Source organism: Rahnella woolbedingensis, from assembly GCF_003602095.1.
GTDB lineage: Bacteria > Pseudomonadota > Gammaproteobacteria > Enterobacterales > Enterobacteriaceae > Rahnella > Rahnella woolbedingensis.
In genome coordinates this window covers 1-101773 of record NZ_RAHH01000023.1, presented here as the reverse complement: position 1 = coordinate 101773, position 101773 = coordinate 1, and the positions used below count along the sequence as shown (strand labels likewise).

At 53.8% G+C, this 101773-nt stretch carries 87 protein-coding genes and 2 pseudogenes; 61 read left to right on the top strand and 28 right to left on the bottom strand.

The genetic code is table 11. The annotated features are described in order from the left end of the window. Positions 1-66: 66 nt before the first annotated feature. The 7 genes from fliB (at position 67) to tcyN (ending at position 6342) form a co-directional block, all read left to right on the top strand. Positions 67-1086, top strand: a complete 1020-nt coding sequence (gene fliB / locus D6C13_RS18480; protein ID WP_120134155.1) for a flagellin lysine-N-methylase — start codon at positions 67-69, stop codon at positions 1084-1086. 273 nt (positions 1087-1359) lie between these two features. Continuing rightward, the gene (locus D6C13_RS18475; protein WP_120134154.1) at positions 1360-2082 is read left to right on the top strand and encodes an RNA polymerase sigma factor FliA; all 723 of its coding nucleotides are present in this window, start codon (positions 1360-1362) and stop codon (positions 2080-2082) included. Positions 2083-2136: 54 nt separating this feature from the next. Continuing rightward, entirely contained in the window at positions 2137-2643 is a 507-nt protein-coding gene (gene fliZ, locus D6C13_RS18470; protein ID WP_095922218.1) for a flagella biosynthesis regulatory protein FliZ, read from the top strand. A gap of 169 nt (positions 2644-2812) precedes the next feature. After that, complete coding sequence (locus D6C13_RS18465) at positions 2813-3823, top strand: D-cysteine desulfhydrase (protein ID WP_120134153.1); 1011 nt, start codon at positions 2813-2815, stop codon at positions 3821-3823. A 135-nt stretch (positions 3824-3958) separates the two neighbouring features. Next, on the top strand, positions 3959-4759 hold the full coding sequence (tcyJ, locus tag D6C13_RS18460) for a cystine ABC transporter substrate-binding protein (RefSeq protein WP_120134152.1): 801 nt from the start codon (positions 3959-3961) through the stop codon (positions 4757-4759). Between the two features lie 165 nt (positions 4760-4924). Then, complete coding sequence (gene tcyL, locus D6C13_RS18455; protein ID WP_120134151.1) at positions 4925-5593, top strand: cystine ABC transporter permease; 669 nt, start codon at positions 4925-4927, stop codon at positions 5591-5593. Beyond that, a complete protein-coding gene (gene tcyN, locus D6C13_RS18450) occupies positions 5590-6342 on the top strand; it encodes an L-cystine ABC transporter ATP-binding protein TcyN (protein WP_120134150.1) in 753 nt (250 codons plus the stop codon). The genes tcyL and tcyN overlap by 4 nt, the downstream gene beginning before the upstream one ends. A 33-nt stretch (positions 6343-6375) precedes the next feature. Here the strand turns inward: tcyN and D6C13_RS18445 are convergent, their stop codons facing one another. After that, positions 6376-7233, bottom strand: a complete 858-nt coding sequence (locus D6C13_RS18445) for an autotransporter outer membrane beta-barrel domain-containing protein (protein WP_120134149.1) — start codon at positions 7231-7233, stop codon at positions 6376-6378. 195 nt (positions 7234-7428) lie between these two features. Between D6C13_RS18445 and D6C13_RS18440 the strand changes: the two genes are divergently transcribed. Further along, a complete protein-coding gene (locus D6C13_RS18440; protein WP_120134148.1) occupies positions 7429-9132 on the top strand; it encodes a chloride channel protein in 1704 nt (567 codons plus the stop codon). A 5-nt stretch (positions 9133-9137) separates the two neighbouring features. Here the strand turns inward: D6C13_RS18440 and D6C13_RS18435 are convergent, their stop codons facing one another. Further along, a complete protein-coding gene (locus D6C13_RS18435; protein ID WP_120134147.1) occupies positions 9138-10157 on the bottom strand; it encodes a transporter in 1020 nt (339 codons plus the stop codon). 384 nt (positions 10158-10541) lie between these two features. Here D6C13_RS18435 and D6C13_RS18430 point away from each other — a divergent pair, with 384 nt between their 5' ends. From D6C13_RS18430 to D6C13_RS18410, 5 genes are all read left to right on the top strand, one after another. After that, a complete protein-coding gene (locus D6C13_RS18430; RefSeq protein WP_120134146.1) occupies positions 10542-14318 on the top strand; it encodes a nitrate reductase subunit alpha in 3777 nt (1258 codons plus the stop codon). Beyond that, the gene (gene narH, locus D6C13_RS18425) at positions 14315-15850 is read left to right on the top strand and encodes a nitrate reductase subunit beta (RefSeq protein ID WP_120134145.1); all 1536 of its coding nucleotides are present in this window, start codon (positions 14315-14317) and stop codon (positions 15848-15850) included. Before D6C13_RS18430 ends, narH begins: the two co-directional genes overlap by 4 nt. Further along, entirely contained in the window at positions 15850-16572 is a 723-nt protein-coding gene (narJ, locus tag D6C13_RS18420; protein WP_120134144.1) for a nitrate reductase molybdenum cofactor assembly chaperone, read from the top strand. The genes narH and narJ overlap by 1 nt, the downstream gene beginning before the upstream one ends. Next, complete coding sequence (gene narI / locus D6C13_RS18415) at positions 16569-17249, top strand: respiratory nitrate reductase subunit gamma (protein ID WP_095922190.1); 681 nt, start codon at positions 16569-16571, stop codon at positions 17247-17249. Before narJ ends, narI begins: the two co-directional genes overlap by 4 nt. Before the next feature lie 96 nt (positions 17250-17345). Beyond that, on the top strand, positions 17346-17585 hold the full coding sequence (locus tag D6C13_RS18410) for a hypothetical protein (protein ID WP_112291735.1): 240 nt from the start codon (positions 17346-17348) through the stop codon (positions 17583-17585). 629 nt (positions 17586-18214) lie between these two features. Here the strand turns inward: D6C13_RS18410 and chaA are convergent. Beyond that, a complete protein-coding gene (gene chaA / locus D6C13_RS18405; protein ID WP_120134143.1) occupies positions 18215-19315 on the bottom strand; it encodes a sodium-potassium/proton antiporter ChaA in 1101 nt (366 codons plus the stop codon). Between the two features lie 478 nt (positions 19316-19793). On the opposite strand from chaA, the gene chaB reads away from it, so the two are divergent. From chaB to D6C13_RS18390, 3 genes and pseudogenes are all read left to right on the top strand, one after another. Beyond that, on the top strand, positions 19794-20027 hold the full coding sequence (gene chaB / locus D6C13_RS18400; protein ID WP_120134142.1) for a putative cation transport regulator ChaB: 234 nt from the start codon (positions 19794-19796) through the stop codon (positions 20025-20027). A gap of 362 nt (positions 20028-20389) precedes the next feature. Beyond that, complete coding sequence (locus tag D6C13_RS18395; RefSeq protein WP_120134141.1) at positions 20390-21079, top strand: gamma-glutamylcyclotransferase; 690 nt, start codon at positions 20390-20392, stop codon at positions 21077-21079. Positions 21080-21194: 115 nt separating this feature from the next. After that, a pseudogene (locus D6C13_RS18390) lies at positions 21195-21389 on the top strand (helix-turn-helix domain-containing protein); the annotation flags it as partial. Positions 21390-21455: 66 nt separating this feature from the next. On the opposite strand, the gene D6C13_RS18385 reads toward D6C13_RS18390, so the two are convergent. The 3 genes from D6C13_RS18385 to flgA form a co-directional block, all read right to left on the bottom strand. Further along, positions 21456-21893 (bottom strand): flagella synthesis protein FlgN, encoded by a 438-nt coding sequence (locus tag D6C13_RS18385; protein ID WP_120134140.1) that lies wholly within the window; start codon positions 21891-21893, stop codon positions 21456-21458. 50 nt (positions 21894-21943) lie between these two features. After that, positions 21944-22246, bottom strand: coding sequence for a flagellar biosynthesis anti-sigma factor FlgM (flgM, locus tag D6C13_RS18380; protein WP_112289796.1), 303 nt, complete (start codon positions 22244-22246; stop codon positions 21944-21946). 158 nt (positions 22247-22404) lie between these two features. After that, positions 22405-23145, bottom strand: a complete 741-nt coding sequence (gene flgA, locus D6C13_RS18375) for a flagellar basal body P-ring formation chaperone FlgA (RefSeq protein WP_167458048.1) — start codon at positions 23143-23145, stop codon at positions 22405-22407. Between the two features lie 164 nt (positions 23146-23309). Between flgA and flgB the strand changes: the two genes are divergently transcribed. From flgB to flgL, 11 genes are all read left to right on the top strand, one after another. After that, positions 23310-23720 carry a flagellar basal body rod protein FlgB gene (gene flgB / locus D6C13_RS18370; protein ID WP_112289799.1) on the top strand — a complete coding sequence of 137 codons (411 nt, stop codon included), beginning with the start codon at positions 23310-23312 and terminating at the stop codon, positions 23718-23720. 6 nt (positions 23721-23726) lie between these two features. After that, complete coding sequence (flgC, locus tag D6C13_RS18365) at positions 23727-24131, top strand: flagellar basal body rod protein FlgC (protein WP_112289801.1); 405 nt, start codon at positions 23727-23729, stop codon at positions 24129-24131. A gap of 11 nt (positions 24132-24142) precedes the next feature. Further along, positions 24143-24847, top strand: coding sequence for a flagellar hook assembly protein FlgD (gene flgD, locus D6C13_RS18360; RefSeq protein WP_120134138.1), 705 nt, complete (start codon positions 24143-24145; stop codon positions 24845-24847). A 77-nt stretch (positions 24848-24924) separates the two neighbouring features. Further along, a complete protein-coding gene (flgE, locus tag D6C13_RS18355) occupies positions 24925-26169 on the top strand; it encodes a flagellar hook protein FlgE (RefSeq protein WP_120134137.1) in 1245 nt (414 codons plus the stop codon). Between the two features lie 35 nt (positions 26170-26204). Further along, positions 26205-26960, top strand: a complete 756-nt coding sequence (locus D6C13_RS18350; RefSeq protein WP_120134136.1) for a flagellar basal body rod protein FlgF — start codon at positions 26205-26207, stop codon at positions 26958-26960. Positions 26961-26981: 21 nt separating this feature from the next. Continuing rightward, positions 26982-27764, top strand: coding sequence for a flagellar basal-body rod protein FlgG (flgG, locus tag D6C13_RS18345; RefSeq protein WP_120134135.1), 783 nt, complete (start codon positions 26982-26984; stop codon positions 27762-27764). A 183-nt stretch (positions 27765-27947) separates the two neighbouring features. Beyond that, entirely contained in the window at positions 27948-28652 is a 705-nt protein-coding gene (locus tag D6C13_RS18340) for a flagellar basal body L-ring protein FlgH (protein WP_120134134.1), read from the top strand. 10 nt (positions 28653-28662) lie between these two features. Continuing rightward, positions 28663-29769: a flagellar basal body P-ring protein FlgI gene (locus tag D6C13_RS18335; protein WP_120134133.1), complete on the top strand. Its 1107-nt coding sequence runs from the start codon at positions 28663-28665 to the stop codon at positions 29767-29769. Further along, on the top strand, positions 29769-30737 hold the full coding sequence (gene flgJ / locus D6C13_RS18330) for a flagellar assembly peptidoglycan hydrolase FlgJ (protein ID WP_120134132.1): 969 nt from the start codon (positions 29769-29771) through the stop codon (positions 30735-30737). Before D6C13_RS18335 ends, flgJ begins: the two co-directional genes overlap by 1 nt. Before the next feature lie 142 nt (positions 30738-30879). Then, complete coding sequence (gene flgK / locus D6C13_RS18325; RefSeq protein ID WP_120134131.1) at positions 30880-32532, top strand: flagellar hook-associated protein FlgK; 1653 nt, start codon at positions 30880-30882, stop codon at positions 32530-32532. A 27-nt stretch (positions 32533-32559) separates the two neighbouring features. Continuing rightward, positions 32560-33522: a flagellar hook-associated protein FlgL gene (flgL, locus tag D6C13_RS18320; RefSeq protein WP_120134130.1), complete on the top strand. Its 963-nt coding sequence runs from the start codon at positions 32560-32562 to the stop codon at positions 33520-33522. A gap of 304 nt (positions 33523-33826) precedes the next feature. Here flgL and D6C13_RS18315 read toward each other — a convergent pair whose 3' ends face one another. Continuing rightward, a complete protein-coding gene (locus tag D6C13_RS18315) occupies positions 33827-34522 on the bottom strand; it encodes a CidB/LrgB family autolysis modulator (RefSeq protein ID WP_120134129.1) in 696 nt (231 codons plus the stop codon). Continuing rightward, positions 34515-34919, bottom strand: a complete 405-nt coding sequence (locus D6C13_RS18310) for a CidA/LrgA family protein (RefSeq protein ID WP_120134128.1) — start codon at positions 34917-34919, stop codon at positions 34515-34517. Before D6C13_RS18310 ends, D6C13_RS18315 begins: the two co-directional genes overlap by 8 nt. 372 nt (positions 34920-35291) lie before the next feature. On the opposite strand from D6C13_RS18310, the gene D6C13_RS18305 reads away from it, so the two are divergent. The 15 genes from D6C13_RS18305 to D6C13_RS18230 all read left to right on the top strand — a co-directional run bounded on the left by D6C13_RS18305 (position 35292) and on the right by D6C13_RS18230 (position 52733). Beyond that, complete coding sequence (locus tag D6C13_RS18305) at positions 35292-36860, top strand: ABC transporter substrate-binding protein (RefSeq protein ID WP_120134127.1); 1569 nt, start codon at positions 35292-35294, stop codon at positions 36858-36860. Then, on the top strand, positions 36860-37912 hold the full coding sequence (locus D6C13_RS18300; protein WP_120134126.1) for an ABC transporter permease: 1053 nt from the start codon (positions 36860-36862) through the stop codon (positions 37910-37912). The genes D6C13_RS18305 and D6C13_RS18300 overlap by 1 nt, the downstream gene beginning before the upstream one ends. Positions 37913-37933: 21 nt before the next feature. After that, complete coding sequence (locus D6C13_RS18295; protein ID WP_120134160.1) at positions 37934-38797, top strand: ABC transporter permease; 864 nt, start codon at positions 37934-37936, stop codon at positions 38795-38797. Beyond that, on the top strand, positions 38787-39656 hold the full coding sequence (locus D6C13_RS18290; RefSeq protein WP_120134125.1) for an ABC transporter ATP-binding protein: 870 nt from the start codon (positions 38787-38789) through the stop codon (positions 39654-39656). The genes D6C13_RS18295 and D6C13_RS18290 overlap by 11 nt, the downstream gene beginning before the upstream one ends. After that, complete coding sequence (locus D6C13_RS18285) at positions 39649-40326, top strand: ABC transporter ATP-binding protein (RefSeq protein ID WP_120134124.1); 678 nt, start codon at positions 39649-39651, stop codon at positions 40324-40326. Before D6C13_RS18290 ends, D6C13_RS18285 begins: the two co-directional genes overlap by 8 nt. Before the next feature lie 856 nt (positions 40327-41182). Beyond that, positions 41183-42253 (top strand): porin, encoded by a 1071-nt coding sequence (locus D6C13_RS18275; protein ID WP_279630071.1) that lies wholly within the window; start codon positions 41183-41185, stop codon positions 42251-42253. Between the two features lie 272 nt (positions 42254-42525). Beyond that, positions 42526-43536 (top strand): N-acetyltransferase DgcN, encoded by a 1011-nt coding sequence (gene dgcN / locus D6C13_RS18270; protein WP_120134122.1) that lies wholly within the window; start codon positions 42526-42528, stop codon positions 43534-43536. Next, a complete protein-coding gene (gene dgcA, locus D6C13_RS18265; RefSeq protein ID WP_120134121.1) occupies positions 43536-44501 on the top strand; it encodes an N-acetyl-D-Glu racemase DgcA in 966 nt (321 codons plus the stop codon). Before dgcN ends, dgcA begins: the two co-directional genes overlap by 1 nt. A 30-nt stretch (positions 44502-44531) precedes the next feature. After that, positions 44532-46400 (top strand): ABC transporter ATP-binding protein, encoded by a 1869-nt coding sequence (locus tag D6C13_RS18260; protein ID WP_120134120.1) that lies wholly within the window; start codon positions 44532-44534, stop codon positions 46398-46400. A gap of 36 nt (positions 46401-46436) precedes the next feature. Further along, positions 46437-47981, top strand: coding sequence for a glutathione ABC transporter substrate-binding protein (locus tag D6C13_RS18255; protein ID WP_120134119.1), 1545 nt, complete (start codon positions 46437-46439; stop codon positions 47979-47981). A gap of 80 nt (positions 47982-48061) precedes the next feature. Next, on the top strand, positions 48062-48982 hold the full coding sequence (locus tag D6C13_RS18250) for an ABC transporter permease subunit (protein WP_120134118.1): 921 nt from the start codon (positions 48062-48064) through the stop codon (positions 48980-48982). 9 nt (positions 48983-48991) lie between these two features. Further along, a complete protein-coding gene (locus D6C13_RS18245; protein WP_120134117.1) occupies positions 48992-49903 on the top strand; it encodes an ABC transporter permease subunit in 912 nt (303 codons plus the stop codon). 34 nt (positions 49904-49937) lie between these two features. Beyond that, complete coding sequence (locus tag D6C13_RS18240; RefSeq protein WP_120134116.1) at positions 49938-51017, top strand: P1 family peptidase; 1080 nt, start codon at positions 49938-49940, stop codon at positions 51015-51017. Beyond that, entirely contained in the window at positions 51017-51838 is an 822-nt protein-coding gene (locus D6C13_RS18235; RefSeq protein ID WP_120134115.1) for a M55 family metallopeptidase, read from the top strand. Before D6C13_RS18240 ends, D6C13_RS18235 begins: the two co-directional genes overlap by 1 nt. Before the next feature lie 7 nt (positions 51839-51845). Continuing rightward, positions 51846-52733, top strand: a complete 888-nt coding sequence (locus tag D6C13_RS18230; RefSeq protein ID WP_120134114.1) for a LysR family transcriptional regulator — start codon at positions 51846-51848, stop codon at positions 52731-52733. A gap of 581 nt (positions 52734-53314) precedes the next feature. On the opposite strand, the gene D6C13_RS18225 is transcribed toward D6C13_RS18230, so the two are convergent. The 14 genes from D6C13_RS18225 to D6C13_RS18160 form a co-directional block, all read right to left on the bottom strand. Continuing rightward, the gene (locus D6C13_RS18225) at positions 53315-54403 is read right to left on the bottom strand and encodes an iron-containing alcohol dehydrogenase family protein (protein WP_120134113.1); all 1089 of its coding nucleotides are present in this window, start codon (positions 54401-54403) and stop codon (positions 53315-53317) included. Positions 54404-54467: 64 nt separating this feature from the next. Continuing rightward, positions 54468-55322, bottom strand: a complete 855-nt coding sequence (locus tag D6C13_RS18220) for a MurR/RpiR family transcriptional regulator (RefSeq protein ID WP_120134112.1) — start codon at positions 55320-55322, stop codon at positions 54468-54470. Between the two features lie 3 nt (positions 55323-55325). Beyond that, the gene (locus tag D6C13_RS18215; RefSeq protein ID WP_120134111.1) at positions 55326-56645 is read right to left on the bottom strand and encodes an MFS transporter; all 1320 of its coding nucleotides are present in this window, start codon (positions 56643-56645) and stop codon (positions 55326-55328) included. Positions 56646-56837: 192 nt separating this feature from the next. Then, positions 56838-57176, bottom strand: coding sequence for a hypothetical protein (locus tag D6C13_RS18210; RefSeq protein WP_120134158.1), 339 nt, complete (start codon positions 57174-57176; stop codon positions 56838-56840). A 184-nt stretch (positions 57177-57360) separates the two neighbouring features. After that, positions 57361-58125, bottom strand: coding sequence for a siderophore-iron reductase FhuF (gene fhuF / locus D6C13_RS18205; protein WP_120134110.1), 765 nt, complete (start codon positions 58123-58125; stop codon positions 57361-57363). A 141-nt stretch (positions 58126-58266) separates the two neighbouring features. Next, positions 58267-59181 (bottom strand): dihydrodipicolinate synthase family protein, encoded by a 915-nt coding sequence (locus tag D6C13_RS18200; RefSeq protein WP_120134109.1) that lies wholly within the window; start codon positions 59179-59181, stop codon positions 58267-58269. 199 nt (positions 59182-59380) lie between these two features. Next, positions 59381-60988, bottom strand: coding sequence for a gamma-glutamyltransferase family protein (locus D6C13_RS18195; RefSeq protein WP_120134108.1), 1608 nt, complete (start codon positions 60986-60988; stop codon positions 59381-59383). Positions 60989-61017: 29 nt separating this feature from the next. After that, the gene (locus tag D6C13_RS18190; protein WP_120134107.1) at positions 61018-61893 is read right to left on the bottom strand and encodes an ABC transporter permease; all 876 of its coding nucleotides are present in this window, start codon (positions 61891-61893) and stop codon (positions 61018-61020) included. Position 61894: 1 nt separating this feature from the next. After that, entirely contained in the window at positions 61895-62839 is a 945-nt protein-coding gene (locus tag D6C13_RS18185) for an ABC transporter permease (RefSeq protein WP_120134106.1), read from the bottom strand. A gap of 17 nt (positions 62840-62856) precedes the next feature. Next, the gene (locus D6C13_RS18180) at positions 62857-64374 is read right to left on the bottom strand and encodes an ABC transporter substrate-binding protein (protein WP_120134105.1); all 1518 of its coding nucleotides are present in this window, start codon (positions 64372-64374) and stop codon (positions 62857-62859) included. Then, the gene (locus D6C13_RS18175) at positions 64371-65486 is read right to left on the bottom strand and encodes an ABC transporter ATP-binding protein (RefSeq protein ID WP_120134104.1); all 1116 of its coding nucleotides are present in this window, start codon (positions 65484-65486) and stop codon (positions 64371-64373) included. The genes D6C13_RS18180 and D6C13_RS18175 overlap by 4 nt, the downstream gene beginning before the upstream one ends. Then, positions 65483-66505 (bottom strand): ABC transporter ATP-binding protein, encoded by a 1023-nt coding sequence (locus D6C13_RS18170; RefSeq protein WP_120134103.1) that lies wholly within the window; start codon positions 66503-66505, stop codon positions 65483-65485. Before D6C13_RS18170 ends, D6C13_RS18175 begins: the two co-directional genes overlap by 4 nt. Further along, on the bottom strand, positions 66498-67232 hold the full coding sequence (locus D6C13_RS18165) for a FadR/GntR family transcriptional regulator (RefSeq protein ID WP_120134102.1): 735 nt from the start codon (positions 67230-67232) through the stop codon (positions 66498-66500). Before D6C13_RS18165 ends, D6C13_RS18170 begins: the two co-directional genes overlap by 8 nt. A gap of 641 nt (positions 67233-67873) precedes the next feature. Beyond that, positions 67874-68509, bottom strand: a complete 636-nt coding sequence (locus tag D6C13_RS18160) for a helix-turn-helix domain-containing protein (protein ID WP_120134101.1) — start codon at positions 68507-68509, stop codon at positions 67874-67876. 634 nt (positions 68510-69143) lie between these two features. On the opposite strand from D6C13_RS18160, the gene D6C13_RS18155 reads away from it, so the two are divergent. From D6C13_RS18155 to D6C13_RS18120, 8 genes are all read left to right on the top strand, one after another. Then, on the top strand, positions 69144-69782 hold the full coding sequence (locus D6C13_RS18155) for a helix-turn-helix domain-containing protein (protein ID WP_120134100.1): 639 nt from the start codon (positions 69144-69146) through the stop codon (positions 69780-69782). A gap of 365 nt (positions 69783-70147) precedes the next feature. Then, positions 70148-70663, top strand: a complete 516-nt coding sequence (locus D6C13_RS18150) for a fimbrial protein (RefSeq protein ID WP_120134099.1) — start codon at positions 70148-70150, stop codon at positions 70661-70663. Positions 70664-70756: 93 nt separating this feature from the next. Continuing rightward, positions 70757-71443 carry a fimbrial biogenesis chaperone gene (locus D6C13_RS18145; protein WP_120134098.1) on the top strand — a complete coding sequence of 229 codons (687 nt, stop codon included), beginning with the start codon at positions 70757-70759 and terminating at the stop codon, positions 71441-71443. A gap of 75 nt (positions 71444-71518) precedes the next feature. After that, entirely contained in the window at positions 71519-74113 is a 2595-nt protein-coding gene (locus D6C13_RS18140) for a fimbria/pilus outer membrane usher protein (protein WP_120134097.1), read from the top strand. Between the two features lie 29 nt (positions 74114-74142). Further along, the gene (locus D6C13_RS18135) at positions 74143-75132 is read left to right on the top strand and encodes a fimbrial protein (RefSeq protein ID WP_120134096.1); all 990 of its coding nucleotides are present in this window, start codon (positions 74143-74145) and stop codon (positions 75130-75132) included. 62 nt (positions 75133-75194) lie between these two features. Beyond that, complete coding sequence (locus tag D6C13_RS18130) at positions 75195-75719, top strand: fimbrial protein (protein ID WP_120134095.1); 525 nt, start codon at positions 75195-75197, stop codon at positions 75717-75719. A 29-nt stretch (positions 75720-75748) separates the two neighbouring features. After that, positions 75749-76285 (top strand): fimbrial protein, encoded by a 537-nt coding sequence (locus D6C13_RS18125; protein ID WP_120134094.1) that lies wholly within the window; start codon positions 75749-75751, stop codon positions 76283-76285. 217 nt (positions 76286-76502) lie between these two features. Further along, on the top strand, positions 76503-77129 hold the full coding sequence (locus tag D6C13_RS18120; RefSeq protein ID WP_167458046.1) for a helix-turn-helix transcriptional regulator: 627 nt from the start codon (positions 76503-76505) through the stop codon (positions 77127-77129). 377 nt (positions 77130-77506) lie between these two features. Here the strand turns inward: D6C13_RS18120 and D6C13_RS18115 are convergent, their stop codons facing one another. Further along, a complete protein-coding gene (locus D6C13_RS18115; protein WP_120134092.1) occupies positions 77507-79591 on the bottom strand; it encodes a putative bifunctional diguanylate cyclase/phosphodiesterase in 2085 nt (694 codons plus the stop codon). Between the two features lie 367 nt (positions 79592-79958). Beyond that, positions 79959-80972, bottom strand: coding sequence for a LacI family DNA-binding transcriptional regulator (locus tag D6C13_RS18110; protein ID WP_120134091.1), 1014 nt, complete (start codon positions 80970-80972; stop codon positions 79959-79961). A 280-nt stretch (positions 80973-81252) separates the two neighbouring features. Between D6C13_RS18110 and ascF the strand changes: the two genes are divergently transcribed. Together ascF and D6C13_RS18100 are read left to right on the top strand one after the other, a co-directional pair. Continuing rightward, positions 81253-82722, top strand: a complete 1470-nt coding sequence (gene ascF / locus D6C13_RS18105) for a PTS cellobiose/arbutin/salicin transporter subunit IIBC (protein WP_167458045.1) — start codon at positions 81253-81255, stop codon at positions 82720-82722. A gap of 19 nt (positions 82723-82741) precedes the next feature. Further along, on the top strand, positions 82742-84172 hold the full coding sequence (locus D6C13_RS18100; protein ID WP_120134090.1) for a 6-phospho-beta-glucosidase: 1431 nt from the start codon (positions 82742-82744) through the stop codon (positions 84170-84172). A gap of 47 nt (positions 84173-84219) precedes the next feature. Here the strand turns inward: D6C13_RS18100 and D6C13_RS18095 are convergent, their stop codons facing one another. After that, the gene (locus tag D6C13_RS18095) at positions 84220-85227 is read right to left on the bottom strand and encodes a LacI family DNA-binding transcriptional regulator (RefSeq protein ID WP_120134156.1); all 1008 of its coding nucleotides are present in this window, start codon (positions 85225-85227) and stop codon (positions 84220-84222) included. A 207-nt stretch (positions 85228-85434) separates the two neighbouring features. Here D6C13_RS18095 and D6C13_RS18090 point away from each other — a divergent pair, with 207 nt between their 5' ends. Beyond that, complete coding sequence (locus D6C13_RS18090; protein WP_120134089.1) at positions 85435-86514, top strand: cellulase family glycosylhydrolase; 1080 nt, start codon at positions 85435-85437, stop codon at positions 86512-86514. Positions 86515-86555: 41 nt separating this feature from the next. Beyond that, positions 86556-87588, top strand: a pseudogene (locus D6C13_RS18085) (MFS transporter). A 30-nt stretch (positions 87589-87618) separates the two neighbouring features. Here D6C13_RS18085 and nifJ read toward each other — a convergent pair. Beyond that, positions 87619-91149, bottom strand: coding sequence for a pyruvate:ferredoxin (flavodoxin) oxidoreductase (nifJ, locus tag D6C13_RS18080; protein WP_120134088.1), 3531 nt, complete (start codon positions 91147-91149; stop codon positions 87619-87621). 565 nt (positions 91150-91714) lie between these two features. On the opposite strand from nifJ, the gene D6C13_RS18070 reads away from it, so the two are divergent. Beyond that, positions 91715-91996 carry a putative hemolysin gene (locus D6C13_RS18070; RefSeq protein WP_120134087.1) on the top strand — a complete coding sequence of 94 codons (282 nt, stop codon included), beginning with the start codon at positions 91715-91717 and terminating at the stop codon, positions 91994-91996. 70 nt (positions 91997-92066) lie between these two features. Here D6C13_RS18070 and hslJ read toward each other — a convergent pair whose 3' ends face one another. Next, positions 92067-92489, bottom strand: coding sequence for a heat shock protein HslJ (gene hslJ, locus D6C13_RS18065; RefSeq protein ID WP_120134086.1), 423 nt, complete (start codon positions 92487-92489; stop codon positions 92067-92069). A 201-nt stretch (positions 92490-92690) separates the two neighbouring features. Here hslJ and D6C13_RS18060 point away from each other — a divergent pair, with 201 nt between their 5' ends. The 5 genes from D6C13_RS18060 to D6C13_RS18040 are packed head-to-tail and all read left to right on the top strand — an operon-like array spanning position 92691 to position 97812. After that, entirely contained in the window at positions 92691-93794 is a 1104-nt protein-coding gene (locus D6C13_RS18060) for an ABC transporter ATP-binding protein (protein ID WP_120134085.1), read from the top strand. Between the two features lie 55 nt (positions 93795-93849). Beyond that, a complete protein-coding gene (locus D6C13_RS18055; protein WP_120134084.1) occupies positions 93850-95130 on the top strand; it encodes an ABC transporter substrate-binding protein in 1281 nt (426 codons plus the stop codon). 8 nt (positions 95131-95138) lie between these two features. Next, positions 95139-96050, top strand: a complete 912-nt coding sequence (locus D6C13_RS18050; protein WP_120134083.1) for a carbohydrate ABC transporter permease — start codon at positions 95139-95141, stop codon at positions 96048-96050. Then, on the top strand, positions 96047-96862 hold the full coding sequence (locus D6C13_RS18045; protein ID WP_120134082.1) for a carbohydrate ABC transporter permease: 816 nt from the start codon (positions 96047-96049) through the stop codon (positions 96860-96862). Before D6C13_RS18050 ends, D6C13_RS18045 begins: the two co-directional genes overlap by 4 nt. A gap of 20 nt (positions 96863-96882) precedes the next feature. Continuing rightward, the gene (locus D6C13_RS18040) at positions 96883-97812 is read left to right on the top strand and encodes a metallophosphoesterase (RefSeq protein WP_120134081.1); all 930 of its coding nucleotides are present in this window, start codon (positions 96883-96885) and stop codon (positions 97810-97812) included. A 66-nt stretch (positions 97813-97878) separates the two neighbouring features. Here the strand turns inward: D6C13_RS18040 and D6C13_RS18035 are convergent, their stop codons facing one another. Next, a complete protein-coding gene (locus tag D6C13_RS18035) occupies positions 97879-98865 on the bottom strand; it encodes a 2-hydroxyacid dehydrogenase (RefSeq protein ID WP_120134080.1) in 987 nt (328 codons plus the stop codon). A 242-nt stretch (positions 98866-99107) separates the two neighbouring features. On the opposite strand from D6C13_RS18035, the gene D6C13_RS18030 reads away from it, so the two are divergent. Continuing rightward, the coding region (locus tag D6C13_RS18030) for a YdbH family protein (RefSeq protein WP_120134079.1) at positions 99108-101773 on the top strand (2666 nt) is incomplete at its 3' end.

The following is a 101773-nucleotide window of genomic DNA, read 5'->3' as shown; positions in this document are numbered from 1 at the left end:
GGGAAATCGGTTATGTTTTGTCATCCTGGTTACCTCTCTCAAAGAGTGTAGTCTCCAGGATTCCCGGTGCGGTTCAACCAGTGGGCACTGATCAAATTCAATGAAGAAGGGAACTGTTCGTTCTTCACAGAAGATAGCCTCTGCTATATACATAAAGTCGCTGGGCCGAAAGCACTCAGTCATACTTGTTCCTCCTATCCGCGAACGCAGACAGTCTATAAGAATGAAGAATTAAAAAGTCTGAATCTGTCTTGCCCGGAATCAGTCAGGCATATTTTGTTCAACGAACAAGCCATGAATCTTGAAACCACGTCAGTGCTGAAAAGTAACTTCAACCCGTCTTCTCCTGTCGATATGGAGGGGCGTCTGGTCAATCTTTTTTGTGCAAACTTGATGATGCAGCCGCAAAATCGTGTTGAGGAGAACCTTTATGCGATCATCTACTTCATTATTTTTTATCAGAAAATTACAGGCAATCTCGATGAAAAAATTGACCAAATGGAAAATGCATACGAAAGCATTGTCACTCAGATGGCATCCGGAGCTCTCAGAGAGGCGATGGGTAATGTAAAAGAGCTGCAAACGCTAGAGCTGCAATTGTTACTCGGATTGCAGAAGCATATGTTAGAAACGGAAGGATTACGTGGGCAAGATACGTTACTTGACTACATGATCCGTCTGAATAATTTTTTCGGGCCTGATAAGACGGAAGAGCTACTTAGTTCAGGCTTATCACAATTGAAAAAAGGCTGGGATGGCATTGCACTCCCTTGGTTAAGCCAACGCCCCTACATTATGCGTAATTTTTTCCAGTATCATTTGTATCATGACCAGTTTGGTATGAAGCGGCAGCAACCTCTGCTGAAAGAAATTTATCTGATCGTGGTTGACTACTTTTTCATTAAATCACTTCTTTCTGCTGCCGCGCTGGAAAATGGAACTCTGACCGACGATGACCTGATCAATGTTATGTATAGCTATTCCACCGTTCGCCAGCATGACCAAAAAGTTGATGACAAATTCTCACAGGAGATTGACCGTTTTAAACGAAACGATGACCTCAGCGTTCTCAATCTTCTCGTATAGTTCTCATACAAACCCCGCTCCGGCGGGGTTTTTTTTAACCAAAATTTACGATTCTCCGGGTTAAATGAAAACCATTCGCTGGTATAATTTAGGATAATCTTTATGTTGTGTTTGATTTTTATACAATGATTTACGCATCGTTGTCCGCCGGTCAGAAACAGAATGAGCGAGACATAATCAAAATAGCCGCGCTTTTCTGGCCTTATTCAGCCGATTGAACAGCGATTAGCACTGGCACAATGATACTGACCCTCAATTTGCCAGGTTACGACAGTGAGCGATCTGTATACCGCCGACGGCGTGATAGACAAAAATTCTTTGTGGCAGCGCTATGTTCCGCTCGTGCGCCATGAAGCCCTGCGTTTGCAGGTGCGGCTTCCCGCCAGCGTAGAGCTAGATGATCTACTGCAAGCGGGAGGGATCGGCCTGTTAAATGCGGTTGAGCGTTTTGATGCGATGCAGGGAACGGCGTTTACCACTTATGCCGTCCAGCGTATCCGCGGTGCGATGCTTGATGAGTTGCGCAGCCGCGACTGGGTACCGCGCAGCGTCAGACGTAATGCGCGCGAAGTGTCCCATGCGATGCATAGCGCAGAACAAAAATTAGGGCGACCACCGAGTGAAGGAGAGGTGGCGCAGGTGCTGGATATTCCTATTGAGGAATACCGGCAGATATTGATGGATACGAACAGCAGCCAGTTGTTTTCTTATGACGAATGGCGTGAAGAGCACGGCGATACTGCCGAGGCATTGATGGAAGGGCACGAAGAGGCCAACCCGTTACATCATCTGTTGGAGGGCAGTTTACGCCACCGGGTGATGGAAGCTATCGATGCGTTACCCGAACGGGAAAAGATGGTACTTACGCTTTACTACCAGGAAGAGTTGAATTTAAAAGAGATCGGGGCGGTGCTGGATGTCGGGGAATCCCGGGTAAGCCAGCTCCACAGTCAGGCGATTAAGCGTTTACGCACACGTCTGGCAAACGACCACTGATCCGCTTTTTCCTGGCCGGTTATACATTTTATATCCCTTATCAGGAATAAATTTATGCCAGCGGGAATCAAAACAAGGCCTTTAAGCCGTTATCTTAAAGATTTTAAACACAGTCAGACTCACTGCTCACAGTGCGCAAAAGAACTCGACAGGATGGCCTTGGTGTTTCGCGGGCAAATCATCAATAAAGAGGCCATCGCCAAGATGGACCAGCCTATTGATGATGACGTGTGGCACAACCTGTCGCAGGAACTGACCGCACTGTGTCGTTTTTGCAGTGAGATAAGCTGTAACAGCCATTCGTCTTATTTCGACATTATGGCGTTTAAGCAATATCTGTTCGAACAGACTGAGATGAATCACAGCACGGTGCGCGAGTACGTTGTCCGCCTCCGCCGTCTGGATGAAATCCTCTCTGCCAATAACTATCCTCTGGATAAACTTTCCGGGGACAGCATCCATCAGCGGATCATCAGTGATTTGCCGGTGGCGGGCCACGATAACTACCGTATTGCGCTGCGCAAATACGACCAGTATCTGGCCTGGCAGAAATCAGCCTAACGCAACACACAAACAGGCTCCTGCGGGGGCCTGTTTTTTTGTCTTGCATCCCCCTCCGCGCAAAGTATAAATTCTTTATATACTGACTTTATTGCCATTCTCCAGATTCTACCCAACTTCGACTATAACGACTTCGCACGGCGACACGTCCGTGCGTCAGGGGAACATTGTGCCTGCTAAAATTTCATTGCTTAAAACCCGGCTGGAAGCCTTTGACCGTCTCGAACTCTTAGGCAGCCCGACACCGCTTGAGAAACTGCATCGCCTCTCGGAATTCACGGGACGCGACATTTACATCAAACGCGACGACATCACGCCGCTGGCATTGGGCGGCAATAAGCTGCGTAAGCTGGAATATCTGGTTGCCGCCGCGCTGGCAGAAGGCGCTGATACGCTGGTCACTGCCGGGGCAATTCAGTCTAACCACGTGCGTCAGACGGCAGCCGTCGCCGCCAAGCTGGGCCTTAAATGTGTGGCGCTGCTGGAAAACCCAATCGGCACCACCGAAGCCAATTATCTGACTAACGGCAACCGTCTGCTGCTCGATTTATTTAATGTGGAAGTGGTGATGTGTGACGCGCTGGATGACCCAATGGCGCAGCTGGCAGAACAGGCCGAACGTCTGGAAGCGCAGGGTTTTCGCCCTTACGTTGTGCCGATAGGTGGCTCTAACGCGCTGGGTGCACTGGGTTATGTACAATGTGCGCTGGAAATTGCCGAACAGTCTTCGGCTAATTTTGTTGATTTCAGCGCGGTGGTGGTGGCTTCCGGCAGCGCCGGTACGCACGCCGGGCTGGCAGTTGCATTGCGTCATCTGATGCCGGATACACAATTGATCGGTGTGACAGTGTCACGCTCTGCCGATGCGCAGCGCCCTAAAGTGGAAGCCATTGCCCGCGAAGTGGCAACAGAGCTTCAGTTTGATGAAAAGATTCCGCCGGTCATCCTGTGGGATGAGTATTTTGCCCCCCGTTACGGTGAGCCTAACGAAGCCGGTATGGCGGCAGTGAAATTGCTGGCGGAGCAGGAAGCCATGCTGCTGGATCCGGTGTATACCGGCAAGGCAATGGCCGGATTACTCGACGGCATTGAGCGCGGTTTGTTCCCGGATGAAGGCCCGATCCTGTTCATTCACACCGGTGGCGCACCGGCACTGTTTGCTTATCATCCGCAGGTTTAATCGCCTAAAATACGCTTATGCTTTTTTGAGCTAAGATTATAGAATTATATTCCTGATAACTGATGCCACCGGTGCTACTGTGCGCAAATCAGTAAGGCATATAACTTTTTATAATGAACAATAATTGAGGTGAATATGGGTTTTTCAGCGTTACGTCGTCGTTTAGTCCTCGGGGCAGTGGCCGTGACATTATCTAGCGGGCTTATCAGCAACAGCTTTGCAGATGAAGGCTTACTGAAGAAAGTCAAAGATCGCGGCACATTGATTGTCGGTCTGGAAGGCACTTATCCTCCGTTCAGTTTCCAGGGGGAAGACGGCAAACTGACCGGCTTTGAAGTGGAATTCGCTCAAGCGCTGGCACAGCACATGGGCGTGAAAGCCAAACTGCAACCGACCAAATGGGACGGTATGCTGGCTTCGCTGGAATCCAAGCGTATCGACGTGGTGATAAACCAGGTGACCATTTCCCCTGAGCGCGAGAAAAAATACGATTTCTCTACGCCGTACACTGTGTCCGGTATTCAGGCGCTGGTGAAGAAGGGCGCTGAAGGGTCAATTACCAAACCTGAAGATCTGAAAGGCAAAAAAGTCGGCGTGGGTCTGGGTACCAACTACGAACAGTGGCTGCGTGCGAACGTGCCGGGTGTTGATGTCCGTACTTATGATGATGACCCGACTAAATATCAGGATCTGCGCGTAGGCCGTATTAATGCGATTCTGGTTGACCGTCTGGCAGCGCTGGATCTGGTGAAGAAAACCGGCGATACCTTAGCTGTGGCAGGCGCACCGTTCTCCCGTCAGGAATCTGGTGTGGCAGTCCGTAAGGATAACCCGGAGCTGCTGGGGGCGATCAACACCGCCATTGCTGAAATGCAGAAAGACGGCTCGCTGGCAAAAATCTCTGAAAAGTGGTTCGGCGCTGACGTCACTAAATAATGCTCGTCATAACTGAACTTGCCTCGGCGTTAGCTGCGCTTGCTCGTCCGAATCACTTACCTGTGTAAGCTCATCGGGGCTCGCGCACTTGCTGCCTTGATGCAAGTTCATTTATTTAGAGCATATGTGAATATCTCAAAGATCCAGAAAATCTAAAGGTCTTAGATGCAAGAAAGTATTCAACTGGTGCTGGATTCAGCACCATTTTTATTAAAAGGGACACTGTTTACGCTTCAGCTCAGTCTGGGCGGGATGGTGTTCGGCCTGATCCTTGGCTTTATGCTGGCGCTGATGCGCCTTTCGCATTTCTGGCCCCTGTCATGGCTTTCACGTTTTTACGTCTCCGTATTTCGTGGAACTCCGCTGATTGCCCAGCTGTTTATGATCTATTACGGCCTGCCACAGTTTGGCATTGAGCTGGATCCTATTCCGGCGGCGATGATTGGCCTGTCATTAAACACCGCGGCTTATACCTCTGAAACCCTGCGTGCGGCGATTTCGTCCATTGAAAAAGGGCAGTGGGAAGCGGCGGCGAGTATTGGGATGAACCCGTGGCAGACGCTGCGCCGCGTGATTTTACCGCAGGCCGCGCGCACGGCACTTCCGCCGCTCGGCAACAGCTTTATCGGTCTGGTGAAAGATACCTCGCTGGCGGCCACCATTCAGGTGCCGGAACTGTTCCGTCAGGCGCAGCTGGTCACCTCGCGCACGCTGGAAGTATTCACCATGTATCTCGCTGCCTCGATCATCTACTGGGTGCTGGCGACCGTTTTATCCTTCCTGCAAAACCGTCTGGAAGACCGCGTTAACCGTCAGGATCAGGAGCCTTCATGAGCACTATCGACGTAAAGCAACTGACTAAAAAATTCAACAAGCAGACGGTGTTACACGGTATCGATTTGCAGGTGAATGCCGGTGAAGTGGTGGCGATTATCGGGCCGAGCGGTTCCGGTAAAACTACCTTACTGCGCAGTATTAATCTGCTGGAAGAACCGGACGGCGGCACCATCAAGGTCGGTAATATCGAAATTGATGCCAGTAAGCCTATCAGCAAGCAAAAAGATAAAGTGCGCGAACTGCGCAAACAGGTGGGTTTTGTTTTCCAGAACTTCAACCTGTTCCCGCACCGTTCCGTGCTGGAAAACATCATTGAAGGGCCGGTGATTGTGAAGGGCGAGCCGAAAGAAAAGGCCATCGCCAACGCACGTCAGTTACTGGACAAGGTCGGATTAAACGGCAAAGAAAATGCCTATCCGCGACGTCTCTCCGGCGGTCAGCAGCAACGAGTGGCTATCGCCCGCGCACTGGCGATGGATCCGGAAGTAATTTTGTTCGATGAACCGACTTCGGCACTGGATCCGGAGCTGGTCGGTGAAGTACTGAACACCATCCGTGCGCTGGCGCTCGAGCACCGAACGATGGTGATTGTGACCCATGAAATGAGCTTTGCACGCGATGTGGCGGACCGGGCGATCTTTATGGATCAGGGGCGGATCGTAGAGCAGGGGCCAGCGAAAGAACTGTTCTCAAATCCGCAACACGCCCGTACCAAACAGTTCCTCGAGAAGTTTTTAGCGCACTGATTTTGCTCCCTCCCCGGTGATGGGGAGGGTTGATCAGAACTGATAATTCACCCCAATCACCGCCGATAAATCGCTGTATCCTTCGCCGCCTATCTGCTGCCCGACATTACTCCACACGTCCAGATTAGAATTCAGCTTGCCTTCCATACCCAGTTTCACTTCCCCGACATTCGTGGTGCCGACTTCTCTGACTTTTTCGTTATCAAAACTGATGCTGGCAGGATCGGTGTTATACAGCCAGTTTGCCTCGACGTAAGTGGTGAATAATTTCCCGCTGGTGCTGTCATCGCTGGCGACGCCGTCCCGCGAAACTTTTATCCCCAGCCGGCTGAGAAGATTGTTATCACTACCGGAACTGATGTGTGCACCGTTGTTCTCAACGTCCGCGCTGAGCCCGTTCAGGACGAGCTGGGCCTGCGGTGTAATAAACACATCGCCCTCTTCACCGTGCCAGACAGGCTGCCGGTAACCCGATTCCAGTGAGCCGCGAAAGCCGCGAATGTCATAATTATCAGATGACAGCGGTTCGCCCTCGACGCTGGCGTTCATCCGGCTGTATTGCAGCCAGCTTCCGGCGTATATGCCATTCTGCGTTTTGGCATTCTGGTACCAGGTAGCGTAAACGCCATTGCTGTGCGCGTTGCCATCACTGGCCATGACGCCGATCCCCAGACTGTCGTCTGTGGCAAACTGGCCGGAAAGTATTTCGGTGCCGCCGGATGTGGCGGTCATCTGGTTTTTTGCGGGCACAAAAAAGGCAGACTCAGCAGGCGTCAGTGTGTGCAGAACAACAGTTTTCGAGGCAGAGGGAATAGATGTTTGCGAATGCGCAGAAAAACACGCCAGACAAAGCAGCAAACCACAGGACCCGCAAATTTTTTTCTGGCGCATGGTGCGCTCTTCTTTTAACGGAATACATACAATAAATGTAGATGACGCTGACAAATATAAAATATGCCCCGGATAATAAATGTCACAGGCAGGAGCGCCTGCTATTTTGGGTTCGTCAGGTATTACCGAAATTTTCACAGTTTTGTTGTAAATTGATACTCTTACCCGCGCCCCTTGTTTCCATGATGAGATCTTATGACGCTGAAAGCCCTTAATCCTGAATCCCTGCAAAAGAGCGATCTGATTAACCTGCTGATTGCCATTCCCGCCGGGATAGTCGCCGCGCTGGTGACGATTGCTTTTCGCGGGGCAATTTCGGGCGTCAACGGCCTGATGTTTACCGACGGCAGCGACATCACCAAAGCTTTCAACGAATATCCGAAAATTATCTGGCCGCTGATCACCACAGCAGGTGGTGTGATTGCCGGTTTTATCCTGATCCTGGCAGTGCGTTATGAAAATAAGCACGGCAAGATGCCGGATTATCTGGATGTTATCGATCAGCGGTTGCCGGGCATTCCGGTTGTCAGCACCGTGCTGCGCGGATTGTCGTCACTGGCCAGTATTGCCAGCGGCGGTTCTATCGGACGGGAAGGGGCGATGGTGCAGCTTTCTGCGCTGAGCGGCAGTCTGCTCGGACGTTTTTCGCGTTTTAAAGGCGTCCACCAGTCGGATATTATCGCGATGGCCGCGGCGGGCGGGCTGGCAGCGGTCTATCACGCGCCGTTTGCCGGTGCGCTGTTTGTGGCGGAAATCGCGTTTGGCGTGACCGCCGTTCAGCGGTTGATCCCACTGTTTATCTCGGCGTCGGTTGCGGTACTGACCGTGCGTTCACTGACTGACTACGCGCCGCTGTATCTTTATTCCTCGGTGTCTTTCAGCCCGTCTCTCGGTGCTATTTTCACTGTACTGATTATCGGCGTGGCGACGGGGATCCTCGGGCCGCTATTCATTTCATCTATTGATAAAGTCCGGCACTGGATGACTCCGATTTCGCATCCGGCGCTGCGCCTGGGGCTGGGCGGGCTGGGCGTCGGGCTGATTGCGATGATGTCGCCGCTGGTGCTCGGCAACGGTTTTGAGGTCATCGACTTAATCCTCAATAACGGCAATTTACAGACGTCGCTGCTGGCGCTGTTAGTGCTGAAAATTGTCGCCACGGCGATTACTATCGGTTCCGGCGCGGTGGGCGGATTGTTTACGCCATCATTGCTGATTGGCGCAGCGGGCGGGGCGCTGGTGTGTACATTTCTGCAATGGCTGGGGTTTGATCCCGGTCCGGTCGGGCTTTACGCCGCCATTGGCATGAGTGCGCTGCTGGCGGCGACCAGCCACGCGCCGCTGATGTCGATCATGATGGCGTTTGAAATGACCCTCAACAGTTCGCTGCTGTTCCCGCTGATGCTGGCGACGGCGATTTCTTATGTTGTGGCATCGCGCCTCAAAGTCGGTGGTACCTATCCGGTGCTGACGCGGCATAACGCGCGGTTTGCGGCGAAAAATGAGTTTGAGTACAGCACGGTGGCCTCGCTGATTTCACCGTGCTCGAAGATGTACGTGGATGCTTCGTTATCTGAAGTGGTCAGTGAGGGGCTGAAACAGCGCACGCGCTATGTGTATGTGGTGGATCGGGAAGAGCGTTTTCTCGGTGTGGTCCCGACTAACGTGGTGGCCGCCGGGCTGATTGATGGCAGCGTGAAATCCGACAGTCCGATGGATTCATATATCGAGCAGGAGTTCACGACCATTTTCCAGCAGGCCAGCTATGAGCAGGCGTGGGCGATGTTCAGCAACTCACCGCTTGAGCGCCTGCCGGTGCTGGAAAACGCCGAATCGCGCCGCCTGCTGGGCGTGATCACCAAAGCCTCCCTTTTGAATAAGGCCAAAGATTTTCTGTAACGCGTTTAACCGTCATCCCGACGCTTAAACGCATACCAGCCGGCCAGCAGGGTAAACATCCCGACAATCACCACCAGCAGAATAAAACCGTGGTGATTGCCGGCGAGCGGAATTCCCCCGACGTTCATCCCAAAAAATCCCGCCACAATATTGATCGGCAGCGCCAGAACGGTGATTACGGTCAGCACATACAGCGTGCGGTTGCTTTGCTCCATCTGGCGTGAGGTGATTTCTTCCTGCAACAACCGGATGCGCTCGGTGAGTGCAATCAAATCATTGAGCACCACTGAAAATTCTTCAGCAAACTGCCGTAAATCCTGCACCACGGAAGGGGCAATCCAGGCGGGCGGACGGTTGAGCAGGCGGAAAAGCGCCGTGGGTTCTGGCGCGAGCAAACGCTGAAACCGCAGCAACATGCGGCGCAAACGCCCGAGATTGGCGCGGTTCTTTTTCACATGATGGCTGAGCAGCCGCTCTTCGATGGTATCAACGTACTGATTAGCGCGCCGGACAATCTGCTCGAGCAAATCTTCCTGTTCCTCCAGCAGATGCACCAGCAGCGCAGTTGGCGATGTAATATTCAGATGATCCAGCCGCCTGAATAACTGCTCAATCAGCCGCACCGGTTTATGGCGTGCGGTGACCACCAGTTGCTGATGGCAACTCAGCCACAGCGTCGAGGCTTCATCGCTGGTTTCATCCGGGCGAAAAATTACGTCGTTGAGCACCGCCAGTAATGTATCGTCGAGCCGCTCAATACGCGTACTGCGGGAACCCTCCCGAATTTCTTCAAAGAATACTTCTCCGACGCCAAAATGCTTCTTTAACCATTTCTCAGACATGGCGTGATTAAGGTTAACGTGGATCCAGACAAACCCTTTGTCGTGGCAAATCTGCTGATAAGCTTCCTGCACCTGTTGCGAAGAAACGCGTTCGGCAGGGTGGTCAGGGCGAAAAACGAAGCCGTAAATCATTCCGGTGACTTCATCATTGAAATTGAGAACGGCGGGTTTTTCTGTCTGCATTAAGGATTTCTGGTGGCGAAAACAGGTGGCACCATTACGCCAGACATCGGCATAAATACAATATCCTGACTGCTAATTTCACAATTTTGTAATATTCAGCAGGCATTACCCCCAATTTTCCTTTTGTTGGCTTCACGCCTTCCCTTTATGTCTCTTCATGAAAATATTATCTATAAATCATAAAGTTAAACTCATTTGTATTTATACCTCTTTGGGGGTATTTAGCGTTATGTAAATAAATACATGACGCGCAGGCGTTGATCGCAATCAAAAGGCAGGCTCCCGCGCGTGCATACCCTGAGGCCATATTGAGCAATGAAGTTGTATTCCCCGCCATTCACATAATGACAAAGCGCCACAGGCCTTTGCACAGGAGAGTCCCGGATGAGCAAGTTTCTTGACCGGTTTCGCTATTTCAAACAGCTAGCTGAACCTTTCGCTGACGGCCATGGCCAGACGCTGGATACCAATCGTGACTGGGAAGACGGCTACCGCAGCCGCTGGCAGCACGACAAAGTGGTGCGATCTACTCACGGTGTGAACTGCACCGGTTCATGCAGCTGGAAGATTTACGTTAAAAATGGTCTGGTCACCTGGGAAACCCAGCAAACCGACTATCCGCGCACCCGTCCGGACTTGCCGAACCACGAACCGCGTGGCTGCCCGCGTGGCGCCAGCTATTCCTGGTATCTCTACAGTGCAAACCGCCTGAAATATCCGCTGATGCGCAAAAAGCTGATCCAGTTATGGCGTGAAGCCAAACTGAAACACAGCGATCCGGTCGATGCCTGGGGTTCGATCATCAACCAGCCGGAAAAAGCCAAAGAATATAAAGCCGCACGTGGCCGCGGTGGTTTTGTGCGTTCAAGCTGGCAGGAAGTAAATGAGCTGATTGCGGCGTCCAACGTCTATACCGCCAAGACTTTCGGCCCGGACCGTATTATCGGCTTCTCGCCAATTCCGGCGATGTCGATGGTGTCTTATGCTTCAGGCGCTCGTTATCTGTCGCTGATTGGCGGCGTGTGTCTGAGCTTCTACGACTGGTATTGCGATTTGCCACCGGCTTCCCCACAAACCTGGGGCGAGCAGACCGACGTGCCGGAATCGGCTGACTGGTATAACTCTTCTTATATTATCGCCTGGGGTTCTAACGTTCCGCAGACCCGTACGCCGGACGCCCACTTCTTTACTGAAGTGCGCTACAAAGGCACCAAAACCGTTGCCATTACGCCGGATTACGCCGAAATCGCCAAGATTTGCGACCAGTGGCTGGCACCGAAACAAGGCACCGACAGCGCACTGGCGCTGGCAATGGGCCATGTGATCCTCAAATCCTTCCATATCGATAATCCAAGCCAGTACTTCACCGATTACGTGCGTCGTTACACCGACATGCCAATGCTGGTGATGCTCGAACCGCGCGAAGACGGTTCGTATGCCGCAGGCCGTATGCTGCGTGCCTCTGACCTGGTAGATAATCTGGGTCAGGAAAATAACCCGCAGTGGAAAACCATCGCCTTTGACGAAAACACCGGCGAACTGGTGTCTCCGTTAGGTTCTATCGGTTACCGCTGGGGCGAAAAAGGCCGGTGGAATCTGGAATCCCGCGAAGGGAAAGGTAACAACGACGTCAGCCTGAAGCTGAGCCTGCTCGACGACCACGATGAAGTGGTCAGCGTCGGTTATCCGTACTTCGGCGGCGCAGTCAGCGAGCATTTCAACAGCGTAGCGCTGGATGAAATCCTGATGCACAAACTGCCGGTCAAACGCCTGCAACTGGCGGATGGCAGCACCGGTCTGGTCGCCAGCGTGTATGACCTGACGCTGGCAAACTACGGTATTGAACGCGGTCTGAACGATGAAAACTGCGCGCAAAGCTATGACGAAATCAAAGCCTATACGCCAGCCTGGGCCGAGAAAATCACCGGGGTTTCGCAGCAGAACATCGAGCGTATCGCACATGAATTTGCTGATAACGCCAACAAAACCCACGGTCGTTCGATGATCATTGTCGGTGCCGGGATGAACCACTGGTATCACCTCGACATGAACTACCGTGGCCTTATCAACATGCTGGTCTTCTGCGGTTGCGTCGGTCAGAGCGGTGGCGGCTGGGCACACTACGTCGGGCAGGAAAAACTGCGTCCGCAAACCGGCTGGCAGCCGCTGGCCTTTGGCCTCGACTGGCAGCGTCCGCCGCGCCAGATGAACAGCACCTCGTTCTTCTATAACCATTCCAGCCAGTGGCGTTACGAAACCGTCGCGCCGCAGGAACTGCTGTCCCCGCTGGCGGATAAATCCAAATTCACCGGCAGCATGATCGACTACAACGTGCGCGCCGAGCGTATGGGCTGGTTGCCGTCTGCACCGCAGCTCAGCGTTAATCCGCTGCACATTGCCCAACAGGCGAAAGCCGCCGGTTTATCCCCGGCTGATTTCACCGTTGCCGCGCTGAAAGAAGGCAGCGTGCGTTTTGCCGCCGAACAGCCGGACAATCCGCAGAACTTCCCGCGTAACCTGTTCGTCTGGCGCTCCAACCTGTTGGGTTCTTCCGGTAAAGGCCACGAGTACATGCTGAAATATCTGCTGGGTACCGAACACGGTATTCAGGGAGATGATTTAGGTATTCAGGGCGGTGTGATGCCGGAAGAAGTCGAATGGCAGGCGCAGGGCGGTGAAGGCAAACTGGATCTGGTGGTGACGCTTGATTTCCGTATGTCCAGCACCTGTCTGTATTCCGACATCGTTCTGCCGACCGCCACCTGGTATGAAAAAGACGATATGAATACGTCGGATATGCATCCGTTTATTCATCCGCTGTCTGCGGCTGTCGATCCTGCGTGGGACTCGAAAAGCGACTGGGAAATCTACAAAGGCATCGCCAAAGAATTCTCCCGCGTCTGTGTCGGTCATCTGGGTGTGGAAACTGACTTCGTCACTCTGCCTATCCAGCACGATTCTGCCGCTGAACTGGCGCAGCCGTTTGGTGTGGAAGACTGGAAAAAAGGCGAATGTGACCTGATCCCGGGAAGAACCGCACCGCATCTGATGACCGTTGAACGTGATTATCCGAATACTTACGAGCGCTTCACCTCGGTCGGACCGTTGCTGGAAAAACTCGGTAACGGCGGTAAAGGCATCAGCTGGAATACCGACAGCGAAGTCGATTTACTGAAAAAACTGAATTACACCAAACCGGACGGCACCGCCAAAGGCCAGCCGATGATTAACACCGCGATTGATGCGGCAGAAGTCATCCTGACGCTGGCACCGGAAACCAACGGTCAGGTGGCGGTTAAAGCCTGGGCGGCACTGAGTGCCAATACCGGCCGCGACCATACGCATCTGGCGCTGAATAAAGAAGACGAGAAAATCCGCTTCCGCGATATTCAGGCGCAGCCGCGCAAAATCATCTCCAGTCCGACGTGGTCAGGGCTTGAAGATGAACACGTTTCATACAACGCCTGCTACACCAACGTGCATGAGCTGATCCCATGGCGCACGCTGTCCGGCCGTCAGCAGCTTTATCAGGATCACGCGTGGATGCGTGCCTTCGGTGAAAGCCTGCTGGTGTACCGTCCGCCAATCGACACCCGCGCGGCGCAGCCTTTGCTGAATGCCAAGCCAAATGGCAACCCGGAAATGGCGCTGAACTTCCTGACGCCACACCAGAAATGGGGCATTCACTCCACCTACAGCGACAACCTGCTGATGCTGACTTTAGGTCGCGGCGGTCCGATTGTCTGGCTGAGTGAAGACGATGCGACAAAACTGGGTATCGAAGATAACGACTGGATCGAAGCCTTCAATGCCAACGGCTCGCTGAGTGCCCGTGCGGTGGTCAGCCAGCGCGTACCGGCGGGGATGACCATGATGTATCACGCGCAGGAACGCATCGTGAATATTCCGGGCTCGGAAATCAGCCAGCAGCGCGGCGGTATTCACAACTCCGTGACCCGCGTTTGCCCGAAACCGACCCATATGATCGGTGGTTATGCGCAGCTGGCTTACGGTTTCAACTACTACGGCACGGTCGGTTCTAACCGCGATGAGTTCGTGATTGTGCGCAAAATGAACCGCATCGACTGGTTAGACGATGAAGGCAATGACTACGTGCAGGACGCCGTCCTCCCTAAAAAAGTACAGGAGCAAGCCAAATGAGAATTCGTTCACAAGTCGGCATGGTGCTGAATCTCGACAAATGCATTGGCTGCCACACCTGTTCCGTGACCTGTAAAAACGTCTGGACCAGCCGCGAAGGGATGGAATACGCGTGGTTCAATAACGTGGAAACCAAACCGGGTCTGGGTTATCCGCACGACTGGGAAAACCAGGAAAAATGGAAGGGCGGCTGGATCCGCAAAATCAACGGCAAACTGCAGCCGCGTATGGGCAACAAAGCTAACCTGCTGCATAAAATTTTCGCCAACCCGCACATGCCGGAAATCGATGATTATTACGAGCCGTTTGATTTTGATTATCAGCATCTGCACACCGCGAAAGACGGTAAACATCAGCCAGTGGCCCGTCCGCGCTCGCTGCTGACCGGCAAACGTATGAAGAAAATTGTCGGCGGCCCGAACTGGGAAGACGATCTGGGCACTGAGTTCAGCAAACGTTCTGCCGATCAGAACTTCGCCAACATGCAGAAAGAAATGTACGGCGAGTTCGAAAACACCTTTATGGCGTACCTGCCGCGTCTGTGCGAACACTGCCTGAATCCGGCGTGTGTGGCGACCTGTCCGAGCGGCGCGATTTATAAGCGCGGCGAAGACGGCATCGTACTGATCGACCAGGACAAATGCCGCGGCTGGCGTATGTGCCTGACCGGTTGTCCGTACAAAAAAATCTACTTCAACTGGAAAAGCGGCAAGTCAGAGAAATGTATTTTCTGCTATCCGCGCATCGAAGCGGGCCAGCCAACGGTCTGTTCCGAAACCTGTGTCGGCCGTATCCGTTATCTCGGCGTGGTGTTGTATGACGCCGACCGTATCGCTGAAGCGGCATCGGTCGAAAACGACAAAGACTTGTACGAAAGCCAGATGAGCATCTTCCTCGATCCGAACGATCCTGAAGTGATTGCCCAGGCTGAAAAAGACGGCATTCCGTTGTCGGTCATGGACGCCGCGCGTCAGTCGCCGGTGTACAAAATGGCGATTGAATGGAAGCTGGCACTGCCGCTGCATCCGGAATACCGCACGCTGCCGATGGTCTGGTACGTGCCGCCGTTGTCTCCGATTCAGTCTGCTGCCGACGCGGGTGCCTTACCGCACAGCGGCGTGCTGCCGGACGTCGAGAGCCTGCGCATTCCTGTGCAATATCTGGCGAACCTGCTGACGGCGGGCGACACCGCACCGGTATTGCGTGCGCTCAAACGTATGCTGGCGATGCGTCACTTCAAACGTGCTGAAACGGTGGATGGCGTAACGGACACCAGCGCGCTGGAACAGGTCGGATTGTCTGCGGCGCAGGCGGAAGAAATGTATCGCTATCTGGCGATTGCCAACTACGAAGACCGTTTCGTGGTGCCTTCCAGTCATCGTGAACAGGCGCGGGAAGCTTTCCCGGAAGCCAAAGGCTGCGGTTTCAGCTTCGGTGACGGTTGTCACGGCAGCGACACCAAATTCAACCTGTTCAACAGTAAACGCATTGATGCCATCGACATCGGCGCGAAAACAGAAAGGAAGGGCTAATGAACAGCTTACGCATCATCGGCCTGCTGCTGGATTATCCGTCTGACGATCTGTGGGAACACAAGATGGAGCTTCTCGAGGCAGTCACGCAGTCAGCTGAACTGAACTCAGAACAGCGTCTGGATCTGGCGCTGTATATCACGGATTTCTGTAAAAAGGATCTGCTGGATGCGCAGTCGGCCTACACCGGTTTGTTCGACCGTGGCCGTGCTACGTCGTTACTGTTGTTTGAACACGTGCATGGTGAATCTCGTGACCGTGGTCAGGCAATGGTCGATCTGATGGAGCAATACCGCGAAGCCGGCCTTGAAATCGACAGCCGCGAGCTGCCGGATTACCTGCCACTGTATCTGGAATATCTCACCACGCGTGACGAACAACAGGCTTGTGACGGTCTGCGGGATATCGCGCCTATTCTGGCCTTGCTGAGTGCCCGTTTGCAGGAACGCGACAGCCATTACGCTGAACTGTTTGATTTGCTGCTGGCGCTGTCCGGCAGTGATATCGCCACCGCAACGGTACGCGAAAGCATCAAACAGGAAGCTCGTGATGACACGCCTGCCGCGCTGGACGCGGTATGGGAAGAGGAGCAAATCAAATTCCTCGGTGAGCAAAGTTGTGCGACAGGTGAAGAAGCCGCGCACCAGAAACGCTTTGCCGGTGCGGTCGCACCACAGTATCTGAACCTTGATGACACGCCTGCGGGGGAACCACGCAAATGACCGACTTCCTCAACAATTTCTTTTTTAATATCTATCCGTATCTGTGCGGCACAGTATTTCTGGTCGGTAGCTGGCTGCGATACGACTACGGTCAGTACAGCTGGCGCGCAGGCTCCAGTCAGTTGCTGGAGAAAAAAACGCTGCGCATTGCCTCGCCGCTGTTCCACGTCGGTATTCTCGGCATCATTGCCGGTCACGCCTTCGGGATGCTGACACCGCACTGGATGTATGAATCCTTCCTGCCGGTGCCGGTGAAACAGCAAATGGCGATGTGGGCGGGTGGTGCGTGTGGCGTGATGACCCTGATCGGCGGCGGTATGCTGGTGTGGCGTCGTCTGAGCAACGAGCGTGTGCGTGCGACCTCCAGTTTTGGTGACATCATGATCATCATTCTGCTGGTGGTGCAGTGTGCGCTGGGGCTGAGCACTATCCCGTTCTCCGCGCAGCATATGGACGGCAGTGAAATGATGAAACTGGTTGGCTGGGCGCAGTCGGTCGTGACCTTCCGTGGCGGTGCGGCAGCGCATCTGGACGGCGTGGCGTTTATCTTCCGCGTGCATCTGGTGCTGGGAATGACCTTATTCCTGCTGTTCCCGTTCTGCCGTCTGGTGCATATCTGGAGCGCGCCGGTGGAATATCTAACCCGCCGTTATCAACTGGTACGCAATCGTCGCTGATTGACCTTCACGGATTGTGAACTGACGGTTTTGACATAAAAACGAAGGGCGCTATGATGCGCCCTTATCTTTTTTTATTGCTCAAGGACGCATCTGATGGCCACCCCAAGACAACCTATGACCGTAGCCCGTCGTTTACTTCGTAACAGCCTGATTTTACTGGTTATCGGTATTGTTGCCACGATTCACGGTTTAGTGGTCGGCAGCCCCGAAACCCCGCCGGGCGAAATGGCACCGCAACTGATGCTGGGCATCTGGTTTATCTTTATCGGCTGCGTGATGGCGCTGATCAGCTGGCTGGTGATCCGGAACAAAAAGAAGAAAGGGGAGATCTGAGGTCGAGGTTGAATAACCTTAAATTCAACTTCAACTTCAACTTCAACTTCAACTTCAACTTCAAATTCAAGACCGTGGGCGTCGGCCCACACCGACAAGACCTTGGGTTGCCACCCAAACTGGCCTCAAGAGGCGCCTATCGCCGCGCCTCTTAAGAATCTCCGGCTCTTTTACTTCGCGCTCCGCTCGCTGGCTATGTTTCAGGGACCACTGTGACAGGCTGGAAATCTTGCCGCTGCGCGGTTCCTTCTCTCGGTCTTCGAGCCACAGGTCTCGAAGCCGCTCCGTTCAGCAAGATTTCTGAACCGCCCGCACAATCTTAAATTCGTTTTTCATCTTTTAGAAAAGTTGATTGGCGTGCTCAAAAATGGCACCGAATGAATGGTTCGAGACCTGAGGCTCGACACCTGAAATTCGGGGATCGCGCAGCGATGACATTTTGCGCCACTCACTGATGCAACAGGACATGTCCCTTTTGCCCGCGATAGCGCGCAGTGAAAAAGCGCGGAGTCCAGAGGCCCGCGCGTTACCGGGTCTCTGGTCGGTGTGGGCCGACGCCCACGACCTTGGCCTCAAGGCCAGTTTGGGTGGCAACCCAAGGTTTTGACCTCTGGCCACCGCCGGAACACTTAGAGCATGATCAACATCATATATGCGCAGAACAACGCCAGGTGCGCCGTACCATTAAGCACATTGGTACGTCCGGTGGAGAACGATATCTGGCACAGGATCATTACCGCCAGCATCACCACAATGTTAGCCGGATCCAGGCTGAAAATCAGTTCCTGACCGGTCAGCGTGGCAATCACGGTAACCGCAGGCACGGTCAGTGAAATTGTCGCCAGCACGGAGCCGAAAAACAAATTCATGGCGCGCTGTACCTGATTCTTCAGAACGGCTTTTAATGCACCCAGACCTTCCGGTGAAAGGATAAGCAATGCCACCAGGAAACCGGTGAACTGCGCAGGGGCGTTCAGTTCGGTCAGCAGGCTTTCCAGCGGGTTAGCATTGAATTTGGTGACGGCAATCACCAGCACCAGATGAACAATCAGCCAGAGCGTGTGCGTCAGATTACTCTTCGACGACGGCTTTCCGTGGCCATCTTCCTCGCCTTCATCTTCATGCTCGTAAATAAACAGACTCTGGTGGGTTTTGGTCTGGATAAGCAGAAACACGCCGTACATCGCCGCCGAAATCACCGCAACGAACAACGCCTGTGGCGTAGAGAAGTTACCTGCCGGCAGCGCCGCAGGCAGCACGAGGACGATCACTGCCAGCGGAAAAATCGCCATCAGATACTGTTTGATGCCGCCGAGATTCACATACTGCGTGGCAAATTTACGGCCACCGAGCAGCAGGGCGACGCCTACCAGACCGGCAGTCACAATCATGATGATTGAGAATAAGGTGTCACGCATCAGCGCCGGTGCGGCATCGCCTGTCGCCATCAGGGCCGAAATCAAACTGACTTCGAGGATGACCACTGAAAGGCTGAGGATGAGTGAGCCGTAAGGTTCGCCCAGGCGATGTGCCAGTACGTCGGCATGACGTACCACGCTGAAGGCGCTGGCGAGAATACCGACCAGCGCGATTAAATTGATGCCCACAACGGAGGCGAAGTTACTGCTGTTGCCCCAGAGGACCAGAACGACGAGGGCAGCAATAGGGAAAATCAGGGAGTATTCCTGATGGCGGGTTTTTACTTTTGGATGTTCCTGTGAAGACACCATGATGATTATTCTCCTTATAAACACTTACGAATTCACAACCGCCTGTCTGTCGGTTGTAAGCAAAATGCATAGCAGCATAAAGTTGTAACCTGTTAAGTATAGTAGATAAATTAATCTGTTAACAGATTATTGTCATGACTGATAAGTAAAATCCTGCATGACAGTTATTTATTGCTTTATGAATCCACTAAATGTCAGTTTTATCTTAACTTAATTTTCATTGTTGGTTATTTAAATAACATAAAAACAAGGGGTTAATATTTATTAATGTTTTTATAAGGCTAATGCGTCAATTTTTGTAAATCATCTCTATACCCACACGAAAAGATGGAGAGATCAGGTCTTTTTACGCCTGCAGTCTGAAATCGGGAATAATCTGGCTGAGTGATTTGAGGGTAGCCGCTAGACTTAGGCCTGTGTGCCTGCACCGCACACATAAAATGTAACGATCATGAAGGTCATGAAAAAGGAGCAAGTTATGCCTTATCAGAACCGCTCAGCGTTGCCTGACTCCGTTCGCAATGTGCTTCCTGCACATGCGCAGGACATCTATAAAGAAGCCTTTAACAGCGCGTGGGATGAGTATGCCAAGCCCAAAGATCGTCAGGGCGATGATTCCCGCGAAGAGACCGCGCACAAAGTGGCGTGGGCCGCGGTTAAACACGGTTACAAAAAAGGTGATGACGACAAATGGCATCCGAAAAAATCCTGATGTCCGGCGGCGGGTTGGAAAACGCCTGACCCGCCAGTTTCACGTCCCGCCGCATTATCCCGCCTGTTTTGATGTTATTTCCCCTCGAAATGTCAACATTCTTACAATGTTCACAAAATAATCATTTTATTTTCGTTTTGTGACCGCCCTCAATCTTGATTGCAACGAAAGAAACGAATAAGGTTCCAGTATGCAGGGCTATACCAAAGTTCTTAATTCACTTTGGCGATGCCTCAAGTTAAAGCGAAAACGGTCCGATAACCCGATCAGTCAACAACGACAAGTTCACAACCACGATAGCGGAGAACACAGCGTCAACAGCATGGCATGTTCAAAAGTAAGTCGTACCGAAGGGGGAATGAATGTTAACTCGAGATTTCCTGCGTAACGCAGATTGTAAAACAGCATTCGGCAGCATTGATGAATCGATGCTACTGACCCCTGAACAACGTGCTGCCTCACTGAGTTGCACGCTGGCGCGTCGCCCCGATAACAGTCCCGTCTGGATTTTTGGCTACGGTTCACTGATGTGGAATCCGGTTTTTGATTCCGAAGAAGCGCGGCCTGCCACTTTGCATGGTTTTCACCGTGCTTTCTGTTTACGTCTGACTTCAGGACGTGGAACCCACGCGCAACCGGGCCGTATGCTGGCGCTGCGTGATGGCGGTCAGACTACCGGTCTGGCGTTTCGTTTGCCGGAAGACAAACTTCACGAAGAACTCGAACTGCTGTGGAAGCGTGAAATGCTGACCGGCTGCTATCGCCCGACCTGGTGCGAGTTAGAACTCGACGATGGCCGCAAGGTGACGGCGCTGGTGTTTATCATGGACTCCTCACACCCGCAGTACGAAGCTGACACAGATTATCAGGTTATCGCCCCTCTGATTGCTCAGGCCAGCGGTCCTCTCGGCACCAATGCGCAGTATTTGTTTGCTCTTGAAAAAGAGCTGAACAATTACGGCATGAGTGATGACTGCATGAGCGAACTGGTAAAACAGGTGCGGTTGCTGCTGTCGGTGACGCCCGGCTTTGATGTACCCGGCCTGAGTTAAAGGCATTCCTCTTTCAAACTGCGCGGGCCCTCTGCACAGTGCATTGACCTTCCTGCTATTTCTGACGCCTTTCGGCTTTCTTCTCCGTGAAGAGGCGCGTGAAGTGAGGCTGACCGCTGAGGAATTAAAAGAGATCCGCGAGAACCTGAATATCTCGCAGGCGGTTTTCGCCTATTACCTGCAAACCGCGCTGACAACTTATCAGAACTGGGAGCAGGGCAGAGCGAAACCAAACAGGCAGGCTATTTTGCTGATAAAGCTGGTCCAAAAAGACCCTGCGACCTTAGAGCAGCTGGCGAGTCTGGTTTAAAAAATCGCGTATCGGAATTTGCAGAGCGGAAGGAATGCAGAGGGGAAAGTTTCCCCCCGTCTGGCTCTACACAGAGATTTTGCGTACGGTTTGCCCCGAGACGGTTTCCTGCCCGTTCGGTCCGTAGAATTTCTGCGTCTGGCTGGCATTGAGGATAGCCAACGCCTCGGTGTTATAGGCAATCTGTTTGCCCAGTAACATGCCGTTATGGCGGTTGATCTGACTCAGCTTAGTGGTCAGCTGCACCACGTTTTTCCACATTGCCGCGATTTCCGGCTGACGGGAATAGGGGGCAGTTTGCTTCAGGCGCTCGTCATGCTGACGACGCTGCTTATCAAGATAGTCTACCGTAGCTAACAGTGAGCTTTTCTGCTCGGTAATATGTTGCAGGGCAGCACCATTAACGCGGCCCGAGCAAAGTATCGTTTGTTCGTGATTAATCACTTGATCCAGAGCTTGCAACGTTTCAACCAAGGTAGTCATGGTCTTGATAAAGTTCTTCATCGGGCCTTATTACCTTCCAACTTTTCGTCTCTAATCCTGAAACCTTCAGTTTAAAGACCTTTGAGATAATCCTGCGTGTCCTGCAACAAAGCGTCGGCAATTTTGCCGGTATCCATGGTCAGTTTGCCATCACGGATAGCCTGTTTCAGTTCGTCGACACGTGCCGTGTTGATGTCCTGAGCACTGGACTGAGTCAGAGACGCTTGCGCTGAACTCAGTGTCACCGCCGTACCGCTGGTGGTGGTGCCAGAAACGGTGCCTTCTTTGCGCGCAGTCTGAACAGAAGCTTCAGAAGGGTCGCGCTGCTGGATCGAAGTTAAAGGTGAAACACCTTGCGTGCGATCGATAGCCATAATCTTTTCTCCGGTTAGGGTATTCAGGGCGGTTAATTAACACAAAAACCCTAAAAATGCCGTCGTGAGACGACTCTGATACGTTTGTTATCGACATGTGGCGCAATAACTTTAGTCTTTATTGCAACTTTTTGCCTAAAAGTGGTTGCAATACAGGGCTAAATCTCCACTGTCACAGAGCCGTCCGGGCCGACTGTCCCGTTCACAATTACGCCTGACGGCATTCTGATCCGCACCGAGTCATTCGCTGCTGCATTATTCATCGCCTTACCGGCACTCGACACATTAAATCCACTGCCTGTTGCCTGAACCTGCACTTCCTGTCCTGCATGTACCATCCACGGACGTCGCAGCATCGAAAGCGTCAACGGCTGACCAATGCTGATATTACGCAGCGTAATGCCATTTATCGCCTGCTTGCTGTCGAGAATAGCTTTCGGTGGCAATAAATCCAAACGTCCGGTTTTTTGCTGCAAATCCGTTTCTGCCAGATGCGCACCTGACGGCACATTTTTCGCCGCGACCCAGTAGTTGCCGCTCACCTGCACCTTGGTCTGCACATAACTTTTATGCCCGTTACAGTTCACCGCCACTGAAACATTGCCCCAGGTACGGCTGTTGGGAGAAAGCATAAATTGGGGTGACAGACACTGCGGTTGTCGCGCCGCTGGCGTGCTGACCAGCACCGTGACCTGCATCCCACTTTGCGCATATTGCTGGCGGAAGAACTGCTGAATTTGCGAGGACAACAGTGTATCGCTGTTCGCCGAAGCAGGCACGTTTCTGACCTGCTCGTTTTTCACGGGCAAAGGCTGTGCATAGCTCGCCGCACCGGATGTTGCACCCAGAATGATGCTGCCCAGTGTGATACCGAAACGACGAATTCTCTGCCTGTTCATACGCAATTTACCTTTGTGCCAACTTACTACTGGCGACAAGTCTACGCGCACTTTTCAATTCCTAAAGGAACAAATAGCGGACGATTTTACGCTTATTCAGACGATAGGTAGTTGACACTCGCATTTATGCTGTCGACTCCAAAATCTCACTTTGCGGAGGGCGCATGCTCGACAAATTGAACGCCGCACTACAGTTCCAACAGGAAGCGCTCAACCTGCGTGCCCAGCGGCAAGAAATACTTTCAGCCAATATTGCCAACGCCGACACCCCCGGGTATCAGGCGCGCGATATCGATTTCGCCAGTCAGTTGCAGAAGGTGATGGAGCAGGGGCGCGCGAGTGGCAGCGGGATGTCTTTAGCGTTGACATCCGATCGTCATATTCCGGCTTCGAACGTCCAGCCTGCAGATATGGATCTGATGTACCGGATCCCTGACCAGCCTTCAGCCGACGGTAACACGGTCGATATGGATCGTGAACGTACAAACTTTGCGGATAACAGCGTGCGCTATCAGACCGATTTGACCGTCCTTGGCGGCCAGATCAAAGGGATGATGTCGGTGCTGCAAGGATAATAACCCATGTCAATGCTCGGTATTTTTGATATCGCCGGTTCTGCGCTTGCCGCGCAGTCTCAGCGCCTGAACGTCAGCGCCAGTAACATGGCCAACGCCGACAGTGTGACCGGCCCTGATGGCCAGCCGTACAAAGCGAAGCAAGTTGTTTTTCAGGTTGATGCGGCTCCTGGTCAGGAAACGGGCGGCGTGAAAGTGGCGCAGGTCGTTGATGACCCGTCTCCCGATCGTCTGGTCTTCCAGCCGGGCAATCCGATGGCGGATGCCAAGGGCTATGTGAAGATGCCAAACGTAGATGTGGTCAGCGAAATGGTGAACACCATCTCCGCTTCCCGCAGTTATCAGGCCAACGTCGAAGTGCTTAACACCACCAAGTCGTTGATGATGAAAACTCTCACTCTGGGGCAATAGCGGAGCGAACCATGGCCATTACTACGTCGATTAATGACACCACAGACAACACCACGATCGCCAGCACCAGTTCCGGCGGTTCGTCCACTACAGGCGCCAGTTCTGCCGATGATTTATCCAGCAGTTTCCTGACGCTGTTAGTCGCACAGCTGAAAAACCAGGATCCGACTAATCCGATGGATAACAGTCAGCTGACCAGCCAACTGGCGCAAATCAGCACCGTGAGCGGCATTGAAAAACTCAACACCACGCTCGGCAGTATTTCGGGACAAATCACCAGCGGTTCTTCCGTACAGGCCAGCTCCCTGATCGGTCACGGCGTGATGGTTTCCGGCAGCGCCATTCTGGTCGGCAGCGATACCGACGGCACCGTCAGTACAACGCCATTCGGTTTTGAGCTGGAAACAGCGTCGGATACCACGACCGCCACCATCAGTGATTCCACCGGTAAAGTTGTTAAGACCATCAGTCTGGGTTCCCAGACCGCCGGTGTACACAGCTATACCTGGGACGGCACGCAGGAAGATGGCACCAAAGCACCGGATGGCAGCTATACCTTCAGTATCAATGCCCTGAACAACGGTCAGCAAATGGTGGCGACACCGCTTAACTACGCGCTGGTCAATGGTGTCATCACCAGTTCATCAGGCACGACAGCGCTGGATCTCGGGGTGCGGGGAACCGCTTCCGTCGATTCAGTTCGCCAGATCTTGTAAGCGAAACACTCAGACTGCTCTCTCCCCCTTAGCCGGGAGAGGAGCTGAAAACACTACACACAGTAAATGGAGCTAACATGAGCTTTTCACAAGCAGTCAGCGGTCTCAGCGCGGCATCCACCGACCTGGACGTGATCGGTAACAACATCGCCAACTCCGCCACCGTGGGTTTCAAAACAGCGACCGCTTCTTTCGCCGATATGTTTGCCGGTTCTCAGGCAGGCATGGGCGTTAAAGTCGCGGCTGTTACGCAGAACTTTAACGATGGCACCACAACTAACACCTCCCGTGGTCTGGATGTGGCTCTGAGCGGCAACGGTTTCTTCCGTCTGGCCGACAGCAGCGGCACCGTTTATTACTCACGTAACGGCCAGTTCTCTCTTGATGCTAACCGCAATCTGGTGAACGCGCAGGGTCTGAGCGTGACAGGTTATCCGGCAACGGGTACGCCACCGACCATTGCCGCCGGTGCGCAGCCTGGCGCGCTGGCCATTCCGACCACCATGATGAGTGCGAAAGCCACTACCGCAGCCACCATGGTCGCTAACCTGAACTCAACCGACACGGCAATCCCGGCGGCGAAGACGTTTAACGCCAACGACGACACCACCTACAACTACGTCAACAGCATCACCACCTATGACTCGCAGGGTAACGCGCACGACAACAACGTGTACTTTGTGAAAACCGCGTCTAACAGCTGGGACTTGTACTCGCTCGACAGCAGCGTGGCCGGTTCTGCCGCCACCAAAATGGGTACGCTGCAGTTTGATACCAGCGGTGCATTGCAAAGCGCAACTCAGGCTGACGGCACCATCAACGCCGACGGCTCCCTGCCCATCGTGATGAACACGGCAACTAACGGCACTGTGACTCCGCAGTCTGTTGGCCTGAACTTCACCGGCAGTATCCAGCAGAGCACCGGCAGCGACAGCATCGGTTCCCTGACGCAGGACGGTTACGCCGCAGGCCAGATGACCGGCTACACCATCAACGATGACGGCACCATCACCGGGACTTACTCCAACCAGAAAACGCAGCTGCTGGGACAAATTGTCCTGAGCTCCTTCTCTAACCCGGAAGGTCTGCAATCTGAAGGTAATAACGTGTGGACGGCAACGTCGTCTTCCGGTCAGGCCGTGAACGGCGTGGCGGGCGCGGGGGGGTTCGCCAGCATGACCAGCGGTGCGCTGGAATCTTCCAACGTCGATCTGAGTGCCGAACTGGTGAACATGATCGTGGCTCAGCGTAACTATCAGTCGAATGCGCAAACCATCAAAACTCAGGACTCCATCCTGAACACGCTGGTTAACCTGCGTTAAGACGCTCTTTTTTACTTTGAGAACAGGGCAGCACTATGGATCACGCTATCTACACCGCAAGCGGCGCAGCGAGCCAGACACTGCTTCAGCAGTCGGTCACGTCAAGCAACCTTGCTAACGCCAATACACCCGGCTTTCGCTCGCAACTTTTAGCTATGCGCGCGGTGCCGGTGGAAGGTGAAAGCCTGCCTACGCGTACGCTGGTTACGGCGTCTACGCCGGGCGCCGACATGACGCAAGGCAAACTTAACTACACCGGCCGTCCGCTGGATGTGGCTTTACAGCAGGACGGTTTCCTTGCGGTGCAGATGCCTGATGGCACTGAAGCTTATACCCGTAACGGCGACATGCAGGTGTCTCCGACTAACCAGCTGACCGTTCAGGGTCATCCGGTGATGGGGGATAACGGCCCGATCGAGGTTCCGCCGAACTCACAGCTCACGATTTCTGCGGACGGCACCATCGCCGTGCTCGAAGCCGGCGCTGACCCGAACACTATGGGGCAGCTCGGTAAGCTCAAGCTGGTGAAAGCCGCGAACAGCGAAGTGACCCGAGGTGACGACGGCATGTTCCGTCCGACCCCGGCCACGGCGCTGGCGCGTGGTGCCGCTTTACAGGCCGACCCGACAATCCACGTGATGCCAGGAACACTCGAAGGCAGTAACGCGGATCCGGTGTCGACCATGGTTGACATGATTGCCAACGCCCGTCGCTTTGAGATGCAAATGAAAGTCATCCACAGCGTCGATGAAAATGAACAGAGTGCCAACAATCTGCTGTCAATGAGCTGATGATGGCAGAGGAGTAATGACATGATCCCATCGCTGTATATTGCGAAAACCGGTCTGGATGCCCAGCAGACCAACATGGACGTTATCGCCAACAACCTGGCGAACGTCAGCACCAACGGCTTTAAACGCCAGCGTGCGGTATTCGAAGACCTGCTTTATCAGACTGTCCGCCAGCCAGGTGCGCAGTCTTCTGAGCAGACCAACCTGCCATCGGGTTTACAGATTGGTACGGGTGTGCGTCCGGTCTCGACTGAACGTCTGTTCTCGCAGGGCAACCTGTCGCAGACCAGCAACAGTAAAGACATCGCCGTCAAAGGCGAAGGCTTCTTCCAGGTGCAGCTGCCGGACGGTACCACCGCGTATACCCGCGACGGCTCTTTCCAGGTGGATCAGAACGGTCAGCTGGTCACGTCGAGCGGCTATCAGGTTATTCCGGCGATCACTATTCCGGCCAATGCGCTGAGCATGACGGTCGGTCGTGACGGTATCGTCAGCGTAACCCAGCAGGGACAGACGGCGGCACAACAAGTCGGGCAGCTGACGCTGAGCACCTTCATCAACAACAGCGGCCTGGAATCGATGGGTGAAAACCTTTATCAGGAAACCCAGAGCTCCGGCGCGCCGACTGAAAGCACTCCGGGCCTGAACGGCGCGGGTCTGCTGTATCAGGGTTATGTCGAAACCTCCAACGTCAACGTGGCGGAAGAACTGGTCAACATGATCCAGACGCAGCGCGCTTACGAAATCAACAGTAAAGCAGTGTCTACTTCGGACGAAATGCTGCAGAAACTGTCGCAGCTGTAAGGTTTTTGTACGTCATAACTTTTAGTCAGTCATAACAAAATGAAGTGGCTGTCACAATTTCGGGCAGCCACAAAAAACAAGAGGACGGGTGCCGGATGGCGTCAGTCCTGAACCGGTTCAGATCCCTACCAGGTCGATTTTTTAAAGGCGATAACTGTGGTGAGCAAAAAAATAACGTCGGTAATGACTTCTTATACAGACCGACCAGGCAAGCTGGTGCTGCCGCTGTTAATCACGTTACTGGCGAACGGCTGCGCGTATATGCCGCATACCCCGCTGGTACCCGGAACCACCACAGCGACCCCTGCGCCCGCCGCACCGCCGGTGCCAAACGGCTCGATTTTCCAGTCCGTTCAGCCGATGAACTATGGTTATCAGCCTCTGTTTGAAGACCGTCGTCCACGTAACGTCGGGGATACTCTGACCATCGTCTTGCAGGAAAACGTCAGTGCGAGCAAAAGTTCCTCGGCGAACGCCAGCCGCAACGGGTCAACCACCTTTGGTGCCGCCACCGCGCCGCGCTATCTGGAAGGGTTGTTCGGCAATGCCCGCGCCGATGTGGATATGTCCGGTGCTAATACCTTCGCCGGTAAAGGCGGCGCAGCGGCGAATAACACCTTCAGCGGCACTCTGACCGTAACGGTCGCGGAAGTGCTGGCTAACGGCAACCTGAAAGTTGTCGGTGAAAAACAAATCGAAATTAATCAGGGCACCGAATTCATCCGGTTCTCCGGTGTGGTCAACCCGCGCACCATCAGCGGTGCAAACGCCGTTATCTCCACACAGGTGGCAGATGCGCGCATCGAATACGTGGGTAACGGCTACATCAATGAAGCGCAGAACATGGGCTGGTTGCAGCGGTTCTTCCTAAACTTATCGCCGTTATAACGAGGCAATCATGCGAAAACTACTTTCCGGTGTTATCTGTCTGGCGATGTCCGCCCTGGTGGTACTGCCCGCATCCGCCGACCGTATTCGTGATCTGACGACGGTACAAGGCGTGCGTGATAACGCCCTGATTGGCTACGGCCTGGTGGTCGGCCTCGACGGAACCGGTGACCAGACCACGCAGACACCGTTCACTACCCAGACGCTGACCAACATGTTGTCCCAGCTGGGTATTACCGTACCGGCCGGGACCAACATGCAGCTGAAAAACGTGGCCGCCGTAATGGTGACCGCCAAAATGCCGCCGTTCTCCCGTGCCGGACAGGCGATTGACGTGGTGGTGTCCTCGATGGGTAACGCCAAAAGTATTCGTGGCGGCACTTTGCTGATGACGCCGATGAAAGGCGTAGATAATCAGGTTTACGCGCTGGCGCAGGGTAACGTGCTGGTCGGCGGTGCGGGCGCGTCAGCCGGTGGCAGCAGCGTGACGGTCAACCAGGTTTCCGGCGGTCGTATTACCGGCGGCGCCACTATCGAACGCGAACTGCCAAGCACCTTCGGCACCGAAGGCGTGATCAACCTGCAACTCAATGATGAAGATTTCAATCTGGCGCAGCAGGTCAGTGATGCCATTAACCGTCAGGGAGTGGGCACCGCGTCACCACTGGATTCCCGCAATATTCAGGTCATCGTGCCGCGCGGTAATACCTCGCAGGTGCGCATTCTGGCGCAAATTCAGAATATCGAAGTCAATGTCGGGCCGATGGATGCGAAAGTTATCATCAACTCCCGTACCGGCTCGGTGGTCATGAACCGTGACGTGACGCTCGACAGTTGCGCCGTTGCGCAGGGCAATCTTTCGGTGGTGGTAGATCGCCAGAACGATGTCAGCCAGCCAAACACGCCGTTCGGCGGCGGTCAGACCGTGGTAACGCCAAACACCAATATTTCCGTGCGTCAGTCTGGCGGTTCTATCCAGCAGGTGCGCTCCAGCGCCAGCCTGAACAATGTGGTCCGTACCCTGAACGCGTTAGGCGCGACGCCTATCGATCTGATGTCCATTTTGCAGGCCATGAAAACAGCCGGTTGCCTGCGTGCTGATTTGGAAATTATCTGATGAGCGATCTGATGTCGATGTCCGGTGCTTTCGACCCGCAAGGGGCGGCGTATGATGCGAATTCCCTGAACAAACTGAAGCGGGAGGTGGGACAAAATCCGCAGGCGCATCTCAAAGAAGTGGCGAAACAGTTTGAAGGCGTATTTGTCCAGATGATGCTGAAAAGTATGCGTCAGGCGTTGCCGCAGGGGGGGATCCTCGACAACCAGTCCACCAAACTTTATACATCGATGTACGATCAGCAAATTGCACAGGACATGTCCGACAAAGGGTTGGGCATGGCCGATATGATGGTGGAACAGCTGTCCGGCGGCTCTAAACAGCCTTCAGAACTGGCGGGTACGGTGCCGATGGCGCTGGACGGTGAAGTGCTGAAAAGTATGCCGGTGCAGGCGATGGAACAGTATCTGCGAAAAGTCATTCCGACCGCACCGGATCGCACTACAGGTGGCGCACCGCTGCCTGCCGACAGCGGTCAGTTCGTTTCAAGCCTGAGTATTCCGGCGCAGGTGGCCAGTAAAGACAGCGGGATTTCACATCAGCTGATCATGGCGCAGGCCGCTCTGGAGTCCGGCTGGGGACAGCGCGAAATTCCGACCTCTGATGGCAAGCGCAGTTTCAACCTGTTTGGTATTAAGGCGGGCAGCAGCTGGGACGGCCCGACCACCAATATCACCACTACCGAATACACCAACGGTGTGGCGAAAAAAGTCCAGGCCAGTTTTCGCGTCTACGGCTCTTACGTCGAGGCCATCAGCGATTACATCAAATTGCTGACCAGCAACCCGCGTTACGCCCAGGTGGCGTCCGCCAATACCCCTGAACAAGCCGCGCATGAACTGCAACGCGCAGGCTATGCCACCGACCCGAATTATGCCGACAAACTGGTCAGTGTTATCCAGAAGATTAAAGGCGCAGGCGAGCAGGCGGTCAAGGCGTATAGCCATGATTTAAAAGATATCTTTTAGATGCTCAAATCCTGGTTTTTTTTCTCAAGTTTTAGCCGTGCAGGCCGATAACAAAATCAGAATGGGAAAAGGGGAGCGCCCCGATTCAGTTCCCTTAATTACACGGTGGTAAAAAAGGTCACCGGCAGACAAAAGGTCACTCATGTCCAGTAGCTTAATTAATACCGCAATGAGCGGACTGAACGCAGCGCAGGCAGCGCTCAGCACCACCGGGAACAACATCGCTAACGTCAGTGTGGCGGGCTATAACCGTCAGACGGCGATCATTACCCAAAGCAATGGCAACTCCACGTCAGCTGGGTATATCGGCAACGGTGTGAGCGTTACTGGCATCAACCGTGAATACAATTCCTTTGTGGTGACGCAGCTTCTGGGCGCCAGCGCGACCGGCAGCGCGCTTTCAACACAACTTGATCAGGCAAGTTCCATTGATGATCTGCTGGGCGACAGTTCGACCGGCATCGACGCCACCATGTCGACATTCTTCAAAGGCCTGCAAACCCTGACCAGCAACGCCAGTGACAGTTCGGCACGCCAGGCAGTATTGGGCGAAGCGCAGGGGTTAACCGCGCAGTTCAACAGTTCCGCCAAATACCTGAACGATATGAATACTGCGGTGAATCAGCAGATCACGCAAAACGTTGACCAGATCAACACCTATGCGTCGCAGATTGCCAAACTGAATACCCAGATTACGGCAACCCGTGGCAGCACCGGTCAGGAACCTAACGCACTGCTCGACCAGCGTGACCAGCTGGTCAGCCAGCTCAACGACATCACCGGTGTGACCGTGACTCAGCAGGACGGCGATACGTACAACGTCTCCTTCGCTAACGGCACGCCACTGGTAAGCGGCGGCAACTCTAAAACGGTTGTGGCAGTGGCTTCCAGTGCGGATCCTTCCAAACTGACCGTCGGCATGACTCAGCCGGATGGCACAGTTTCTGAAATTCAGGAAAGCCGTCTGACCACCGGTTCGCTCGGCGGTACGCTGGCGTTTCGTAAAGACAACCTTGAGCCGGCCATCAATCAGCTCGGGCAGCTGGCGCTGACCTTTTCTGACGCGTTCAACAGCACCAACAAAGCCGGTTTCGACCTTAACGGTGACGCAGGTACGGATTTCTTCTCCTACACCGGCGCGACCACTGTGGGCAACACCAAAAACACCGGCACCGCCGATGTCAGCGTGGCTTACAAAGATACGACTGCGGTGAAAGCCAGCGATTACACCATGGCTTACAACGGCACCAGCTGGGATGTGACCCGTGTTTCTGATGGCGCAAAAATCACGCCAACGGCAGGCACAGACAGCAGTGGCAACCCGACGATGGAATTTGACGGCTTATCCGTTTCCGTCTCCGGTACGCCATCGACCAACGACAGCTTCACCATCAAAACCGTGAGTAACGTGGCGGGCAGCATGGGTGTGGCTATTACCGATTCCTCGCTGATTGCTGCGGCCAGTTCTGCCGACAGCGGCGTGAGCGATAATACCAATGCGCAGAAATTGCTGAACCTGCAAACTGCAAAAGTGGTTGAGGGCAAATCGACGCTCTCGGGTGCTTACGCCAACATGGTGAGTAACGTGGGTAATCAGGTGGCAACACTGACCACTACCAGCACCGCGCAGAGCAATATCGTGACGCAGCTGACGACGCAGCAGCAGTCCATTTCCGGGGTTAACCTCGATGAGGAATACGGTGATTTGCAACGTTACCAGCAATATTACCTGGCTAACGCGCAGGTGGTGCAGACGGCATCTACTATTTTCGACGCCATCATCAATCTTCGCTGATCTTTGAACTGATAAGGAACTGATGCCATGCGCCTTAGTACCAATATAATTTACCAACAAAATATGGATGCGGTGCTCGACGGTCAGAACCGTTTCCAGGCGACCGGTCTGCAATTGTCCACCGGTTCCAAAGTGAGCAAACCTTCGGACGATCCGCTGGCTGCCTCTCAGGCCGTGCTGGTGCGTCAGGCGCAGTCGGAGAATGGCCAGTTTTCGGTTGCGCGTAATTTTGCCAACCAGAGCATGAGTCAGGAAGAGTCGATTTTATCGAGCGTGACCTCCACGATTCAGGACGCGCAGACGCTGATCGTTCAGGCGGGGGATGGTTCCCTGAGTGATGACGACCGTTCTTCCCTGGCGACCAAACTGGAAAGCCTGAAGTCGCAGCTGCTCAATATGGCGAACAGTACCGACGGTAACGGTCGTTACATTTTTGCCGGTTATAAGAGTGATACCGCACCTTATACGCAGGATCCGACTACCGGCGCGGTGACGTATTCCGGTGGTGACACGGCGATCACCCAACAGGTTGATGCCAGTCGTACCATGACCATCAACCACACCGGCAATCAGATTTTTGATTCCTTAACCGGTGATGCGAAGAAAGAGCCGGATGGCTCGATCGGCGAATCTGACATTTTCAAAACCATCGACGGGGCGCTGACCGCGCTGAAAACGCCTTCAGCGGATTACACCTCGGATACCGAATACACCGACGCGATCGATAAAGCCAACCGTGGCCTGAGCAACTCCCTCAACAACGTGCTTTCAGTGCGTTCAGAGCTGGGGACTCAGCTGAGTGAACTCGACAGCCTCGATACGCTGGGCAGTAACCGTGATGTTGCCAACTCCACCAAGCTGAGCAATCTGGTCGACACCGAATGGACCTCAGCGATTTCGACTTACACGCTGCAACAGGTTGCACTGCAGGCGTCATACAAGACCTACAGCTCCATGCAAGGTATGTCGCTGTTCCAGATGAACTCGTAATCCCTCCGGCGCGCCAGCATCGCGCGCCCGTTTTATCCTCTTCGTTATCTGCTGCCAGTCTGCGTAAGTGCGGGCCGGCAGGCATTTTTCTGACCGTACTTAAACCGGGTACTCTCAGTTTTGTATGTCGTCTTTCTAAGGTTTGGCGACATACATCTTTTTCCTTCCCCGCCATATTTCGCACTGGCTCTGCGTTGGCTGCCTTCGCTTACCCCAGTCACTGACTTGTTGTAAGCTCCCGGGGATTCGCTCAGTTGCCGCCTTGATCCCGCACGAACTATTTAGGGGAGGTGGAGTACGTTCTTTAATGACCAAACAGGGCGAGCAGGACGGGGAACAGGAACGGGGCGAGGAGGGAGGTGATGATCCCGCAGATGACCAGCGCCAGTGAGCTGAAGGCGCCTTCCTGATAATCCATTTCTGCGCAGCGGGCGGTGCCGAGGGCGTGAGAGGCGGCGCCCATTGCCAGTCCGCGTGAGGCTTTGGTAGTGATCTTCAGGATATTCAGAATAGTGTGACCGAAAACAGCGCCAAGGATCCCGACGAAAATGACGCAGACGGCGCTGATGGCCGGAATGCCGTTAATCGATTGAGCGGTCGCCATGGCAATCGGGGTTGTGACGGATTTCGGTAAGACCGAGGCGGCAATCTGCGGCGTAGCGCCCATCCATAACGCAATGGCGGTGCCGGTGGTCATCGCCACGACGCTGCCAATAAAGCAGATGCTGATGATGGATTTCCAGCGGGCGCGGATCTGATGCAGCTGTTCGTAGAGCGGAAATGCCAGCGCGACAACCGCAGGTTGCAGTAAATCATTGAGGATTTTACTGCCGGCGAAGTAGCGGGCGTAAGGGATGTTAGTCACCAGCAGCAGCGGGATTATCACCACCATCGACATCAGTAACGGATTGAGCAACGGCATTTTAAGTTTCACTGCCAGTTTGCGGGTGGCGAAAAATACCAGCAGAGTCAGCGGCAGCGACCACAAAATATCAATCATTTTCTTTCTCCGCTTTGTCCACCACCGCGCCGCGTTCGCCGTGGATATAGTGAGAACAATACGCGACCACCAACAATACGATAATCGTACTGGCCAGACACGACACCACCAGGGGGCCAAACTGCGTGCGCAGCTGCTCGTAATAATTCATCACGCCGACGCCGATAGGCACAAACAGCAGCGCCATATAGCGGATCAGCACGTTGCAGCCGGGTTTTACCCATTTAAAGGGCAGAATTTGCGTGGAAAGCAGACCGAATAAGATCAGCATACCGATAATGCTGCCGGGAATAGTCAGCGGCAAAAGAGATGAAATCGCATTTCCGGCAAATAAACACAGATAAATCAGAATAAATGCCCGGATATATTGGAATGCCAGAGAAGTTGCATGGCTCATGGTGTTTCACCCAGTTGAATGATGCATTCATCATACAATTAAGATGTGATCTGCGCCACATAACTCAGTATGAAATTTAGGAATGAAGTGTATGCCAAAAACACAGGGTTTGGCTGCTGAAATTGCAGGGTACGCCCGTATTATCAGGCGCGGATGACACCCGCATCAGGCCGCGCGGCTTTGCCCGATTACGTGCCTGTTTGTACAGTAACAATTCCCTGCCAGAGCCCGTCCTGCGGCTTTAATAACCAATCAGATAACGTTATTCAAAATTCGCATAACGATAGTATTTATCAGACTTTCTGCTCTTAATAAGAAACTTTACACTCAACAAAACTTTAGCAATTTCGCTACTTTGGAGAGTCTCACCTGATGAAAGCTTTATTACCGTCCGTCCTGTTTACGGCTATTGCGGCTACTTTCGCTGTCCAGGCCGCCACGCCGCCGGACACGCTGGTCATCGCCCAGTCCATTGATGACACCTCCAGCTTTGACCCGGCGCAGGGTTTTGAGCTGACCACGGTGCAGGCTTTCAACAACATTTATCAGCGTCTGGTGCAGTCAGATCCGAATAACCCGATCGATTTAAAACCGACGCTGGCGACCTCCTGGGAAGCAGGCAAAGATAACCGCAGCCTGACGTTCACGCTGTCACCGAAAGCGGTGTTTGCCAGCGGCAACCCGCTGACAGCCGACGACGTGATTTTCTCACTGTCACGCGTGGTGAAACTGAATCTGGAACCTTCGTTCATTCTGACCCAGCTGGGCTGGACAGATAAAAACGTCGATACCTTCCTGACTAAAATCGACGACCAGCATGTGAAAGTGAGCTGGACTGCTGATGTCAGCCCGTCCTTCGTGCTGAGCCTGCTGTCTGCGCCAGTTTCTTCGATTGTCGACAGCAAACTGGTGAAAGCTAACGCGAGCGCCGACGACCTCGGACATCAGTGGCTGAGCAATCATTCAGCCGGTTCCGGTCCGTATCAGATCCGCAAATACATTCCGCATGAAGTGGTTATCTTGTCTGCGAACCCGACGTCTCCGGAAGGCGCGCCGAAGCTCAAAACCATTCTGATTAAAAACGTGCCGGATCCGGCTGCGCGCCGACTGCTGATTGAGCAGGGCGATGCGGATATGGCGCGTAACCTCGGTTCGGATCAGATGGCGGCGCTTGAAGGCAAGAAAGGCGTTAAACCGCTGGCCGTGCCGTATGCCTCATTGTATTTCATGCAGTTCAACGCCAAAGCGTCTCCGGCGCTGGGAAATCCGGCCTTCTGGGAAGCGGCGCGTTACCTGTTCGACTACAACCACATTGCCCATGACCTGATGAAAAATCAGTTCCAGGTGCATCAGGCCTTCCTGCCGGAAGGCTATCTGGGCGCGCTGAACGACACGCCATACACTTATGACCCGGCGAAAGCCAAAGCGATTCTGGCAAAAGCCGGGCTGACCAACGTCAGCTTCACGCTGTCTACCGCCAACCAGCCGCCGTATCTGGACATCGCGCAGGCGTTGCAGGCCAGCTTCGCCCAGGGCGGCGTGACCGTAAAACTGGATCCGGGTTTAAGCTCGCAGATTTCCACCAAAATTAAGGCGCATGAATACGACGCGTACATGTCTTCATGGGGCCCGGATTACTTTGACCCGAATACCAATGCCTCCGCGTTTGCTTTCAATCCGGAAGATGGCAGCAAAACGCTGGCATGGCGCGCCAACTGGTCAATTCCGGCGCTTAACAAACTGACGCTGGCGGCGATTGCCGAGCCGGATCAGGCCAAACGCGTGGCGGACTACCGTCAGCTGCAACTTGAAGTACAGAAAAACTCACCATTTGTCATTGGTTTACAGGCCAAAAGCCTGATCGCCGTACGTGACAACATTAAGGGCTACGTGCAGGGCATCAACCCGGACATGGTCTTCTACAGCAAGGTCACCAAGTAATGACAGACAGTTCAACGCCCGCCGGATTCGTCCGGCAGGGCTGGCGCTGGTCAGGCCGATTGCTGACCGGCGTAATTTCGCTGGCGCTGACGTTGCTCGGCCTGCTGGCGTTCACCTTTACGCTTTCCCACCTTGCGCCGATTGACCCGACACTTCAGGTGGCGGGCGATCACGCCAGTGAAGCCACGTATGCGCAGGTGCGTCGTGATTTAGGTCTCGACCAGTCGGTGCCGGTGCAATTTGCCCGCTATCTGGAGAGTCTGGCGCACGGTGATATGGGGATTTCCCGCATCACAGCGCAGCCGGTTGCCAGCGATTTAATGCGCACCTTCCCGGCGACCGTCGAACTGGCCACCTGTGCCATTCTGCTTGGCGGGACGCTCGGAATTCTGCTGGCACTTCTCGCCGTGTGGAAACCGGGAAGCTGGCTGGATAACGTCGCGAGAATGGTATCGCTGCTCGGCTATTCCGTGCCGATATTCTGGCTGAGCCTGCTCGGCCTGTTGCTGTTTTACGCCGTGCTGCATTGGGCGGGCGGGCCGGGGCGGCTCGACGACTTATATATGTACACCATGACGCCGCGCACCGGGTTTGTGCTGATCGATACCTGGCTGTCCGGTGACCGTGAAATGTTCTACAACGCCATCAGCCATTTATGGTTGCCGGTCACCGTGCTGGCGATGCTGTCTATGGCGGGGATCACCCGTTTGCTGCGCGCCTCGATGCTCGGTGAAATGAACAAAGAATACGTGATTCTGGCGCGTTCCAAAGGCGCGGGCAGGGTGCGGGTTTTACTGTGCCACGTATTCCCGAATGTACTGGGCACGTTGATCACCGTACTTTCGCTCTCCTACGCCAGCCTGCTCGAAGGCGCGGTACTGACCGAAACGGTGTTTGCCTGGCCGGGCGTCGGACGTTATCTGACCACTGCGCTGTTTGCGGCGGATACTCCGGCAATCCTTGGCGCCACGCTGCTGATCGGTACCTGTTTCGTACTGCTCAATGCGCTGGCTGATGCCCTTACTTATTTGCTCGATCCGCGGACCCGGTAGTTTTCGCTTATGACACAACAAATGATCCCTGAACAACCCGTGCAGGTCGAAATCGGGACCAACGTCTGGAAACCTGCGCGCCGTATTACCACGCTGAGCGTCGGGCTGGTGCTGGTCGCCATTCTGGTGCTGACCGCGCTGCTTGCGCCGTTGCTGGCACCTTTTGACCCGAACATTCAGCACATCGAACTGCGTTTATTGCCGCCTTCGCTCACGCACTGGCTGGGCACCGACGGTTTTGGTCGTGACCTGTTATCCCGTGTGATTTACGGCGCGCGCCCGACGCTGCTGCTGGTGTCGCTGATTTTGGTGCTGACCATTCCTGTGGGCCTGCTGATCGGCATCAGCGCTGGTTATATCGGTGGCTGGTTCGAGCGAATTCTGATGCGTCTGACCGATATCGTGATGTCATTACCCAGTCTGGTGATGGCGCTGGCGCTGGTCGCTATCCTCGGTCCTGGCCTGATGAACGGTGCGCTGGCGCTGGCCTTCACCAGCTGGCCGCCGTTTGCCCGTCAGGCGAGGGCAGAAACGCTGGCGCTGCGCCGCAGTGATTATCTGGCCGCGGCACGTATGCAGGGCATCGGAGGATTGCGCCTGATGTTCGGCCACATTCTGCCGCTGTGTTTGCCAAGCGCCGTAGTGCGCGCGGCGCTCAGCCTCGGCGGTATTATTCTGGCCTCCGCCGGTCTGGGCTTTCTCGGCATGGGTATTCAGCCGCCAACCGCCGAATGGGGCTCAATGGTTGCCGAAGGCAGTAAAGTCATTTTCGACCAGTGGTGGGTCGCCGCCGCACCGGGCGGGGCAATTCTCTTCGCCAGCCTGGCGTTCAACCTGCTGGGCGATGGCTTGCGTGACAAAATGGATCCACGACATGGCAACTGACATTTTGCATAACGACAAACTTGTCGCGAAAGATCTCACCATTTATCTGCCGGGCGAACGTCCGCTGGAACTGGTGAAATCCCTGTCACTGAGCGTCGGACAGGAACGAGTGGCGCTGGTCGGTGAATCCGGTTCCGGCAAATCCCTGACCGCCCGCGCGCTGATGGGGCTGTTGCCGCATCCGTGTCAGCTGCGCGCATCGCAGCTGACACTGGGCGATAACGACCTGACCACCTTAAAAGAACGGGAATGGAACCGCCTGCGCGGCAACCGCGTTTCGATGGTGATGCAGGATCCGAAACATGCGCTGAATCCGACGCAAAAAATCGGTAAACAGGTCGAAGAACCGCTGCGCCTGCATACGCGTCTCGGGCGTAAAGAACGTCAGGAAAAGGTCGCCGACATGCTTAACGCCGTCGGTTTGCCAAATCCGGCATTCCTGCAACAGCAATATCCGCATCAGCTTTCCGGCGGCATGGGCCAGCGCGTGATGCTGGCGATTGCGCTGATCAATGATCCGCAGTGGCTGATTGCTGATGAACCCACGTCGGCGCTGGATTTTGACATGCGCGAACAGGTGCTGGGCTTAATTGAGCGTTTGGTCGAACAGCGAAATATGGGGCTGATCCTGATAAGCCACGACCTGCAACAGGTGGCGCACTACTGCGAGCGCGTGCTGGTGATGTACAAAGGCGAACTGCTCGATGAGTTGCCTGCGGACAAGCTGGCACACGCCACTCACCCGTATACCCATACGTTATGGTCGTGCAGACCGAGCAAATTTACCCACGGCGAACGCCTGCCGGTGCTGGATCGCGCGCTGCTGGCCTCTTTAAAGCAGGAGCCGCACCATGAGTGAGATTGTCGCTGAACTGAATCAGCTGAGCGTGTCGCACCGTCAGGGCGTTGAAGTCCGCACCGTGGTGCATAACGTCAGCCTGACCATCAATAAAGGCGAATGCTTCGGACTGGTAGGGCCGTCCGGCTGCGGTAAATCCTCTCTGTTATGGGTACTGGCCGGGCTGAACGGTCACTGGGACGGTGGTCTGACACTGCTCGACCACCAGGTAAAACCCGGCAAACCTTTCACCGGCAGCCTGCGGCGCGACGTACAAATGGTGTTTCAGGATCCGTATGCGTCGCTGCATCCGAAACACAAATTGCTGCGCACGCTGGCGGAGCCGCTGAAAATCCTCAAAGAGCAGGACATCGAACAGAAGATTGCCGAAGGATTCCGTCAGGTCGGGCTGGATCCGGCGCTGATGCACCGTTATCCACATCAGCTTTCCGGCGGCCAGCGTCAGCGGGTGGCAATTGTCCGGGCGCTGCTGCTCAAACCTAAGCTGTTATTGCTTGATGAACCGACGTCTGCGCTCGATATGTCGGTGCAGGCGGAAATCCTTAACCTGCTCAACGACCTTAAAGCCAGCAGCGACCTGACCATGATTCTGGTCAGCCATGATGCGGACGTGATCGACCATATGTGCGACAGGGCGGTACACATGGCAAAAGGGATTGTTCTCAATTAATTCTCAGCGGCAATCCACGCTGCGCTGTTTACTGCAAATCCTCGGTTATGACGGCCTGTTCTTCAGGCCGTTTTTTAAGCGTCTCCACCGGTACCCTCCCCGAATTTTCACGTCAATTTGCCTGCGCACAGCGTGTTTTTTACGCGTTTTTATCTGAGTGATTGAATTTCGCCATTATCCGTATTTCATTGCATCAACAGGCGAAATAAATCCCACTGCCTGTTTTGAATAAAAACCACTCAATACGGGCGGGTGATAAATAGACTATTTCGTTCAATTTAATCACACAGGTAATTATTGCATCCTTAAATTTGGATTTATTTTTTTCAATGTCGTTATTAAAAATCCTAAATAGAAGAAAGTTGCGTAGTACAAAAATCTTATGGCTGCTTTTTCTATTAATTAGATAATGGATTTCCATTCAAAATAATTACCCTGCTATGCACTATTTAAATGCAGAGCCTTTTCAGATAGCACGAATTCCTTAACGATTGTTAACAGAAAAAAACCTTTTGATAAAGGTGATCCAGCTTGCAACTACTTTACAAAATCATGAGTATCTTGCACTGAAATGGTGCGCCGCACTGTAATGGTGCAAATTGTTATGCGAAAACCGCATATAATCAGGGGGTTAGCAGCTTATGATTGAAACATTAAGTTACAACTCTTTACTTAAAAAAGACTTATTGAACCGAACTTTTCCATTTTAACTTTTCGTGCTCAGTGTTAAGGTTCAAATCGTTTTACAGACAGACGTATTTTAAAACATGTACAAATACTCACAGCCCGATATTCCAGACCTATAAAAGAACGGGCATGAGAAATCCTTTATAAAAAGATCAAGGAAACTTAAATAATGATGAAGCGCAGTGTGTTGGCCTTAGCGGTCTCTTTAATTGCAGTGGGTTCTACCGCAAATGCAGCTGAGATTTATAATAAAGACGGTAACAAACTGGACCTCTACGGTCGCGTAACCGCTAAGCATTATTTCTCTGATGACACAGGTTCTGACGGCGACATGACTTATGCGCGTCTGGGCTTTAAAGGCGAAACTCAAATTAACGACACATTGACCGGTTATGGTCAGTGGGAATACAACATTCAGGCTAACCACGCAGAATCTCAGGGTGACCTGGGCAACAAAACCCGTCTGGGCTTTGCGGGTCTGAAAGTGAAAGATTTCGGTTCTATCGACTACGGCCGTAACTACGGTGTAGTTTACGACGCACTGGGCTTCACCGATATGCTGCCAGAGTTTGGTGGTGATACCGCTAACTCCGACAACTACATGGTGGGTCGTTCTAACGGTCTGGCAACTTACCGTAACCAGGACTTCTTCGGTCTGGTCACCGGCCTGAACGTCGCCCTGCAATACCAGGGTAAAAACGAGAACGACGGTCGCACCTCGACTAAAGCCAACGGCGACGGTTACGGCGCATCTATCGATTATGAAGATATCGCAGGTTCCGGCATCGGTGCTGTTATCGCGGGTTCTTCATCTGACCGTACTAACGCACAAACCAACTCCGCTATCGGCGGCGGTGATAAAGCGTCTGCATGGGCAACCGCTCTGAAATACGATGCTAACCAGATTTATCTGTCTGCAATGTATAACGAAACCCGTAACCTGGCACCAATCCCAGGCGGCTTCGCTAACAAAACTCAGGGTTATGAGTTAGTTGCACAGTACCAGTTCGAAAACGGTCTGCGTCCTTCTATCGGCTACGTACAGTCTAAAGCGAAAGATGTTGAAGGCGGTATCGGCGATGCTGACCTGGTCAAATACTTCGAAGTGGGTGCGACTTACTACTTCAACAAAAACATGTACACCTATGTTGACTACATGATCAACCAGATCGATGACAACAACAAACTGGGCGTAAGCTCTGATGACGTTGTTGCTGTAGCACTGACTTACCGCTTCTAAGTTAGTGAACCCAATTATTACCCCATTCTGTGTCTGAAAAAGGTAATCGCAAAGGCAGAGTTCATTGGCTCTGCCTTTTTTTGTGCCTGTCATTTATCTCCTGCTATCTCCGCTCCGCCTTACCCATTAACCACAATGAATTCATGTAACTAAACCTATAGCCTCACGTTATACCCCAAAGCCAAACAAGTATTCGTCAGCCGCTTTCTCCCGTGGAATATTTACCGGGTCTTATTAGAACCCATTAAAAAAAGAAACCCGGAGAAACTGACATGCAGCAAATTCCAAAGCCGTATCTTTTATTCCTTGGTGACGTGATGGATCCGCTGGCCGCGAAAACCGCGCGCGGCATCCACGTCTGGCGTCCTGAATCCTGCGTCGGGCAAATCCGTCTGGCGACCGATTCGGTTTCCCTGGGATTACCTGAGCTCGACATCGAAACGGCCAAGGCGCAGGGCGCGAAAACCATGGTGCTGGGCACCGCGAACTCCGGCGGCAAATTACCGAAACACTGGCTGGATTCGATCAAAGCGGCGATCCGCGCGGGGCTTAACGTCGCCAACGGCCTGCATCAGGGGCTGAATGACATTCCTGAACTGGTTGAACTGGCCAAAGAACATCACGTGGAGCTGTTTGACGTGCGCCATATGCAGCCAGAACTCGACACCGGCACCGGCAAAAAGCGCAGCGGCAAACGTATTCTGACCGTCGGCACCGACTGCTCGGTCGGCAAAATGTACACCTCGCTGGCGCTGGAAGCCGCCATGCGGGAGCTGGATTTAAACGCTGATTTCCGTGCGACCGGTCAGACCGGCGTGCTGGTGGCGGGTGCGGGTATTGCGATTGATGCGGTGATTGCTGATTTCATTTCCGGTGCTGTCGAAGCGCTGTCTCCGGCCAATGACGACGATCACTGGGACATTATCGAAGGTCAGGGCTCGCTGTATCACCCGTCTTTTGCCGGTGTCAGCATGGGGCTTATCCACGGCGCGCAGGCGCATTTATTAGTGATGTGCCATGAACTTGGCCGTCCGCACATGCGTCATCTGCCACATCAGTTTATGCCGACGTTACGTCAGTGCCTTGATACCAATCTGGCGGCGGCCAGCCTGACCAGCCCGGAAGTGAAACTGGCCGGTTTCTCTCTGAATACTTCGGCGGTCAGTGAAGAAGAAGCGAAAATCGCGCTGGCTGAAATCAGCGAAGAATTTGGCGTACCTGCTACCGATCCGGTGCGTTTCGGCATCAAAAATATCGCGCAATGGATTAAGGACAACGGCTGATGATTCAGATGACTTTCCAGTCTACAGAGTTGCCGCTGGCAAAGCCGTTTGCGATTTCTCGCGGAACCCGCACAGCCGTCACGGTGGTGCGCGTTTCCCTGACCGACGGTGAATATACCGCCGTCGGGGAATGCACACCGACCGCCCGCTATCAGGAATCGCCGCAAAGCGTTTGCGAGCAACTTGAGCTTATCCGCCCGCAGGTGGAACAGGGACTGAGCCGCGAAGCATTACAGCAGGCGTTACCAATGGGCTCGGCACGTAATGCCCTCGATTGTGCAATGTGGCGTCTCGATGCGGCAAAACAGGGCAAAGACCTGTGGCAACTGCTTGATATGCCAAAGCCTGTGTCGGTGATTACTGCCGAAACCCTCAGTCTCGATTCAGTAGAAAACATGGCGAAAGCGGCAGAAGTGGCCGTCGCCGGTGGCGCGCAATTGCTGAAAATCAAACTCGACCGCGAAGAGATTATCGAGAAAGTGGCGGCTATCCGCGCCGCTGCACCGCACGCCACGCTGGTGGTGGACGCGAATGAAGCCTGGCTCGGTTTAGATCTCGGGAGTTTGTTCGAGGCATTGCATGAATTCAACGTGGCCATGATCGAACAGCCACTTCCTGCCGGGAATGACAAAGATCTGGTGCGTTGTTTGCATCCTATTCCTGTTTGCGCCGATGAAAGCTGTCATGAGCGTGGGGATATCGAAGGTCTGCGGGATCGTTACGAGATGATCAACATCAAGCTCGACAAATGCGGTGGTCTGACCGAAGCGCTGGCGATGACTGATATCGCCCGGCAGTTCGGTCTGCGGATTATGGTTGGCTGCATGCTCGGTTCTTCCATTGCGATGGAAGCGGCGTTGCCGGTGGCGGTGCAGGCCGAGCGTGTTGATCTCGACGGGCCAATCTGGCTGGCGCAGGACGCCGAACCGGCATTGCGCTATGAAAACGGTGAAGTCTGGCTTTAACAGTTCAGCCTATAAAGGAGGCGTTTATTGATGACAGTGCCCATTTTGCAGATTAACGATTTGTCGGTCACATTCTCCGGCCGGCAAGGCAAAACGCAGGCGCTGAAAGGCGTTTCCTTCTCTGTTAATAAAGGTGAAGTGGTGGCGGTGGTCGGCGAAAGCGGATCAGGTAAATCCGTCACCTCACTGAGCGTGATGGGGCTGCTGCCCGACTCGGCGCACATCGATGCAGGCAGTATCGAATTTTTTGGCCGCAACGGCACGCGCCATGCACTGACTTCATTGTCGGCAGAATCACGGCGTAAACTGCGCGGTCAGGAAATGTCGATGATCTTCCAGGAGCCGATGACCTCGCTCAATCCGGTGCTGCGCGTCGGCGATCAGCTTACCGAAGGGCTGCTGGATCACGGTATGGCGAACAAAGCCACGGCGCTGAACAAAGCCCGCGAACTGCTGAAACAGGTGCGTATTCCTGACGTCGAACGTATCCTGAAATGTTACCCGCATGAACTTTCCGGCGGCATGCGTCAGCGCGTAATGATTGCGCAGGCGCTGGCCTGTGATCCGGCGTTGCTGATTGCTGACGAACCGACAACCGCGCTGGATGTCACGGTGCAGGCGCGTATTCTGCAAATTCTGCGCGATCTGCAAAAAGGCAGCGATATGTCGGTTCTGTTCATCACCCACGATATGGGCGTGGTAGCGGAAATCGCTGACCGCGTGGTGGTGATGTATCAGGGCAAGGTCGTGGAGCAGGGCAGCGTGACCGGGATTTTCGCCAATGCGCAGCATCCTTATACCCGCGCATTGCTGGCCGCGGTGCCAAAACTGGGCGATATGCAGGGGCTGAAATGGCCGCGCCGGTTCCCGCTGTTAGCCGCCAAAACCGGTCAAAACATTTCACCAGAAAAGCAATCGATTGCAGGTGATCTGCCTCACATTCCGCCAGCGGAAGACGATCAGAAAACCGCTGATTACGCTTCGCCACCGCTGCTGGATGTGCGCGGGCTGAGCGTTTGTTATCCGATCCGCTCAGGCGTTTTATCCCGCGTCACCAGAGAAGTCCACGCCGTAGAACAAATCGATTTCTCAATATGGCCGGGCGAAACGCTGGCGCTGGTCGGTGAGAGCGGTTGCGGCAAATCCACCACCGGCCGCGCCATCCTGCGGCTGGTCGGCAGTGAATCCGAAAGCATTCATCTTGAAGGCAAAGAAATCACCCTGATGCGCGACACGCCGTTTCAGGCAGTGCGCCGTCAGATCCAGATGGTATTTCAGGATCCCTACTCCTCGCTCAATCCGCGTCTGACCGTCGGGTTTTCCATTGCCGAACCGCTATTACTGCACGGCCTGAAAAAGTCATTGGCTGACGCCACGCCGGTGGTGAATCAGTTGCTGAAAAGTGTCGGACTCGAACCCTCTCACGCGCGGCGTTATCCGCACGAATTCTCCGGCGGCCAGCGTCAGCGCATTGCAATTGCGCGGGCGATGGCGTTACAGCCTCAGGTGATTATTGCCGACGAAGCCGTGTCAGCGCTGGATGTCTCCATCCAGGCGCAGGTGGTCAATCTGATGATGGATTTACAGCGTGAAACCGGCGTTGCGTGGCTGTTTATTTCGCACGACATGGCGGTGGTGGAGCGTATCGCCAATCGCGTGGCGGTGATGTACAGCGGGCAGATTGTGGAAATGGGTCCGCGCGATGCCGTGTTCGGTAATCCTCAACACTCTTACACCCGACGCCTGCTCAGTTCGGTGCCGGTGGCAGATCCGACGCAGCGTGCGTTACGTCATTTTGATGATGTGGAAGTGAAATCGCCGGTGCATCCGGCGGGTGTACAGATAGAAAAACTCAAATATTCCCGCGTCAGTGAACATCACTGGGTCGCACAGGGATAACTCACCTTTCTTTTTTGGGACACACTGGAGAACACCATGCATTCGACTTTTTTGCGTAAGAGCCTGCTTGCCGCCGGACTGGCGCTTTGTTTTGCGGCGTCGGCTCAGGCCAAAGATCTGCGTATTTCCATGTATGCCGACGTGACCGGTTTTGACCCGCACGACACCACGGATACGCTGAGCTACTCCATTCAGAGCGGCATTTTTGAACGCCTGTTCCAGTTCGACAGCAAAATGGCCGTCGTGCCGGTGCTGGCGACGGATTACACCAGCAACAGCGACGCCACCGAATTCACCATCAACCTGCGCCATGACGTGACCTTCCAGGACGGTACGCCGTTCAATGCCGACGCGGTAAAAGCTAACCTCGACCGTCTGGCCAATCCGGCGAATCACCTGAAACGTAACTCGCTGTTCAGCATGATTAAATCCGTGGACACCGTCAGCCCGTATCAGGTAAAAATCACCCTCAATAAACCGTTCGGCGCGATGATCAACACTCTCGCACACCCGTCGGCGGTGATGCACAGCCCGGCGTCCCTGAAACAGTATCCGAATGAACAGGATCTGAGCGTGCATCCGGTCGGTACCGGTCCGTTCAGGTTTGTCGAATGGCAGCAGGGCAAAGACGTCAAACTGGTGAAATACGACAACTACTGGCAGAAAGGCTGGCCGAAAGTCGACTCCGTGACGCTTTATCCGACGCCTGAAGACTCCACGCAGGTGGCGAAACTGAAATCCGGCGGCGTGGACGCGGTCTACCCGTTGCCGTCCGATCTGGTAGACACCGTGAAAAGCGATCCGAAGCTGGATATCGCGCAGGATCCGGGTATCTATCTGTATTACATCGCCTTCAATACGCAGAAAAAAGAGTTCTCGGATGTGCGCGTCCGTCAGGCGATTAACTACGCCATCGACCGCAATCTGTGGCTGAAAGTCGGTTTCGCCGGTCTGGGCTCGCCGTCTACGTCGCCGCTGCCGAAAAACGTCCAGTTCTATCAGAAACAAACCACGCCGGATTACAGCTATAACATCGCCAAAGCCAAAGAGCTGATGAAAGAGGCCGGTTATGAGAAGGGCTTCGACGTGGAAATGTGGAGCTCGAACAAAACCGACCGTATCCGCAGTGCGCAGTTCCTCAAGCAGCAACTTTCCCTGATTGGGGTGCGCGTGAAACTGGTGCCGATGGATGCCGGAACCCTGACCCAGCGTCTGTGGAGCACGCCGAAACCGGCGGATGCGCAAGTCGAAATGTATTACGGCGCGTGGTCGGCCTCGACCGGTGATGCGGACTGGGCGCTGCGTCCGCTGTTCGCCACCGAATCTTGGATCCCGTCGGCGTACAACGTTTCTTATTACAGCAACAAGCAGGTCGATGCGGCGATCACCGCCGGTCTGCAAACGGCTGATGTCGAAAAACGCAAAGCAGCCTACGCGGATGCGCAGAAACTGCTGTGGGCGGATGCACCGATGGCCTATCTCGGCGTGCCGGATAATCTGGTCGGCAAAAGCAAAGACCTTTCCGGCGTCTACATGCTGGCCGACGGCTCGCTGATTTTTAACCAGGCACAGTTTAAGTAAGAGTGGATTGAGTTAACTCCCTCCCCTGCGCAGGGGGAGGAGCACACCACCATCAATATTCAGGTTCAGGAAACCCTTTTATGCTGACCTATTTTATCCGCCGGATACTGGAAATGATCCCCGTTTTACTGGTGGTGTCATTACTGGTTTTCGGCTTTATCAAGCTGCTGCCGGGTGATCCTGCGCGTATTTACGCCGGACAGGATGCGCCGATTGAGGCGGTTGAGTCAGCACGGCAACTGCTTGGCCTGAACGATCCGCTGCCTGCGCAATACTGGCACTGGCTGAACGGTATGATTCATGGCGATCTGGGGACCACGTACCGCACGCGACAGCCGGTGTTAAGCGTGATTGAAAGCGGTTTTATGCCGACGCTGCTGCTGGCGCTGGCGGGTTTTGCGTGGTCGGTGGTGCTCGGGCTGGTGATTGGCGTCGTTTCAGCGCTCAAACGCGGAAAATGGCAGGACTGGACGCTGATGAGCATGGCGGTCGGGGGGATTTCCATGCCGCCGTTCTGGCTCGGATTGCTGCTGATCCAGTTTGTCGCCATGCCGTTCGGGATATTCGCCGTCAGCGGTTTTAATTCGCCTGCGGACATTATCCTGCCGGCGATCACCCTGGGTTCTTCGGTGGCCGCGGTGATGGCGCGCTTCACCCGCTCCGCGTTTCTCGACGTGGCGCAGGAAGATTATGTCCGTACCGCCAATGCCAAAGGATTACGTGCGCGGCGGGTGACGTGGAAACACATCATGCGCAATGCGCTGATCCCGATTATTACCATGCTCGGTTTGCAGTTTGGCTTCCTGCTCGGCGGCTCGATTATCGTCGAAAGCGTATTCAGCTGGCCGGGGCTCGGCTGGTTGCTGATTGAATCCATCAAAACGCAGGATCAGCCTGTCATTCAGGCGCTGGTCATGCTGTTTGTGTTTGAATTTATCCTGATAAATCTGCTGGTTGACCTGCTTTATGCGGTGGTCAATCCGGCTATCCGTCTGCGTTAGGAGCTGCTCATGACCGAACCTGTTTCTGTGCTGGAAGAAACCACACCGGCTGCGCTAGCCTCGCAACACGATGATATCCGTTCGCCGTGGTACGACTTTTTCCACACCTTTATCCGTCACCCGATGGCGCTGGTTTCCGGCGGATTTATTCTGCTGCTGGTACTTGTCGCGATATTCGCGCCGTGGCTGGCACCTTTTGATCCGATGACGCCGGACTGGATGGCGCTCGGCGTCGGCCCTACGCCACAGCACTGGTTCGGCACCGACGATTTAGGGCGTGACGTTCTCAGCCGTATCATTTATGGCGCACGCCTATCCCTTTACGTCGGCATTTTTTCGGTGACGCTCGGCATGATCGCCGGTGTATTGCTCGGCCTGCTGGCCGGATATTATGGCCGCTGGCTGGACATGCTGATCATGCGCGGTTCCGACGTCTTATTCGCGTTTCCGGGCATGTTGCTGGCGATTGCGGTGGTGGCGATTCTCGGGCCGGGGTTGAACAACGTCATCATCGCGGTCGCGGTTTTCAGCGTGCCGGTGTTTGCCCGCATCGTGCGCGCCGCCACGCTATCCATTAAACAAAGTGCCTATGTCGAAGCGGTTCGCTGCGTCGGCGCACCGGACAGGGTGGTGATTTTGCGCCATATCCTGCCGGGTACGCTGTCGAACGTCATCGTCTATTTCACTATGCGTATCGGCACCAGCATTCTGACCGCCGCCAGCCTGAGTTTTATCGGTCTGGGGCCGGAACCGGACGTGCCGGAGTGGGGCAATATTCTGGCGATGAGCCGTAATATGATGATGGCGGGCAAATGGAACGTCAGCGTGTTCCCCGGGCTGGCGATATTCCTCACAGTCCTGGCATTTAATCTGCTCGGAGACGCGCTGCGCGACACGCTGGATCCTAAACTGAAAAAGTAATTTAACTGCGTTAACCGACAGAAATGGAATACCGATGCACCCGCAAGAACATGAAGATGAATTTCAGCAGCAGGCGCTGTCTGCTTTGTTGCAACGCTGGCGTACCACACGCCAGATTTTTCGCCCGCGCTTCCCTTGCGGGGCCAGCAATTCACTGACGGATGTGGCGGGAATTACCGTCGGCCATAGCACGCTGACCGCCGGGGATATTCAGACCGGCGTTACCGCCATCGTCCCGCCCGGCGACAATCTCTATGAAAACCCGTTGCCATGTGGCGTGGCGGTGCTGAACGGTTTCGGCAAACCGATGGGGCTTATCCAGGTGATGGAACTGGGCGAACTGCAAACGCCGGTGCTGTTCAGCAACACCTTCGCCACCGGCACGTTATTCAACGCGCTGGTGAAACGCAGCTGCCAGATGTTCCCGCAAATTGGCCGTCCGGATCCAACGATCAATCCGGTTATTCTCGAGTGCAACGATTTCTATTTAAACGATATTCAGGCGATGGCGGTCAGTGAGGACGATGCACTGACCGCACTCGACGGCGCGACAAAAACCTTCGCCCGTGGCAGCGTAGGTGCCGGACGTGGCATGAGCTGTTTCGGTTTAAAAGGCGGTATCGGCACGGCCTCACGCTGGTGTGAAACACTTAACGCGACACTGGGCGTACTGGTGCTGGCGAACTTTGGCAAACTCTCCGAACTGACGCTCGACGGTGTGCGTGCCGGAGAAGCTATCGCCCAAATCCAGACGCAACGGGCGCCACAGGTGGATGCGGGGTCGATCATTATTGTGATGGCCTGTGACCGTTATCTCGACAGCCGTCAGCTCGGACGCATCGCCAAACGCGCCGGTGCCGGGTTAGGGCGTCTGGGCAGTTACTGGGGGCATGGTTCGGGGGATATCGCACTGGCGTTTTCCACGCAACGTGACGGTGTCATTTTGCCGGATGCCGGACTCGAGCCTTTGCTGGCGCTGGCGGCAGATGCCACAGAACACGCTATTATAGATGCCTTACTGAGTGCAGAAACCGTCTGCGGATTCGACGGACATTACCGGCTGGGATTGAGTGAAGTATTAGATAATTTGGCGAACCAAAAAGGGAACGACTGATGAAAGTATTTATCTCTGCGGACATTGAAGGCATCGCGGGTGTCATGCGTCCGGAACAATGCAGTCCGGGCAATGCCGATTACGACGCCGCCCGCGCGCTGATGGAAGGCGAAGTCAACGCCGCCATCGACGGTGCCTTTGCCGGTGGCGCGATGGAAGTGACCGTCGCCGACAGCCACGCGATGATGCAAAACCTGCGCGCCGATAAAATCGACCCGCGCGCCCGTCTGGTGCAGGGCAAACCGCGCGGATTATCGATGGTCGAAGGCCTGCAGCAACAGCAATACGACGGCCTGATGTTTGTCGGCTATCACACCGCAGCGGGCGAAAACGGCGTACTGGCGCACACCATCAATGGCCGCGCCTTTTACCGCGTTAAACTCAACGGCAACGTGGTGGGCGAAAGCGATTTATACGCTGCCGCTGGTGCGGAACTTAACGTCCCGTTATGGCTGGTGACCGGCGACGATCATCTCGAAACCTGGATCCACCGCTATTATCCGGAATCACAATACGTTTGCGTCAAACGCGCGATTTCTGCCAATGCCGCCGAATCGGACAGCCCGTCGATTGCCTGCGCTAAAATCCGCAAACAGGCGACGATCGCCGTCAGCAAACCTGCACCGCTGACTTCGGGAAGATTCAGCGCACCATATCATCTCGAACTGATGACCGCGAAACCGGTTCTGGCGGATTTATTCTGCCTGATCCCGGGCGTTGAGCGCCTTGATGCGGTCACCGTCGGCTATCACAGCCCGACCGTTGCCAACATTATCAGTCTGTTAAGTGCCTTCTCGTACTTAGCGACTACGCAGAAATAGGGCCGGCATGCGTTTACGCCACATCGAAGTGTTTCAGGCGGTCTTACAGGCGGGGAGCGTCAGCGGCGCGGCGCGTTTACTGAATGTGTCGCAGCCCAATGTCAGCCGGGTGCTGAATCATGCCGAGCAGCAACTGGGTTTCACGTTGTTCGACCGCACGCCGCAGGGGTTAATCGTAACGCCGGAAGGGCGGCGGTTAATGCCGGAAGTTGAGGCGCTGTTCAGCCATATTCAGGCCATCGGCCAGCTGGCGGAACAACTGCGGCAGGGCGAAGGCCAGCATGTGCGCATCGGTTCCGCACACGCACTGGGGCATAGCGTAATGGCGCCGGTGCTGGTGGATTTTCGCCGCCAGACACCCGGCGGCAGCGTCGAACTGGTGACCGGGCATTTCAACACGCTGAGTCAGGATCTGCTGCAATACAAAATGGATTTCGCGCTGGCATTTGGCGAGCAGGCCACGCAGGAACTGGTCGCCGAGTCGATTTATCAGGGCAACATGGTGGCGCTGCTGCCAAAAGATTCGACCGTGGAAGGGCCGGTAACGCTGGCGTGGTTGTGCGAAAACGACCTGCTGATGTTGCAGCAACAGGATCCGCTGGGTCAGGTGCTTAACCGTGTCCTGCGTGAAAACGGCCTGATGCCGCACTCGGCGTTGTACATCAAAACCTACTCGGTGATCGCCGACATGGTACTGGCGGGCGGCGGCGTCGGCGTGGTCGATACCTTTACCGCCCGGCGGTATATCGACCAGCTGAAAATTGTGCCGGTGGTGGAATCACTGCCGTTCGAGGTGATTCTGCTGAGCAGGAGAGACCAGCCGGCATCGCAGGCCTCGCTGAGGCTGAGGCAACTGATAAAACAAAAAGTAGGAGAGTTAAAGGGGGGCCTTTGAATCCCGTTTAGTTTTTCAATTTCAACTTCAAAACCTTGGGCTCGCCGCCCAAACTGGCCCAGAGGACGCGTAAGCGCGCGCCCTCTGGACTCCCGCGCTTTTTCACTGCGCGCTATCGCTGGAACGACGGACATGTTCCGACGCAATGGTGAGTGGCGCAAATCCAGGTGCTTCGCACTGCCTTCTCTCGGTCTTCGAGCCATAGGTCTCGAAGCCGCTCCGTTCAGCTGAATTTTGAGCACGCCAATCCACTTTTTTAAAAGAGGAAAATAGTCTGCCTTTGAATTTAAGATGTTGCGGGCGGTTCAGAAAGCTTGCTGAATGAGAGGTTGCAGACCCAAGGCTGCAATCCCGAAATGAAGGTACCGCGCAGCGGCAAGCTTTTCAGCCTGTCACTGCGGTACCTGAAACATAGCCAGCGAGCGATAGCGCTTGTTGAAAAAGCGAGGAGGAATCCAAAGGAGGAAAAGCACTTTCCTCCTTTGGGCGGTTTCGGCGCCATTCGATAAGTGATCACGGCAATTGAGAAACCGAAACTTTCACCATTTATCTTTCAAAACGTTCTGATGTGCGTTCTCACATCAATTAATCTTTGCCCCCAGCATCTCGACTCTCTCAATCCCCCTCCTGACATCTTCAAATGTCATATCGCCCGGCATGTTCGCCATATCTGGCGTGGTGAGGCTCCGGTCGATAATCACCGCCAGATCCTGCTCCGTCAGCCCCTTCGCGATATGCGCTAACTGAGTCGGTACGGCACTGGCGCGGGCGAGTGCGATGGCGGCCAGCAATTCCTCGTCGCTGCGGTTTTCCAGCGCCAGCAGGCACAGATTGCCGTAACCGACCAGCAATCCGTGGGCGACGTGGCGGGTTTTCGGACAGGCGGTGAAGCCTTCATATAACGCGTGGGAAGCGCCGGTGTGTGCGCCGTTGCTCATGATGGAAGTCAGTCCTGCGTAGAGGAAAATGGCGTCGAGCACCTGTTCGAGGGCGTTGTTAGCTTTGCCGTCCTGCACCGCGAAACAGGCGTCGGCGGCGAAGTGTTCGATGAGCGTATAGCAAAGTTCGCTGTTGGTGCGGGCGACACCGGCCAGCCCGGTAAGCTGGTTGAGGTCACTGATAGCGCGGTATTCGTACCACTTTGCCAGCGTATCGCCGATGCCTGCCGACAACCATTGCAGCGGGGCGCAGGCCAGTAAATCGGCGTCGATTACCGCCGCAGCCGGGCCGCAGGGTAATGGCATCATGTCGCGGAACTCACCGTCCTGATGATAACGAAACGCCAGCGATGTCACCGCCGAACAGGTGCCCGCAATGCTCGGCAATGTGACCACCGGAATGTTACAGGCGACGCCTGCCGCTTTGGCCGCGTCCAGCGCTTTACCCCCGCCGGTGGCGATAATCACTTCCACACCTTGCGTGCGGAATACGTCAGCCAGCCGGTTGATTTCCTCCTGACAACACACGCCGCCGAAGATTTCACTGCCCAGATAACTGACCATCTGCTGTTCGAGCTGATCGGCGACTTTCGCCTCGACGCTGGAAATGGCGCGTTTACCGCCCACTAACATTGCCCGCTGGCCTAAACGTCCGCACATCGCGCCCAGATGCTTTATGGCGCCGCGTCCGCGCAGGACGCTGGCAGGAAATACCAAACGGTGGGTGAACATGCATGCCCTCATAAACCGAAGTGTTTTAAGAAGTATAGAAGGCATGCACAGGAACGGAAGAATATCAGCGACGGTGGTGTTGTACCGCGTCGTGGGTTTTACGCAGGGCCTCACGCGCGCCCGGCAGACGCTGCGCCACGCCGATATACAGGCAGTCGATAATCAGTAACTGGCTGGTACGGCTGGCCATTGCGGCGGCACGAAAACCCATTTCGCGATTGCTGGTTCGCAACACGACATCGGCTTTGCGCACGAGGGCAGCGCGCCCGTTGGCGGTGATCGCCAGCGTCGTCGCGCCCGCGGCTTTGGCCTGCGACAGGGCTTCCACCACACCGGCGGTCTTGCCTGAGTGGGAAATCGCCAGCGCGACATCGCCTGCGGCAAGCTGACAGGCGCTCACCAGACTTTCGTCGGTGCTGCCGTAAGTCTGGGCAACTACGCCGATACGCCGCAGTTTCTGACACAGATCCTGTGCGACAAGTCCCGAAGCTCCTGCACCGTAAATATCAATCCGTCTGGCCTGTGAAAGAATGGCTACTGCCTGTTCAAGCGTCGCGGCGCTCAGAAGCTGCGAGGTTTCCTTTGCTCCTTTAACTTCAAACTCCAGCAGCTTTTGCAGAATTTGCTTGGGTGTATCGTTCTCACCGATATCCGCTGCCAGCGGCATGTCGGCGGGCATCGGGCTGGAGGATTCTGCCGCTAACGCCAGCCGCAGCGCCGGATAGCCGCTAAAACCCAGACGCTTGCTGGTACGCACCACCGTAGCGGTGCTGGTTTCAGCGTACTCTGCCAGCGCCGTCACCCCCATATTGGCGACACCCGGCGGATCAAGCCGGATCATCGTGATGATCCGTTTTTCCGCCGGGGAAAAGCTGCCCTGTAATGCGTTCAGACGTGACTGCAAATCAGTGTCGCTCATGGGTTATTCATCCAGTTCACGCAAATGGTCGTCTTTGCGCAATGACATCAGCGCAAACAGGCTGACCACGCAGGTCGCAACCACGTAGTACGCCGGAATATCGAGATTGCCTGTTTCTTTAATCAGGCCGGTAATGATCAGCCCCGCACAGCCGGAGAACACGGCGTTGGATAATGAATAGGATAATCCGAGGCCGGTATAGCGCACGCGGGTCGGGAACATTTCCGCCAGCATCGCCGGACCGGGACCGGCGATCATGCCGATCGTCGCACCGGCAATCAGCACTGCAATGCCTTTCGCCAGCAGGCTGCTTTCAGGATTTTGCAGCAGATGCAGCAGCGGGAAACTCAGCACAATGACCGCGAATACCGCAATCATCATGACTTTTTTACGTCCGATTTTATCGCTCAGCCAGCCGGAAGGTAAAATCGCCAGCGCGAAACCTATATTCGCCAGCACCGTCGCTACCAGTGCCTGTAAAAACGTGGCGTGCAGGGAGGTTTGCAGATAAGACGGCATCACCACCAGGAAAGTATAACCCCCCGCCGACCAGCCCATCATGCGGCCAATTCCCAGCGCGATGGCTTTGGCAGTGGCAACAGCAGACGCTTTTTCTGCCGCCGTTTTCTGCGCTTTCGGTTCGGCTTTTTTACTGGCGACAAAGTTTGGCGTTTCATCCAGTTTCAGTCGCAGATACAACGCCACCAGCCCCATCGGTAATGCCAGCAGGAACGGAATGCGCCATCCCCAGTCTTTCATCTGCGCTTCAGGCAGCGTTTGCACCAGGATCGCCACCAGCGCCACGCCGGTCAGCAGGCCCAGTGAAACGGTAAATGACTGCCATGCGCCGTAAATTCCGCGTTTACCTTTCGGTGCAAACTCCGTCATCAGCGACACCGCGCCGCCAAATTCACCACCGGCAAATAGCCCCTGGAACATGCGCATCAGCGTCAGTAACAGCGGGGCGGCAACGCCAATCTGCGCGTACGTCGGCAGCAGACCAATAATGGCGGTCGCCAGCGTCATTAACAGCACGACGGCGATCAGTGTCGGCTTGCGGCCAATGCGGTCACCGATACGGCCAAAGATAATCGCGCCCACGGGACGGCAGAAAAATGCCAGCGCGAACGAGGCATAGGTGAGGAGCAAACCGGTCATACCGGTCTGGCCTTCGAGTGTAAAAAAGTTACCGGCGATGATTGTCGCCAGATAGCCGTACACACCGAATTCATACCATTCAATAAAGTTGCCGACTGAACCGGCGACTAACGCGCGTCGTGACTGGCTGGCGCTGGCAACTGCGGGAGAAACCTGGCGGGTCATCATAAACCTCTTAAAAAAAAGGAAAGGGCGGGTAAACTGGAATGTAAATAATTTTCTAAATTTCGGTGATTATTATGTCAATAATTTTCATGTATTGAACAAAATAAAAGCGGGAAGTGTGGGGTGGGAGAGGTTTTTTGGCATAAAAAAAGGCTGCGCCTCGAAAGGAGCAGCCTGTTTAACGCGGGGCAATTACAGCGTGTGGATGTCGATGCCGTCGCCGATATTGCTTTTCTGGTAGTAAGCCCGCGGGACTTCCACCTGATACTGTTTGTCAGCGTAAGCGACTTCCAGAATAAAACGTTCGTTTTCATAAGATTCGACAGGAATAAACCCGAAGAATCCTTCCGTGACGCTGATCGTCCGGGAAGACGGTATCGCGTAACGATGAACAATCCTTGCTCTGAGCGGTACTTGCTTGCCAGTTAACGTATTCCATACGCGGTTAACCGGTTGCGCCAGAGAATCAATCACCTCTGAGGCCAGCGAGTTAAGAGCGGAGGGCCAGCTCTTAGGTGTTTTCATAGTCATGATAAATACCTCGTTGGTCTGTATAACCTTCATCCTTCTGGTTGCAGATAGGTTCGCTTACCGCCTTCCTGCATCCCGAAGGATTTTGCTTATACCCAATTCTTATAATTATCCGCTGCTAAGATCCAATCATTTTTTACGCTAAGTTTATTCAGGTTTTGTAAGTGGCTGGCAGATCTGCAAATTACTCCGCGGGGGTTTTGCGTCTTTTGCCTGATTTTCGTTCTGCTAGCAATAACGGGCAGGATGGACACATGGCGTGATCGGCCAGATCATAGCGCAGACAGCATTGCTTACGGTACTGCGGGCTGTCGGGGTCGGAAGGATCTTCCGCGCGCATCGGCTGAAATAACGGGTTTTTACCGCCATAACGCAGCTCGCGCGATCCCATCAGTTGCATACCGTCAGAGATGTCCGCATTGACCAGTTCTGCCTGTTTGACGCCCCAGCCGACACGTATCGCGGCATTGTTCCAGTATATGCCCGGTTTCAGACCGGAGAATTCCGCCAGCGCTTCGCAAACCGGACGTAAATGCTGTTCGATCATCACATCGAAACGCGCCATCGGTTCCGCAGAAGTCAGCGCTTCGCCCTCGCCATCGAGATAAATCTGCGCCGGTAAGCCTTCTTCCTGCATGCACAGGTAGACATTTTCAGCGGCGATAGGCAGCTGCCAGCCGTGGCGCAGGGAGACAATCACCCAGCTTGGCAACAGGGTGGCGAAATACCATTGTGACCACATCGAGATCCGCGCCCGGCGGGTATCACATTTTGCGGCATCGGACGCATTGGCATCCAGATAGCGTTTGAGCACGCTGGCGCAGCCTTCCGGCGTCGTGAGGTGTGACATCGGCACGGCGTTTGTGACCAGCGGCGACATGGGTTTAAAAGTATCGGCAACCCAGCTGACCGGCGTTTCACGGAAACTGTCGAGGAGTGTTTGCATCATTACGCTTCAAAATCATCAGGCTCTGTCAATCATGGAAACAGAGTAGCGAATATTAAAGCGGAATAGTAATGATTTCGATTTAGATTGAGGCGATTGTGTCGGGTTTGTTCCTCCCCGGCGAAGGGGAGGAGGGGAAAGGATTTAGCCGACGACACTGACACCGGCCTGTTGCAAAATCTCACGCACAATCTTCTGTTTGTCATTACAAAGCGGCAGCGCCGGTTTAAGTGAATACACCGGCATTTCGCGGATCACCTGCGAAATCGCGTATTTGATGACGTTGTAAATCGGCGTATCCAGCGTGTAGAGCGGCGGCAGGAAAGATAACCGCTGTTGCAGTTCCACTGCGGTGGCGAAATCTTTCTCTTTAAACGCGCGGTAAATTCCGCAGGTCAGTTGCGGCGCAAAGTTGGCGCTGGCGGGAATTGCACCGTCGCCACCGAGGATAAGCGTTCCAAAAAGGTATTCGTCATAGCCGGAGAACACCGCGAAATCCGGACGTTCAGGTTTCACGGCCTGTATCGTTTCGCGAATATGATTGAGGCTGTCGACGGTATCTTTCAGCCCGACAATGTTCGGGCATTCCAGCGCCAGGCGCTTGATCAGATCCACTGGCAGCGACTGGCCGGTCAGCCCCGGATAGTTGTACATAATCACCGGCAAACCTGCGTTTTCAGCAAGGGTACGGTAATGCAGATACAGCGCTTCTTCGGTCACCGGATTGTAATAAGGATTCACCACCACCACGCCGTCCGCCCCGACGCTTTTAGCGTGCTGTGCGAACGCCAGCGTTTGCGCCGTGCCCGGATGCGCCGCGCCAATCAGAACGGGCACGCGTCCGGCGACGTACTCTGTACAAAATTGTGCCACTTCATGACGCAGCGCCTGCGACATATGGGCAAATTCCCCCGCGCTGCCGAGGAAAAACAGGCCGTTGACGCCGCCTTCAATCGCAAAATCTATCAGACGCGCCATAGCCTGACGGTCAAGCTGCTCGTTCTCATTCAGGATTGTTGCAACCGGTGGGATCACGCCATGAAACAGTGGACGGGTCATACATTCGTTCTCCATATGAAAGTGCAAAGTACTCAACACTTCATTTATAGAACGCTGTTTCAAATTTTTATAGCGATGGGGCAGAATTACATCGTTTTAGCGAAGATTTGGAAGGGAAGTCACAAAGAGGGGGTAACTCCCCCTTCGCAGGGGGAGCAGCAGGGCAAAAACACATTCACGGTGCAGAGTAAAACCCAAACTACATCACCAGCGCCTGACCGTCTTTACGGGATTCGGTACCCGCCAGATAACCGCCTGCCGGATTGGTGACAATCACCTGCGCACCACCAAACGAATGGCCGCCGAGCGGGTCTTCCACAATTAATTCATGCCCCATCGCCCGCAGTGCGGCCAGCGTGTTGTGGTTGAAGGTCGATTCAATCGCCACCTGACGACCGCCGTTGATCCGCCAGCGCGGCGCGTCAATAGCGGCCTGCGGATTTTGCTTATACAGCATCACCCGCAGCGCCAGTTGCAGGTGCCCCTGCGCCTGCATCGGGCCGCCCATCAGGCCGAATGACATCAGCGGTTTACCGTCAGCATCCTGCGCGAAGGCCGGAATAATGGTGTGCAGCGTGCGTTTGTTCGGTGCAACACAGTTGGCGTGCTTCGGATCGAGGGTAAATCCGCAGCCCCGGTTTTGCATGCTCAGACCGGTGCCCGGCACCACGACGCCGGAACCAAAGCCCATGTAATTCGACTGAATGAAAGAGACCATCATGCCGCTGGAATCCGCTGCCGTCAGATAGACGGTGCCACCCGGACGTGGTACGCCGTAAGTGACGTCGCTGGCTTGGGTGCGGTCGATAAGTTTTGCGCGCTCCGCCAGATAATCGTCGTTCAGGAACCATTGCGGATCGAAGGACATATGCTCGCTGTCAGTGACGTGCTGATCCAAATCTGCCAGCGCCAGTTTCATCGCCTCAATGCACAGGTGTGTCGTTTCGACCGAATCCACCGGTTGTGAACCGATATCCAGCTTATCGAGAATACCGAGTGCGATCAGCGTGGCGATGCCCTGACCATTCGGCGGCAGTTCGTGAACTGAGCCACCGGCAAACGACTGCTGCATGGTTTCCACCCAGTCGGCTTTGTGATTCGCCAGGTCGTCCAGTGTCAGCGCGCCACCGTTGGCCTGACAGTGCGCCACCATTTTTTCTGCCAGCTCCCCGCGATAAAACGCTTCGCCTTCGGTTTTGGCGATAAGTTCCAAAGAATCTGCCAGCGCAGGATTACGGAAGATCTCCCCGATTTTCGGCGCACGGCCTGCGGGCGCGAAACATTCCATAAAGCCCGGCTGGTTATGCAGTTTTTTGACCGCGATTTCCCACAGGCGACCAATCAGCGGCGAAACCGGAAAACCGTTGCGGGCATAATCGATTGCCGGTTGCGCCAGCGTGGTCAGCGGCAGCGTGCCGAAACGTTTTGCCAGCGCCACCCAGCCGGAAACAGCGCCGGGAACGGTCACCGCGTCCCAGCCGTAGGTCGGCACCGCGTCCAGACCTTTGTCAGCGAAATATTCCGGCGTCCATGCGGCCGGTGATCGGCCTGAAGCGTTCAGACCGTGGGCTTTTTTTCCGTCCCAGATAATGGCGAACGCATCGCTGCCCGCGCCGTTACCGCTGGGTTCAAGCACGTTGAGCGCGATAGCGGTGGCGATGGCGACATCGGCAGCGTTCCCGCCCAGCATCAGCATTTTCATGCCTGCCTGCGCGGCCAGCGGCTGCGAAGCACACACCGCATTGGCGCCCATCATTGACGGGCGCAGGGTCGGATAAGCCACGTTAAAATCGTAATTCTCAGACATGTATTCTTCCTTAAAAAGCAGCAAACGGTTTATTCGGAACGCGGGTCGAGCGCATCACGCAGCCCGTCACCCAGCAAATTGAAACCCTGTACGGTCAGGAAAATCGCCAGACCGGGAAAAATCGACATCCACGGTGACTGCTCGAGGAAGCTGCGTGCGGTGTTAAGCATCGCGCCCCAGGAGGCATCCGGTGGCTGCTGGCCAAGGCCGAGAAACGACAGGCTGGCTTCGGTGATAATGGCCGACGCAATCGCCAGCGTCGCCTGCACCAGGATCGGCGACAGCACATTGGGCAGCACATAACGCCAGAGGATCCAGCGGTCGGGCAGGCCAATCGCCCGCGCGCCTTCGATATATTCCTCGTTGCGGATACTCATCACCTGCGCACGCGTCAGGCGGGCGAAAATCGGCATCGCGGAAAGCCCGATGGCAATCATCGCATTGCCGAGGCTCGGGCCGAGGAACGCGCCCAGCGCAATTGCCAGCACCAGGAACGGACACGAGAGCAGCGCTTCGACCACGCGGGAAATGATGTTGTCCAGCCAGCCCTGCCAGAACCCGGCGATAAGACCCAGCGGTACGCCAATCACAATCGCGATAATTACCGACACACAACCGGCCATCAGCGATGTACGCGCCCCCCAGAACAGGCGCGATAAAATGTCGCGGCCCAGCTCATCGGTACCCAGCCAGTGCAGGGCGGAAGGCGCTTTACGTACCGCCATGAAATCGGCTTTGATCGGATCAAAGGGCGAAATCCACGGCGCGAGCAGCGCCAGCAACGCGAAGGTCACCACCAGCACCGCGCCGATCACCGCACTTTTATTGCGCAGAAATTTGCGCAGTACACGGTTGGGTTCGCGGGCAGAGAGTGACGTTGTCACTGAAATCACAGAAACGCTCATCTCAGGCTCTCCGCATACGTGGGTTGACCAGCACATACAGCACGTCGGCCAGCAGATTCATCAGCAGAAAACCGACCGCGACGACCATCACCACGCCCTGAACTACGGCGTAATCACGGTTAAACACGGAATCGACAATCATTTTGCCAAAGCCCGGAATGGTGAACACCTGCTCGCTGAGTACCGCACCGCCCAGCAGTTCGCCGAACAGCAAAGTCGTCAGCGTGATGATCGGCACCAGCGCATTACGCAGCGCGTGTTTCATGATCACCTTTTTCGGCAGTAACCCTTTGGCACGGGCGGTGCGGATGTAATCGGCTTTCAGCACCGCAATCATCGCCGCACGCGTATGGCGCATCAGTGTGGCGGAAAGGCCGGTACCGAGCACCGCGGCGGGCAGCAACATGGTTTTAAGGTTTTGCAGCGGATCTTCTGAGAACGGCACGTAACCGGACGCCGGAAGCCAGTGCAGTTTCACCGAGAACAGCATAATCAGCAGCACGCCGAGCCAGAAATGGGGGATCGAAATCCCCGACAGCGCCAGAAAATTGGTGCCGTTATCAATCCATGTGCCTTTGTTGACCGCCGCCAGCACGCCCATGGTGATGCCGATAATCAGCGCCACAATCATCGCCAGCATCGACAGTTCGAGCGTCACCGGCAGTTTGCTGGCGATAAGCTGCAATACTGGTTCCTGCGTGCGCAGCGAGGTGCCGAAATCGCCGCGCAGCGCGTTGCCGACCCAGTGGAAATACTGGCTGGGGATCGGATCATTGAGATGATATTCCTCGCGTAACTGCGCAATTACTGCCGGATCCCGCTCCTCGCCGGCCATCGCGGTGATCGGATCTCCCGGCAGCAATTTCTGCAACGAGAACACCATCAGCGTGACCAGAAACAGCGTCGGTATGGCTGAAATCAGCCGTTTCATCACCAGTTCTAACATCGTCTTTCCTCAGGCAATTACTTGTTCAGCGCCAGGCCCTGCAAACGGATCAGCCCGTCGGCGTAAGGCACGAAACCGGTCACTTTCTTGCTGATACCAAAAATGCGCGGTTCGAAATACAGATACACCAGCGGGTCGTCGAGGTTTTCCTGTACTACCACCTGCTTGTAGAGGGCTTTACGCTTTTCGACATCGCTGGTCAGACGCGCTTCCTGCAACCACTGATCGACCTGCGGATTGCTGTATTTGCCGTCGTTCAGGCCGCCTTTGGTATTGAGGAACGAGAAGATATTGCCATCGGGATCCGGGCGTCCTGACCAGCCGGACATGCTCATTTTGAATTCACCGCTTTGCTGGCGATCCAGCAGCGTGGCGTATTCCGTCATTTGCAGATTCAGGTTGATACCCGCCTCACTGACCATCGCCTGAAGCACCTGCGCAACCTGCTGGGAAGTCGGGTTGTTGGCGACCAGGAAATCAATGGTCAGCGGCGTTTTCACCCCGGCTTCGGCCAGCAGCGCTTTGGCTTTTTCGATGTCACGTTTTGGCACCGGCACGTCAGCGTGATAAGGGCTGGCAGGCGAGAAGGCCTGATTCGCCGGGGTGTACTGCCCCTGGAATACCACCTGATTCAGCGCGTCGCGGTCAATCGCCAGCGACAGCGCCTGACGCACGCGGGCATCTTTGGCCAGCGGCGTATTGGTGTTTGCCGTGCCGTTGGCGATATTAATCGTCAGCCCCATGTACCCCAGACCGGTGGTGCTGGCCAGTTGCAAATTGCTGTCGGCTTTAACCGTCGCGGTGTCGCTGGCGGCAATGCCTTCGGTGATATCCAGATCGCCGGCGCGCAGGTTGGCGAGGCGTACGGATGCATCCGGAATAGGCAGGAACACCACTTTATCGAAGTGATACGCGCCTTTGTTCCAGTAATTTTCAAACCGTTTCAGCACGATGCGATCCTGCTGAACGCGGCTGACAAACTCATACGGGCCGGAACACACCGGATGCGCTGCCACGTTACCTTTGGCCGTCGCCGCTGGCGCCATCATGGTGCCCGCACGGTCGGTCAGTTGCATCAGCAGCGCGGCGTCAGCAGTTTTCAGGTGGAAAACGGCGGTGTACGGCGCGGTGACTTCCACGGATTCAACCGAGGACAGCTCGCTTTTACGCAAAGAACCCGGCAGCGTCAGATAACGTTCGATATTGTATTTCACCGACTGCGCATCGAATTTTTCGCCATCCTGGAAAGTCACGCCTTCACGCAAATTCAGGGTCAGCGTTTTGCCATCTTCGCTGTACGCCCAGTCTTTCGCCAGACCTGGCACGATTTGCAGATGCTGATCGACATCCACCAGACGCTCGCACATGGCGCTGAACACGAAACGCCCGTAATAAGTCCGCGCCGTGGCGGGATCCAGCATGTCAGGATCGCTGCCAAGGCCGATACGCAGGGTGCTTTCTGCATGGGCGAGGCCCGCAGACGTCAGCAACATTAAGGCCGGAATGCAGGCGGTTAAGCGGGATGCAAATCTCATGGTCGGGTTCCTTGGGTTGATGTCGGGGGGGAAAGTGAAAGCCGGGTCTGGCTCGCTTGTTCAAACAGCGCACGCCGTAAGGTGAAAGCGGCGGACGGCGGCGGAACCAGCACAGAAGTGCGATCCCGTTGCAGTTCGCTCCAGCGGTGGCAGGCCACCATGCGGTTGTCACTGACAGTTTCAAGTTGCGGTTCCACCAGACGGCATTGGTCGGTGGCGTACGCGCAGCGGGTATGGAAACGGCAGCCGGTCGGCATATTGGCCGGATTGGGCATATCGCCCTGAAGCAGCGGCACCGGTCGTTTAACGCCGGGCGCGAGTTGCGGCGCACTGGCAATCAGCGCCTGGGTATACGGATGCAGCGGCTGGTCGAAAATATCATCGGTGCTGGCCAGTTCGACGATTTGCCCGAGATACATCACCGCCACACGGTCACTCATATGGCGGATCACCGCCAGACCGTGCGCGACGACAATCATCGTCAGGCCAAACTGTTGTTTAAGGTTTTCCAGCAGATTGACCACCTGCGCCTGAACGGACACATCGAGAGCAGATACCGGTTCGTCGCCCAGCAGCAGTTTTGGCGATGACGCCAGTGCGCGGGCGATGCCGATACGCTGGCGCTGACCGCCGGAAAACTCATGCGGATAACGGTTGCTGTACGCCGCGGGCAGGCCAACGGTAGTCAGCAGTTCGCGCACTTTTGCCTGCCGGTCCGCTTTGCCGCTGACGATGTTGTGCAACCACAGCGGCTCGCCAACGATTTCTTCTACCGTCATACGCGGATTGAGCGAGGCAAACGGATCCTGAAAAATGATTTGCAGGTCACGGCGCAGCTTTTTCATCTGGTCAGCTGAAAACTGCTTCAGGTTTTCACCTTCATAAAACACGTCGCCGTCGGTGGCATTGAGCAACTGCAATAACAGGCGGCCAAGAGTCGATTTACCCGAGCCGGATTCGCCGACAATCGCCAGCGTTTCGCCATGCCAGACGCGCAGTGAAACGCGATCTACCGCCTGCACGATTTTGGGTTTGGTGAACAGCGTCGAAGGGCCTTTGAAGACTTTGGTCAGCCCGGCGGCTTCCAGAATGGGGCGGGGGGCGTAGCTCATGCGCAGGCTCCTTCAGCGGACAGAGCGAAAAAATTCTCCAGCGGCGCATAGAAACAGGCGACGTGGTGCGAGGACTGGTGCAGCGGACGCAGCGCCGGTCGTTCCTGATGACAACGCGCATCGGCAAACGGACACCGCGTCGAAAACCGGCAGCCTTTCGGCATATCTTTTGGCAACGGTACGGCACCGGGAATGGTGGACAGCGCACCCTGGCGCGAGGCCAGCGACGGCATCGAGCCCATCAGCCCGATGGTGTAAGGGTGCTGCGGATTATTGAAAATATCGGCGACCAGCCCCTGTTCGACGATCTGTCCGGCATACATCACCGCCACGCTGTCGGCGACTTCCGCCACTACGCCAAGATCATGGGTGATCAGCAGCAATGCGCTGCCGGTTTCCTGCTGAATGCGGTTGAGCAGAGCGAGGATCTGAGCCTGAATGGTGACGTCCAGTGCGGTGGTCGGCTCATCGGCAATCAGTAATTGCGGGCGGTTGATCAGTGCCATGGCAATCATCACGCGCTGGCGCATACCGCCGGAAAGCTGGTGCGGATAAGCGTCCATCCGTAATTCCGGTGCAGGGATTTGCACCTTTTTCAGGATTTCCAGCACCTGCATCCGTGCCTGTTTTTTATCCGTCCCCTGATGGCGTATGACCGCCTCCGCCAGCTGATCGCCAAGCGTCAGCGCCGGATTGAGCGAGGTCATCGGCTCCTGAAAAATCATCGCCAGTTCCTGACCACGCAGATCCGCATACTGACGCTCAGACAGCCCGAGCAATGAGGTGTCGTTGAGGCGGATTTCGCCCTGTAATACTTTGGCGCTGGCGGGCAACAACCCCATCAGCGCCAGCGAGGTCACGCTTTTTCCGCAACCGGATTCCCCGACCAGCGCCAGCGTTTTCCCGGCTTCAAGCTGTAAGGAAATACCGTCGAGCACGGTCGCGGGGGAACCGGAAAACTGCACCCGCAGGTCGTTGATGTGTAACAGCGGCGTGACGGATTCGGCCGGGTCAGTCATCAGTAAAATCCTCGTCGTCATCATTCAGGGTGGAAAGAATCGCCTGTTGCAGCGCCAGAAGGTGCTCGCGCATCACTCTGGCGGCCTCTTTCGGCTGGCGTGCGGCAATGTGTTCTACGATGCGCTCGTGATGATCGTCGTAACGGTTCAGGCGTTCCTGATTTCGTGCCGCATTTCGCACCGCCAGCCAGCTCGGGTCACGGCGGATGGCATCAACAGCGTCGAACAATCCGAGCAGAAGCCGGTTACCAGCGGCATCAGCAATCGCGCGGTGAAAGGCACTGTCCCAAAGCTCAATCTGATCCGGATCGCCGCGCGACATGGTTTTCACTTTGTCGAGTAAACGGCGCATCAGCTGAATTTGTTCCGGTGTGGCGCGCAGGGCGGCGTATTTCGCCAGCCCCGGTTCGATTTGCAAACGTGCTTCCATCACTTCCTGCAAGTTCGATTGTTTCGGCAACGCCTGCAAACTCAGCGGCTGCGCAGGACCATTCGGGCCGATAAACGTGCCTTTGCCTTGTTTGCGCCACACGCGGCCTTCTTCTTCCAGCACGTCCAGCGCACGGCGAATTTCACGGCGTCCGACATCAAACATCTGCATCAGATCCCGCTCCGCCGGCAGCGGCTGAGTTTGATCCGGATGCTGCTGTATCAGCTGGCGCAACTGCTCCAGAGCTGAACTCGACGTTCCGTTAGAAGGGGGCATCGCCCCGGCGTTTATTGGCATATGTCAGTGTTCCGCTGGGAATAAAATCGTTAATCAGTCCTTTGCATTTTCCGAACCAATTTTGTAATGGTTCATAAAAAAGTTTTGCAAAAAGGAGAATTTGTTAATAATTTCAAATGTATAAAAATCACGCAATCTGGAAGGGTTGGCTGATGACTATCCCGTAACGCATTGAATATTTGGCGTTATGCACAAGTGTAGTGCGTTAAATTAATGTTAACGAATCGTAATGGTGCGTGATTTTGTGGTATGAGAAGTAGATCAAAGAAGCGTAATAAGTGGGGGAATGGTTCGCTATCTTCCTCAATACCAAGCGAAGAAAATGTATGGAGGGAGCATTCAGGGATATTTCGGAAGCAGGAGAGTGGATAGGCAGTGATTTCGTCTGTTTTTTCGTTTGTCATGGCGGGACTTTGCGCAAACACATCTGGACGCTGAAGGGCGCCCTCCAGCGAAGTCTGCAAAAAGACCGGAGTCTCTGATTTATGCTGGTGTTAACATTGGGAAGGGATCAGAAGGGGATCAAAAAATCGGATATCTCAAAAGTGTGCAGAACTAAAACAGGTTTACTTACAAGTTCACCAGTATAGATCCCTATACTCGTTTTTATAGATTGGGGCCTGTAAATTAAAAAGAACTTTTCAATATTTACTGGGTAATTTATTAATTTTAATTAATAATCCTCGTTTGATAACTATATATCCACCTGAGTTAAGCTCTGACAGAATTTTCAAAATCCCGCTGCGGGACAACTGTGTTCTCTCCATGATGTAATGAACCGCTGGCAACGTTGACCGTCTTTCAAAATCTTCATCTATCAATGCGCGCAGGCTGTTGCAGATAAGCTCATAGCTCGAAAGGGCTGTATTCAACTGCGTATAGTCATTGGCGCGAGCACTCATATACATCAATGTATGACTAAGCGGTTTCCACAAGCTGTTGGTGTCAACATGTAACAGGAAATCGTCCAGAGGCAGATGCATATACTCGACGGGGGTGATGGCTTGAATGAGAATGTTGTCATGGTCAATCACCAAGTCACTGATACCAATTATAATCGGAGCTTTCAATATACCGAAAAGTAGTGAGTCCGTACTGCGTTTAAACTCACACTCACCCTGTACTAGTGAGAAGCACATTTTTTTATCGTTTACCCTCAGCGGGAAGCGTTGTCCAGGTTTGCTCTTGCGCATGTTGAAAACGTTTAACATGGAGTTCTGTAATGTTTGAATATGCGTAATGGGTTTTGTCTGGGTAAATATTTTGCTGTTGCTCATGAGCGACCATTTAAAAAACACGGGTTACTGTAATTATAAGTGAAATCGGTAACAACGATAAGCGAGTTGTAGTGGCACAGTAAATCTGGGCACGACAAAAGCCCCGACATACGGGCGGGCAGTGGCGTTGCTCAGGCACGAAGGAAAATGTTTGTGGGATGTGGGTCACCGACAGATCGACAGATCGACAGTGTGGCAGGACTTGCGCTAAGGGACGCCCATCACTTCACGACACTTCAACTGAGCGTTGACTCACAGGCTCCTAAGAAGATTTGGTGATTTTTAGCGGTTCACCGTTCAGTGGATGACTAACAGATTTGATCCATTTTTGGACTTACAGGACATAAATGAATCGTAAAGCCTTTGAGAGTATGTGGTGACTATATAATAATGCTTAGGAAGCAGAGGCATTGAGCGCAGCATCAGGAGTCATGTTTTCCTTTGTGAGCGAAGGGGAGGGGTTGCCTATCTTGTTACCATAAGAACCTTTAACAGGTTTTTTAATTAATTGATGACTTTATAGGTTTACATCCATGTATCATCAAACGTACCTGCTCGGAATTATTTGTATTATCACCCTGATCTGATTTTTATTATCAATAACGGAATCTTATAGTTCATTCGAGCAAATGGTATGTATGAATTAAGTAAAGTGACAGAACGAACAACGGCATTAGCTGCAGTTGAAGAGATTTTAACGTCGATAAAACCTTTAGTTCAAATAAAACAAGGGCGCATTGGGCAACGTTTTTATCTCGAACAGAATGATCAAAGAGTCTGCATTCTGCTTTATAGCGGAACATTTATTGCTAAAAGAATTCCGGACTCACTGGTGTTATCAACGATAAAAACACCTAGTATTGTCGGATTGCATGATGTATTTCTTGCGAAATCGTATATGCACCTGTTGGCGAGAGGAAATGTTGAGTACAGTATATTACCGGTGGATGATTTTTTTTGCCACGTAGAGTCCAAAAACCTGTGGAAAAACGTTTGCCATATGTTAATGCTTTCCGCAACAAGGTTTTGTGAATATCAGCGAAAAATGGTCGGCATTAGTAATTATGAGTTGATTTGTAATTTTTTGACTTCATTGAGCATGGAGAGTTTTGACGTCAGGGCTACTACGACCGCGCTGGAATATATTCAGGAGAGGAGTCTGCTTTCACGTAGTGGAATAATGAAAACCCTTTCATCATTGAAGATGGGCGGCTATATAGAGATTAAAAATGGGTTACTTATAAAAATTAACGCGTTACCAAAAAAGTTTTAACATGTTGCTAATTGCAATATATTTAATGGAGCCATTTTTATGCGCTCATCAATTGAAGTGATAGACCTGATTTTAGAATTATCGGCAGTGAGACTCACGCCCGCCTGGTTTTATAACAGTCTGAAGAACATCCCCGCAGCATTTATAAGGTTGAATTTTAGGTGATATTTCCTGAGGGTGAAGTGTGGATTGTATTACGTAAAAACTACAAGCCGATAAGTAAGGAGGTTTTTGACTTGATTCACGAGCGTATTTTCAGACCGGGTTTAACACTCATGAAGAAAATGACTCACCTCATTCAGTAAGCGAAAGGATCGTTTCACTGGGTAATAAGTTGTATTTCATTTAAACAAAGGATTATTTCCATGAAAAAATTAGTTATTGCTGCATCTATTATTGCTTCTCTGTCTACTGCTGCATTTGCTGATGACGGTAAAATCAACTTTATTGGTGCTATCACCGATGACGCATGTACTGTCGTCAACAACATGTCCAGCCCGCTGACAGTGACTCTGGGTACCGTGTCCAGCAAGGCATTCACTGCAGCAGGCTCTACTGCATCACCGACCCAGTTCACCATCGCACTGAAAGACTGCCCGGCTGCAATGACTTCCGCAAAGGTGAAGTTTGACGGTACAGCAGACAGTAATGTTAACACCATTCTGGCTTTGACTCAGGAGTCAGGTGTGGCGACTAACGTGGGTATTCAGTTGACGGATAACAATAATATTGTCGTGCCATTGCACACAGCTTCTTCATCTTATCCGCTGACCGCAGGTGACAATAATCTGAACTTCGTAGCTCGTTACTATGCAACAGCAGCAACAGTGACTGCAGGCCCTGCTAACTCTTCCAGTAATTTCACCATCGTTTACAACTAATCAGGATTGCCTTCTCACCTTTTTTCTGTGTTGGGAAGGCATTTTCACGAGTCGACTTTGGTTGGCCCATCTTCTTTGGAGTATTGCATTGTTATGAATATCTGGTTTAAAGCCCTCTGCCTTCCCTTATTAATGAGCGGTACGCTGGCGCAGGCGGCTGATGTTGGTGGTGTGACCATCGGCGGCACTCGTCTGATTTACAACGGCGGGAAGAAAGAGGCTTCACTAAACGTCACTAATACTGACACCAACCCCTATCTCATCCAGTCCTGGGCGGAAACTCAAAATGGTGGCGCTGAGAAAGCCCCCTTTATCGTGACCCCGCCATTATTCCGTCTGGAAGGGAATCAGCAAAACCTGTTACGCATTGTTCGTACCGGCGGTAATTTGCCAGAAGATCGCGAGTCTCTTTACTGGTTAAACATCAAATCCATCCCTGCGGGCAGCAAAAAGGAAGGAGCCAATACTCTACAGATTGCGGTCAAGACCCGCATCAAACTGCTATATCGCCCTCAGGCCTTAAAAGGCATGCCAGAGGAGGTGACCAACAAACTGACATGGTCACAGAGTGGTACTCGCCTGACCGTTAACAACCCAACTCCATTCGTGATGAATTTCCAGCAGGTAAAAGTGGGAGGGCGGGAAATCAAAGACATTACTTACGTACTGCCAATGACCCAGGCCATTTTTACTACACCCGTTAACGTGAGTGGGCCGGTGAGCTGGAAGCTGATCAGTGACTACGGTGGTACCGGCGCTGAGCATACTACAGGGCACTAGCAGAGCATTAATACTGAGCATGAATATTCATGAGTGTAAGGAATCAAAGGCTTACGTGGGAATGGGGTGTTAAGGATGAACAATTATAAAGGACACATATGTCCACGTTTAAGCCGGGTAGCCTGTTTTGTGGCTGCTCAGATAGCGCTGATTACCGGGACAATGATGACGGCGCAGGCGCGAGATTACTTTGACCCCGCACTGTTGGAACTGGGGGCGCCTGGGCACAAAGCCATTGACCTTTCATCCTTTGAAGATAAAGGAGGCCAGCTGCCTGGCACTTATCGGGTTGATGTGTTTCTCAACAACGAAAAGATGGAAACGCGTAACGTTGAATTTCGTATGGCCAGGAACGCTAAGGGTAGCGATGTGCTGCAACCCTGTATCCCGGTCGATGATTTAGCAAATTGGGGGGTGTTAGTTAAAAAATACCCGGAGCTTGGCGCGTCGGGAAGTGCCTGCGCCAATCTGGCCGCGATCCCTCAGGCGAATAGTGAATTTCGCTTCGAACGCCTGCAATTGTTGTTGAGCTTGCCACAAACGGCTGTCAGCAACTCGGCCCGTGGTTGGGTTGACACAAAGCTCTGGGATGAGGGTGTCCCGGCAGCATTGCTGAACTACAGCCTGACCGGTGCTAATAATTACGCCAGGAGTGGCCAGGGCGACGACAGCAACAACCAATACGTCAACCTGCGCCCCGGTATCAACATCGGCCCTTGGCGTCTGCGCAATTACACCACCTGGAGTCGGTCAGACAACGGCGGTGTCAATGGCACAGCCGAGAGTCATTGGGATACGGTCTATACCTACGCTCAGCGCGACATTATCTCCCTGAAAAGCCAGTTCACAGCCGGGGACAGTTCCACTGCGGCGGATGTGTTCGACAGTGTCTCTTTTCGTGGTGCTCAACTGGCATCTGACGACGACATGTTGCCGGAGAGCCTGCGCGGCTATGCGCCGGTGGTGCGTGGGATTGCCCGCACCAATGCGCAGGTCACCATTCGCCAGAACGGCTATACGATTTACCAGACCTATGTGGCACCGGGCAGCTTTGAGATTACCGATATGTACCCCACCGGTGGTGCGGGTGATTTGTATGTGACGATCAAGGAATCTGACGGCAGTGAGCAGCAACTGGTTATCCCTTATGCTTCCCTGCCAGTCTTGCAGCGTGAAGGGCGCCTGAAATATGCCATCACTAGCGGCGTATACCGCTCCTATGACAATAGCGTGGATCAGACGGCGCTTAGCGAAGGAACCGTGATTTATGGCTTGCCTTGGGGATACACCGTCTATGGCGGTGGGCAATTTGCCAGTAAATACCAGTCATTGGCTCTGGGTCTGGGCAAAAACCTCGGGGATTTAGGGGCGTTGTCTGGAGATATTACCCAGTCCTGGGCAAAGCAAAAAAATCAGGATAAAGAGAGCGGTCAGTCCTGGCGCGTACGTTACAGCAAAAACTTCGTTCAGACCGGTACCAACTTCGCCATTGCCGGCTACCGCTATGCGACGGACGGCTATTGGGGCATGCAGGAAGTGCTGGATACCTACACTGATGGCAACACGTACACGTTGCAGGAACGCCGCAGAAACCGTGCCGAACTCACTGTGTCACAGGATTTATGGGAAGGTGGTGGCAACCTTGGCCTGAGCGCGGCACGAGAAGATTACTGGAATACTGACCGGCGTATGGAGTCGTACACCGCCAGTTATAACAATTCCAGGGACGGTATCAGTTATGGGCTGAGCTATACCTACAACCTTAACTCGACGGTGAACTACGGGGCCGGTTCTCACAGAAGTGGACGTATCTACGATAAAGATCAGCTGTTTGCCTTTAATGTGAGTGTCCCGTTGAGCAAGCTTTTTGGCGATAAGACCTCAACCACCTATGCCAACTACATGCTCAATACCAGTAAGAACGGTAATACCACCAATAGTGTGAGTGTCGGCGGTACTACGCTGGAAGACAACAACCTGAGCTGGAGTGTGCAACAGGGCTATGGTTCACAGGGGCAAAGTAACAGCGGTGCTGTGAATACCGATTGGCGTGCGGCCTACGGTGAAATCAATGGCGGTTACACCTATGACCATAACAGTCAACGCATGAACTACGGTGCGCAGGGCGGAATTATCGCGCATGAAAACGGCGTGACCTTCGGCCAACCACTGGGTGAAACCGTGGCTCTGGTGGTTGCACCGCAAGCAAAAGGTGTCAGCGTACAAGGCCAGACTGGAGTTAAGACTGATTTTCGTGGCTATGCCGTGGTGCCGTATACCAGCCCATATCGTAAGAATGATGTCACGCTCAATACCCAAACCTTTGCTGACGATACGGAAGTGGCCATTACCACCCAAACCGTTATACCAACGCGGGGTGCTGTTGTGAAAGCAACGTATCAGACCAGTGTCGGTAACCGGGTATTGATGACGTTGCTCCGCACAAACGGCCAGTCAGTACCTTTCGGCGCCATTGTGACAAGCAAGGATACCCAGGGTGCAGAGGGCTTTATTGTGGGGGATGCAGGGCAGGCGTATCTCACTGGGCTGGCGCAAAACGGTCAGTTGAACGTGAAATGGGGTTCTGGAACCGATGAACATTGTACCGTCATGTACAGTCTGCTCAAAGTCACCAGCAGTATAGCGAATATAAATGGTCAGTGCCGATGATCGGTTGACACTGACTATAAGGAATAAACATGAAGAAATTTATTTGTATAACAGCTTTTCTTAAAAAGAAAAAAGCATTGGGGCTGGTAATGACGGTTGTGATGGCGGGTATGTTTAACATCTCACTGATTACGTCGGCACAGGCCTGTACGCCTTTTCGTCAGAGTCTGGCCGCTCCAGCAAGCATTAATTTGAATCCCACCTTGCCAGTTGGGACTGTGGTTGCAACTGTCACATTAACCTGGCCAACATTTTTGAGTTCCAGTGATTGTGGTGTTGTTTTTAATGGTCGTACGGATATATTTAACATTACTGGTTATGGCTCACCCTCTGGGAATCTTTACGCTACTGACATACCGGGGCTAGCCTATCGGGGGAAAATAACGGCCGGGTGGCCTTCGAATTTTATTGGGAAATACTGGCCGCAATCACTAAGTAGTGGGGTGGGCACTAATTCAGGGGTAAGCGGCGGCTCGGTAATGGTGGAATTTGTAAAAACGGGTCCAATACAGCCAGGAACCTTTGGCCCCCAGGTGATTATGTCTGCAGCAATAGCAAGCACTCCGTGGTTTGAGTTATATCTGTCGAGCCCTATCATTGTTAAACCCACGGTACCGGCATGCACAGTAACTCAATCGGCAATTACGCTAAATCTTGACGATACCAATACATCCCAATTGGCTGCTTTGGGGAATACGAGTAAAGATAAAGATTTTAATATTCCATTGAGTTGCTCATCTGCCAGTAATATTTCCCTGGCTTTTAGTGGTGATATTGTCGATGCCGCCAATGCGGTATTCCGTAACCTTAACAGCAGTAGTGCCAATGCGGCCAGTGTCGGGATACAGATATTGAAAGATAATATGCCAGTGCCGACAACTGTAGGTGATTATCTCAATCTGGGACCGATCAATGGGAGTATTACAATACCGATGACGGCCCGATATTATGCATTATCCAATAATATTGATGTGGGGACTGTCAGCTCGATTGCTTATGCAACCATTATTTATAACTGATTTTTCTATTAGAAATGACCATTGCCTTTCAGGCAGTAAATGATACATAAAGGAGTTTTAAAATGAATAAGTTTGCCAAAGGATTGATTGCTGCTCTGATAGTAGGTTCCTGTTCTCTGGCCGCGCATGCGGCAGATACCACCATTACCATTAACGGTAGAGTTATCGCGGCGGCTTGTACTATCAACAACAGTGGTGCCTACACGGTCACGATGGCTGATGTCACTGCTGCAACCTTGAACACAGCCAACTCTTATGGTGACTGGAAAACTTTTGATGTGACCCTGAGTAATTGTCCGGTGGGTACCTCTTCTGTCACCGCTACATTTGACGGTACGGCCGATGTTGCTGATGCGGCCAAATATGCCAACACGACCGGTACGGGTTATGCCACCAATGTGTCCGTGCAGGTACAAAACCGCTCTGGCACCGTGGCTGACAAAGGCAAAAACAGCACGATGACAGTGGATGTGGACGGTAGCAAAAATGCCACTTTCGACCTGCAGGCGCGTCCTTATAGTAGTACTGGGAATGCGGGCGTAGGGAATATCAATACTGTCGTACTGATGAACTTGGCCTACAACTGATTTGCCATTACCTGGCAGGAGAGCTGATCATGTTAAAACGTGTGTTTTTTCTCAACATGCTACTTCCCGCCTTTGCGGTCCTGTCGGGCACAGAAGCAAAAGCTGTTGATGTGACAATCACCGGTAGGGTTATTGCGGCATCCTGCACTGTTAGCCCGATGCTGACTGGGGGGCAGGAAGTTAATCTTGGCACGCTGGGAAGAACTCAATTCCAGAATGCTGGCGATGCCGGAGACTGGAAAAGCTTCAGTCTCAATCTGACTCATTGTCCGGTGGGAACCAGCCAAAGTACCGTTACGTTTTCCGGTACACCGACGGGGCCCGGTGGTTCGTTGTTCGCGAATACTGAGCCGGTCACGAGCGCCGCAGCTAATATGGCGGTTCAAATGGCAAAAGATGCCGACCACAGCGCGGTATTGTCAAATGGCAAAAGCATGACGGTCGATGTTGATGACGTGACCAGGACCGCAACCTTTCCGTTGGTGGCCCGCCTGTATACCGGCGCTGGCAACGTTGGCGCGGGACGGGTTTCTAGCAGTGTGTTGGTAAACTTTACCTATCAATAATAATTGAACTCAACCCACACGGCTGTAAAGATTCCACTGCGTGGGTTGAGCGATATATCGGGGGTTGGGAAATAAAATATATGTGTATAAATAAATCTTAACGTTTCTATTTCTTACGCAATGACATTTAAAATATTATAGCTTCCCCTTGCAATGGTGACTGTCCTTACAGACACATCTTCACAAGTATAGTATGATAATATCATCAGGACTGATCATGTTAAAAATTGCCATTGAGGACTCCAACGCGTTTTATAAGCATGGTTTTGAATTGTTTCTTGAAAAGATATTCTTCCATGCAGAAAAATATTCGATTGAAGTTGAAAGCTTAACAAAACAAAATGTTCTGCAAGCGGACGTAATCGTAAAGGAGTTTAATGCGGGCGCACAATTCCTCTGTCATCCCGCATTAAAATTTCGCAGAAGACCAGGTCTGATAGTGGGTATTTACGATGGCAAAAAAAACCTTCACCACAATGGATTGCCACTGTGTATTAAGGATGTTGTTTTTATTTCACGGTCTGAGTCATTGCACAGCATCAGTGAAAAAATCTTCATTGCATGGAAGGATGTCAAAGCAAACCCTATACTCTCTCATTCCGGTAAATGCTTACAATGCAAATTTCATAATCTGACACCTCAACAGATTTTAATTGCGAAATCGCTGCTGCGAGGTAATGATATTTTCAGAATATCACAGCAGTTAGGTCTAAACATAAAAGCTGTCAGTTCGCATAAAAGAATGATTATGAGAAAATTTGGTCTCAAAAGTGATTGTGAGTTATTAATTTTTTTGAAGATTTTTAAGAAAAGCGATCATCCAATATCTTTATTTGATAGTTGATAATGTAAATACAAAATCATTTTTAACAGAAAGAATCCGCGTGTCACATTTTAATAACCGCTTGCGCGCTAGTTTTGACTCTCGGGTTTTCGACTTCCTTTTTCTCCGGTCAGAGCATAAACAATGATAAGTTGAGTCTACAGACTCTTTGCCGTGACTTTACTTTATACGCCCGCATTACGCTAAACGGTTGCCCATAAAATTATATAGCGTCATTCAATTGAAGACAGTGATGATGGCACTTCTTCGCAGGAGACGCCTTAAAGTCATGGTTTACTTTTAAGGCGCCTCTGGCTCGGTTATCGCCAGAAATAACAGCAATATACGCCGTTTATCCCCCGATTATTTCGGACAAAAACCGTGTCTAATACCTATCATCAGAGGGGTGAAAACCCAATCAGTCTTGACTCTGAGGGCTGAGGTCGTCCGAAGAAATAGCCCTGGAACAGCGTACAACCTTCTTCTTTCAGACGCCGGAACTGCTCGTCGGTTTCGACACCTTCTGCGGTGGTCTGAATGTCCAGACTGCGACTCATACCGGTGATGGCACGGATAATCGCCAGCGCTTCGCGGCTGTCCTGCATGTCATTGATGAATGACCGGTCGATTTTGATTTTATCGAACGGGAATGACCGCAGATAACTCAGCGATGAATAACCGGTGCCGAAATCGTCAAGTGCAATGCGCACGCCAAGTGATTTTAGTTTGCGTAGAGTGCTGATATTACCCAGCGTGTTATCGAGCAAGACCGATTCGGTGATTTCCACTTCGAGGCGTGACGGATCCAGCCCCGATGCTTCCAGCGCAGATTCCACCACAGACACCAGTCCGCTGTTTTTAAACTGGATCGGCGAAAGGTTTACCGCAACGGTCTGATTGCCTTTCCAGGTAGTCGCTTCGCGGCAGGCTTCGTGCAAAGCAAATGATCCCAGACTGTGAATAAGCCCCGTTTCTTCAGCAATCGGAATGAAATCGACCGGCATAATCAGCCCGTTTTCCGGATGGTGCCAGCGCATCAGCGCCTCATAACCCATCACTTCATCATGACGCGCATCGGTGATCGGCTGATAGTAAAGTCGCAGCTGATTACAGGTAATCGCATCACGCAAATCCATTTCTACCACGCGGCGTTTACGGGCGGCGGCATCCATTTCGATACGGAAATCTTCGTAGCGGTTACGGCCGTTACGCTTGGCTTCGTACAGTGCCATATCGGCACAACGCAGCAACTGATCGGGCGTGTTTTCTGCAGAATCTGCCAGCGCGATACCGATACTCAGGCCGACCGAAAGGGAATGGCCGTCGATGATCACCGGCGGGCGCACCGATTCAATCAGTCGTTTGGAAATCTGATGCGCCGCTGAAATGTCTTTCAGCCCCGGCAGCACCACGGCAAATTCGTCGCCGCCAATGCGTGCCAGCGTATCGTCATCACGCAGCGTCATGCGCAGGCGTTTGGAAATCGCGCGCAGCAGCTCATCACCAATCTGATGGCCCAGTGCATCGTTGACGTTTTTGAAGTTATCGAGATCCAGACACAGCGTGGCGGTGTGGCTGTGGGTATAACTGTCACGCTGTAAGGCTTCACTCAGACGCTGGCTGAACAGAATGCGGTTCGGCAGACTGGTCAGATTGTCGTGATGCGCCATGTGGTGGATCCGGGCGTGCGCGGCCTGCTGGTCGGTCACGTCGTCGGCGATCATCATCACGTAGCTGGTCTGCGGATCATGCCCGCGGATCACCGAACTGGTGGTCTGCAACGTGCGGTCACCGATGGCGGTCTTCAACTGCTGTTCGCTGCGGTGGACGCCTTCCGCTCGCAGGCATTCGTCCGACTGCTTATTGATAAAGGTGCTCAGCCCGATGCCCATACAATCCTGGGGACGCTTGCCGAGCATTTTTTCACGTGAAATGCCCAGTAAACGTTCAGCCTGACGGTTCACCAGCAAGATCTCGCGGGAAACAGCATTCTCAACAATCACTGATGACGGAATATTGGCAATGACCGTATTCAGAAATTGTGAGAGAGAGGCGAGCTGTTCACTGTTGGACTCCGCCAGTTCTTTGGCCTGCAACAGCGCCTGCTCCGTTTCACGACGTTCAGTCACATCGCGGGTGATCTTGGCGAAACCTATGATTTCACCGGCCTCACGTAGCGCTTCAATAATGATATGCGCCCAGAAAAGAGAGCCATCTTTGCGCTGTCGCCAGCCTTCGGATTCGTAACGGCCCGTTTCGCGCGCCGTTTCCAGGCCATGCTGTGGCCAGCCGCTTTTGCGATCTTCCTCGGTGTAAAAGCACGAGAAATGTTTTCCGACGACTTCTTCAGGCGTATAACCTTTTGCCCGCTGCGCACCGGCATTCCAGTTCGCAATAATGCCATCGGGTTTAAGCATGTAAATCGCGTAATCTTCTACGCGCTGAACCAGCAACCGATACAATACATCAGAATCTTCGCTCATTTTATTTTGCCTGCTAGCCTGCCGCCTTTACGGGGATCCTTCCGTACTAAAGTCCGGCTAAATAGTGCGCCTGTTCCCGACGCATTTTTGCTGTGATGTGCGGATGAAACGTTAGCATAAGATAATTCTTAGTTCGCCAAATTTTGCTTCTAACGTACTTAAATTTAAGCGTATTTAGCAAAAAGATCGGCCTTAAGTGAAATTCGGTATTTGGCTTTTAAATAGCAGAGGAGTTATCGGCAGGGCGGCAGTTAACTTTAATGAAAAGGCATACAAAGCTCACGCGTTACAGCGTTTCAATAAACACGTAAAAAAGCCGCAACAGGGTGCGGCGGGGGGCGAAATGGCGGACGGGGAATTTCGGGAGTCAGTGATGGCGGACTGTCGCTACCGATTCCCGCAAAATAAGCTCTGAGACAAATTTATTCTGCTCGGATAAATAACCACCATCGAGCATGGAAATAATCTGGCTGATCACTTCGCTGACCATATCGCTGACCGGATCTTTCACACTCGATAACGCCGGAATTAGAAACGGTGCGGTCGGAATATTATCAAACCCGATCACCGATACATCGGCGGGAACAGCAATACCGGCATCGTTTAATGTTTTCATTGCGCCGATGGCCATTTCATCGTTACTGGCCAGAACAGCGCTGAAAGGTACGCCGCCTGCAAGCAGGGTTGTCACCGCCGCCGCGCCGCTGGTTGCCGACCATTTTCCCTGCACGATCAGCGATTCCTGTACCGCTAAACCGGCAGAGGTTAACGCTTCTTTGTAACCGGAAAGGCGTTCAATGGCGGTCGGGGAATCCATCGAGCCGGTGATAAACACAATATTACGATGACCGCGTTCAATCAGTGCCTGCGTAGCCTGAAAGCCTGAACCTTTGTGGTCGCAATAAATACAATGACTCTGATGTTTGCGTAATTTGCGGTTCACCACCATGACCGGCTTATTGTATTTATCGATGATTTCATCCATTTCATCGACCGATAAAAAGCGCGGGTAAATAATAATGCCGTCACAGCGCAAATCATGCAGAAACTGAATGGCTTCCCGTTCTTCTTCGGCGCTGTGTTTACCATCGACCAGGATCAGTTGACGCCCGTTGGCATCGAGTTTTTTTGCTGCCTGCGAGATTAACTCGCTGAAATAATTGCCGTTATACAGGGTATTGGTGACCACGAGTCCGATGCACATCGATTTACTGGTCGCCAGATTGCGCGCCAGCAAATTTGGCCGGTAGCCCGCTTCTTCGATGGCTTTAAACACCTGATCTTTGGTTTCCTGGCTCACATATCCCTTCCCGGAAAGCACACGGGAAACGGTGGCTTTGGAAACCCCTGCTTTATTAGCCACTTCCTGCATTGTTGACATCAGCCACACCCAAAAAATGAAAAATTATCCGTCATTCTACACATTCCCGGTGTTTAGCGATGATTTCACCCTCGCTGAACACCATCTGGAGATCGCCATCACAAAAATAAAACAGCGTTGCAGGTTTTTATTGAAGTCATGAAAGGAACTGCACATTCTCGTATGAAACCGGTTACCTATCGTTTCACAAAAACAGAACATTTCATAAAAAGCGGTTTCACAGAAGCCAGGGTTTCTGAAAAACATTCATAACATTATGAATCACAGAGAGTTGTCACTCATGTCTAAAAATTTTGAAGCAATTTCACAGTCGATTGTCGCAGCAATCGGCGGTGCGGAGAATGTGGCGGCAGTAACGCACTGCATGACGCGCCTGCGCTTTGTGCTCAATGACGAATCTGCCGTTGATACCGCCACACTGAAAGCCATTACCGGCGTCATGGGCGTGGTGCGCAATGAAAAACAGTGCCAGGTGATCATCGGTAACAACGTTTCCCAGGCCTATGCCGAAGTGCTGAAACTGTTGCCTGAAGGCTTTGCTGCGGCCAGTGATAATGCACCAGCGAAAAATAAAATCACCTTTAAACGTATTGGCTCCGGCATTCTCGATGCGCTGATCGGCACCATGTCGCCGCTGATCCCGGCGATTATCGGCGGTTCGATGGTCAAACTGCTGGCGATGATCCTGGATATGGCCGGCGTATTCGACAAGGGCGCATCGACGCTGGTTATCCTCAACACCATCGGCGACGGCGCGTTCTTCTTCCTGCCGGTCATGGTGGCGGCGTCGGCGGCGGTGAAATTCAAAACCAATATGTCGCTGGCGATTGCGATTGCCGGGATCCTCGTCCATCCGGCGTTTATCGATTTGATGGCGAAAGCGGCGCAGGGGCAGAAAGTTGAATTTATCGGGATATCGGTGACGGCGGTGAAATATACCTATACCGTGATCCCGGCGCTGTGCATGACCTGGCTGCTGTCTTACATCGAAAAATGGGTAGATCGCATTACGCCGGTGGTGACGAAAAACTTCCTCAAACCGATGCTGATCATGCTGATTTCGGCACCGATCGCCATCATGCTGATTGGCCCGATGGGCATCTGGATCGGTACCGGAATTTCAGCGGTGGTGTATACCGTTCACAGCTATCTGGGCTGGCTTTCCGTTGCGATTATGGGCGCCGCCTGGCCGCTGCTGGTGATGACCGGCATGCACCGCGTATTCACTCCAACGATTATTCAGACCATCGCTGAAACAGGTAAAGAGGCGATGGTAATGCCCTCAGAAATTGGCGCCAATCTGTCACTGGGCGGTTCCTCGCTGGCGGTGGCATGGCGTACCAAAAACCCGGAACTGCGCCAGACCGCGCTGGCCGCTGCGGCTTCGGCGATTGTTGCCGGGATTTCAGAACCAGCGCTTTACGGTGTTGCGCTGCGCCTGAAACGTCCGCTGATCGCCTGTTTAATCAGTGGCTTCATTTGCGGTGGCGTAGCCGGAATAGGGGGACTCGCCAGCCATTCGATGGCCTCTCCGGGGCTGTTTACCAGCGTGCAGTTCTTTGACCCGTCGAATCCGATGAGCATTGTCTGGGTGGTGGGCGTGATGATCCTCGCCGTGGTGATATCCTTCTTCACCACGCTGTTACTCGGATTTGAAGATATTCCGGTGGAAACCGTGGCGCCAAAAAATACCGCGCCTGAATCAACGGTTCCCGCTGCCTTTGCGGTTTCGCAAAGCACCGTTAAATAAATTAAGGAGAGGATTTCTCATGGCAGTATCAGCATTTCCCGACGGTTTTTTATGGGGCGGCGCGATTGCCGCAAACCAGGCTGAGGGCGGCAGTTTTGAAGGTGGAAAGGGGCTGACCACGGTCGATATGATCCCGCACGGCGCGCACCGTCTGGCGGTAAAAACCGGTCAGGAAAAGCGTTTCTCATTTAAAAGCGACGAGTTTTATCCGGCGCATCAGGCGATTGATTTCTACCATCGTTATAAAGAAGACATCGCACTGATGGCGGAAATGGGCTTTACGGTGTTCCGCACGTCGATTGCCTGGAGCCGCATTTATCCTAACGGCGATGAACTGACGCCAAACGCGGAAGGCATCGCGTTCTACCGTGATGTGTTTGCGGAATGCAAAAAGCACGGCATCGAACCGCTGGTCACGCTGTGTCATTTCGATGTGCCGATGCATCTGGTTATCGAATACGGTTCATGGCGTAACCGCAAAATGGTCGAGTTTTTCGCCCGCTATGCGCGCACCTGCTTTGAAGCGTTCGACGGGCTGGTGAAATACTGGCTGACGTTTAATGAGATCAATATTCTGCTGCACAGCCCGTTCTCGGGGGCCGGTCTGGTCTTTGAAGAAGGCGAAAATCAGGAGCAGGTCAAATATCAGGCCGCGCACCATGAGCTGGTGGCGAGCGCTTTAGCAACGAAAATCGCCCATGAAGTGAACCCGCAAAATCAGGTCGGTTGTATGCTGGCAGGCGGGAATTTCTATCCGCAAACCTGCAAGCCTGCGGATGTGTGGGCAGCGTTGCAAAAAGATCGTGAAAACCTGTTTTTCATCGACGTACAGGCACGCGGCGAATACCCGACCTACACCCGCCGCGTTTTTGCTGAGAAGGGCGTTAATGTGGTGACGGAACCGGGCGATGCGGAAATCCTGAAAAATACCGTTGATTTCGTCTCGTTCAGTTACTACGCGTCACGCTGTGCGTCGGCTGACATGAACGACAACAATAGCAGCGCCGCCAACATCGTCAAATCGCTGAAAAACCCGTATATCGAAGCCAGCGAATGGGGCTGGGGAATCGATCCGCTCGGTCTGCGCATCACGATGAATATGATGTACGACCGTTATCAGAAACCGCTGTTCCTGGTGGAAAACGGCCTCGGTGCGAAAGATGAAATCAACGCGCAGGGCGAAATTAACGACGATTATCGTATCAGCTATCTGCGGGAGCATATTCACGCGATGGGCGAGGCAATAACAGACGGCGTGCCGTTGATGGGCTACACCTCGTGGGGATGTATCGATCTGGTTTCCGCATCGACCGGTGAAATGAGCAAGCGCTACGGCTTTGTTTACGTCGACCGCGATGATGCCGGGAACGGCACGCTGGAAAGAAAGAGGAAGAAATCGTTTTACTGGTACAAGAAAGTCATCGCCAGTAACGGGACTGATTTAGCCTGATATCACAACGGGGAACAGCCGCCAGCCGGTTATTCCCCTGATAACGTTTAACCTGCCGTACTTGATCTCACTTTCAGTTTCCCCGCCATAATCACCCGCGTGGCAGCGTCTTCGCCCGAACACAGATATTCCACCGCCATACGGCCCAGTTCGTAATAAGGTAACTGAACGCTGGTCAGCTTCGGCGTCATCTGATCGGCGATACGCTGATCGTCGTAACCGGCGACCAGAACATCCTGCGGAATGCGCAGGTGCAGTTCGGTCAGCGCCTGATAACAACCAATGGTCATCCAGTCGCTGGAGCAAAAAATCGCGTCCGGTGGTTCGGGCAGTTTCATCAGGTCCAGCGTGGCGCGATACGTTTCATTCAGCGACCAGTTAGTCGCCTGAACCAGTTGATCGTCCTGCGGCATACCGGCTTGCATCAGGGCTTCGCGATACCCTTCGAGGCGCATTTCACAAGCTTCCATCCAGTTATCCCCCATGATATGGGCAATGCGCGTCGCACCATGATCAATCAGATGACGGGTGATTTGTAGCGCATTGGCGCGGTCGTCGGGCAGGAATGTCGGCAGTAACGGAAAGGCACGATCGTACACATTCAGCAGGACAACCGGCAACTGCGTCTGGTTAGCAAAGGGTGAAAAATCAATGGACTGGGTGATGGGCGAGGCAATGATGATGCCGGCGCAGCGTCGCTGGTTCAGTTGCGCGATAATCCGCACGGCCAGTTCGGCGTCATCGCCATAATCATAAACCGTCAGCAGCGTGTCGTTCCGCCAGGCCGCTTCACGGGCTTCGCTCAGGGCATCGACAAACGGGTCATAACTGGGCATGGCATTGACCAGCAGGGCAATCTCTTCCTGGCCGCTGTCATTGTGGGGCGCAGGCATTTTCTTGTAGCCGAGCGACAGCGCGGTGCTGAACACCCGCTGACGGGTTTCCTCACTGAGTTTAACGGAGCGCGAGTTGTTTAAAATCAGCGAAACCGTGGCCTGTGACACACCGGCTTCCCGCGCAATATCACTCATCGTGACTTTGTTTTTCTTCTCCATTTCCCTTTTCCCGTCGCCCATATTTTTCCTTTCGCACTATATCACAGCGGCCGATTTTGCCCGACTACCCCGCAGTTTACGTAAAAGAGTGTGATCTGAATTGCAGAACCGGAGCGTGCAATTTGCAGCCAGCTTAATCAGGTAATAAACATTAGCTAATAATATTAGTTACTGCATTTCTTTTACATTACTGACGAGGAGAAACGGATGAAACAGCAGTGGAGCACGGGGCAGGCCGCGGAATGGGGCAAAAAGCAGGGATGGATCTGCGCCTTCAACTACCTGCCACGTACAGCGGTGAACTGGACAGAACTCTGGCAGCGCGAAACCTTTGATGCGCCGACTATCGGTCAGGAGCTCGGCTGGGCGCATGAAGCGGGCTACAACCAGCTGCGTATTAATCTGCCGTTTATTGTCTGGCAGGATGATCGTGACGGTTTGCTGGCGCGCATTGATGAGTTTCTGGCGATTGCCGCCCGTCATCAGATAAAAGTGATGCTCACGCTGATGGATGACTGCGGGTTCTCCGGCGATGAACCTTTCCTCGGGCCGCAAAAAGCGCCGGAACCGGGCAAACATAACAGCCAGGCGGCTGCCAGTCCGGGCCGTGATGTGGTGTGTAACCGCGATATGTGGCCGGAAGTGGAGCGTTATGTGCGCGACATCATCCGTCATTTCCGCACCGATGGTCGTATCGCTATCTGGGATTTATACAACGAACCGGGTAACCGTGGCACCTTTGCCACCGGGCTTGAGGAAGTGTTGTACGACGAAAAGCTCGAAGTCTTTGCGCTGGAACTGATGCAAAAGGCGTTTGTCTGGGCGCGTGAGGAAGATCCGCAACAGCCGCTGACCGTCGGTGCCTGGCATTTCTCTCAGGATCTGGATCAGCCGGAAAGCGAGTTCTTTACCCATCCGATCGATGTCGAAGCGGCAAAGCTTTCCGATGTCATCAGTTTCCACGCGTACGTCGCCACGCCGAAACTTTTGCAGGCGCTGCGTTTCTGGCAAAAATTCAACCGTCCGATGCTGTGTACCGAATGGCTGGCGCGTCACGTAGGCAGCGTGTTTGAGGAACAACTGCCGCTGTTCAGCGCGTTCAACTGTGGCTGTTATCAGTGGGGGCTGGTGCGCGGTAAAACCCAGACCACGCTGCCGTGGCCGGTGGTGCGCAAAGGGAATCACGATTATGCGCATCTGTGGTTCCACGATGTGCTGGACGAATATGGCATTCCGTTCTGTCGCAAAGAAATGGAACTGGTCCGCCGTTTAACACGAATGAAATAACCCTTCCTACAGGCAGCACAGGGACTTGCGAGGCGATAAAAATGACGATTTCAATGAAAATCCCTTCAAGGGAATTGTGGTCTTATTTTGGTTACGGGCTGGGGCAATGCTTCAGTTTCGGATTAGTGGGTTCGTTTATTAACTATTTTTACACTGATGTTTTGGGGATTTCCGCACTGGCCGCCAGTACCATATTCTTGGTCGCCCGTGCGTGGGACGCAATACACGATCCGTTGTTTGCCAGCGTGATGGATACCATCCAGACCGGCTTCGGGAAATTCCGTCATTTCATGTTACTGGCGCCGTTTCTTATTACGCTGGTCACGCTGGCATCGTTTTATAATATTGATGCCCCGATGGGGATGAAAATACTCTATGCCGGTGCGACTTATATTTTATGGGGCACGTTGTACGCTATTTCCGATATTCCGTTCTGGTCGATGAGTTCGGTAATGAGTTCTGAGCCCAAAGAACGTACCAAGGCCGTGACCGCGGCGGTGCTGGGTGTGAATGCCGGAATTGCCTGCGCCGTTATTAACCCGCCGCTATAAAAAGAGAACGCTGTTTATTGCGCTGTGTATTCTGGATATCGTGGTGCGTATCGTCCTGTGGTTCAGCGGTTATCACAATCTCGTGTGGCTGTTTATTCTGCTTGGCCTGAGTACGGTATTCGTGATGATGAGCAACCTGTTTACGTCGGCGATGATCGTCGACACCATCGAATACGCTGAATTTAAAACCAATAAACGTTGCGCCGCTATTACGTTCTCCGGCCAGACGTTCACCGGTAAAATGTCAGTCGCCGTCGGCGGCGGGCTGGTAGGGATTTTCCTCACGGCGATCCATTATGTTCCGCAGGCCGCGCATCAGACCGAAAGTGTGCTCAATGGTTTGTTCTTTGGCATCAGCCTGTTACCGGCCGTCGGTTCGCTTATCCGCATCGGTTTTATGTGGTTCTTCGATTTCACCGAAGACAAACACGCTGAAGTGCTGGCGATTCTCGAGCAACGCCGCAAATCCGGTGAAACCTTTGAAGAACCCCCGCAGGGCGAGGGCAGGCCGTTAGAGGTGTAACTCCCCCTGCGAAGGGGGAGCAGTCCGGCTTTAAGATTCAGGTTCCGCTTTTTTCCCGGCCAGCATGGCTAAGAAATCATATTTCTGCTGCAGCTCTTTCTCTGCTGCGGCATACAACATTTCTGCCACTTCCGGTTGCTGGGAATTGAGGCGACGGAAGCGCTGCTCATTGTTAAGCGTATCCGTCAGACCGCTGGAAGGCGGCCTTGAATCCAGCGCCAGCGCCGGTTTGCCTTCTTCCACACGACGTGGATCGAAGCGGTACAGCGGCCAGAAACCGGTGGTGGTCAGCTGTTTCATCTGGTCGTGACTGAGCGCCAGGTCGTAACCGTGTTCTTCGCACGGGCTGTACGCGATAATCAGCGACGGCCCAGGATACGCTTCGGCTTCCTGAATGGCTTTGACCGTCTGGTTCAGCTGCGCACCCAACGAAATCTGCGCCACATACACATGACCGTACATCATCATGCTGACACCCAGATCCTTGCGCGATTTCCGTTTACCCTGTTCGGCAAATTTCGTCACCGCGCCCAGCGGCGTTGCTTTCGACTGCTGGCCGCCGGTGTTGGAATAACACTGCGTATCGAGCACCAGCACGTTGACGTTTTCCGTCAGGCTCAGCACGTGATCCAGCCCGCCGAAACCGATGTCATACGCCCAGCCGTCACCGCCAATCAACCAGATGGATTTATCCACCAGATAATCAGCGTCTGTGGCCAGCTGGCATGCGTCCGGCGTGTCGATGTCAGCCAGAATTTTACGCAGCGCCGTGACATGTTCACGTTTCACTTCCGGCGTGGAGGTTTCATCGCGCAGACCTCCTAACAGGTCGGCGGGAATATGTTCTTCCAGCGACGCGATTAAACGCAGCACGCGGCGGCGATGCTGATCGACAGTCAGACGGAAACCCAGCCCGAACTCGGCGTTATCTTCAAACAGCGAGTTTGCCCAGGCCGGACCGCGGCCATCGGCGTTGGTGGTGTACGGCGTTGAAGGCAGATTACCCCCATAAATCGACGAACAACCGGTGGCGTTGGCAATCAGCAAACGGTCGCCGTACAGCTGGGTCAGCAGCTTGATGTAAGGCGTTTCGCCACAGCCGGAACAGGCACCGGAATATTCAAACAGCGGGGTGATCAGCTGAGACGTGCGGATATCGATGCGTTCCAGCGTGGTTTTATCGATTTCAGGCAGTTTGAGGAAGAAGTCGTAATTCTCGCGTTCTTCTTCCAGATGCTCAATGCGGTCGGCCATGTTAATGGCTTTGATGGACGGATCCTGACGGTCTTTCGCCGGACAGACTTCCACGCACAAATTACAGCCGGTGCAGTCTTCCGGCGCGACCTGCAACACGTATTTCTGGCCGCGCATGTCGCGGGATTTCACATCCAGCGATTGCAGGGCAGACGGCGCGTCTTCCATAAACTCCGGCTGAACCACTTTGGCGCGGATCGCCGAATGCGGACAGGCCGCAACGCAGTGGTTGCACTGGGTACACAAATCCGGCTTCCAGATCGGCACCTCTTCGGCAATGTTGCGTTTTTCCCATTGCGTGGTGCCGGTTGGCCAGGTGCCGTCCGGCGGGAAGGCGGAAACCGGCAGCGCATCGCCAAGACCGGCCAGCATGGTGGCGGTAACGGTTTTGACGAAATCCGGCGCGGCGTCGGAAACAATTGGCGGGCGTTTACGCGGATTTTCCGGAATCGCCTGTAACGGCACAGAAATCAGCTCTTCCAGCGTGGCGGCCAGCGCCATCCAGTTGCGGGTGACGATCTCTTCGCCTTTGCTGCTGTAACTGCGCGCAATCGCGCCCTGCAATTCGGCCAGCGCCTGTTCACCCGGCAGGATCTGCGTCAGGTGGAAGAACGCCATCTGCATGACGGTATTAATGCGCGCGCCCAGTTTGCATTCGCGGGCGATTTTGGCGGCGTTGATGACATAGAAACGGGCTTCGCGCTGGATAAGCGTCGCCTGAACTTCCAGCGGTAAACGCGCCCAGACTTCACCGGCGCTGAACGGCGTATTGAGCAGGAAAATACCGCCCGGACGCAGGCGTTCTGCCATCTGATACAAATCGATAAACTGCCACTGATGGCAGGCGACAAAATGCGCCTGACTCACCAGATAAGCGGATTTGATTGGCTTTTCGCTGACACGCAGATGCGACACCGTCAGACCACCGGCCTTTTTGGAGTCGTAAACGAAATAACCCTGCGCATACATCGGCGTGCTGTTACCGATAATCTTGATGTTGTTCTTGGTGGCAGAAACAGAACCGTCGCTGCCCAGCCCATAGAACAGGGCTTCGAGCGAGGCGTGCTGCGGTAAATCTTCTTCCACCACCGGCAGCGAAAGGCCGGTTACGTCGTCATAAATGCCGACGGTGAAACGCGGACGTGGCTGGCTGAGCGACAGTTCGCGGAATATCGACATCACGCAGTCAGGACCGAATTCTTTCGAGGATAACCCGTAACGCCCGCCGGTCACTTTCGGCAGCGAATCGCGTTCGCCACGGGAATAGGCTTCCGCCAGCGCGGTCATGACGTCGAGGTATAACGGCTCGGCCAGCGCGCCCGGTTCTTTGGTGCGATCGAGTACCGCAATGCTTTTCACCGTTTGTGGCAGCACGGACAACATATGTTCCGCGCTGAACGGACGGTACAAACGCACTTTCAGCACGCCGACTTTCTCGCCGCGCGCATTCAGAGTTTCAATCACTTCTTCTGCGGTGCCGATCCCCGAACCCATCAGCACGATCACGCGTTCTGCCTGCGGGTCGCCGACATATTCGAACGGCTTATATTCGCGGCCGGTGAGGGCAGCAAACGCATTCATGGCGTCGATAACGTGCTGGCAGGTGGCGTTGTAATAAGGATTGGTGGCTTCGCGCGACTGGAAATAGGTATCCGGATTTGCAGAAGTCCCGCGGATCACCGGATGGTCCGGCGAAAGTGCGCGGGCGCGGTGCGCGTCAATCTGCGCCTGCGGCAGCATCTGCTGGAGCGTGTCATCGCTGAGCGGGGCAATTTTATTGATTTCGTGCGAGGTGCGGAAACCGTCAAAGAAATGGATAAACGGCACGCGACTGTTGAGGCTGGCGACCTGAGAAATCAGCGCGAAATCCTGCGCTTCCTGCACGCTGGCGGCAGAGAGCAGGGCGCAGCCGGTCTGGCGTACGGCCATCACATCGGAATGATCGCCAAAAATCGACAGCGCGTGGGTGGCCACGGTGCGTGCCGCGACGTGCAAGACGAACGGCGTCAGTTCACCGGCCAGTTTGTACAGCGTCGGGATCATCAGTAACAGACCCTGCGACGAGGTAAACGAGGTCGATAACGCACCGGTCTGCAATGCGCCGTGGACGGTCGAAATCGCGCCAGCTTCGGATTGCATTTCCATTACCGTCGGAACGTCGCCCCAGAGATTTTGCTTCCCTTCGCCTGACCAGGCACCGGCAATTTCGGCCATGGTGGAACTGGGCGTGATCGGGTAGATGGCAATGACTTCGTTGGTGCGATAAGCCACGGAAGCGACTGCGTTATTACCGTCAGTGGTGATCATGGAATACCCTTTTGCGTTGCTCACAATAGCGGCCAGCAGAAAATTCGTTTTGCTGGCAAGAATGTTAAAAGCTTAGCAGAGGGCGGATTAATCGATTTATCCTGATTGTGTGCAGGGATTTTTCGCCTGATTTTTGAAGTGGTTACTCAATAACCAATGGCTTCAGGATTATTATTAGCCGCTGGCTGAAAACACCACTTCAGCAACGGCGAAATAGAGGTGTGAGTAAATGAAACAGCAGGTCATTAATATCGCTGACGCTCAATCCCGATTAAGCCACCCAACGCACCGGCGAGGGCAATTCTCAGGAGAAAATCTGTCAGCATAAAAAGGCTCCTTGTTGATTATATTTTCCAGTGTATGTAGACGGAAAAGAGGTTAATAACCGTTAATTTTATTAGCCAAAGAAATAACCGGGCGAAATAAAATGTGTCTGAGTGTTTAAATACACAATTATTTTAGGAAAAAGTTGATGTTATTTCTCAACAGGGCTCGACGGCGATGAAAAACGTCGGATATGATGGCGATTCGAAAAAATTCCCCGTCATATTCAGGAGCAGGACAGATGATCACTGCGTTTCGCGTGTTACTGGCCGCGGGTGTGCTGGTGTTAGCCGCATGCAGCAGCCACGATGATTCGGCTGATGTTGTGCAAAAAGGCAACAGCGTTAATGTCGGACAACGCACCGCTAATATGGACAGCCCGGCTTATGCAGCCTGTTCCATGGCGGGAGGCCAGTTACGCATGGCACCGCAACTTGATGGCAGCCGTGTCGGCATGTGTTCGATGGCTAATGGCCGCCAGTGCTCTGAAGGCGCACTGATGCAGGGACTGTGTAAAGCCTGATAAAACGCCAAACTGATGTTTGGCGTTTTTGCATTCACGCTGCTACAGACTTGCTGCAACAGACATGCAACTACATGCGGTCTTTCTGACGATATACCAGCTGATGTTTTCCCTGCGTCAGGGTCAGCTTGCGTTCCTGTAAGGTCACGGCTGCGCCGTTATTGAGAACGTCGCTCAGCACGTGATCCCATTTATTCAGATTTTCATCAGTACACAGCATCATGGTGGACGCCAGACCTTTCACGGTCAGTACGTTGTTTTGCAACTGGCCCTGACCCATGAAGTTGTTACACATTTTGCCGGAAACATGCATGTTGGAACCGAATTCGATTTCCGGAATACGCCCCTGTGCGGCAGGAACCGTCTGACCATCAACACTCAGCAATTCAAAGCGATGATGTTGCAGGTCGTTTTGTTTCACGGTGGTGTTCTGATTCATGCTGCAGGCACCCAGAGTCATCGCGGCGGCCAGAATAAACAGTGACTTCTTCATCTTCTCTCCTGAGAAATATTCCTTTCACACTCGCCATGCCGATACATTCGACTGACTTATGCAGTTTTTGTTGGCGTATTATAGCGTGAATAGGTCAGGGTTTTAAACCTTCCTGTATTCCCCCCGTCATCTTCCCATCATAAAAGCGTCATTTTAGCCCGATAGGTTATGCCCATCACGAGTCAGAGAGACATCGCCGGCATGAGCTATTTATCACTTCATCACATCCGAAAATCCTGGGGCAATAAAATAGCGCTTAACGACATCAGCTTTGATGTGCAAGAGGGCGATTTCATTGCGTTGCTGGGGCCTTCCGGCTGCGGGAAATCCACCATGCTGCGCACGATTGCCGGACTCGAATCCGCTGACAGTGGCGCGATTTATTTTCAGCAGTCAGACGTCACCGCGCTCACGCCGTCACAGCGCAAGCTTTCTATGGTGTTCCAGTCTTACGCACTGTTTCCGCATATGAACGTTCGTGAAAACCTGTTATTCGGGCTGCGGGCGCGCGGTGAGGATAAACGGCATTTTGCCGCGCGGTTACATGAGGTGAGCAAGCTGATGGAGCTGGAACCGTTGCTCGACCGGCTTCCGGCACAACTTTCCGGCGGACAGCAGCAGCGCGTGGCGCTGGGACGGGCGGTGATTGCTAACAACAAGCTGTGCCTGATGGATGAACCGCTTTCCAATCTTGACGCCAAACTGCGCCAGAGCATGCGTCGTGAAATCCGCGCGATTCAGAAGAAGCTCGGCCTGACGATGGTGTACGTCACCCACGATCAGACCGAAGCGATGAGCATGGCTGACAAAATCATTCTGCTCAACGACGGGTGTATCGAACAGCACGACACGCCGGACAATCTCTACAACAACCCGACCAGCATTTTTACCGCGCAATTTATTGGTGCGCCTCCCATGAATATTCTGCCGCTCGAGCGCCGGGGTCATCACCATTATCTGGCCACTATGTCCCTGCCGGTGGTGGAAAATTTCCACGAAGACGCCATCAGTCTGGGGCTGCGCGCAGAAGATATTCAGCTGATTGCCGTCGAAACTGCCAGCCTGACCGCACGGGTGATAAGCCATGAATACATGGGCGCAGACACGCTGATCGCCTGCGCCTTAGCCGGGTACGCGCAACCGCTGACGGTCAAAGTAGCCGGAATGAAACGCTACGCCGAAGGCCAGTCCGTCGGACTGCAATGGGCCACGGGCGCGCAATATTTTTTCTTCACCGCGGACGGAAAACGCTGCTACCAGGCGGAACAAGCCTGTCTGCCTTCAGATAACCGCGTCGCTGTGTAGCACTTATTTTTGAGTCACTTTTATTCTTACAAAGCCTATTGCCGAAGGGAACATCATGTCTATTGCGCACCGTTTCTCACGTCTGACCGCAGCGATGCTTTTAATTACCGGAACCTCAGCCTTTGCGGCGGATCCGGTGAAATTGCAAATGTATTACCCGATCGCCGTCGGTGGGAAAATCAGCCATACCGTGGATACGCTGGTGGAAGATTTCCAGAAAACACATCCGGATATTAGCATTCAGCCGGTATATACCGGGGATTACGCGACGACCGTGACCAAAGCGCTGACCGCCTTCCGTGGCGGTAATGCGCCGCAAATTGCGGTGATCGGCGACATTGAAGCCTATTCACTGATCGACGCGGGCGCGATTTTGCCGGTCAGCGATCTGGCGAATGATGCTGACGGCAAACAGTGGATCGACGGTTTTTATCCGGCCTTTATCCGCCATATTCAGGACAAGGTCTGGGGCATTCCATTCCAGCGTTCAACCGTGGTGATGTACTGGAATAAACAGGCGTTTGAGAAAGCCGGGCTGAAAGGGGATACACCGCCGGCTAACTGGCAGCAAGTGGTGGATTTCGGCAAGAAACTGGTGGTGCGTGACGGTAACGAAGTCAAGCAATGGGGTATCGAAATTCCTTCCACGCCAAACGGTTACTGGAATTTTCAGGGGATTGCCGCGACCAACGGCAGCCATCTGGATAACGGCAAAGGCACGGCGGTCACGTTCGATACGCCAGCCAACGTCGAAACGCTGCAATGGCTGACGGATTTGTCACAGAAAGAGGGAGTGTCACCAAAAGGCACCATTGCCTGGGGTACCACGCCGCAGGACTTTATCGACGGTAAAACGGCGATGATGGTGACCACCACCGGCAACCTGACAACCGTGCGGGAGAACGCCAAATTCCCGTTCGGCGTGGCGATGCTGCCGGAGAAAACCCAGCGCGGCAGCCCGACCGGCGGCGGCAACCTGTACGTTTTCAAAAATACCACGCCTGAACAGCAGAAAGCCGCTATGGAATTTATCCGCTGGGTTTCCGCACCTGAGCAGGCCGCACGCTGGAGTATCGCGACGGGTTATGTCGCCACATCGCCAGCCGCGTGGGAAACCCCGGTCATGCAGGATTATGTGAAACAGGTGCCGCAGGCGCTGGTGGCGCGTGAGCAACTGAAATATTCACAGCCGGAGTTGTCGACGTATAACAGCGTGCAGATCCAAGAGCTGCTGAATCACGCCATCGAAGCCGCTGTGACGCAGGCCAAAACGCCGGCAGACGCGCTGAGTTCTGCGCAGAAACAGGCCGACCGCCTGCTGAAACCTTACCAGTAAGGACCGGCATGAGCACATTGCACACCGTTGCACCGGCCGCCCGCACACGCGGGCTGTCTTTACAGCTTTATGGCTATCTTCTGCTGTTGCCCGCGCTCTGTTTTTTACTGCTGTTCACCCACTATCCGGCGCTGGCGACAGTATGGGAAAGCCTGTTCAGCGCCGCGCGCAGCGGGCATGCCCCGCAGTTTGTCGGACTGGATAATTACCGCGCGCTGCTCGACGACGACATCTTCATGCTGTCACTGCGCAATAACCTGATTTATGCCGTGATCACCATTCCGCTGTCGGTGGTACTGGCGCTGCTGATGGCGCTGGCGGTGAATCGTCGTCTGCGCGGTAATGCCATCACCCGTGCGGCGTTTTTCATTCCCTCGCTGCTGCCGATGGTGGCGATTGCCAATCTGTGGCTGTTTTTTTACACGCCGCAACTCGGGTTGCTCAACAAACTGCTGGCGCTGTTTTCGCTGCCTGCGGTCAACTGGCTCGGTGAACCCGGCACGGCGCTTTACAGCCTGATGGCCGTTTCCGTCTGGCGTGAGGCCGGTTTTTTCATGATCTTTTATCTGGCGGCATTGCAGCAAATCGATCCGCGACTGGCCGAAGCGGCTGAAATAGAAGGGGCGTCAAAGCGCTATTTCTTCATTCGCGTGCAATGGCCGTTACTGATGCCGACCACGCTGTTTATCCTGATTAATGCCTCGATGAATGCTTTCCGGATTGTCGATCAGGTCATTGCCATGACTAACGGCGGCCCGAATAACAGCACCAGTTTGTTGCTGTTTTACATCTACCGGACGGCGTTCAGTTACTGGGATTTACCGGCTGCTTCAGCCATGACCGTGGTATTGCTGGTGATCCTCGCCGCTGTCGCGCTGATCAAATTTAATCTGCTGGATAAAAGGGCGCACTATCAGTGAAACGTTTCTCTTTCAGCCGCAGCCTGCTCAACCTCGCCATCTGGCTGGCCGCCTTAGTGTGGTTTTTGCCGGTGCTGGTGGCGGTCTGGGTATCCCTTCATCCGGCCTCCGCGCAGGGCAGTTTTTCGCTGTTTGCGCCGCTGACTTTGCAGAATTTTATCAATGCCTGGAACGCGGCACCTTTTGCCCGTTACTTTCTCAATACCACTTTGCTGGTGCTGATGATTGTGGTGTGCCAGCTGATTCTGGCAACGCTGGCGGCGTATGCGCTGGTGCGGTTTAAACTGAAAGCAGGTGGATTTATCTTCGCGCTGATCTTGCTGCAACTGATGATAAGCCCCGACGTTCTGATCCTGAACAACTACAAAACCATCGGCGCTCTGGGGCTGCGCGATACGCTGGCAGGCATTGCGCTGCCCTATTTTGCCTCAGCCTTTGCCATCTTCCTCTTGCGCCAGACGTTTAAAAGTATCCCGCTGGTGCTGGAAGAAGCCGCGATTGTGGAAGGGGCCAGCCGGCTGTATATCTTACGTAAAATCTACATCCCGCTGGCTAAACCGATTTACGTCGCCTTTGCGCTGGTTTCCATCAGTTTCCACTGGAACGATTTCCTCTGGCCGCTGGTCATCACCGATTCAGTAAAAGTGCGGCCAGTTACCGTCGGGCTTCAGCTGTTTTCAGCGCCGGAGCAGGGCGTGCAATGGGCGCTGATCAGCGCTGCGACACTGATGACCGTACTGCCATTACTGGTGCTGTTTCTTATCTTTCAGCGTCAGTTCGTTCAATCTTTTATGCGGGCAGGGATCCGATAAGCACCTGACAGGAGAATATGATGACCGTCACGACTTCATCCCCTTTGTTATCCGAACGACAGGCGCTGGCGCTGGGCAATGTCAGTTCACTGTATCAGCCGCCGGAACTACATGATGCGCTGGTGAATGGCGCACGTTTGCGGTTCGGGCTGATTGCGGATCCGCAATATGCGGATGCCGAACCTCATAAAATCCGTTATTACCGCAACAGCCTGAATAAACTGGCGACCGCCATCCATGAGCTGAATGATTTAAAACTCGATTTTGTCGTCACATTGGGTGACCTGGTGGACAGAGACTGGACAAGTTTTCAGGCGGTACTGAACCGTTATGAAGCCTTGCGTCATCCGCATGCGGTGCTGATCGGCAACCATGACGCACAGGTAATTTCTGATCATCTCGGCGCGCAGAAACCGGCGATTGGCCTGCCGAAAAGTTATTATTCGTTCAGCCTGCCGGGTTATCGTTTTCTGGTCATCGATGGCAACGACGTCAGCCTGTATTGCAATCATGCCAACGGTGATGACCGCCAGCTGGCTGAATATATGCTGGAAGAACTGACCGAATGCCAGCAGTCGCAGGCGCAGCCGTGGAACGGTGCGGTCGGGCGCAAACAGCTGGAATGGATTGAACAGAATCTGCGCGAAGCCCGTGAGCAGCGCGAAGTGGTGCTGGTTTTCGGACATTACCCGCTGACGCCGGTAAACAGCCATAACCTGTGGAACTGCGAGACGCTGGTCGAATTGCTTTGTCGCTATGACGTGCGCGCCTATTTTGCCGGTCACGACCATCGCGGCGGTTACGACCGTGTCGGAAATACCGATTTTATTACGCTGAAAGGGATGGTGGACGGCGAAAGCAGCCTGCCGTTTTCGTCGGTGACGCTGGCCGATGACGTACTGACCGTTACCGGCTACGGGACGGAGATCAGCAGGGTGTTGAGCCGCTGAGCCCAATGTTCCAAAAGAAAAAGGCTCACCGCGGTGAGCCTTAACATTCCGGCGTTTATGGCCGGATCAGAGCAGGTTAGGGCAATGCTCGCCTTTCGCCAGCTGATCAATATTCATCAGCGTGGTTTCAGAAATGCTGGTCAGCGCATCGCTGGTCAGGAAAGCCTGATGGCCGGTGAACAACACGTTATGGCATGAAGACAGACGGCGGAACACGTCGTCGAGGATCACTTCATTGGAGTTATCTTCGAAGAACAGATCGCGTTCGTTTTCGTAAACATCCATCCCCAGCGCGCCAATCTTTTGTTTTTTCAGCGCATCTATGGCGGCGGTGGCATCCAGCAATGCGCCACGGCTGGTGTTGACGATCATCACACCGTCTTTCATTTTGGCGAACGCACCGGCATTGAGCATATGGTGGTTATCCGGCGTCAGCGGGCAGTGCAGCGAGATCACGTCAGATTCGGCATATAAGGTATCCAGATCGACATATTCTGCGCCGAGTTCCAGCGCCAGCGGGCTCGGGTACGGATCGTACGCCAGAATACGCATACCGAAACCTTTCAGGATCCGCATGGCGGCCACGCCAATTTTGCCGGTACCGATGATTCCGGCGGTACGCTGGTACATATTAAAGCCGATCAGCCCTTCGAGAGAGAAGTTAGCTTCACGGGTACGTTGATACGCGCGATGAATGTGACGGTTCAGACACATCATCATTCCTACGGCATGTTCAGCGACCGCTTCCGGTGAGTAGGCGGGTACGCGTACCACTGAAATACCCAGCTCTTTCGCTGCTTCCAGATCGACATTATTAAAACCCGCGCAGCGCAGGGCCAGGGTTTTAATACCGAGCGACGCCAGTTCCTGCAGAACTTCACGACAGCCATCGTCGTTAACAAAAAGACAAACTGCGTCAGAACCTATCGCTGTTTTCGCCGTTTGCGGGGTAAGCAGAAAATCGAAAAACTCCAGTTCATAGCCATAATGCTGATTGACCAGTTCCAGATATTTCCGGTCATAATTTTTAGTACTGTAGACAGCCACTTTCATGGTGTTTCTCCGCGGTGAGTTTGAATCTCTGGCGAAACCGTTTCCGGCTGTTTTATAAGGACTTAGCCCTTTTGGAAACAATTCGCAATATGCCACCAAACTAGCAGAGCGCGGCAGCGCAGACAATTTATCCTGTGCTATTTGTTACGCGGCAGATGGCATTCCTGCCATCAGTTGTTACGCTAATTATGATATCTTGCGGGCGGTTAGCACATTTAGTGAAGCATAAGACAAGGCAAGTCATGAGGAACGGACTGAAGAAAAGCGCGCAGATACTCCTGAGTATAGTGGTGATTGTCGCATTACTGATGTGGGTGCTATGGAAAACTGTGCCGCGCTGGCTGCCCGTTGTGGCGGGTCACTGGCTTCCCGCAGGGACTCAACTGACGCTCAAAGGCGCGCCGCGCTGGGCTGACGGCATGTTGCAAATACCGGGCGTGACCTATGCCGCCGGAGACTGCCAGCTGGCGACCGCGCGCAATGCCCGCCTGAGTCGCCATGACTCGCGCTGGGTGCTGAAGCTGGATGCGCTCAGCGTCGATACTGCCTGTCTGGCGAAAATGCCCAAAAGCGACAGTCAGCAGACGCTTTCGCTGGCCGGTATTCAGCAGATTTTGCCGCCCGGCGATGTCAGCATCGATCATCTTTCCGTCACGCCCTGGCAGCGCTATGCCGGTAAATTGCAGATGAGTAATGCAGACGGCGCACAGCACCTTTCATTTAATGGCGAATCACTGAAACTCGACGCGGTGCTTGACGGTAACCGCCAGCTGGCGATCCACTCTTTCAGTCTGACGCCTCCGGGCAGTGACCAGCCGGTCACGCTGAGCGGTAAGCTGCTGCTGCCCGCAACGTTCGACACCCTTCCTGAATCCGGCGAACTGCACGCCGAAATGCAAACCGCGCAGGTGCCCAATCCGCTGGATATTCAGCTCAGCTGGCAGGCAACCGAAGGCGTGCTGACGCTGGCAGAAAAAGACAGCCAGCAGCCGTTGCTGATGCTGCCGTGGAAACTGAGCAACAACGATTTACAGATCACACAGGGGCAGTGGCGGTGGCCGTATGGCACGCAACCGCTGACCGGTGGCGTGAATCTGACGCTCAGCGACTGGACGCCGACGTTCGACCAAACCAATATCACGGCGCGTCTGAACGTGCTGACGCAGGGGCACAATGGCAAGGCAAACGTGGTGCTGACGATGGGGCCGGGGCGCGTCGGGTTGCTCGACAGTCATCTCGATTTCCGTCTCACCGGGCAGGCCAACCTCCAGAGCACCTCGCTCAGTGCTTCGCTTCCCGGCCAGCTCAGCGGCTCGGTTCTGAATCCGACACTTTCACTTCACAGCGGTTCACTGTTGCGTGCATGGGGCAAACCGACGCCTGAACTGACCATCAGCGACGCGCGCTGGCCGCTGGCGGGCGTAAAAGTGTCGGCAGAAGGCGTCAGCGGACCCCTTCAGGCCATTCTTAAAGCGCGGCATAGCTTCTGGGGCGCGTTTGATTTACACCTCAGCGGCAAAGCGCTGGCGTTCTGGCCTGATATCGGAAAGTGGAATTTCAACTACTGGGGCAACGGTCATTTGCCGCCGCTGAACGGGCGCTGGGATATGTCCGGGAAAGGCCAGTGGCATGACAATCTCATCAGCATTAATTCTCTTTCCACCGGTTTTGACCGGCTGCATTACGGCCTGGTGGATGTCGAAGCACCGCGCCTGACGCTGGAACATCCGCTGATGTGGAAACGTCCGCCGTCTTCACATTTTAAACCTCAGTATCCTGATTTACCGACCGAATTTAAGGGCGACGTTAAGCTGGTAGCGAAGAAAATTGCGCTGGCAAACGGCGGATACCTGCCACCTGCTACGCTGGTCTTACAGCTCAGCGGTGACAGCCCGAATCGTTTCACGATGCGCGGAATGCTCGATGCCAAACCGATTGGCCCGATCCGACTCAATGGCCGCTGGGACGGCGAACGGTTACGCGGTGAAGGCTGGTGGCCAAAACAGCGACTGACCGCATTCCAGACATTGCTGACGCCAGATTTGAACATCAAACTGCGCGAAGGCACATTCTATGCGCAGTCGGCGTTCTCGGCGGCGCGCGAGCAGGGATTTGTGGCGGGTGGCCACTGGGTCGTGAAAAACGGCGGCTTGTGGATGAAAGACGGTGACCTGAGCGGGCTGGATTTCAGTCTGCCTTATCGCCTGCAGGATCAGGTCTGGCAACTGGGTGTAAAAAAACCGGTGACGCTGCGTATCGGCGAAGTGAATAATCTGGTCAAAATGCAGAACGTGACCGCCGATTTGCAGGGACATTATCCCTGGAGTGAACAGACGCCGCTGACGTTGAGCAATCTGGGCGTGGACGTTCTGCGCGGGCGTCTGAGTCTTTCGGCGCTGAGAATGCCGCAACATGATGCCGCGGTGCTTAAACTCGAAAAAATCAATCTCAGCGAACTTTTCACCGCACTCAAACCGAAACAACTGGCGATGTCAGGCGTGATTTATGGCGAGCTGCCGCTGTACGTAGATAATCCGCAGTGGATTATTCATAACGGCTGGATCAAAAACGACGGCGGCCTGACGCTGCGCCTCGACCCGCAATTTGCGGATGCGATGGCCAGCGGAAACTTTGCCAATGGCATGGTGATTGGTCTGCTGCGATATCTGGAAATCAGCCGTTCTGATGCACAGGTGAGCCTGGATAATCTCGGCGTGCTGACCATGAAAGCCAGAGTTGACGGGGTGAATTACACCGATACGACCCACGGCGGTGACAAAGAAAAACGTGAAATCGTGCTCAATTATTCCCACGAGGAAAATGTCTATCAGCTTTGGCGCAGTTTGCGCTTTGGCGACAATCTTCAGGAATGGCTGCAACAGCAGATGTCTTTGCCTGCGAAGGCGCT

Coding starts and splice junctions, on each gene's coding strand:
- fliZ (WP_095922218.1), top strand. CDS start 2,137: ATGCCAGCGGGAATCAAAACAAGGCCTTTAAGCCGTTATCTTAAAGAT.
- tcyJ (WP_120134152.1), top strand. CDS start 3,959: ATGGGTTTTTCAGCGTTACGTCGTCGTTTAGTCCTCGGGGCAGTGGCC.
- tcyL (WP_120134151.1), top strand. CDS start 4,925: ATGCAAGAAAGTATTCAACTGGTGCTGGATTCAGCACCATTTTTATTA.
- tcyN (WP_120134150.1), top strand. CDS start 5,590: ATGAGCACTATCGACGTAAAGCAACTGACTAAAAAATTCAACAAGCAG.
- D6C13_RS18445 (WP_120134149.1), bottom strand. CDS start 7,233: ATGCGCCAGAAAAAAATTTGCGGGTCCTGTGGTTTGCTGCTTTGTCTG.
- D6C13_RS18440 (WP_120134148.1), top strand. CDS start 7,429: ATGACGCTGAAAGCCCTTAATCCTGAATCCCTGCAAAAGAGCGATCTG.
- D6C13_RS18435 (WP_120134147.1), bottom strand. CDS start 10,157: ATGCAGACAGAAAAACCCGCCGTTCTCAATTTCAATGATGAAGTCACC.
- D6C13_RS18430 (WP_120134146.1), top strand. CDS start 10,542: ATGAGCAAGTTTCTTGACCGGTTTCGCTATTTCAAACAGCTAGCTGAA.
- narH (WP_120134145.1), top strand. CDS start 14,315: ATGAGAATTCGTTCACAAGTCGGCATGGTGCTGAATCTCGACAAATGC.
- narJ (WP_120134144.1), top strand. CDS start 15,850: ATGAACAGCTTACGCATCATCGGCCTGCTGCTGGATTATCCGTCTGAC.
- narI (WP_095922190.1), top strand. CDS start 16,569: ATGACCGACTTCCTCAACAATTTCTTTTTTAATATCTATCCGTATCTG.
- D6C13_RS18410 (WP_112291735.1), top strand. CDS start 17,346: ATGGCCACCCCAAGACAACCTATGACCGTAGCCCGTCGTTTACTTCGT.
- chaA (WP_120134143.1), bottom strand. CDS start 19,315: ATGGTGTCTTCACAGGAACATCCAAAAGTAAAAACCCGCCATCAGGAA.
- chaB (WP_120134142.1), top strand. CDS start 19,794: ATGCCTTATCAGAACCGCTCAGCGTTGCCTGACTCCGTTCGCAATGTG.
- D6C13_RS18395 (WP_120134141.1), top strand. CDS start 20,390: ATGTTAACTCGAGATTTCCTGCGTAACGCAGATTGTAAAACAGCATTC.
- D6C13_RS18385 (WP_120134140.1), bottom strand. CDS start 21,893: ATGAAGAACTTTATCAAGACCATGACTACCTTGGTTGAAACGTTGCAA.
- flgM (WP_112289796.1), bottom strand. CDS start 22,246: ATGGCTATCGATCGCACGCAAGGTGTTTCACCTTTAACTTCGATCCAG.
- flgA (WP_167458048.1), bottom strand. CDS start 23,145: ATGAACAGGCAGAGAATTCGTCGTTTCGGTATCACACTGGGCAGCATC.
- flgB (WP_112289799.1), top strand. CDS start 23,310: ATGCTCGACAAATTGAACGCCGCACTACAGTTCCAACAGGAAGCGCTC.
- flgC (WP_112289801.1), top strand. CDS start 23,727: ATGTCAATGCTCGGTATTTTTGATATCGCCGGTTCTGCGCTTGCCGCG.
- flgD (WP_120134138.1), top strand. CDS start 24,143: ATGGCCATTACTACGTCGATTAATGACACCACAGACAACACCACGATC.
- flgE (WP_120134137.1), top strand. CDS start 24,925: ATGAGCTTTTCACAAGCAGTCAGCGGTCTCAGCGCGGCATCCACCGAC.
- D6C13_RS18350 (WP_120134136.1), top strand. CDS start 26,205: ATGGATCACGCTATCTACACCGCAAGCGGCGCAGCGAGCCAGACACTG.
- flgG (WP_120134135.1), top strand. CDS start 26,982: ATGATCCCATCGCTGTATATTGCGAAAACCGGTCTGGATGCCCAGCAG.
- D6C13_RS18340 (WP_120134134.1), top strand. CDS start 27,948: ATGACTTCTTATACAGACCGACCAGGCAAGCTGGTGCTGCCGCTGTTA.
- D6C13_RS18335 (WP_120134133.1), top strand. CDS start 28,663: ATGCGAAAACTACTTTCCGGTGTTATCTGTCTGGCGATGTCCGCCCTG.
- flgJ (WP_120134132.1), top strand. CDS start 29,769: ATGAGCGATCTGATGTCGATGTCCGGTGCTTTCGACCCGCAAGGGGCG.
- flgK (WP_120134131.1), top strand. CDS start 30,880: ATGTCCAGTAGCTTAATTAATACCGCAATGAGCGGACTGAACGCAGCG.
- flgL (WP_120134130.1), top strand. CDS start 32,560: ATGCGCCTTAGTACCAATATAATTTACCAACAAAATATGGATGCGGTG.
- D6C13_RS18315 (WP_120134129.1), bottom strand. CDS start 34,522: ATGATTGATATTTTGTGGTCGCTGCCGCTGACTCTGCTGGTATTTTTC.
- D6C13_RS18310 (WP_120134128.1), bottom strand. CDS start 34,919: ATGAGCCATGCAACTTCTCTGGCATTCCAATATATCCGGGCATTTATT.
- D6C13_RS18305 (WP_120134127.1), top strand. CDS start 35,292: ATGAAAGCTTTATTACCGTCCGTCCTGTTTACGGCTATTGCGGCTACT.
- D6C13_RS18300 (WP_120134126.1), top strand. CDS start 36,860: ATGACAGACAGTTCAACGCCCGCCGGATTCGTCCGGCAGGGCTGGCGC.
- D6C13_RS18295 (WP_120134160.1), top strand. CDS start 37,934: ATGATCCCTGAACAACCCGTGCAGGTCGAAATCGGGACCAACGTCTGG.
- D6C13_RS18290 (WP_120134125.1), top strand. CDS start 38,787: ATGGCAACTGACATTTTGCATAACGACAAACTTGTCGCGAAAGATCTC.
- D6C13_RS18285 (WP_120134124.1), top strand. CDS start 39,649: ATGAGTGAGATTGTCGCTGAACTGAATCAGCTGAGCGTGTCGCACCGT.
- D6C13_RS18275 (WP_279630071.1), top strand. CDS start 41,183: ATGATGAAGCGCAGTGTGTTGGCCTTAGCGGTCTCTTTAATTGCAGTG.
- dgcN (WP_120134122.1), top strand. CDS start 42,526: ATGCAGCAAATTCCAAAGCCGTATCTTTTATTCCTTGGTGACGTGATG.
- dgcA (WP_120134121.1), top strand. CDS start 43,536: ATGATTCAGATGACTTTCCAGTCTACAGAGTTGCCGCTGGCAAAGCCG.
- D6C13_RS18260 (WP_120134120.1), top strand. CDS start 44,532: ATGACAGTGCCCATTTTGCAGATTAACGATTTGTCGGTCACATTCTCC.
- D6C13_RS18255 (WP_120134119.1), top strand. CDS start 46,437: ATGCATTCGACTTTTTTGCGTAAGAGCCTGCTTGCCGCCGGACTGGCG.
- D6C13_RS18250 (WP_120134118.1), top strand. CDS start 48,062: ATGCTGACCTATTTTATCCGCCGGATACTGGAAATGATCCCCGTTTTA.
- D6C13_RS18245 (WP_120134117.1), top strand. CDS start 48,992: ATGACCGAACCTGTTTCTGTGCTGGAAGAAACCACACCGGCTGCGCTA.
- D6C13_RS18240 (WP_120134116.1), top strand. CDS start 49,938: ATGCACCCGCAAGAACATGAAGATGAATTTCAGCAGCAGGCGCTGTCT.
- D6C13_RS18235 (WP_120134115.1), top strand. CDS start 51,017: ATGAAAGTATTTATCTCTGCGGACATTGAAGGCATCGCGGGTGTCATG.
- D6C13_RS18230 (WP_120134114.1), top strand. CDS start 51,846: ATGCGTTTACGCCACATCGAAGTGTTTCAGGCGGTCTTACAGGCGGGG.
- D6C13_RS18225 (WP_120134113.1), bottom strand. CDS start 54,403: ATGTTCACCCACCGTTTGGTATTTCCTGCCAGCGTCCTGCGCGGACGC.
- D6C13_RS18220 (WP_120134112.1), bottom strand. CDS start 55,322: ATGAGCGACACTGATTTGCAGTCACGTCTGAACGCATTACAGGGCAGC.
- D6C13_RS18215 (WP_120134111.1), bottom strand. CDS start 56,645: ATGACCCGCCAGGTTTCTCCCGCAGTTGCCAGCGCCAGCCAGTCACGA.
- D6C13_RS18210 (WP_120134158.1), bottom strand. CDS start 57,176: ATGACTATGAAAACACCTAAGAGCTGGCCCTCCGCTCTTAACTCGCTG.
- fhuF (WP_120134110.1), bottom strand. CDS start 58,125: ATGATGCAAACACTCCTCGACAGTTTCCGTGAAACGCCGGTCAGCTGG.
- D6C13_RS18200 (WP_120134109.1), bottom strand. CDS start 59,181: ATGACCCGTCCACTGTTTCATGGCGTGATCCCACCGGTTGCAACAATC.
- D6C13_RS18195 (WP_120134108.1), bottom strand. CDS start 60,988: ATGTCTGAGAATTACGATTTTAACGTGGCTTATCCGACCCTGCGCCCG.
- D6C13_RS18190 (WP_120134107.1), bottom strand. CDS start 61,893: ATGAGCGTTTCTGTGATTTCAGTGACAACGTCACTCTCTGCCCGCGAA.
- D6C13_RS18185 (WP_120134106.1), bottom strand. CDS start 62,839: ATGTTAGAACTGGTGATGAAACGGCTGATTTCAGCCATACCGACGCTG.
- D6C13_RS18180 (WP_120134105.1), bottom strand. CDS start 64,374: ATGAGATTTGCATCCCGCTTAACCGCCTGCATTCCGGCCTTAATGTTG.
- D6C13_RS18175 (WP_120134104.1), bottom strand. CDS start 65,486: ATGAGCTACGCCCCCCGCCCCATTCTGGAAGCCGCCGGGCTGACCAAA.
- D6C13_RS18170 (WP_120134103.1), bottom strand. CDS start 66,505: ATGACTGACCCGGCCGAATCCGTCACGCCGCTGTTACACATCAACGAC.
- D6C13_RS18165 (WP_120134102.1), bottom strand. CDS start 67,232: ATGCCAATAAACGCCGGGGCGATGCCCCCTTCTAACGGAACGTCGAGT.
- D6C13_RS18160 (WP_120134101.1), bottom strand. CDS start 68,509: ATGAGCAACAGCAAAATATTTACCCAGACAAAACCCATTACGCATATT.
- D6C13_RS18155 (WP_120134100.1), top strand. CDS start 69,144: ATGTATGAATTAAGTAAAGTGACAGAACGAACAACGGCATTAGCTGCA.
- D6C13_RS18150 (WP_120134099.1), top strand. CDS start 70,148: ATGAAAAAATTAGTTATTGCTGCATCTATTATTGCTTCTCTGTCTACT.
- D6C13_RS18145 (WP_120134098.1), top strand. CDS start 70,757: ATGAATATCTGGTTTAAAGCCCTCTGCCTTCCCTTATTAATGAGCGGT.
- D6C13_RS18140 (WP_120134097.1), top strand. CDS start 71,519: ATGAACAATTATAAAGGACACATATGTCCACGTTTAAGCCGGGTAGCC.
- D6C13_RS18135 (WP_120134096.1), top strand. CDS start 74,143: ATGAAGAAATTTATTTGTATAACAGCTTTTCTTAAAAAGAAAAAAGCA.
- D6C13_RS18130 (WP_120134095.1), top strand. CDS start 75,195: ATGAATAAGTTTGCCAAAGGATTGATTGCTGCTCTGATAGTAGGTTCC.
- D6C13_RS18125 (WP_120134094.1), top strand. CDS start 75,749: ATGTTAAAACGTGTGTTTTTTCTCAACATGCTACTTCCCGCCTTTGCG.
- D6C13_RS18120 (WP_167458046.1), top strand. CDS start 76,503: ATGTTAAAAATTGCCATTGAGGACTCCAACGCGTTTTATAAGCATGGT.
- D6C13_RS18115 (WP_120134092.1), bottom strand. CDS start 79,591: ATGAGCGAAGATTCTGATGTATTGTATCGGTTGCTGGTTCAGCGCGTA.
- D6C13_RS18110 (WP_120134091.1), bottom strand. CDS start 80,972: ATGTCAACAATGCAGGAAGTGGCTAATAAAGCAGGGGTTTCCAAAGCC.
- ascF (WP_167458045.1), top strand. CDS start 81,253: ATGTCTAAAAATTTTGAAGCAATTTCACAGTCGATTGTCGCAGCAATC.
- D6C13_RS18100 (WP_120134090.1), top strand. CDS start 82,742: ATGGCAGTATCAGCATTTCCCGACGGTTTTTTATGGGGCGGCGCGATT.
- D6C13_RS18095 (WP_120134156.1), bottom strand. CDS start 85,227: ATGGAGAAGAAAAACAAAGTCACGATGAGTGATATTGCGCGGGAAGCC.
- D6C13_RS18090 (WP_120134089.1), top strand. CDS start 85,435: ATGAAACAGCAGTGGAGCACGGGGCAGGCCGCGGAATGGGGCAAAAAG.
- nifJ (WP_120134088.1), bottom strand. CDS start 91,149: ATGATCACCACTGACGGTAATAACGCAGTCGCTTCCGTGGCTTATCGC.
- D6C13_RS18070 (WP_120134087.1), top strand. CDS start 91,715: ATGATCACTGCGTTTCGCGTGTTACTGGCCGCGGGTGTGCTGGTGTTA.
- hslJ (WP_120134086.1), bottom strand. CDS start 92,489: ATGAAGAAGTCACTGTTTATTCTGGCCGCCGCGATGACTCTGGGTGCC.
- D6C13_RS18060 (WP_120134085.1), top strand. CDS start 92,691: ATGAGCTATTTATCACTTCATCACATCCGAAAATCCTGGGGCAATAAA.
- D6C13_RS18055 (WP_120134084.1), top strand. CDS start 93,850: ATGTCTATTGCGCACCGTTTCTCACGTCTGACCGCAGCGATGCTTTTA.
- D6C13_RS18050 (WP_120134083.1), top strand. CDS start 95,139: ATGAGCACATTGCACACCGTTGCACCGGCCGCCCGCACACGCGGGCTG.
- D6C13_RS18040 (WP_120134081.1), top strand. CDS start 96,883: ATGACCGTCACGACTTCATCCCCTTTGTTATCCGAACGACAGGCGCTG.
- D6C13_RS18035 (WP_120134080.1), bottom strand. CDS start 98,865: ATGAAAGTGGCTGTCTACAGTACTAAAAATTATGACCGGAAATATCTG.